The 114,283-nt window shown below is 66.1% G+C and carries 102 protein-coding genes (2 of these 102 cut by a window edge); 39 read left to right on the forward strand and 63 right to left on the reverse strand.

The window, feature by feature from the left end:
* The 5 genes in view from MasN3_RS22520 to MasN3_RS22540 are tightly spaced (at most 34 nt apart) and all read right to left on the reverse strand, a layout consistent with a single transcriptional unit that may run on beyond the window.
* Positions 1–22: the start of a putative signal transducing protein gene (locus tag MasN3_RS22520; RefSeq protein ID WP_209587467.1), read on the reverse strand. The gene continues 293 nt to the left of window position 1, outside the view; 22 of the gene's 315 nt are visible here — the first part of the coding sequence; it begins with the start codon at positions 20–22; its stop codon lies beyond the left edge, outside the window.
* Between the two features lie 31 nt (positions 23–53).
* Positions 54–1,319: a DUF445 domain-containing protein gene (locus tag MasN3_RS22525; RefSeq protein ID WP_281910379.1), complete on the reverse strand. Its 1,266-nt coding sequence runs from the start codon at positions 1,317–1,319 to the stop codon at positions 54–56.
* 34 nt (positions 1,320–1,353) lie between these two features.
* Positions 1,354–2,511, reverse strand: coding sequence for a CaiB/BaiF CoA transferase family protein (locus MasN3_RS22530; protein ID WP_281910381.1), 1,158 nt, complete (start codon positions 2,509–2,511; stop codon positions 1,354–1,356).
* Positions 2,512–2,526: 15 nt separating this feature from the next.
* Positions 2,527–3,669 (reverse strand): acyl-CoA dehydrogenase family protein, encoded by a 1,143-nt coding sequence (locus MasN3_RS22535; protein ID WP_281910382.1) that lies wholly within the window; start codon positions 3,667–3,669, stop codon positions 2,527–2,529.
* 10 nt (positions 3,670–3,679) lie between these two features.
* Positions 3,680–4,861 (reverse strand): lipid-transfer protein, encoded by a 1,182-nt coding sequence (locus tag MasN3_RS22540; protein ID WP_281910384.1) that lies wholly within the window; start codon positions 4,859–4,861, stop codon positions 3,680–3,682.
* 96 nt (positions 4,862–4,957) lie between these two features.
* On the opposite strand from MasN3_RS22540, the gene MasN3_RS22545 reads away from it, so the two are divergent.
* Both MasN3_RS22545 and ybaL read left to right on the forward strand, forming a co-directional pair.
* Complete coding sequence (locus MasN3_RS22545) at positions 4,958–5,605, forward strand: TetR/AcrR family transcriptional regulator (RefSeq protein ID WP_281910385.1); 648 nt, start codon at positions 4,958–4,960, stop codon at positions 5,603–5,605.
* Positions 5,606–5,707: 102 nt separating this feature from the next.
* On the forward strand, positions 5,708–7,411 hold the full coding sequence (gene ybaL, locus MasN3_RS22550) for a YbaL family putative K(+) efflux transporter (protein ID WP_281910387.1): 1,704 nt from the start codon (positions 5,708–5,710) through the stop codon (positions 7,409–7,411).
* 17 nt (positions 7,412–7,428) lie between these two features.
* On the opposite strand, the gene MasN3_RS22555 is transcribed toward ybaL, so the two are convergent.
* Complete coding sequence (locus MasN3_RS22555) at positions 7,429–8,385, reverse strand: IS1595 family transposase (RefSeq protein ID WP_281910389.1); 957 nt, start codon at positions 8,383–8,385, stop codon at positions 7,429–7,431.
* A gap of 135 nt (positions 8,386–8,520) precedes the next feature.
* Complete coding sequence (locus tag MasN3_RS22560; RefSeq protein WP_281910391.1) at positions 8,521–10,440, reverse strand: AAA family ATPase; 1,920 nt, start codon at positions 10,438–10,440, stop codon at positions 8,521–8,523.
* 666 nt (positions 10,441–11,106) lie between these two features.
* On the opposite strand from MasN3_RS22560, the gene MasN3_RS22565 reads away from it, so the two are divergent.
* Positions 11,107–11,376 (forward strand): hypothetical protein, encoded by a 270-nt coding sequence (locus MasN3_RS22565; protein WP_281910392.1) that lies wholly within the window; start codon positions 11,107–11,109, stop codon positions 11,374–11,376.
* 20 nt (positions 11,377–11,396) lie between these two features.
* On the opposite strand, the gene MasN3_RS22570 is transcribed toward MasN3_RS22565, so the two are convergent.
* Together MasN3_RS22570 and gstA are read right to left on the reverse strand one after the other, a co-directional pair.
* Positions 11,397–11,915 carry a DUF1697 domain-containing protein gene (locus MasN3_RS22570; RefSeq protein ID WP_281910394.1) on the reverse strand — a complete coding sequence of 173 codons (519 nt, stop codon included), beginning with the start codon at positions 11,913–11,915 and terminating at the stop codon, positions 11,397–11,399.
* An 85-nt stretch (positions 11,916–12,000) separates the two neighbouring features.
* The gene (gstA, locus tag MasN3_RS22575) at positions 12,001–12,606 is read right to left on the reverse strand and encodes a glutathione transferase GstA (RefSeq protein WP_281910396.1); all 606 of its coding nucleotides are present in this window, start codon (positions 12,604–12,606) and stop codon (positions 12,001–12,003) included.
* A gap of 165 nt (positions 12,607–12,771) precedes the next feature.
* Between gstA and MasN3_RS22580 the strand changes: the two genes are divergently transcribed.
* Both MasN3_RS22580 and MasN3_RS22585 read left to right on the forward strand, forming a co-directional pair.
* On the forward strand, positions 12,772–13,101 hold the full coding sequence (locus tag MasN3_RS22580) for a hypothetical protein (protein WP_281910397.1): 330 nt from the start codon (positions 12,772–12,774) through the stop codon (positions 13,099–13,101).
* Entirely contained in the window at positions 13,098–13,961 is an 864-nt protein-coding gene (locus MasN3_RS22585) for an HDOD domain-containing protein (RefSeq protein WP_281910398.1), read from the forward strand. The genes MasN3_RS22580 and MasN3_RS22585 overlap by 4 nt, the downstream gene beginning before the upstream one ends.
* A 133-nt stretch (positions 13,962–14,094) precedes the next feature.
* On the opposite strand, the gene MasN3_RS22590 is transcribed toward MasN3_RS22585, so the two are convergent.
* Complete coding sequence (locus MasN3_RS22590; RefSeq protein ID WP_036250880.1) at positions 14,095–14,502, reverse strand: hypothetical protein; 408 nt, start codon at positions 14,500–14,502, stop codon at positions 14,095–14,097.
* Positions 14,503–15,116: 614 nt separating this feature from the next.
* Between MasN3_RS22590 and miaB the strand changes: the two genes are divergently transcribed.
* From miaB to MasN3_RS22640, 10 genes are all read left to right on the forward strand, one after another.
* Positions 15,117–16,475, forward strand: coding sequence for a tRNA (N6-isopentenyl adenosine(37)-C2)-methylthiotransferase MiaB (gene miaB / locus MasN3_RS22595; RefSeq protein WP_281910400.1), 1,359 nt, complete (start codon positions 15,117–15,119; stop codon positions 16,473–16,475).
* Entirely contained in the window at positions 16,472–17,557 is a 1,086-nt protein-coding gene (locus MasN3_RS22600; RefSeq protein WP_281910402.1) for a PhoH family protein, read from the forward strand. Before miaB ends, MasN3_RS22600 begins: the two co-directional genes overlap by 4 nt.
* A complete protein-coding gene (gene ybeY, locus MasN3_RS22605) occupies positions 17,538–18,005 on the forward strand; it encodes an rRNA maturation RNase YbeY (protein ID WP_281910404.1) in 468 nt (155 codons plus the stop codon). Before MasN3_RS22600 ends, ybeY begins: the two co-directional genes overlap by 20 nt.
* 208 nt (positions 18,006–18,213) lie before the next feature.
* Positions 18,214–19,092 carry an HlyC/CorC family transporter gene (locus MasN3_RS22610; protein WP_281910406.1) on the forward strand — a complete coding sequence of 293 codons (879 nt, stop codon included), beginning with the start codon at positions 18,214–18,216 and terminating at the stop codon, positions 19,090–19,092.
* Positions 19,092–20,663 carry an apolipoprotein N-acyltransferase gene (lnt, locus tag MasN3_RS22615; protein WP_281910407.1) on the forward strand — a complete coding sequence of 524 codons (1,572 nt, stop codon included), beginning with the start codon at positions 19,092–19,094 and terminating at the stop codon, positions 20,661–20,663. Before MasN3_RS22610 ends, lnt begins: the two co-directional genes overlap by 1 nt.
* 257 nt (positions 20,664–20,920) lie before the next feature.
* Positions 20,921–21,865 carry a glycine--tRNA ligase subunit alpha gene (gene glyQ, locus MasN3_RS22620; RefSeq protein ID WP_281910408.1) on the forward strand — a complete coding sequence of 315 codons (945 nt, stop codon included), beginning with the start codon at positions 20,921–20,923 and terminating at the stop codon, positions 21,863–21,865.
* A gap of 17 nt (positions 21,866–21,882) precedes the next feature.
* Positions 21,883–23,979, forward strand: coding sequence for a glycine--tRNA ligase subunit beta (glyS, locus tag MasN3_RS22625; RefSeq protein WP_281910410.1), 2,097 nt, complete (start codon positions 21,883–21,885; stop codon positions 23,977–23,979).
* Between the two features lie 9 nt (positions 23,980–23,988).
* Entirely contained in the window at positions 23,989–24,543 is a 555-nt protein-coding gene (gene gmhB, locus MasN3_RS22630; RefSeq protein WP_281910411.1) for a D-glycero-beta-D-manno-heptose 1,7-bisphosphate 7-phosphatase, read from the forward strand.
* A gap of 48 nt (positions 24,544–24,591) precedes the next feature.
* Positions 24,592–25,332 (forward strand): lysophospholipid acyltransferase family protein, encoded by a 741-nt coding sequence (locus tag MasN3_RS22635; RefSeq protein ID WP_281910413.1) that lies wholly within the window; start codon positions 24,592–24,594, stop codon positions 25,330–25,332.
* A gap of 44 nt (positions 25,333–25,376) precedes the next feature.
* Positions 25,377–26,279 (forward strand): M48 family metallopeptidase, encoded by a 903-nt coding sequence (locus MasN3_RS22640; RefSeq protein ID WP_281910414.1) that lies wholly within the window; start codon positions 25,377–25,379, stop codon positions 26,277–26,279.
* Between the two features lie 134 nt (positions 26,280–26,413).
* Here MasN3_RS22640 and MasN3_RS22645 read toward each other — a convergent pair whose 3' ends face one another.
* The 6 genes from MasN3_RS22645 to MasN3_RS22670 form a co-directional block, all read right to left on the reverse strand.
* Positions 26,414–26,911, reverse strand: coding sequence for a YcxB family protein (locus MasN3_RS22645; RefSeq protein WP_281910416.1), 498 nt, complete (start codon positions 26,909–26,911; stop codon positions 26,414–26,416).
* A 101-nt stretch (positions 26,912–27,012) separates the two neighbouring features.
* The gene (waaA, locus tag MasN3_RS22650) at positions 27,013–28,281 is read right to left on the reverse strand and encodes a lipid IV(A) 3-deoxy-D-manno-octulosonic acid transferase (protein ID WP_281910417.1); all 1,269 of its coding nucleotides are present in this window, start codon (positions 28,279–28,281) and stop codon (positions 27,013–27,015) included.
* Entirely contained in the window at positions 28,278–29,258 is a 981-nt protein-coding gene (gene waaC, locus MasN3_RS22655; protein ID WP_281910419.1) for a lipopolysaccharide heptosyltransferase I, read from the reverse strand. Before waaC ends, waaA begins: the two co-directional genes overlap by 4 nt.
* Positions 29,259–29,268: 10 nt before the next feature.
* Complete coding sequence (locus MasN3_RS22660; RefSeq protein ID WP_281914574.1) at positions 29,269–30,651, reverse strand: phosphomannomutase/phosphoglucomutase; 1,383 nt, start codon at positions 30,649–30,651, stop codon at positions 29,269–29,271.
* Positions 30,652–30,846: 195 nt separating this feature from the next.
* Complete coding sequence (locus tag MasN3_RS22665) at positions 30,847–31,164, reverse strand: H-NS histone family protein (RefSeq protein WP_281910420.1); 318 nt, start codon at positions 31,162–31,164, stop codon at positions 30,847–30,849.
* 185 nt (positions 31,165–31,349) lie between these two features.
* Positions 31,350–32,450: an MraY family glycosyltransferase gene (locus MasN3_RS22670; protein ID WP_281910422.1), complete on the reverse strand. Its 1,101-nt coding sequence runs from the start codon at positions 32,448–32,450 to the stop codon at positions 31,350–31,352.
* Positions 32,451–32,750: 300 nt separating this feature from the next.
* Here MasN3_RS22670 and MasN3_RS22675 point away from each other — a divergent pair, with 300 nt between their 5' ends.
* The gene (locus MasN3_RS22675; protein WP_281910424.1) at positions 32,751–33,608 is read left to right on the forward strand and encodes a symmetrical bis(5'-nucleosyl)-tetraphosphatase; all 858 of its coding nucleotides are present in this window, start codon (positions 32,751–32,753) and stop codon (positions 33,606–33,608) included.
* Between the two features lie 155 nt (positions 33,609–33,763).
* On the opposite strand, the gene ilvD is transcribed toward MasN3_RS22675, so the two are convergent.
* The 7 genes from ilvD to MasN3_RS22710 all read right to left on the reverse strand — a co-directional run bounded on the left by ilvD (position 33,764) and on the right by MasN3_RS22710 (position 40,283).
* Positions 33,764–35,626: a dihydroxy-acid dehydratase gene (ilvD, locus tag MasN3_RS22680; RefSeq protein ID WP_281910425.1), complete on the reverse strand. Its 1,863-nt coding sequence runs from the start codon at positions 35,624–35,626 to the stop codon at positions 33,764–33,766.
* 94 nt (positions 35,627–35,720) lie between these two features.
* Complete coding sequence (locus tag MasN3_RS22685; protein WP_281910427.1) at positions 35,721–36,458, reverse strand: lysophospholipid acyltransferase family protein; 738 nt, start codon at positions 36,456–36,458, stop codon at positions 35,721–35,723.
* A gap of 21 nt (positions 36,459–36,479) precedes the next feature.
* Positions 36,480–37,760 (reverse strand): dihydroorotase, encoded by a 1,281-nt coding sequence (locus MasN3_RS22690; RefSeq protein WP_281910428.1) that lies wholly within the window; start codon positions 37,758–37,760, stop codon positions 36,480–36,482.
* An 11-nt stretch (positions 37,761–37,771) separates the two neighbouring features.
* Positions 37,772–38,749: an aspartate carbamoyltransferase catalytic subunit gene (locus MasN3_RS22695; RefSeq protein WP_281910431.1), complete on the reverse strand. Its 978-nt coding sequence runs from the start codon at positions 38,747–38,749 to the stop codon at positions 37,772–37,774.
* Positions 38,730–39,260, reverse strand: coding sequence for a bifunctional pyr operon transcriptional regulator/uracil phosphoribosyltransferase PyrR (gene pyrR, locus MasN3_RS22700; RefSeq protein WP_281910433.1), 531 nt, complete (start codon positions 39,258–39,260; stop codon positions 38,730–38,732). The genes MasN3_RS22695 and pyrR overlap by 20 nt, the downstream gene beginning before the upstream one ends.
* Positions 39,247–39,585 (reverse strand): Holliday junction resolvase RuvX, encoded by a 339-nt coding sequence (ruvX, locus tag MasN3_RS22705; RefSeq protein WP_281914575.1) that lies wholly within the window; start codon positions 39,583–39,585, stop codon positions 39,247–39,249. Before ruvX ends, pyrR begins: the two co-directional genes overlap by 14 nt.
* Positions 39,586–39,668: 83 nt before the next feature.
* Positions 39,669–40,283 carry a YqgE/AlgH family protein gene (locus MasN3_RS22710; protein ID WP_281914576.1) on the reverse strand — a complete coding sequence of 205 codons (615 nt, stop codon included), beginning with the start codon at positions 40,281–40,283 and terminating at the stop codon, positions 39,669–39,671.
* Between the two features lie 286 nt (positions 40,284–40,569).
* On the opposite strand from MasN3_RS22710, the gene MasN3_RS22715 reads away from it, so the two are divergent.
* The gene (locus MasN3_RS22715) at positions 40,570–42,024 is read left to right on the forward strand and encodes a cryptochrome/photolyase family protein (protein WP_281910435.1); all 1,455 of its coding nucleotides are present in this window, start codon (positions 40,570–40,572) and stop codon (positions 42,022–42,024) included.
* A 132-nt stretch (positions 42,025–42,156) separates the two neighbouring features.
* On the opposite strand, the gene MasN3_RS22720 is transcribed toward MasN3_RS22715, so the two are convergent.
* From MasN3_RS22720 to MasN3_RS22745, 6 genes are all read right to left on the reverse strand, one after another.
* Complete coding sequence (locus MasN3_RS22720) at positions 42,157–47,376, reverse strand: hybrid sensor histidine kinase/response regulator (protein WP_281910436.1); 5,220 nt, start codon at positions 47,374–47,376, stop codon at positions 42,157–42,159.
* Between the two features lie 28 nt (positions 47,377–47,404).
* Positions 47,405–49,654 (reverse strand): methyl-accepting chemotaxis protein, encoded by a 2,250-nt coding sequence (locus tag MasN3_RS22725; RefSeq protein WP_281910438.1) that lies wholly within the window; start codon positions 49,652–49,654, stop codon positions 47,405–47,407.
* A gap of 55 nt (positions 49,655–49,709) precedes the next feature.
* Positions 49,710–50,249, reverse strand: a complete 540-nt coding sequence (locus MasN3_RS22730) for a chemotaxis protein CheW (RefSeq protein WP_281910439.1) — start codon at positions 50,247–50,249, stop codon at positions 49,710–49,712.
* Positions 50,246–50,635, reverse strand: coding sequence for a response regulator (locus MasN3_RS22735; protein WP_281910441.1), 390 nt, complete (start codon positions 50,633–50,635; stop codon positions 50,246–50,248). The genes MasN3_RS22730 and MasN3_RS22735 overlap by 4 nt, the downstream gene beginning before the upstream one ends.
* Before the next feature lie 25 nt (positions 50,636–50,660).
* The gene (locus MasN3_RS22740) at positions 50,661–51,056 is read right to left on the reverse strand and encodes a response regulator (protein WP_281910443.1); all 396 of its coding nucleotides are present in this window, start codon (positions 51,054–51,056) and stop codon (positions 50,661–50,663) included.
* 134 nt (positions 51,057–51,190) lie between these two features.
* A complete protein-coding gene (locus MasN3_RS22745; protein WP_029755924.1) occupies positions 51,191–51,343 on the reverse strand; it encodes a rubredoxin in 153 nt (50 codons plus the stop codon).
* Between the two features lie 218 nt (positions 51,344–51,561).
* On the opposite strand from MasN3_RS22745, the gene thiD reads away from it, so the two are divergent.
* Positions 51,562–52,380: a bifunctional hydroxymethylpyrimidine kinase/phosphomethylpyrimidine kinase gene (gene thiD, locus MasN3_RS22750; RefSeq protein ID WP_370662311.1), complete on the forward strand. Its 819-nt coding sequence runs from the start codon at positions 51,562–51,564 to the stop codon at positions 52,378–52,380.
* A 12-nt stretch (positions 52,381–52,392) separates the two neighbouring features.
* Positions 52,393–53,685 (forward strand): glutamate-1-semialdehyde 2,1-aminomutase, encoded by a 1,293-nt coding sequence (gene hemL, locus MasN3_RS22755; RefSeq protein ID WP_281910447.1) that lies wholly within the window; start codon positions 52,393–52,395, stop codon positions 53,683–53,685.
* A 72-nt stretch (positions 53,686–53,757) separates the two neighbouring features.
* On the opposite strand, the gene corA is transcribed toward hemL, so the two are convergent.
* The 8 genes from corA to mpl all read right to left on the reverse strand — a co-directional run bounded on the left by corA (position 53,758) and on the right by mpl (position 62,064).
* Complete coding sequence (corA, locus tag MasN3_RS22760) at positions 53,758–54,723, reverse strand: magnesium/cobalt transporter CorA (protein ID WP_281910449.1); 966 nt, start codon at positions 54,721–54,723, stop codon at positions 53,758–53,760.
* A gap of 107 nt (positions 54,724–54,830) precedes the next feature.
* On the reverse strand, positions 54,831–55,550 hold the full coding sequence (gene mtgA, locus MasN3_RS22765; RefSeq protein WP_281914578.1) for a monofunctional biosynthetic peptidoglycan transglycosylase: 720 nt from the start codon (positions 55,548–55,550) through the stop codon (positions 54,831–54,833).
* 39 nt (positions 55,551–55,589) lie between these two features.
* Entirely contained in the window at positions 55,590–56,399 is an 810-nt protein-coding gene (aroE, locus tag MasN3_RS22770) for a shikimate dehydrogenase (RefSeq protein WP_281910450.1), read from the reverse strand.
* 4 nt (positions 56,400–56,403) lie between these two features.
* The gene (locus tag MasN3_RS22775; RefSeq protein ID WP_281914579.1) at positions 56,404–57,258 is read right to left on the reverse strand and encodes an energy transducer TonB; all 855 of its coding nucleotides are present in this window, start codon (positions 57,256–57,258) and stop codon (positions 56,404–56,406) included.
* A gap of 220 nt (positions 57,259–57,478) precedes the next feature.
* Positions 57,479–59,530, reverse strand: a complete 2,052-nt coding sequence (locus tag MasN3_RS22780) for a ribonuclease catalytic domain-containing protein (RefSeq protein WP_281910453.1) — start codon at positions 59,528–59,530, stop codon at positions 57,479–57,481.
* 1 nt (position 59,531) lies between these two features.
* Entirely contained in the window at positions 59,532–60,113 is a 582-nt protein-coding gene (locus MasN3_RS22785; protein ID WP_281910456.1) for a chorismate--pyruvate lyase family protein, read from the reverse strand.
* Between the two features lie 8 nt (positions 60,114–60,121).
* A complete protein-coding gene (locus MasN3_RS22790) occupies positions 60,122–60,700 on the reverse strand; it encodes a YqiA/YcfP family alpha/beta fold hydrolase (protein WP_281910459.1) in 579 nt (192 codons plus the stop codon).
* Positions 60,697–62,064: a UDP-N-acetylmuramate:L-alanyl-gamma-D-glutamyl-meso-diaminopimelate ligase gene (gene mpl, locus MasN3_RS22795; RefSeq protein WP_281910460.1), complete on the reverse strand. Its 1,368-nt coding sequence runs from the start codon at positions 62,062–62,064 to the stop codon at positions 60,697–60,699. The genes MasN3_RS22790 and mpl overlap by 4 nt, the downstream gene beginning before the upstream one ends.
* A gap of 195 nt (positions 62,065–62,259) precedes the next feature.
* On the opposite strand from mpl, the gene MasN3_RS22800 reads away from it, so the two are divergent.
* The 8 genes from MasN3_RS22800 (at position 62,260) to MasN3_RS22835 (ending at position 69,843) form a co-directional block, all read left to right on the forward strand.
* On the forward strand, positions 62,260–62,889 hold the full coding sequence (locus MasN3_RS22800) for a hypothetical protein (RefSeq protein WP_281910463.1): 630 nt from the start codon (positions 62,260–62,262) through the stop codon (positions 62,887–62,889).
* Between the two features lie 119 nt (positions 62,890–63,008).
* Positions 63,009–63,563 (forward strand): TlpA family protein disulfide reductase, encoded by a 555-nt coding sequence (locus tag MasN3_RS22805; protein ID WP_281910464.1) that lies wholly within the window; start codon positions 63,009–63,011, stop codon positions 63,561–63,563.
* Between the two features lie 271 nt (positions 63,564–63,834).
* Positions 63,835–64,272 (forward strand): type II 3-dehydroquinate dehydratase, encoded by a 438-nt coding sequence (aroQ, locus tag MasN3_RS22810; protein WP_281910466.1) that lies wholly within the window; start codon positions 63,835–63,837, stop codon positions 64,270–64,272.
* Positions 64,273–64,364: 92 nt separating this feature from the next.
* Positions 64,365–64,835 (forward strand): acetyl-CoA carboxylase biotin carboxyl carrier protein, encoded by a 471-nt coding sequence (gene accB / locus MasN3_RS22815; RefSeq protein WP_281910468.1) that lies wholly within the window; start codon positions 64,365–64,367, stop codon positions 64,833–64,835.
* Positions 64,836–65,040: 205 nt separating this feature from the next.
* A complete protein-coding gene (gene accC / locus MasN3_RS22820) occupies positions 65,041–66,435 on the forward strand; it encodes an acetyl-CoA carboxylase biotin carboxylase subunit (protein ID WP_281910469.1) in 1,395 nt (464 codons plus the stop codon).
* Positions 66,432–67,388 carry a 50S ribosomal protein L11 methyltransferase gene (gene prmA / locus MasN3_RS22825; protein WP_281910470.1) on the forward strand — a complete coding sequence of 319 codons (957 nt, stop codon included), beginning with the start codon at positions 66,432–66,434 and terminating at the stop codon, positions 67,386–67,388. The genes accC and prmA overlap by 4 nt, the downstream gene beginning before the upstream one ends.
* 13 nt (positions 67,389–67,401) lie before the next feature.
* Positions 67,402–68,883 (forward strand): zinc-ribbon and DUF3426 domain-containing protein, encoded by a 1,482-nt coding sequence (locus tag MasN3_RS22830; RefSeq protein WP_281910471.1) that lies wholly within the window; start codon positions 67,402–67,404, stop codon positions 68,881–68,883.
* An 18-nt stretch (positions 68,884–68,901) separates the two neighbouring features.
* On the forward strand, positions 68,902–69,843 hold the full coding sequence (locus MasN3_RS22835; protein ID WP_281910473.1) for a carbohydrate kinase family protein: 942 nt from the start codon (positions 68,902–68,904) through the stop codon (positions 69,841–69,843).
* A 73-nt stretch (positions 69,844–69,916) separates the two neighbouring features.
* Here the strand turns inward: MasN3_RS22835 and MasN3_RS22840 are convergent, their stop codons facing one another.
* From MasN3_RS22840 to MasN3_RS22860, 5 genes are all read right to left on the reverse strand, one after another.
* Complete coding sequence (locus MasN3_RS22840; protein ID WP_281910474.1) at positions 69,917–70,444, reverse strand: YggT family protein; 528 nt, start codon at positions 70,442–70,444, stop codon at positions 69,917–69,919.
* An 87-nt stretch (positions 70,445–70,531) separates the two neighbouring features.
* On the reverse strand, positions 70,532–71,845 hold the full coding sequence (locus MasN3_RS22845; protein ID WP_281910476.1) for a transcriptional regulator: 1,314 nt from the start codon (positions 71,843–71,845) through the stop codon (positions 70,532–70,534).
* Between the two features lie 745 nt (positions 71,846–72,590).
* Positions 72,591–74,237, reverse strand: coding sequence for a glycosyltransferase family 4 protein (locus MasN3_RS22850; protein ID WP_281910477.1), 1,647 nt, complete (start codon positions 74,235–74,237; stop codon positions 72,591–72,593).
* Between the two features lie 130 nt (positions 74,238–74,367).
* A complete protein-coding gene (locus MasN3_RS22855) occupies positions 74,368–75,024 on the reverse strand; it encodes a hypothetical protein (RefSeq protein ID WP_281910478.1) in 657 nt (218 codons plus the stop codon).
* Between the two features lie 109 nt (positions 75,025–75,133).
* Complete coding sequence (locus MasN3_RS22860; protein WP_281910481.1) at positions 75,134–76,819, reverse strand: PQQ-dependent sugar dehydrogenase; 1,686 nt, start codon at positions 76,817–76,819, stop codon at positions 75,134–75,136.
* Between the two features lie 152 nt (positions 76,820–76,971).
* On the opposite strand from MasN3_RS22860, the gene MasN3_RS22865 reads away from it, so the two are divergent.
* The gene (locus tag MasN3_RS22865) at positions 76,972–79,446 is read left to right on the forward strand and encodes a hybrid sensor histidine kinase/response regulator (protein WP_281910482.1); all 2,475 of its coding nucleotides are present in this window, start codon (positions 76,972–76,974) and stop codon (positions 79,444–79,446) included.
* Positions 79,447–79,589: 143 nt separating this feature from the next.
* On the opposite strand, the gene MasN3_RS22870 is transcribed toward MasN3_RS22865, so the two are convergent.
* The 10 genes from MasN3_RS22870 to MasN3_RS22915 all read right to left on the reverse strand — a co-directional run bounded on the left by MasN3_RS22870 (position 79,590) and on the right by MasN3_RS22915 (position 90,749).
* Complete coding sequence (locus tag MasN3_RS22870; protein ID WP_281910483.1) at positions 79,590–79,985, reverse strand: hypothetical protein; 396 nt, start codon at positions 79,983–79,985, stop codon at positions 79,590–79,592.
* On the reverse strand, positions 79,982–80,494 hold the full coding sequence (locus MasN3_RS22875; RefSeq protein ID WP_281910484.1) for a hypothetical protein: 513 nt from the start codon (positions 80,492–80,494) through the stop codon (positions 79,982–79,984). The genes MasN3_RS22870 and MasN3_RS22875 overlap by 4 nt, the downstream gene beginning before the upstream one ends.
* A gap of 9 nt (positions 80,495–80,503) precedes the next feature.
* Positions 80,504–80,998 (reverse strand): Hcp family type VI secretion system effector, encoded by a 495-nt coding sequence (locus MasN3_RS22880; protein WP_281910486.1) that lies wholly within the window; start codon positions 80,996–80,998, stop codon positions 80,504–80,506.
* A 121-nt stretch (positions 80,999–81,119) separates the two neighbouring features.
* Complete coding sequence (locus MasN3_RS22885; RefSeq protein WP_281910488.1) at positions 81,120–81,665, reverse strand: DUF4256 domain-containing protein; 546 nt, start codon at positions 81,663–81,665, stop codon at positions 81,120–81,122.
* 119 nt (positions 81,666–81,784) lie between these two features.
* On the reverse strand, positions 81,785–82,891 hold the full coding sequence (locus MasN3_RS22890; protein WP_281910489.1) for a ribonucleotide-diphosphate reductase subunit beta: 1,107 nt from the start codon (positions 82,889–82,891) through the stop codon (positions 81,785–81,787).
* A 124-nt stretch (positions 82,892–83,015) separates the two neighbouring features.
* Positions 83,016–85,937 carry a ribonucleoside-diphosphate reductase subunit alpha gene (locus MasN3_RS22895; protein WP_281910490.1) on the reverse strand — a complete coding sequence of 974 codons (2,922 nt, stop codon included), beginning with the start codon at positions 85,935–85,937 and terminating at the stop codon, positions 83,016–83,018.
* Between the two features lie 611 nt (positions 85,938–86,548).
* Positions 86,549–88,003: a sigma-54-dependent transcriptional regulator gene (locus MasN3_RS22900; RefSeq protein WP_281910491.1), complete on the reverse strand. Its 1,455-nt coding sequence runs from the start codon at positions 88,001–88,003 to the stop codon at positions 86,549–86,551.
* 33 nt (positions 88,004–88,036) lie between these two features.
* Complete coding sequence (locus MasN3_RS22905) at positions 88,037–89,689, reverse strand: two-component system sensor histidine kinase NtrB (RefSeq protein WP_281910492.1); 1,653 nt, start codon at positions 89,687–89,689, stop codon at positions 88,037–88,039.
* An 8-nt stretch (positions 89,690–89,697) separates the two neighbouring features.
* The gene (locus MasN3_RS22910) at positions 89,698–89,949 is read right to left on the reverse strand and encodes a PP0621 family protein (protein ID WP_281910494.1); all 252 of its coding nucleotides are present in this window, start codon (positions 89,947–89,949) and stop codon (positions 89,698–89,700) included.
* Positions 89,946–90,749, reverse strand: a complete 804-nt coding sequence (locus MasN3_RS22915; protein WP_281910495.1) for a cytochrome C assembly family protein — start codon at positions 90,747–90,749, stop codon at positions 89,946–89,948. The genes MasN3_RS22910 and MasN3_RS22915 overlap by 4 nt, the downstream gene beginning before the upstream one ends.
* Before the next feature lie 260 nt (positions 90,750–91,009).
* On the opposite strand from MasN3_RS22915, the gene ffh reads away from it, so the two are divergent.
* Together ffh and MasN3_RS22925 are read left to right on the forward strand one after the other, a co-directional pair.
* Positions 91,010–92,377: a signal recognition particle protein gene (ffh, locus tag MasN3_RS22920; RefSeq protein ID WP_281910496.1), complete on the forward strand. Its 1,368-nt coding sequence runs from the start codon at positions 91,010–91,012 to the stop codon at positions 92,375–92,377.
* Between the two features lie 232 nt (positions 92,378–92,609).
* Positions 92,610–92,984, forward strand: a complete 375-nt coding sequence (locus MasN3_RS22925; protein WP_281910497.1) for an SWIB/MDM2 domain-containing protein — start codon at positions 92,610–92,612, stop codon at positions 92,982–92,984.
* A 185-nt stretch (positions 92,985–93,169) separates the two neighbouring features.
* Here MasN3_RS22925 and MasN3_RS22930 read toward each other — a convergent pair whose 3' ends face one another.
* From MasN3_RS22930 to MasN3_RS22945, 4 genes are all read right to left on the reverse strand, one after another.
* Entirely contained in the window at positions 93,170–94,540 is a 1,371-nt protein-coding gene (locus tag MasN3_RS22930) for an alkaline phosphatase (protein WP_281910499.1), read from the reverse strand.
* A 19-nt stretch (positions 94,541–94,559) separates the two neighbouring features.
* Complete coding sequence (locus MasN3_RS22935; RefSeq protein WP_281910502.1) at positions 94,560–96,014, reverse strand: alkaline phosphatase; 1,455 nt, start codon at positions 96,012–96,014, stop codon at positions 94,560–94,562.
* A 78-nt stretch (positions 96,015–96,092) separates the two neighbouring features.
* Positions 96,093–96,710 carry a lytic transglycosylase domain-containing protein gene (locus MasN3_RS22940; RefSeq protein WP_370662374.1) on the reverse strand — a complete coding sequence of 206 codons (618 nt, stop codon included), beginning with the start codon at positions 96,708–96,710 and terminating at the stop codon, positions 96,093–96,095.
* A 2-nt stretch (positions 96,711–96,712) separates the two neighbouring features.
* Positions 96,713–98,431 carry a proline--tRNA ligase gene (locus MasN3_RS22945; RefSeq protein WP_281910504.1) on the reverse strand — a complete coding sequence of 573 codons (1,719 nt, stop codon included), beginning with the start codon at positions 98,429–98,431 and terminating at the stop codon, positions 96,713–96,715.
* A gap of 206 nt (positions 98,432–98,637) precedes the next feature.
* On the opposite strand from MasN3_RS22945, the gene MasN3_RS22950 reads away from it, so the two are divergent.
* The 3 genes from MasN3_RS22950 (at position 98,638) to MasN3_RS22960 (ending at position 101,483) form a co-directional block, all read left to right on the forward strand.
* Positions 98,638–99,282 (forward strand): RNA pyrophosphohydrolase, encoded by a 645-nt coding sequence (locus tag MasN3_RS22950; protein ID WP_281910505.1) that lies wholly within the window; start codon positions 98,638–98,640, stop codon positions 99,280–99,282.
* 116 nt (positions 99,283–99,398) lie between these two features.
* A complete protein-coding gene (locus MasN3_RS22955; RefSeq protein WP_281910507.1) occupies positions 99,399–99,827 on the forward strand; it encodes a DUF1841 family protein in 429 nt (142 codons plus the stop codon).
* Between the two features lie 141 nt (positions 99,828–99,968).
* Positions 99,969–101,483, forward strand: coding sequence for an aspartyl protease family protein (locus tag MasN3_RS22960; protein WP_281910509.1), 1,515 nt, complete (start codon positions 99,969–99,971; stop codon positions 101,481–101,483).
* Here the strand turns inward: MasN3_RS22960 and MasN3_RS22965 are convergent, their stop codons facing one another.
* The 5 genes from MasN3_RS22965 to MasN3_RS22985 all read right to left on the reverse strand — a co-directional run bounded on the left by MasN3_RS22965 (position 101,484) and on the right by MasN3_RS22985 (position 106,522).
* Positions 101,484–102,956, reverse strand: coding sequence for an amidohydrolase family protein (locus MasN3_RS22965; RefSeq protein WP_281910511.1), 1,473 nt, complete (start codon positions 102,954–102,956; stop codon positions 101,484–101,486).
* A gap of 87 nt (positions 102,957–103,043) precedes the next feature.
* Entirely contained in the window at positions 103,044–104,162 is a 1,119-nt protein-coding gene (locus tag MasN3_RS22970) for an AraC family transcriptional regulator (RefSeq protein ID WP_281910512.1), read from the reverse strand.
* Positions 104,163–104,202: 40 nt separating this feature from the next.
* Positions 104,203–105,723 carry a SulP family inorganic anion transporter gene (locus MasN3_RS22975; RefSeq protein WP_281910513.1) on the reverse strand — a complete coding sequence of 507 codons (1,521 nt, stop codon included), beginning with the start codon at positions 105,721–105,723 and terminating at the stop codon, positions 104,203–104,205.
* A 93-nt stretch (positions 105,724–105,816) separates the two neighbouring features.
* On the reverse strand, positions 105,817–106,155 hold the full coding sequence (locus tag MasN3_RS22980; RefSeq protein WP_281910515.1) for a c-type cytochrome: 339 nt from the start codon (positions 106,153–106,155) through the stop codon (positions 105,817–105,819).
* A 10-nt stretch (positions 106,156–106,165) separates the two neighbouring features.
* Positions 106,166–106,522, reverse strand: coding sequence for a c-type cytochrome (locus MasN3_RS22985; protein WP_281910516.1), 357 nt, complete (start codon positions 106,520–106,522; stop codon positions 106,166–106,168).
* A 177-nt stretch (positions 106,523–106,699) separates the two neighbouring features.
* On the opposite strand from MasN3_RS22985, the gene MasN3_RS22990 reads away from it, so the two are divergent.
* The 5 genes from MasN3_RS22990 to MasN3_RS23010 all read left to right on the forward strand — a co-directional run bounded on the left by MasN3_RS22990 (position 106,700) and on the right by MasN3_RS23010 (position 111,862).
* Entirely contained in the window at positions 106,700–107,554 is an 855-nt protein-coding gene (locus tag MasN3_RS22990) for an AAA family ATPase (protein WP_281910518.1), read from the forward strand.
* Entirely contained in the window at positions 107,551–108,141 is a 591-nt protein-coding gene (locus tag MasN3_RS22995) for a GNAT family N-acetyltransferase (RefSeq protein ID WP_281910519.1), read from the forward strand. The genes MasN3_RS22990 and MasN3_RS22995 overlap by 4 nt, the downstream gene beginning before the upstream one ends.
* A 4-nt stretch (positions 108,142–108,145) precedes the next feature.
* Positions 108,146–109,315 carry a vWA domain-containing protein gene (locus MasN3_RS23000; protein WP_281910520.1) on the forward strand — a complete coding sequence of 390 codons (1,170 nt, stop codon included), beginning with the start codon at positions 108,146–108,148 and terminating at the stop codon, positions 109,313–109,315.
* A gap of 197 nt (positions 109,316–109,512) precedes the next feature.
* Positions 109,513–110,715, forward strand: a complete 1,203-nt coding sequence (locus MasN3_RS23005; protein WP_281910521.1) for a cation:proton antiporter — start codon at positions 109,513–109,515, stop codon at positions 110,713–110,715.
* Positions 110,705–111,862 carry a YbdK family carboxylate-amine ligase gene (locus MasN3_RS23010; RefSeq protein ID WP_281910524.1) on the forward strand — a complete coding sequence of 386 codons (1,158 nt, stop codon included), beginning with the start codon at positions 110,705–110,707 and terminating at the stop codon, positions 111,860–111,862. The genes MasN3_RS23005 and MasN3_RS23010 overlap by 11 nt, the downstream gene beginning before the upstream one ends.
* On the opposite strand, the gene MasN3_RS23015 is transcribed toward MasN3_RS23010, so the two are convergent.
* Positions 111,863–112,864: a gamma-glutamyl-gamma-aminobutyrate hydrolase family protein gene (locus MasN3_RS23015; protein WP_281910525.1), complete on the reverse strand. Its 1,002-nt coding sequence runs from the start codon at positions 112,862–112,864 to the stop codon at positions 111,863–111,865.
* A 141-nt stretch (positions 112,865–113,005) separates the two neighbouring features.
* Positions 113,006–113,884 (reverse strand): response regulator, encoded by an 879-nt coding sequence (locus MasN3_RS23020; RefSeq protein WP_281910526.1) that lies wholly within the window; start codon positions 113,882–113,884, stop codon positions 113,006–113,008.
* A 154-nt stretch (positions 113,885–114,038) separates the two neighbouring features.
* Here MasN3_RS23020 and MasN3_RS23025 point away from each other — a divergent pair, with 154 nt between their 5' ends.
* Positions 114,039–114,283 carry the beginning of a DNA topoisomerase IV subunit B gene (locus MasN3_RS23025; protein ID WP_281910528.1) on the forward strand. The gene runs 1,753 nt beyond the window's last position, so the window shows 245 of its 1,998 coding nt (coding positions 1–245); it begins with the start codon at positions 114,039–114,041; the stop codon falls past the right edge of the window.

The following is a 114,283-nucleotide window of genomic DNA, read 5'->3' on the forward strand; positions in this document are numbered from 1 at the left end:
CGTTCAGTGCGAGTTGTTCCATGCGACCCCCTCTTGGTAATTTTACCGTTCGGTCAAAACAGCGCATGCGCCTGTGACAGCAGGTACAGGGTGACGCCGATCAGGCCACCGACGATGGTGCCGTTGATGCGAATGTACTGCAAGTCCTTGCCGATGTTGAGTTCGATTTGCTCGGACATCTCGCGGTCGTCCCACTGTTTCACCGTATCGGCGATGTGGCGGGTCAGGAAGCCGGCGAACTCGGGGGCGACGCCGCGCGCCGCCGATTCCAGGTTCTCGCTCAGGGAAGCGCGCAGCTGCGGGTCCTCGGCCAGCACCTTGCCGACCCAGGCCCCGGTCGCCACCAGGCGCCGGCGCAGGCGCGAATCCTCGCGCTGCAGGTCCTGCTTGACCCAGCCCTTCAGCTCGCCCCACAGGGTGGCGAGATAGCCATTGAGCGTCTCGTCGCCCAGCAGGTAGGCCTTGATCTCGTCCGCCTTGCCGGCGAAGGACGGGTCGGCCTTGAGGCGCTCGATGAATTCCTGGGTGAAGCTGTCGAAACGCGCGCGCAAGGGGTGGGACGGATCGCTTGCTACCTTGTTCAGGATGCCGGAGGCAAGCCGCACCGCCAGGCCGGCGCCCTTGCGGCCGATCAGCTCCGAGGGCAGCATGCTTTCGATGAAGGCATAGTCTTCCTTGAGCCAGTCGACGATGCCCTGCGAGATGGTGGCCTGGGTGTCGGCATTGTCGAGCAGGCGCGCCAGTTGCGTGATGCCTTCGTTGAGCAGTTCCTGGTGGCGCCCGTCGCGGGTCAGGCTCTCCAGGATGGTGCCGGCCGACTTCGACAGGTCGACGCTGTTCACCATGGCGTGCACGGCGCGCCGGATGAAACCCTGCACCGCGCTGTCCTCGATGAAATCGAGCAGCCAGACGCCCACCCGCACCAGGTGCCGGCCCAGCAGCTCGGTGTTGGCGGGCTTGACCAGCCAGTCGGCCACCTTCTGCACCGGGTCGTGGCGCTGGATCAGCCCGACGATCGATTCGGTGTCGAGGAATTTTTCGTGCACGAAGCGCCCCAGATTGTCGGCAATGCGCTCCTTGTTCTTGGGGATGATCTCGGTATGGCGCGCGACGATCGGGATCGGCACGCGCTTGAACAGCGCCACCACCGCGAACCAGTCGGCCAGCGCGCCGACCATGGCGGCCTCGGAAAAGGCGCGCAGCAGGCCGGTCCACCAGTTCTGGGGCAGGAACAGGGTCAGCACGAACAGCAAGGCCGCACCCGCGAAGAACGCGAGCGCCAGCATTTTCGATCGCCGCAGTTCGGCTTCTTTCGTCATAGGCTCCGGGGTCATGCCGTCCACCCCATGCATGCTATATGACTTCGCCGTTTCTCAGCGCTTCGATTGCCTGCCTGGTGAACCCCCAATCGGCCAGGATCGCCTCGCTGTCCGCTCCGGGGCTGCTCGGCACGCCGGGAGTGGTGGGAACCGTGCGGCTGAAGCGCGGCGCCGGCGCCGGCTGGGTGACGCCGTCGATCTCGACAAACGTGCGCCGGGCCGCATTGTGCGGGTGGCGTGGCGCCTCTTCCAGGTCGAGCACCGGCGCGAAGCACACCTCGGTGCCCTCCAGCAGGCGGCACCATTCGTCGCGCGTCTTCGTGAGGAACAGCTCGGCGAAGCGTTCCTGCAGCGCCGGCCAGTGCGCCTTGTTCCAGCGCTTGGTAAACAGCGGATCGCCCTGCCCGGTGAGCTTCAGCAGGGTGGCGAAGAACTGCGGCTCGATGGCGCCGATCGAAATGAACTTGCCGTCGCTGCAGGCATAGGTGTCGTAGAACGGCGCGCCGCCGTCGAGCAGGTTGCCTTCGCGCTGGGCGCTCCAGCTGCCCGCGCTGCGCAAGCCGTACAGCATGGCGCCGAGCAGCGCCGCGCCGTCGGTCATGGCGGCATCCACCACCTGGCCCCGGCCGGACTTGCGCGCCTCCAGCACCGCGCAGACGACGCCGAAGGCCAGCATCATGCCGCCGCCGCCGAAGTCGCCCACCAGGTTCAGCGGCGGCGGGGGCGGACTGTCGGCCCGGCCGGTCGAGTACAGCATGCCCGACAGGGCAAGGTAGTTGATGTCGTGCCCCGCCGCCTGCGCCAGCGGTCCGGTCTGGCCCCAGCCGGTGACGCGGCCATACACCAGCTTCGGGTTGCGCTCCAGGCATTCGTCCGGGCCCAGGCCCAGGCGCTCCATCACGCCCGGCCGGAAACCTTCCAGCAGGACGTCGGCCCGTTCGATCAGCTTCATCGCCGCGCAGCGCCCGGCCGCACTCTTGAGGTCGAGCGCGAGCGAGCGGCGCCCGCGCGCCATCACGTCGTGGCGCGTGCCCAGCACCGGGTAGGGTGTGTCCGCGTCGGGACTGGCCCCAGCCTTCCTGTCGATGCGGATCACCTCCGCCCCCATGTCCGCCAGCATCATCGCGGCGAACGGGCAAGGGCCGATGCCGACCATCTCGACCATCCGTACTCCTGCCAATGGTCCTGCCATTTTCGTCAACCTCCCTCAGAGCGAACGGGCGATGATCTCTTTCATGATCTCGTTGGCGCCGCCATAGATGCGCTGGACCCTGGCGTCCACGTACATCTGGGCGATCGGGTATTCCAGCATGTAGCCATAGCCGCCGAACAGCTGCACGCACTGGTCCACCACCTTGCACTGCAGGTCCGAGATCCAGTATTTCGCCATCGAGGCGCGCACCGTGTCCATGCGCCCGGCAAGCATGTCCTCGATGCAGCGGTCGATGAAGATGCGCGCGACGGTCGCCTCGGTCTTGATCTCGGCCAGCACGAAACGGGTGTTCTGCATCTCGATGAGGGCCTGGCCGAAGGCCTTGCGCTCGCGGGTGTGCTCGATCGTGAGCTGCAGGGCGCGCTCGATGGCGGCCACACCGCATACGCCGAGGATGGTGCGCTCGTAGGGCAGCTCGGTCATGAGCTGGGCAAAGCCCCTGCCCTCCTCGCCCCCCAGCACGTTCGCCAACGGGACGTAGGCCTCGTCGAAGAACAGCTCGCAAGTGTCCTGGCCTTTCTGCCCCACCTTGTCCAGGATGCGGCCGACGCGAAAGCCGGGGTTGTCCCGCGTTTCCAGCAGCAGGAGCGAGACGCCCTTGGCGCCGGCGGCCGGGTCGGTCTTGGCCACCACCAGGATCAGGTCGGCCAGGTAGCCGTTCGAGATGAAGGTCTTGGAGCCGCTCACCCGGTAGCCATCGAGGTCGCGCACGGCCGTGGTACGGATGCCTTTCAGGTCCGAGCCGGCGCCCGGCTCGCTCATGGCGATCGCCGCGATCATCTCGCCGCTAGCCAGGCGCGGCAGGTATGTCCGTTTCTGCTCCTCGGTGCCCTGGTTCAGCAGGTAGTGCGCGACGATCGCGTGGACATGGATGCCGAAGGCGGTGTCGCCGCCATAGGACAGCTCTTCGAACACCACCGCCATGTGGGCGAAGCTGCCGCCGGCGCCGCCGTATTCTTCCGGGATGTCGGCCAGCAGCAGGCCCATCTCGCCGGCCTTGCGCCACAGGTCGCGGTCGACGTGCTGCTGCTCGCGCCAGGTCTGCTGGTGCGGCGTGATCTCGCCGACCACGAAGCGGCGCACGGCATCGCGAAACGCGTGCAGTTCCTCGTTCATCCAGGGGGACGTGATCTGCATGCGCGTCCCCTCAGCCGTTGCGGTACATGGTGACGACGCAGGCGCCGCCCAGGCCCAGGTTGTGCTGCAGCGCCACGCGCGCGCCCTCGACCTGGCGCGCCTCGGCAGAGCCGCGCAGCTGGTGGGTCAGCTCGTAGCACTGGGCCAGGCCGGTGGCCCCCAGCGGGTGGCCTTTCGAGAGCAGGCCGCCGGACGGGTTGGTGACCACCCGCCCGCCATAGGTGTTGTCGCCCTCGCGGATGAACTTGTCGGCGCCGCCTTCCGGGCACAGGCCCAAGGCTTCGTAGGTGATCAGTTCGTTGTGCGCGAAGCAGTCGTGCAGCTCGACCACGTCCAGGTCTTGCGGGCCGAGACCGGACTGCTCGTACACCTGCTGCGCGGCCGAGCGGCTCATGTCGTAGCCGACCAGGCGCATCATGTCGCCGCCTTCGAAGGTGTTCGGGCGGTCGGTGGTCATGGCCTGGGCGGCGATATGGACGTCGCGGCGCAGGCCGTGGCGCAGCGCGAATTCGCCCGACACCAGCACGCAGGCTGCCGCGCCGCAGGTCGGCGGGCAGGCCATCAGGCGCGTCATCACGCCCGGCCAGATCGCGGGGGCGTCGAGCACGTCCTGGGCCGTGACCTCCTTGCGGAACAATGCCAGCGGATTGTTCACGGCGTGGCGGCTGGCCTTGGCGCGGATGCGCGCAAAGGCCTCCAGCGGCGTGCCGTACTTGTCCATGTGCGCCAGGCCCGCGCCGCCGAAGTAGCGCAGCGCCAGCGGGATGTCCGGCTTGCCCACCAGGCGGTCGGTGACCTCGTCGAAGGCGTCGAAGGGCGTCGGGCGGTCGGTGAAAACCGAGCCGAGGGCGCCGGGACTCATCTGCTCGAAGCCGAGCACCAGCACGCACTCGGCGGCGCCGCTGGCGATCGCCTGGCGGCCGAGGAACAGCGCGGTCGAGCCGGTCGAGCAGTTGTTGTTGACGTTGACGATCGGGATGCCGCTCATGCCCACCGCGTACAAGGCCTTCTGGCCACTGGTCGAATCGCCGTAGACGTAGCCGGCATAGGCCTGCTCCACCTGGTCGTAGACGACGCCGGCATCTTCCAGCGCGGCGCGCGCCGCCTGCGCACCCATCTCGTGGTAGGGGCTGCTCGCGCCCGGCTTGGCGAAAGGGATCATCCCGACGCCGCTGACATACACCTTCCGCATCCTGTCTCCTGTTTCTTGACTAGGTCGCACGACCTACTATTGATCAATTATAGGTCAGTCGTACTATTTACGATATGCCTCTGCGATAATCGTGCGATGCCCTCCATTTCCGACGATTCCATCGATAACGCCCTGCGCAATAAGGCCTCCACCACCACCGAAAAAGGCTTCGGGCGCGCGGTCGAGATCCTGCAGGTTGCGCACCGCCTGCTGGCCGCCGAAGGCTATGCCGGGCTGACGATGCGGCGCGTGGCCCAGGAAGCCGGCATGAGCCTGTCGAACCTGCAGCATTACTACGGCAGCAAGGAGCAGCTGCTCGAAGCCCTGCTCCTGACCACGATGGACGAGTTCCAGGCCAAGATGGACCGGATCGCGGTGGCGATGGCCGGCCGGCCGCAGGTGGAACGCTTTCTGACCACGGTCGACATGTTCCTCGACGAGATCACCGAGCCGACCATGCATGCGATCTTCTTCGAGATCTGGGCGCTGGCCTCGCGCCACCCTTTCGCGTCCAGCCTGATGGGCAAGATGATCGGGCGCGAGCGCAAGGCGGTGTATGGCCTGATCCATGGCCTGAATCCGGCCATCGACGACGAACAGTGCATGGAACGTGCGGTGCTGATCGTGGCGCAAATCCAGGGGCTGATGCTGTTCCGGCTGGACCGCAATGCGCGGCCGGAACAGTACGCCGCAGTGCGCGCATCGCTGCATAAAGTGCTGCTATCCCTCGCAGGCGTGCCGTGATCTGCCGCTAACTGGCGCAAAGTCGGCCATAAAAAGTGCCGATGAGCGCTTTCCCGTCGCGTATACTCGCGGGCTTGTCAATCTGCCACGGAGGCCGCACGGATGCACCATGAACTCAGTCTGATCACCACCATCGCAGCCGCACTGGGCTTCGGCCTCGTGTTCGGCATGCTCGCCATTCGCCTGAAACTGCCCGCGCTGGTCGGCTACCTCGCCGCCGGCGTCCTGATCGGTCCGGCCACACCGGGCTTCGTCGCGGACGTGCAGCTGGCTTCCCAATTGGCGGAGATCGGGGTGATGCTGCTGATGTTCGGCGTCGGCCTGCACTTCTCGCTGGGCGACCTGCTCGACGTGAAGAAGATCGCCCTGCCCGGCGCGCTGCTGCAGATCGGCGTGGCGACGGCGATGGGCATCGGCCTGGCCCATTGGTGGGGCTGGGGCCTGGGTGCGGGACTGGTGTTCGGCCTGGCGCTGTCGGTGGCCAGTACCGTGGTGCTGCTGCGCGCGCTCGAGGCGCGCGGCGTGCTCGATTCCATGAACGGCCGCATCGCGGTGGGCTGGCTGGTGGTCGAGGACCTGGTGATGGTGCTGGTGCTGGTGATGCTGCCGGCCCTCGCAGGTCCCTTGGGCGGCAAGGGCGATGCCGGCGCCGAGCTGTGGCCGGCGCTGGGCAAGACCCTGCTGCAGGTGGGCGCCTTCGTCGCCTTCATGCTGGTGGTCGGCCGCAAGATCTTCCCGTGGTTCCTGTGGCGGGTCGCCAAGACCAATTCGCGCGAACTGTTCACGCTGTCCGTGATCGCCGCGGCGGTCGGCATCGCCTTCGCCTCCTCGGCGCTGTTCGGCGTGTCCTTCGCGCTGGGCGCCTTCTTCGCCGGCATGGTGCTGCGCGAATCCGAACTGAGCCACCGCGCGGCGGAAGAATCGCTGCCGCTGCGCGACGCATTCTCGGTGCTGTTCTTCGTCTCGGTCGGCATGCTGTTCGACCCGATGGTGCTGGTGCAGTATCCGCTGGAGGTGCTGGCGACCGTGGCGATCATCCTGTTCGGCAAGTCGCTGGCGGCCTTCGTGCTGGTGCTGGCGCTGCGCTATCCGATCAACACCGCCGTCACGGTATCGGCCTCGTTGGCCCAGATCGGCGAGTTCTCCTTCATCCTGGCGGCGCTGGGCATGCAGCTCGAACTGCTGCCGGAACTGGGGCAGAACCTGATCCTGGCCGGCGCCATCATCTCGATCGCGGTCAATCCGCTGATGTTCAGCCTCGCCTCGCCGCTGGAAAAATGGCTGCAGGCCAGGCCCGAGCTGGCGCGCAAGCTGGAGCGCCCGGCCGACCCGTTGGCCGAGCTGCCGATGGAGACGGAGCGCGAAAAACTGAGCGGACAGGTGGTACTGGTGGGCTTCGGCCGCGTCGGCCGCCGCATCGCCGACGACCTGGTGGCGCGCGGCGTGCACTTCGTGGTGGCGGAGCAGAACCGCGAGGTCGTCGAGCAGCTGCGCGGGCGCGGCATCCCGGCGGTGGCCGGCAACGCGGCCGAGCCGGCGGTGCTGATCCAGGCCCACATCACCCATGCGGCCCTGTTGGTGATCGCCACGCCCGACACCTTCCATGTGCGCCGGATGGTGGAGATCGCGCGCATGCTCAACCCCGCGGTCAAGGTGGTGGTGCGCTCGCATAACGAGGGCGAGGCGGCGCTGCTGCGCGAGGAGACCGGCGGCAAGGTGTTCGTCGGCGAGCAGGAGCTGGCGGCCAGCATGACCCGGCATGTGATGGAGACGCTGAGGGAACCGGTGGCGGTCCATCAGGCATAAAAAAGGCGCTGTTCTCATTATGTGTGGAAGATCCCGATCGCCGCTCTCAGGAAGCGCTCGGGCGACGCGATCCGTTCCCCGTCGAGCGCCCAGCGCCAGCCGAGGTAATTGGGCAGGTAGCGCGAGGCCACGCCGTGAAAACGCGCCAGCCAGCTGCGCAGGCGCTGGTGGTAGGCGTTGACGTTTTGCACGTGCACCGCACACCGCACGCGCTCACCGAGGCGCAAGTTGACGAAGGCGTGTGCGATGCGCGCCTGGCGGGCAAAGGTCCGGTAGGCGCGATGGCCGTCGGTCACGAGCAGCACGTCCGGATCGAGCATAGGGCGCAGGTGCCGGTGCAATTGCTTCACTGTTACGGCAGCCCGACCCGTGACGAAGGAACAGGTCTGGCCGGCACGGTCGCGTGCGACCAGGATGCAGTCGTGTTCCTGGCTGATGCCACGGCTATGGGCGACACCGCCGCGCTTGCGTGCCGGTCGGTCGAGCTTGTGCGAACCCTTTTGCGATTCCAATAGAAACATCTCGTCGGCCTCGGCGATGCCGGCCAGGCGTTCCGGCTGGTCCCGTCTTGCGCCGTCGAGAAAGCGGTGGCGCCAGCGAAAGCTGGTAGTGCGGTGTACGCCAAGCAGCTTGGCGGCGGCCCGCACGCTGCGCGAATCCAGCATCTGTTTGAGGAAGTCGAGCCATTTGCCGCGGTGGCGCAGGCGTGCCAGCGGTGTGCCGCTCAGGGCGCTAAAGATGCGTCCGCAGGCGCAGCAACGGTAGCGCTGCAGGCCGCGGTTGAGGCCGTGGCGATAGTGACGATTGCTGCCGCAGTCGGGACAGCACAAGGGTGCCGGCCGCGCGCCGTCGATCGCCGCACAAACGCTGTCGAGCCCGATTGCCGGCTGTAACGCCGTGGCAAGCTGGGCTCGCTGCTGCCGGGTAAGCGAGGGCAAGCTGCGCAGCAATCGGCTAAAACCTGTCGGCCGCATCGATCCTCCTGGCGATTCAGTCCAGGTTGGACATTCACTCAGCTCGACAGTTCAATTTCTACACTTGGCGCGAACAGCGCCATAAAAAAACCCGCCGGCTCACGCACGGCGGGTTGAATAACAGCAAGGAAAAACTCAGGCGGCAACCACCTCTTCCACGCACAGCTTGAGGTTGGCGTGGCGGCCGTGCAGCTGCGAGTGGATCAGCTCGCTGCGCTCTTCGAGCAGCGCGAACACCGCGTCCTTCGACAGCACGTACTCTTCCATCAGGGTGTCCTTGAGCGACTCGATCACCAGCTTGTAGTCGCGGATCGCGTTCAGGGTGTAGCTGTAGAGCTCATCGGCCTTTTCTTCCACCAGGCGCAAGGTGTGCTCGCCGCCCATGTCCTTCTGCAGCTGCGAATAATCCAGCTTCGAGCGCGAGTACATCGACAGGCGGCCTACCATCAGGTTCAGCATCTTGGTGATCTTCTCGATGTCGTTCTGGCTGCCCACCGAAATGCCGCGCGGGCCGTAGAACAGCTCTTCCGCCGCCACGCCGCCGTACAGGCCGATCACGTCGCGCTCCAGCTCTTCCAGCGTGCGCAGCGACATGTCCTGGCCCGACTGCAGCACGTAGCCCAGCGCGCCGATCTTCGACACCGCCTCGGTGCTGATCTTCAGCAGGTGCGACTTTTCCTTCACCTCACGCAGACTCATGCCGGCGCGCAGGTAGGGGTCGATCTGCATGAAGAAGTGACCCAGTTCGTGCAGGGCGATGCGTTCGCGCTGCTTGGTCTTCTCGGCGGTGGTGGCGCGGTCGGTCAGGCCGATGGTGGCGCGTTCGTAGGCACGGAACAGCAGGTTGGTGTTGATGATCGTCTTTTCCTGGATCGACAGCATCGACGCGCGCTCGACCACGGTTTCCAGCAGCGCCGGGCTCAGGTTCTGGGTGATTTCCGCCACCTGGTCCAGGTTGGTGTCGGGCCAGTCGACCAGTCCTTCCTTCTTGCGTGCCAGGAAGCTGCGCAGGAGCTCCTTGCGCTCGCCCTTGTTCGGCAGGCGGAAGTTGATCTTGACCGAGAAGCGGCGCAGCATCGCTTCGTCCATCTCGGTGTTCGAATCGTCGAAGTTCGAGGCGACCACCCAGATCACGCCCTGGCCCTTGTCGCTTTTCACGCCGTCCAGCAGGCCCAGCAGGGTGTTGGCGGTATCGTCTTCCCACTTCTTCTCGCTGCGGCCGCGCGGCATGAACAGGGTCTGCGCTTCATCCAGGAAGATGATGCACTTGCCCTTGGCGCAGGCCTTCTTGTACAGCGCGTTCAGCGCCTTCGAGCCGCCGCCGACGTAGCCCGACTCCAGCGCCGAGCCCGAGGCCGAAATCAGCGGCAGGTCCAGGCGCTTGGCCAGGTAGCCGACCAGCTTGGTCTTGCCGGTGCCGGCCGGACCGGTCAACATCACGTTGAAGGGCTTGTCGATGTTGTGCGACTGGTATTCGTCGCGGTTGCGGATCATGTCTTCCAGGTGCAGGACTTCCTGCTTGATGTCGTCCATGCCGATCAGGTCGTCCATGCTGCCTTTGAGCTTGTCCGGGGTGATGACCGAAGCGCTCATGCCCATGCCCGGCACGCCGAACTTGAGCAGGTACAGCACCAGCAGCAGCACGCCGATGGTCAGGCCGTAGTTCTTCAGGAAGGTGCCGGCGGTATCCAACGCGGTGGCGCCGTCGTCCATCACGGCCTTGTGGCTGGCCAGGTAGTCGTCCTTGGCGATCGAGTAGGGAATCGCGTTCTTCAGCAGCACTTCGCGCTCGAGCGACAGGTGCGAAGTGCTCGGCACCTTGACCACGTGGATCGCGTCCGCATCCTTGAACTTGTAGACGTAGCGCGGCGACTCCGACAGCGGCTTGGCGATCAAGAGGTATTCCAGGCGCTCTTTTTGGGCGGCCAGTTCGGTGATCTCGGCAATATTTTGCGACTGCACCACCGGGTTCGGATGTTGCGGCACGGTCGATTTCCAGATTGCCACCGCCGCAATGACACCGAGCAGGGCCGCCAGCGCGATGCGGACGGACATGCTCTTGAATGCGTTCTTGAAGGCAAGCTGAAGTTGGGCGAAATTCGGCATTGTTTGATCTTTGGCAAAGTTGTCGGGCAGCGGTACTTCTGGTGCCGTGCCGGCGTGGTCTCTCGCGGGATCGGCATGCGGCGTGTGGTGGGCGCTTTAGGCGTTACACGCCGTGTCCAAACGTGTTCGTTTGGTATTGTTTTGATGCCCGAGGGCAATGGGATAAGGAGACTATACCCGCAAAAAAAACCGAGGTGTATACCGTGCGATGAAAAAAATGGCGATCGCAACGATAGTGAATAAATAAATAATGAAATTTATTGGCAGAGTATCAGCAAAAATTATCGAACTTTCAAATAAACGCAATTTCTTTGCTAAAACGACATGTCAAATCGAGTAGCTGCTTGCAATAATGCCAGGATGAAGCGAGGCTAATCTGCGACAGTGGAAGTTTCTTTGATTGAGCGCAACATGCGCCCATTTGTCACCAAACTGATGACTTCTTTGCGCAACTCAGCAGTTCTAATTGAGCGCAGCAATTTTGCTGCTTTTGATATGCTGATTCCACCGGAATGCCGTGCTGCGACCGTCCCTATATGGGGTTGGCTCGGCCGGATGCAAGTCGCAGCCCAGTCCGGCCAGGCAAGAAATCGAGCAACAGCAAGAGGAACGGCTATGAATAGATACGCATTGGCAGCAGCACTGGCGATCTGCCTCGGCAGTCCCGCGCAAGCTGCCCTGATCGACCTTTCCACCAGCAACCAGGCCATGGCGCGCGTACAGCAACCGGTACGCAATCTGTCGGTCACCCAGCGCCAGGACGTCGTGGCGCCGCCAGCGAACATGTCGGAACTGCCCGAACCGGAAGTGTTCGCGATGATGTTGCTGGGGCTGATCCTGATCGGCTACAAGGCGGGGCGCGACAGCAGCGAGAAGTTCAAGTAGTCAGCGGGCCCTGGCGGGCTTCAGGCCGCACCGCACAGGGCATGCAGTTTCAGCAGCGTATTCCAGTTACGGGACGTGGTCCCATCCCCAAGAAGTTTCCCAAGGGACGTAGCCGCAGCGCTAAGCAGCATCCCTTCCGGACACCAGACATAGGCGGCGCGCTCACCCAGCGCAAGCCGCTCGCAGCCCCAGTCGCGGCCGTCGAGCGCAGCCAGCCTGTCACGCTGCGCGGCCGCATCCAGCAGGAAGACGATCAGGCGTGCGTGGTCGGTCGCCACATCGAGCAGCGGACTGCCCTCGATGATGGCGCCCAGTTCCTCGCGGCCGAGCACGAACACGCGCGCCGCCACGCCGAGCCTGAGCGCCAGCGCTTCCTCGATCGCCCGAGCGGCCTCCTGCGCCGTGACGCCTGCCGCCCGGAACACGAGGTTGCCGCTGTTGAGCAGGCTGCGCACGCCGGTATAACCGAGGCCCTCGACCAGCGCGCGCAGGTCGGCCATGGCAATGCGCTTGGCGCGTCCGACGTTAATTCCTCGCAAGAATGCGACGTAGCAGGAGCCGTTCATGGGCGCGATCCTACCCGAGGCCTTGCCGGCGTGGCGCATTGCTCATGCTGCGCTGGGCTCAGGCCAGGCCTTCGGCGCGCAGCGCTTCCTGCACGGCCGGGATCGCGCCGATCCTGGCCTGGTAGGCCTGCAATGCCGGCCAGTCGTCCAGGCTGAACTTGGCGAACTGCGCCCAGTTCAGCACGGTGAACAGGTAGGCGTCGGCGATGGTGAAGGTCTCGCCCGTCAGGAACGCACGGCCTTCCAGCTTGCCGGCCAGGTAGCCCAGCGGACGGGCCAGCGCCGCCCACGCCGCGCTGCGGCCCTCTTCGGTGCAGCCCGGGGTGAACAGGGGCGTGAAGCGCTTGTGCACTTCGGTGGCGATGTAGTTCAGCCATTCCATCACCTGGTAGCGCTCGAAGGTCCCGTGGGCCGGGGCCAGGTTCGCGCCCGGCGCCTGGTCGGCGACGTACTGCAGCAGGACCGCGGCTTCGGTCAGCACCCTGCCGTCGTCCAGTTGCAGGGCCGGCAGCGCGCCCTTGTCATTGATGTCACGGTAGTCGCCGCCGCTGGCGATGGCCTTGGTCTTCAGGTTCACGCGCTCGACCGCGAACGGCAGGCCGGCGGCGATCAGCGCGATATGCGGGGCCAGCGAACACGCGCCTGGACTGATATAGAGCTTCATCGTTTCCTTTCATGAGGGGAGCGACACGGTCGCGACCGACAAGCGTACAACATTTCTCAAACACGCTGCGGGAATGCCACACGAGCTGCGCCAGCGCGGGTGGCGGCGCAAGCCCGGTGTTAAGATCGTCCAACTTATTGAAAGCAGGAAAGAACTGGAGAATACATGAGCGATAGCTACGAGCTGGTGCCACTGGCGCACCTGTATCCGGGCATGGTGCTCGCCGATGCGCTGCTTGACGCGCACGGGAAGGTACTGCTGGCCGAAGGCGCGGTGCTGGGCGAGGCGACCATCCTGTCGCTGTCCCGGCATGGCGTCGGCGCGGCCCCGATCCGCCGCGCCGCGCCGCCGAGCCAGCCGGACCCGGGCGCGGTGCAGGCGCGCCTGGACCATCTGTTCCGCCGCAACGACCGCGACGACCACGCCGACTGGGCGACCGGCCTGCTGCGCCGCTATGTCGAGGATTACCGCCTGCGGGGCGAGGTGGCGCCATGAGCGCGCACCTCGAACCAGCGGCGCCGATCGACAGCGCCGACATCCTGGGCGGCGTCGACGACCTGCCCTCGCTGCCGGCCGTGGTCATGGAGCTGCTCGGCAGCCTCGACCAGGAAGACCTCGACATCGCCGTGCTGGCGAAAAAGGTCTCGAACGACCCGGCGCTGACGGCCAAGACCCTGCGCCTGGCCAACTCCTCGGCCTTCGGCCTGCAGGTCAAGGCGACCACGATCCAGCAAGCCATGACCTATCTCGGCTTCGAAGCCATGCGCAGGCTGATCACGACGGCCGCGCTGACCGGCTGCTTCCCGGCCGGGCGCTGCCCGGGCTTCAACGACAAGGCCTTCTGGCGCCACTCGATCGCCAGCGCCGCCTGCGCCCGCGCGCTGGCGCGCCGGGTACGCTTCAATGCGGACTACGCCTTCACCGCCGGCCTGCTGCACGACATCGGGCGGCTGGTGCTGGTGGCGCGCTTCCCCGAGCGCTATCAGGCAGTGCTGTCGCTGCGCGACAAGATGGATGGCGAACTGATCGATGCTGAACGCGCCCTGCTGGGCGTGGACCACGTCGACGCCGGCGTGGCGCTTGCGCTGCACTGGGATTTTTCGGACACCATGCGCCAGGCAATCGCTTACCACCATGCGCCGGAGGCGGCTGGCGCCGGTTTCCTGGCGACGATCGTGCATGTGGCAAGCGCGGTCGTGCATGCGCTGGACCTGGCCGGGAATCCGGACGAACTGGTGCCGCGCGTGTCCTCGGTGGCCTGGACGGCGCTGGGCCTGACGGAGGAAGCGTGGCTGCAGGTCTTCCATGAAACCGAGCTGCAGTACGAGGAGATGTCGGCCATCCTGATGGCCTGACGGAAACGGAAATAGCGCAGATGGGCTGCGCAAAGAAGAGCCGGCCGGACCGGTGCGGCACTGCGGTCAGACCGCGGTGCCGCCGCCCGCTGCTACCGAAGGCATGACAGGCGCGGCTGTCATGCCCGCGGCATCAGTGAGCATAATTGCCGGTCGACGGATTTGCTTCGTTACCTTGCTGCTGTTGCTGAGGCTGTTGCTGTTGCTGCTGGGCTGCCGCTGCGGCGGCTGCCTGGGCTGCCTTCTCTTCTGGCTTCGGGCGGCCTTGTGCGTCCGACAGGCGATATTTGGTACGACGGTCGCCCATCAGGTCGCGCAGGTCGCGGATGCTCATACCGGTCACTTCGTGCATGCGGATCAGCAGCGAAGCGCCGACCGGCAGACGGTGGTGACGGATCTTGCTGATGACTGGCGGCGCAACTTCGAGCATGCGCGACAGCGCGGCGTCGTTCTTCAGCTGCATTTTACCGAGCAGGATGTCCAGCAGATGGTTGGGGTTGTAGCTTTCCTGCGAAGACAGAGCATGATGCTGTTGTGCCATGATGTTTACCTCTTCAGTTTGGTTAAAATAGTTCCTTTACGAACTTTTGTTAAAGACTACATTTCATCAACATAAGTTCCTGGACTACCTTTAGGAAATTAAACAGGTCGCGCCTGAAGAACTCCTTAAGACATCGTCCGTTTGCAACCTCCCGCGTACCCTCCCCGCATGCGCACTTGTCTTTCAAACAAATTATCAGGCTCATACGTCCACAGTACATCCGAGCAGCGCATGTGACTCATTGTCAGAAATCAAGCTATCGTGCGGAAAGCTTGTCACATAGGCATTTCAGCACATGGGGATTATTTGTGGCGCACGCAAGAGATTTCTGCAATAAATTTTCCTGATCAGAAGTTAAACCGAAGCTGTTGATTTACAAGAAGAAAGAATCGATTCCAACATGACCATTTTCAACAGGTCGAGCACTTTTGTTCATCATCGCACATTTAACAATCTGAGCAGCTTTGCAACGACTTTAGGTTAAGAGATTTATCGTTCCTTAAAGCATTGAAACGCGCTGCGCACGGGCCGATTTCCTGGACGGGCGGCGATTTACGCTAAACTGGCCACGTCTTTAGTCAAAGCATCAGCTACTCCTCTCAATACAGCACGCCATGCAGAAAAAAGTATTCATCAAGACCTTCGGCTGCCAGATGAACGAATACGATTCGGACAAGATGGCGGACGTCCTCGGCGCATCCGATGGACTGGTCCGTACCGACTCGCCCGAAGATGCCGACGTCATCCTGCTGAACACCTGCTCGGTGCGTGAAAAAGCACAAGAGAAAGTGTTTTCCGACCTGGGCCGCTTCAAGGCGCTCAAGCGCGACAAGCCGGACCTGGTGATCGGCGTCGGCGGCTGCGTGGCCTCGCAGGAAGGGGAAGCCATCGTCAAGCGAGCCCCGCACGTGGACGTGGTGTTCGGGCCGCAGACCCTGCACCGCCTGCCGCAACTGATCCGCGAACGCCGCCATAGCGGCGCGGCCCAGGTCGACATCAGCTTCCCCGAAATCGAGAAATTCGACCACTTGCCGCCCGCCAAGGTGGAAGGCCCGGTGGCCTACGTCTCGATCATGGAAGGCTGCAGCAAGTACTGCAGCTACTGCGTGGTGCCCTACACCCGCGGCGAGGAAGTCTCGCGCCCCTTCGAGGACGTGCTGACCGAGTGCGCCGGCCTGGCTGCCCAGGGCGTGAAGGAAATCATGCTGCTGGGCCAGAACGTGAATGCCTACCGCGGCACCATGGAGGGCGGCGAAGTAGCCGACTTCGCGCTGCTGCTGGAATATATTGCCGACATCCCCGGCATCGCGCGCCTGCGCTACGTCACCAGCCACCCGAAGGAATTCACCCAGCGCCTGATCGACGCCTACGCCAGGATCCCGCAGCTGGTGAACCACATCTACCTGCCGGTGCAGCACGGTTCCGACCGCGTGCTCGGGGCCATGAAGCGCGGCTATACCGCCCTTGAATACAAGTCGATCATCCGCCGCATCCGCGCGGTGCGCCCGGAGATGGCCTTCTCGTCCGACTTCATCGTCGGCTTCCCCGGCGAAAGCGATGCCGACTTCGAGGCCATGATGAAACTGGTGGAAGACGTCGGTTTCGACAACAGCTTCAGCTTCATCTTCAGCAAGCGCCCGGGCACTCCGGCCGCCAATCTCGAGGACGACACCCCGCACGAAGTCAAGCTGGCGCGGCTGCAACGCTTGCAGGCCTTGATCGATGCGAATACGCGCAAATATAGTGCAGCCATGGTCGGCAGCGTCCAGCGCGTGCTGGTCGAAGGCCCGTCCAAGAAAAACCCGGAGCAGCTGCAAGGCCGTACCGAAAACAACCGCGTGGTCAACTTCAGCGCCGACGACGGCATCCAGCTGGTCGGACAACTGGTCGATGTGCGTATCGTCACCAGCCACGATTATTTCCTCAGCGGCGAACTCGTCGCCAACCTAGACACGATTGCCAAAGCCAGTTGAAAAACACACCCCAACAGCCTTCGTACTTCATCCCCGAGCCGCTCGACAACACGCGGCTTGCCCACCTGTGCGGCCCGCTCGACGAGAACCTGCGCCAGATCTCGGCCGCGCTTGACGTCACCATTTTCCGGCGCGGCGAGAAATTCATCGTCAGCGGCAGCAATGCCGAACGCGCGGTCGAACTGCTGGAGCGCTTCTACGCGGTCGCCAACAAGGTCGTGCCGATCGAGGAAGTCCAACTGGCCCTGGTGGAACAGCGTTCCGGCCTGAAGCCGCGCGTCCCCGGCGAAGCGCAGCAGCCGGAACCGGCCGCCCGCGAAGTCAAGGACGCCGCGGAAGACGCCGGCGAAGCTTCCGAACTGGTCAGCCCCACGCTCAAGACCCGCCGCAGCGACCTGCGCGGGCGCACGCCGCACCAGATCCAGTACCTGCGCGCCGTGCTCGAGCACGACATCAGCTTCGGCGTCGGCCCGGCCGGCACCGGCAAGACCTATCTCGCGGTGGCCTGCGCGGTGGACGCGCTGGAACGCGACGCGGTCAAGCGCATCATCCTGACCCGCCCCGCGGTGGAAGCGGGCGAGCGCCTCGGCTTCCTGCCGGGCGACCTGAGCCAGAAGGTCGATCCCTACCTGCGCCCGCTGTACGACGCGCTGTACGACCTGCTCGGCTTCGACCGCACCCAGAAGCTGTTCGAGAAGCAGGTCATCGAGATCGCCCCGCTGGCCTACATGCGCGGGCGCACACTGAACCACGCCTTCGTGATCCTGGACGAGGCCCAGAACACGACGGTCGAGCAGATGAAGATGTTCCTGACCCGCATCGGCTTCGGCAGCAAGGCCGTGATCACCGGCGACGTCACCCAGGTCGACCTGCACAAGTCGCAGCGCTCCGGCCTGGTCGACGCCATCCACGTGCTGAAGAACGTGCGCGGCATCGCGTTCACCCATTTCGCCAGCGAAGACGTGGTGCGCCACCCGGTGGTGGCGCGCATCATCGATGCCTACGAAAAGAATTCCTCGATCGAGGAACTGGCCGCCCTCCCCAAACCGACCCCTGTGAAAAATGCAAGAAAAAAAACATAAGCTCGACCTCGAAGTCCAGTATCCCGACACCCGCCTCGAACAGGACATCACCGAGGAGATGCTGCAGCGCTGGGTGGAAGCCGCCCTGCTCGGCCCGGCGGAACTGTCGATCCGCTTCGTCGATGCCGAGGAAGGCCTGGCCCTGAACCGCCAGTACCGCGGCAAGGACTACGCGACCAATGTGCTGACCTTCGCCTACAACGAAGGCGAGGAACTGGGCGAGGACGACCCGACCCAGGCCGACATCATCCTGTGCACCGACGTGCTGGTGCGCGAGGCCGAGGAGCAGAAGAAGACGGTCGAGGAACACGCGGCCCACCTGGTGGTGCACGGCGTGCTGCACGCCCAGGGCTACGACCACGAGCACGACGAGGAAGCCGAGGAGATGGAGCAGTTCGAGCGCGACATCATGGAAGTGCTGGGTTATCCCGACCCGTATTCCGAATGATTCGTAGGGTGGACGGCTTCACCGTCCGCGCGTTCAAACTATCTCGATGCAGCCCGCTCGTCTGTTCTACTGCTGGTTGAACGCGCGGTCGGCAGAGCCGACCACCCTACTTTCCTAGCATCAACATGCGCTAACGGCGCGCATTGTGGGGCCTTTCGCCCTTTTGGTGTATCCTATACCCATCGTAACAACGGCTTCACGCCAAACTATGCCCGAGTATCCCAGTGACGTCCGATCGGACGTCAAACCCCACCGGTCGCTGTTCGAACGGCTGACCGCACTCATCTCCCCCGAGCCTGAAAACCGCGCAGAACTGCTCGAAGTCCTGCACGAAGCCCACGAGCGCAAGCTGATCGATGCCGACGCACTCTCGATGATCGAGGGCGTGTTCCAGGTGTCCGACCTGTCCGTGCGCGACATCATGGTGCCGCGTTCGCAAATGGACGTGATCGACATCACCGATCCGATAGAGCAATGGCTGCCGATCGTGCTCGAGACCCAGCACTCGCGCTTCCCTGCCATCGAGGGCGAGCGCGACAAGGTGGTCGGCATCCTGCTGGCCAAGGACCTGCTGCGCTACTATGCCGAGGACTCCTTCGACGTGCGCAAGATGCTGCGCCCGGCGATCTTCATCCCGGAATCGAAGCGCCTGAACGTGCTGCTGCGCGACTTCCGCGCCAACCATAACCACATGGCCATCGTCGTCGACGAGTACAGCGGCGTGGCCGGCCTGATCACCATCGAGGACGTGCTCGAACAGATCGTCGGCGACATCGAGGACGAGTACGACTTCGACGAGGACGAGGACAACATCCTGTCGATCAAGGAAGGCCAGCTGGGCCCGCGCTGGCGCGTCAAGGCGCTGACCGAGATCGAGCAGTTCAACGAAGAGATCGGCGCCGACCTGCCCGAGATCGACGCCGACACCATCGGCGGCCTGGTCGCCAGCCACCTCGGGCGCATGCCGCACAAGGGCGAAGTGGTCGACCTCGACAACCTGCGCTTCGAAGTGCTGCGCGCCGACGCGCGCCAGATCCACGTGCTGCTGGTCGAGAAGCTGCCGTCGCCCGAGACCGACCGCGACTGATGCTGCGCCGCCGTACCCAGCCCACCACCGCCCCTGATCCAGCATTACGCGGCACCAGGCCTTCCCCGAAGGCCCTGGTAGCGATGGCGCTGGCAGGCGCTGCCAGCCTGCTGTCCTTCCAGCCCTTCGGCTGGTGGCCGGTGCAGTTCCTCGCCCTTGCCTGCTTCTTCTACCAGGTCGGCATGGGCACGTCGCCGCGGCGCGGCGCGTGGCTGGGCTGGGCCTTCGGCTTCGGCTGGTCGGTGGCCGGCATGCACTGGCTGTACATCGCCGTCACCCGCTTCGGCGGCCTGCCCGCCATCCTGGGCGCGATCGCGATCGCCCTGCTCGGCCTGTACATGGGCCTGTTCGGCGCCTTCGCCGGCGGCGCCGCCAGCTGGTTGCGCCGCAAGTGGTCGCTGCCGGTGAGCGCCTTCGTGCTGCTGGTGCTGCCCGCCATGTGGGGCGTGTCGGAATGGATGCGCGGCTGGATCTTCACCGGCTTCCCCTGGGCGGCCTCGGGCTATGCCCACAACGTCTCGCCCCTTGGCGGCTACGCGCCGCTCGTCGGCGTCTACGGCCTCGGCGTGCTGGCCGCCTTGTGCGCAGGCTGCCTGGTCATGCTGACCCAGCGCGCGCGCTGGCCGGCCATCGGCCTGCTGGCGGCCGTGATGGCGGTCGGCTTCGGCCTGAAGCAGGTCAGCTGGACCCAGGAAGTGGGACAGCCCTTGAGCGTGCGCCTGCTGCAGGGCGACGTCAGGCAGGACCAGAAATTCGACGCCGCTTATCTCCACGAGATCATCGACCGCTACCAGGCGATGATCACGGCGGCGCCGGCCGACCTGGTCGCCACGCCGGAAACGGCGATTCCCGTCACGCCGCAGCAGCTGCCCGACGGCTACCTGGGCGCGCTGCAGGGCTTTGCCCAGCAGAGCGGCAGCCACCTGATGATCGGCATTCCGACCCTGAACCGCGAGGGCCGCTATGCCAACAGCGTGATCGCGCTCGATCCGCGCGGCGCGGCGGGAACGCAGGGCTACCTCTACAACAAGCACCACCTGGTGCCCTTCGGCGAATTCATTCCGCCGGGCTTCCGCTGGTTCACCGACCTGATGCGCATTCCGCTGGGCGACCAGACCCGCGGCGAGCCGCTGCAGGCGCCCTTCCCGGTGAAGGACCAGCTGGTGCTGCCGAATATCTGCTACGAGGACGCGTTTGGCGAAGAGATCGCGGCCCAGCTGCGCAATGCCGCGCAGCCCGCGACCCTGCTGCTGAACGTGTCGAACCTGGCCTGGTATGGCGAATCGGTGGCGATTCCGCAGCACCTGCAGATCTCGCAGATGCGCGCCATCGAAACCGGGCGCCCGATGCTGCGCTCGACCAACAACGGCGCTACCGCCGTCATCGACGGCCGCGGCAATGTCGTGCAGCGCCTGCCCTTCTACGAGCGCGGCGTGCTGGCGGCAACGGTGCGCGGCACCGAAGGCCTGACGCCCTACGTCCGCGCCGGCAACCTGGCTTTCCTGGCGCTCGCCGGCCTGATGTTCCTTGGCGCATGGATCGCCGGCCGCTACCGCAATCGGGTTTCGTAGGGTGGACGGCTCCGCCGTCCGCGCATCCGACTCACCGACGCTCTGTGGCAACGCATCCGATCATTGAACGCGCGGACGGCGTAAAACAGTCCACTGGACTGTTTTACCGTCCACCCTACAAAAACCCCACCAATTCGTACTGCTGAGTTGAATCGCTCCCCAGAATACCGATAAAACTTAGTAGAATTGGTCATTTGGCAAATTTACCGTGACCGCGGCAGGCAATGCCGCAGCGCCTCACCTATCGCTCACATCCGATGCTCACATTCCAACAAATCATCCTCACCCTGCAGACCTACTGGGACAAGCAGGGTTGCGCACTGCTGCAGCCCTATGACATGGAAGTCGGCGCAGGCACCTTCCACACCGGCACCTTCTTGCGCGCGATCGGCCCGGAGCCGTGGCGCGCCGCCTACGTGCAGCCGTCGCGCCGTCCGAAGGATGGCCGCTACGGCGAGAACCCGAACCGCCTGCAGCACTACTACCAGTACCAGGTGGTGCTGAAGCCCGCGCCGGAAAACATCCTCGACCTCTACCTCGGCTCGCTCGAGGCCCTGGGCCTGGATCTGAAGAAGAACGACGTGCGCTTCGTGGAAGACGACTGGGAAAGCCCGACCCTGGGCGCCTGGGGCCTGGGCTGGGAAGTCTGGCTGAACGGCATGGAAGTCACCCAGTTCACCTATTTCCAGCAGGTCGGCGGCCTCGATTGCAAGCCGGTGCTGGGCGAGATCACCTACGGCATCGAGCGCCTGGCCATGTACCTGCAGGGCGTCGAGAACGTCTACGACCTGGTGTGGACCGAGTGGGAGGAAAATGGTGCGGCCGGCGCTCCGGTCAAGAAGACCCTGTCGTACGGCGACGTCTTCCACCAGAACGAAGTCGAGCAGTCGACCTACAACTTCGAGCATGCCAACACCGAACTGCTGTTCCAGGCGTTCAGCAACCACGAAGCCGAGGCCAAGCGCCTGGTCGAGCTGCAGCTGACCCTGCCGGCCTACGAGCAGATCATGAAGGCTTCGCACAGCTTCAACATGCTGGACGCGCGCGGCGCCATCTCGGTGACCGAACGCGCCGCCTACATCGGCCGCGTGCGCACCCTGTCGCGCCTGGTGGCTCAGGCCTATTACGAGTCGCGCGAGAAGCTGGGCTTCCCGATGCTTGGGGCCGCCGAGGCCCGGGCTGACCAAAAGAACGCCGCTTGAAAAGAACAGAACAGACCATGAATCAAACACTCCTCGTCGAAATCCAGACCGAAGAACTGCCCCCGAAAGCGCTCGTCAAGCTGGGCGCCGCGTTTGCCAACGGCATCGCCAATGGCCTGAAGGCGCGCGACTTTTTGGAAAGCGACAGCGTCGTCACCTCGCACGCCACCCCGCGCCGCCTGGCCGTCATGATCACCAACGTGCGCGGCACCTCGCCCGACAAATCGATCCGCGAAAAGGTGCTGCCGGTGTCGGTTGCCCTGGACAAGGACGGCAATCCGAGCGCCCCGCTGGCCAAGAAGCTGGCCGCGCTGGGCTTCCCCGACCTGAAGATCGGCGACCTCGAACGCGCCCAGGACGGCAAGGCCGAATCCTTCTTCTACACTTACACCGCCAGCGGCAGCGCGCTCGCCAGCGCCCTGCAGGACGTGCTGCAGGACAGCGTCGCCAAGCTGCCGATCCCGAAAGTGATGAGCTACCAGCGCCCGAGCGGCGACACCGTGCACTTCGTGCGCCCAGTGCACCTGCTGCTCGCCCTGCACGGCGAACAGGTGCTGCCGCTGACGCTGCTGGGCCTGGAAGCCGGCCGCCACACCATGGGCCACCGCTTCCTGTCGCACGGCGGGAGAATCGCCATCCCGCACGCCGACCAGTACGCCAGCGTGCTGGAAAACGAAGGCAAGGTGCTCTCCAGCGCGGAGGCACGCAAGGAAAGCATCCGCAAGCAGCTGCTGGACAAGGCAGGCGCCGACCAGGTCCTGATGCCGGAGTCGCTGCTCGACGAAGTCGCCGCGCTGGTCGAATGGCCGGTGGTCTACGAATGCCGCTTCGAGGACGAATTCCTGGCCGTGCCGCAGGAATGCCTGATCCTCACCATGCAGACCAACCAGAAGTATTTCGCGCTGACGGACAGCACCGGCAAGCTGCGCTCGCGCTTCCTGATCGTGTCGAACATCGCCACCGACGATCCGTCCGCCATCGTCGGCGGCAACGAGCGCGTAGTGCGCCCGCGCCTCTCGGACGCCAAGTTCTTCTTCGAGCAGGACAAGAAGAAGACCCTGGAATCGCGCCTGCCGCTGCTGGAAAACGTGGTCTATCACAACAAGCTCGGCACCCAGCTCGAGCGCAGCGAACGCGTCACCGTCCTGGCGAGCAGCATCGCGCGCCGCCTGGGCTATGACGTGCCGCTGGCCGAACGCGGCGCCCGCCTGGCCAAGGCCGACCTGCTGACCGACATGGTCGGCGAGTTCCCCGAACTGCAGGGCATCATGGGCACCTACTACGCACGCCACGACGGCGAGCACGAGGAAGTCGCCCTGGCCGCTTCCGAGCACTACCAGCCGCGCTTCGCCGGCGATACCCTGCCGTCCACCAATACCGGCCTGGTGGCCGCGCTGGCCGACAAGCTGGAAACCCTGGTCGGCATCTGGGCCATCGGCCTGCAGCCGACCGGCGAGAAGGATCCGTTCGCGCTGCGCCGCCACGCCCTGGGCGTGATGCGCATGCTGGTCGAGAAGCGCCTGCCGCTGTCGATCTCCGAGCTGCTGGCCGCAGCGGCCGGCGTGTTCGAAGGCCAGGCCGCGTTCAAGGATCCGCGCGCCGAGGTCACCGTGTTCATGCTGGACCGCCTGCGCGGCATGCTGCGCGAGCGCGGCTTCTCGCCGAACGAGGTCGAGGCCGTCCTGGCCCAGAACCCGGACCGCGTCGACGACGTCGTCCAGCGCCTGGAAGCGGTGCAGGCCTTCGCCGCCCTGCCGGAGTCGAGCTCGCTGGCCGCCGCCAACAAGCGCATCACCAACATCCTCAAGAAGAACGAGGAGGCGATGCCGGCCGACGCTTCGGTCAAGCAGGCGCTGCTGATCGAGCCGGCGGAAAGCGCGCTGGCCGCCAAGATGACCGCGCTCGAGGGCGAGGTCACCAGCGCGTTCGAGAACAGCGACTTCACCGGCGCCCTCAGGACCCTGGCGCTGATGAAGGATGAAGTCGACGCCTTCTTCAACGACGTCATGGTGATGGCGGAAGACGTCAACCTGCGCAACAACCGCCTGGCGCTGCTGTCGCAGCTGCACGGCATGATGAACCGCGTCGCGGATATTTCGAAGCTCGCGGCATAAGGCCTTATCATGAAACTCATCATCCTCGACCGGGATGGAGTCATCAACCACGATTCGCCGGACTTCATCAAGTCGCCGGCGGAGTGGATCCCCATTCCCGGCTCGCTGGAAGCGATCGCCCGCCTGAACCAGGCGGGCTACCGGGTCGTGATCGCCTCGAACCAGTCGGGCATCGCGCGCCAACTGTTCGACATCACGACCCTGAACGCGATCCACCAGAAACTGCACGCCAGCGCCCAGCTGGCCGGCGCCGACATCGACGCCATCTTCTTCTGTCCGCACGCCGCCAGCGACAACTGCGATTGCCGCAAGCCGAAGGCCGGCATGTTCGAAGAGATCAGCAAGCGCTACAAGCTGAGCCTGAAGGGCGTGCCGACCGTGGGCGATTCGCTGCGCGACCTGCAGGCCGGTTTTATCATGGGCTGCGTGCCCTACCTGGTCCTGACCGGCAAGGGCGAGAAGACGCAGCAGACCGGGGGCCTGCCGCCCGGCACCCAGGTATTCCCCGACCTCGCGTCGATGGTGAACGCCTTTCTCAAGACCGCGGCACAGCGGCCCGAGTAAATAAGCAAGCTATCACATCCAGAACCAGTCCAATTGTCCGGAGCCCCTTTGCATACCCTCAGCCTGTTCCTGCGTTCCCTGCTCTTCAAGATCGTCATGATCGTGGCCACCGTGGTGTGGGCCTGTGTATGCTTCCTGGCGGCGCCGCTGCCCTACAACAAGCGCTTCTGGGTGACCTCGCGCTGGAACGTCTTCATCATCTGGGCTGCGCGCGTCATCTGCGGCATCCGCTACGAGTTCAAGGGCTACGAGAACCTGCCGGACGGCCCGGCCATCATCCTGTCCAAGCACCAGTCGGCGTGGGAGACCATCTTCCTGCTGCCGAACCTCACCCGGCCCCTGGTCTACGTCTTCAAAAAAGAGATCCTCTACATCCCCTTCTTCGGCTGGGGCATGGCGTTGCTGCGCATGATCCCGATCGACCGCAAGCAGGGCAAGAACGCGTTCGCCCAGGTGGTCAGGCATGGCCGCCGCCGCCTCGCGGACGGCCAGTGGATCATCATGTTCCCGGAAGGGACGCGCATCCCGGTCGGCCAGAAAGGCAAGTACAAGAGCGGCGGTACGCGCCTGGCTGTCGAAACCCAAACCGTGGTCGTCCCGATCGCGCATAATTCAGGCGAGTGCTGGCCGAAGAATTCCTTCCTCAAGCGCCCCGGCCTGATCACGGTTTCGATCGGCAAGCCGATTTCGCCGGACAACCACACCCCCGACAGCATGATGCAAGAGGTCGAAAATTGGATAGAATCCGAAATGCGCGTTATCTCGCCCCACGTCTACAAAGGTGGCTGAGCGACGTCAGCGCCCAGATCAGGAATTCAAGACCGCAGCAATCCATGACCTCCTCCAGGATCGACGGGCACCAGCTGGAACTGTTTGCACAGGAATTCTTCGCGGCGCTCAAGCCTTCGGATAAACCGGCTCCGCCCGCGCAGCCTCTCTTCAAGGCGCCGCCTCCGGCGCCGCGCCACCTCATCCCGACGCCGCCGGTCGCCGACGGCGAGCCGCCGCTCAAGCGCATCGTCCTCGGCGCCCACACCGTCGATTACGCCCTGCGCCGCTCGACGCGCCGCTCGATCGGCTTCATGATCGACGACGACGGCCTGCGCGTGACCGCCCCGCGCCGCTGCACCCAGATCGACATCGACAACGCGATCCGCGCCAAGCAGCGCTGGATCCTCACCAAGCTGCTGGAGCGCGGCGAGCGCCGCGCCCAGCGCCAGGAACGCATACCGGTGGCGTGGAAGGACGGCGCCCGCCTGCCCTACCTGGGCGGCGAGATCACCCTGCGGCTGGAAGAAGCGTCGCGCAGCCACTGCCAGTACGATGCGGCGAACCGCGAGCTGTGGATCGGCGTGGTGCCCGGCCTGTCGGAATGGCAGCTGAAGGAACGCGTCAAGCTGTGGTTCCAGGCCGAGGCGAAACGGCTGTTCAGGGAGCGCCTGGATTTCTTCGCGCCGCAGCTGAACGTGGCCTACAAGGCCTTTGCGCTGTCGTCGGCCGGCACGCGCTGGGGTTCGTGCACGATCGAGGGGAATATCCGCCTGAACTGGCGCCTGGTGCACTATCCGGCTTCCCTGGTGGACTACGTGGTGGTGCACGAACTGGCGCACCTGCGCGAAATGAACCACAGCCCGCGCTTCTGGGCGACGGTGGCCGAGGTGTATCCGGATTACGACGGGGCGCGGCTGGCGCTCAAGAAGCGCTCGCTGGAGATGCCAGTTTTATTTGCGGATTGATTTTCGTAGGGTGGGCGGGTCTGCCGCCCACGCGGTGATCGCCATCGGCTCCGTTATCGCGCCGGATGATCTCGCTTCAAACTATCACCGCGTGGGCGGCAAAGCGTGATCTGGTCCACTGGACCAGATCACCCCTACAGAAGCGAATCCCGGCGGGCAGCCGCCAACTCTTTCATCGCCCCCTTCTGCGCATCCGACAGCGCCCGATACGGAATCGGCAAGGTCCCGCGCTTGAGCACCATCATGAACCCGCGCGAGTAGGTGCGCACGCCGATCACGTCTTCCCACCCGATCAGGGTCACGCCCCCGCTGGTGCGCACGATGCCGTGCTGGTCGATGGTGAACTCGTAGGTGCGGCGTCCGCGGCCGAGCATGACGAAATGGAGGGCGGCGCCCAGGGTGCTTTTCAGGCGCAGGTAGAGGCTGGCTGGCCAGCGGATGCGGCGGCGGCGGATGAGGAAGCCGCCGTGCTGCCACATGAAGCTGATGTATTCGCCGAGCGTGTAGCGCACGAAGAAATGCAGTTCGGACAAGGGGACGGGAGGCGCAGCGGATGGCGCCGGCATGTCGACGGGGCGGTCACTCACAGGCACGTGCAGCAGCTTGTCGTCGGCCTGTTCCTGGATCAGCATGGCGACGGGTTTATTGCTGTTAACGGGCCTCGGGTGATTAAACGACAACATAGCGCATCCCCTGGTTATTATCCGAGCTCGAACCGGAATGGTAGCAAAACCTACCGGATAAGTCGTCGCAGGAGTTCAACAGTGCGCAGGGTGGCGCCGCGGTGGCGGCCCGCGAACGCGAGCGCGTGGGCGCCCATCGCGCTGCGCGCGGCCCCGTCTTCCAGCAGGCGCAGCGCGGCCGCCATCAAGGCGTCGGCATCAGGCACGCGCAGGGCCGCGCCGTCGGCCACCGCCTCGTCGGTCGCCTGGGCGAAGTTGAAGGTGTGCTCGCCCACCAGCACCGGCTTGCCGAGGGCGCAGGCTTCGATCAGGTTCTGGCCGCCCAGCCGCATCAGGCTGCCGCCGATGAAGGCGCAGTCGCAGGCGGCGTAATAGGCGAACATCTCGCCCATCGAGTCGCCCAGCAGCACGTCGGCGCCCTCGAGGCCCGCTTCCAGGCGCGAGCGCCGCTCCACCCTCAGGCCGCGCGCCGCCGCCAGCTTCTCCACCTCGTCGAAACGCTGCGGATGGCGCGGCACGATCGCCAGCAGCGCAGCGGCCGGCTTGTCGGCGGCGCGCACCCAGGCGTCCAGGATCAGGGCTTCCTCGCCCTCGCGGGTGCTGGCGCACAGGAACACCGGGCGCTGGCCAAACTGCGCACGCAGCCAGGCGCCCTTCTCCAGCGCGGCCTGGGGCGGCACCACGTCGAACTTGATGCTGCCGGTCACCGCCACCTGCGGCGCGCCGAGCGAGCGGATACGGGCCGCGTCAGCCTCGGTCTGCGCCGCCACCAGGGTGATGGCCTGCGCCGCGTCCGTCATCAGGGCGCCCATTTTGCGCCCGCGTCTGAGCGAGCGTTCCGACAGGCGCGCATTGACCAGCGCCACCGGCACCCCGGCCGACGCGCAGCCGGCAATCAGGTTCGGCCAGACCTCGGTCTCCATCAGGATGCACACGCGCGGCTGGAAGCGGCGCAGGAAGCGCCCCACCATGAAGCCGGTGTCGTAAGGCAGGTAGGACTGCACCAGGCGCTCGCCATGGTGGCCGAACAGGGACTTGCCGGTGGCGCGCCCGGTCGGCGTCATGTGGGTCAGCAGGATGCGGGAATCGGGATACGCGGCCAGCAGCGCCTCGACCAGCGGCTCGGCCGCGCGGGTTTCGCCCACCGAGACGGCGTGCACCCACAGGGTCATGCGCGTCGATGGCGGCGCAGCGGGAAACCCGAGCCGCTCGGCCCAGTGGGCGCGGTAGCCGGGCTCCTGGCGCCCGCGCCACCACAGGCGGCCGAACACGAGCGGCAGCGCCAGCCACCAGGCCAGCGAGTACAGCCAGCGCTTCACACGGCCTCCAGCAGGCGGCGCGCGGCGGCGATCACCTCAGGCGCGGACGGCGGCGCGCCGAGGTCGCCGAGGTTGACGATGCGATCCGACCAGTTGCCCTCGGTCTTCCACTTGGGCGAATCGCAGTAGATCTCGACCGTGGGACGGACAAACGCCGCGGCGATGTGGGTCAGGCCGGTGTCCACGCCGACCGCGAGGCGTGCATGCCGGGCCAGCGCCACCGCGTCCATCATCGACAGCTTGGGCAGCACGCGCGCATTCGGCAGGCCGGCAGCCATGGCCTCGGCTTCCTGCCGTTCCTGGGGCGAGCCCCACGGCAGCAACACCGGCATCGGCGCCAGCGCGCGCCCCAGTTCGATCCAGTTCTCGCGCGGCCAGCGCTTGGCGTCGCGCGCGGTGCCGTGGAAGAACACGGCGTAGTCCTCGCGCGGCAGGAAATCGGGACGCGAGCCCGCCTGCGGCGCCGGCAGGCCGAAATCGGGCGGGTCGTCCACCGCGTAGCCGAGCGCGGCGCCGGCGACCATGCGCCCGCGCGCCACCGCGTGGGTGCGCGGATTCAGTGGAATGCTGTCGGTATGGAAGATGCGCGAGATGCCCTCATAGCCCGAGCCTTCGCTGCCGTTGGCCAGGCCGACCTTCCTGCCGCCCTTGCGCACGCGCGCCGCGCCCATGATGACGCCGGTCTTGAGCAGGCCCTGGGTGTCGAACACATAGTCGTATTCTTCCTCGCGCAAAGTAGAGAAGAAGGCCTTGATCTCGGCCCGGGTCTGCGCCTTGCCGAGGCCCTTGCGCCAGCGGCGCAGCGCCCAGGGAATGATTTTCCGGACGTGCGGATTCAGGCGCACCAGGCTGGTGTAGCCCTCTTCCACCACCCAGTCGATGGTGGCGCCCGGATGGTGGCGCAAGATGTCGGCCACCATCGGCAGGTTATGCAGCACGTCGCCCAGCGACGACACGCGCACCAGCAGGATCTTCAAGCGCAGGTCCTTAGAACGGCAGTGCGGCGTCCGGCTTGGCCGCCAGGATCACGGTCTTGAACTCGGCCTGGATGCGGGCCAGGGCTTCCGGGTTCTCGCCTTCGAAGCGCAGCACCACCACCGGGGTGGTGTTCGAGGAACGCGCCAGGCCGAAGCCGTCCGGGTATTCCACGCGCAGGCCGTCGATGCCGTTGATGCTGGTGGAGGTCGGAAAAGTCGCGTTGGCGCGCAGGCTGTCGATCAGGGCGAAGTTCTCGCCTTCGTTCAGGTGCAGGTGCAGTTCCGGCGTGCTGCTGGCGATCGGCAGGCTGTTCAGCAGCTTGGAAGGGTCCTGCTCTTTCGTCAGGATCTCGAGCATGCGCGCGCCGGCGTACAGGCCGTCGTCGAAGCCGTACCAGCGGTCCTTGAAGAAGATGTGACCGCTCATCTCGCCGCCCAGCGGTGCGCCGGTTTCCTTGAGCTTGGCCTTGACCAGCGAGTGGCCGGTCTTCCACATCAGCGGGCGCCCGCCCGCTTTCTCGATCCAGGGAGCGAGGTGGCGCGTGCACTTGACGTCGTACAGGATTTCGGCGCCCGGGTTGCGCGACAGGACGTCGCTGGCGAACAGCATCATCTGGCGGTCCGGGAAGATGATCTGGCCATCCTTGGTGACGATGCCGAGGCGGTCGCCGTCGCCGTCGAAAGCCAGGCCGATCTCGGCGTCGGTGTCCTGCAGCGCCTTGATGAGGTCCTGCAGGTTTTCCGGGTGCGCCGGGTCCGGGTGGTGGTTCGGGAAGTGGCCGTCAACGTCGCAGAACAGTTCGACCACCTCGCAGCCCATCCCGCGGAACAGGTCAGGGGCAAAGGCGCCGGCCACGCCGTTGCCGCAGTCGACCGCGATCTTGATCGGGCGTGCGATCTTGACGTCGCCAATGATGCGCTCGAGATAGGCTGCGCGGATATCGTGGGTGCCGTAGCCGCCGCGCTGCTCGGCCACCTTGCCGTCATACGCTGCGATGCTGTCGTGCAGGGCCAGGATGGCGTCGCCGTAGATCGCCTCGCCCGCCATCACCATCTTGAAACCGTTGTAATCCGGCGGATTGTGGCTGCCGGTGACCATGATGCCCGAGCGGGTATCGAGCACGTTGGTGGCGAAATAGACCATCGGGGTGGCGACCATGCCGAGGTCGATCACATCCACGCCGGCGTCGCGCAGGCCTTCGCCCAGGGCGGCGGCCAGGCCGGGGCCCGACAGGCGGCCGTCGCGGCCGATCACGACCTTGCGCTCTCCCTTCGCCAGCGCGGCGGCGCCGAATGCGCGGCCGATATGGCGCGCGATGCCTTCGTCGAGCGTCTTGTCGATGACGCCGCGAATGTCGTAGGCCTTGAAGATCGTTTTCGAGAGAGCAAGCATGATGTCCTTGGAGAGCTGGGGCGCGGGCATACGGATGCAGCCGGAGGACGCGGCAGGCGTCGGCGCCGAATTATCGGATGACAGTTAGAGGAATGACAAATGCAGCTATTGTAGCGGCAAGCGGCGTCCGGTGGGAAACGGACGGACCGCTCACGCTGGTCGTATCTGGGCCGGGAGTACCGGCCGGGAAAGTACTTAGACGCGCAGCTTGTCGAGCGACTTGCCGCCTTCGACCCATTCCTTGACCCATTTCGGCTGGCGGCCGCGGCCGGTCCACTGCTGCGATGCATTGTCCGGATGGCGATAACGCACGGCCACCGAATTGCCCTTGGTCGCGCTGCCGCGGCCACCGGTGGCCAGCAGGTCCTTGAGGGGTACGCCAACACTCTGCGCGATCGCCAGAATCTGTTCGCGCGCCTTTTGCACTTCCTGGACTTCGCGCTTCTTCATCTCCTGCTTGATTTGTTCTTGCAGGTTGCGCAGATCGCCTACGGACATATTGGACAGATCCATCTTTATTCCCTCGTTGAATGAAAGGTTAAAACAATAGCGCTGACAAAGCGCTCACTGCCGTGTTGTATCGTCTCGCAGTACAGGCGCACTGACTTCAACGATACGCCTTGCCCCGAGCGCTTTGCCTGGAGCTTGAAATGATAGGCGAGATACTCACCAAATGTCGCAATACTAGCATTAACGGGTTAATTGCGCTTTTTCTTTTGTAAGAAAAGCCAGCGTGGCGACTTAAATCGAACAATACGCACATATAACCAGAGGTAACTGATTATAAACAACAAACTGAAGAAGATGAGCACACTGGTGTTTTTCCAGAACACGGTTGCGGGAATGACCGCCATCAAGGAAAACAACCATAAATAAGGCGAAGTGCGCGCGTTCCGTTTCATCAGCGCGCGTGCTTCGCGCGGCCCTACCGTCCATTGCACGATACGCCGGAATATCAAACTATGCAGATGAATTCCATCCGGTAGTGCCGGTGATTTACCGCGCACGAACATGCGCCGGTAAGCGGAGAATATCGTTTCGAATGCGGGATAAATCAGCAGCAGCGCGGCATACCAGGTGGACACGCCGGGATTGCGCATCACCAGCAGCAGCGCGAGTTCGCCGAGCATGAAACCGATGAAGTAGGCGCCGCCGTCGCCGAGGAAAATCAGGCCGACCGGGTAATTCCAGATCAGGAAACCGGCGGTGGCGCCGGCCACGATCAGCGCGGTCACCAGCACCACCATGTCCCCCACCTGCAGCGCCACATAAGCCAGCGACAGCAGCATGCAAATGCTGACCATGCTGGCCAGGCCATTGAAGCCGTCGATGATATTCACGGCATTGGCGATGCCCGCCACCGCAAGCACCGTGAGCGGCAGCACCAGCAGATCCAATTGCAGCGGCAGCGCGCCCCATGGCAGGTCGAGGCGCACCATTTTCGCATCGAGCAGGAAATAGGCGAACAGGGCCGCCAGCATCGTGAGCAGCAGCCGGCGCGCCGGCGAAACCCGCCCGGTATAGTCTTCGACGATACCGCCGGCCATGGCAATGAATGCGCATCCGAGCAAAGGCGCGATCCATGCGCCGAGCGCCGGCTCGCGCATCGTCGACAGCGCGGCGGTGAATAAGACGGCGAGAAAGATCGGCACGCCGCCGATGCGCGCAACCAGATGCGCATGGAACTTCTGCACGCCGCCATAATCGGCGTCGAGTGCAAAGTCATTGCGCTTGGCATACTTAATCACCAGCAGGGTCAGCAGCGCACAGGATACGAAACCGACGAAAAAGGAGAACATTTATTATTCTTTCGGTGCACGCTGTGAGTCGTTTCCGCGCCGACTCCAAGGAAAAACCACCGCACTCTTATCATGGAAATGGTGGCCCATTGTACCGGAATAGATGAGGCGCTCCGGAGCCGAATACGATTCCGCACGATGCCCTTCGATTGGCATCAAATTCGCGCCGATTCGATTGCGCGCAGGTGTTCCGTATTTGTCCGCGTTTCGCCGCTTCGATGCGGCTGGGCGTGAAATCATTTAGTATCGCCACAGCGGCGCCACGATCGCCCCTTGCTCCACCACTTCGATAAGAACAACATGAGAACCTACGCCATCGGCGACCTGCAGGGCTGCGCCCACGAAGCCCAACTCCTGATCGACCGCATCGTCGACGACGCGCGGCAGCACGGACCGGCGCAGCCGCGCATCCTGTTCGTGGGCGACCTGATCAACCGCGGTCCGGATTCGCTGACCGCGCTGCGCCGCATGAAGGCCTTGTCCGAAGCGAACCCCGGCCGCATCGACGCGCTGCTCGGCAACCATGACCTGCACCTGATCGCGGTGGCGGTCGGCGCGCAGCGCGCCAGCCGCTCCGATACGCTCGACGAGATCCTGGCCGCGCCCGACCGCGATGAACTGATCGGGTGGCTGCGCCGGCGCCCGCTGGCGATGTTCCTTGATGCGCACCTGCTGGTGCACGCGGGCGTCGCGCCGCAGTGGGATGCGGCGCAGACCATGGCGCTGGCGCACGAGGTCGAGACCGTGCTGCGCGGCGACGGCTGGATCGATTTCCTGGGCCGGATGTACGGGAACGAGCCGAACGCGTGGGACGACAGCCTGCGCGGCATGGCGCGCCTGCGCTGCATCGTCAACGCGCTCACGCGCATGCGCCTGTGCGCGCCGGATGGCAGCATGGATTTCCTGCACAAGGAAAGCGAGAGCGGGCCGGAAGGCTCCGGCCTGGTGCCCTGGTTCGACCTGCCGCAGCGGGCGACGGCCGACGTGACCGTGGTGTTCGGGCACTGGTCGGCGCTGGGGCTGGTGCTGCGGCCCAACCTGGTCGGGCTCGACAGCGGCTGCGTGTGGGGAGGCAAGCTGACGGCGGTGTGCCTGGACGACCGCTCGCTGCTGCAGGTGGATTGTCCCGAGTATCGGGAGCACAGCGGCAAGCAATGATGCTGGTTTTCGTAGGGTGGACGGTAAAACAGTCCAGTGGACTGTTTTACGCCGTCCGCGCGTCCAACTATCGGACGCTTTGCCGCAGCGCCTGCACTAGCTGAACGCGCGGACGGCGAAGCCGTCCACCCTACGGGATCGTGGTCCGAATTGCGTTAACGGTGCAGCTGGCTCAGGTCGCGCACCGCGCCGCGGTCGGCGGAGGTGGTGAGCGCCGCATACGCCTGCAGCGCCTGCGACACGTAGCGCTCGCGCGCCACCGGCTTCCAGGCATCGCGGCCGCGCTCTTCCATCTTCCCGCGCCGGTGCGCCAGCTCTTCGAAGCTCACGCGCAGGTTGATGGTGCGCGCCGGGATGTCGATGTCGATGATGTCGCCCTCCTCCACCAGGCCGATCGCGCCGCCTTCCGCCGCTTCCGGCGAGGCATGGCCGATCACCAGGCCCGAGGAGCCGCCCGAGAAGCGCCCGTCGGTGAACAGTGCGCAGGCTTTTCCTAAACCCTTGGACTTGATGTACGAGGTCGGGTACAGCATTTCCTGCATGCCCGGCCCGCCCTTCGGGCCTTCGTAGCGGATGATGACCACGTCGCCAGCGTGTACCGTGTCGCCGAGGATGCCTTCCACCGCCGCATCCTGGCTCTCGAACACGCGCGCCCGGCCCGAAAACCTGAGGATGCTCTCGTCCACGCCCGCCGTCTTCACGATGCAGCCCTTCTCGGCGATGTTGCCGTACAGGACTGCCAGGCCGCCGTCCTGGGAATAGGCGTGCTCGCGGTCGCGGATGCAGCCCGTGCTGCGATCGAGGTCGTTTTCCTCGTAGCGCTCGGCCTGCGAGAACGCGACCTGGGTCGGCACGCCGCCCGGCGCCGCGCGGAACAGCCGGTGCACGGCAGGATCGTCGCTGCGCTTGATGTCGTACTTCTCGATCGCCTCACCCATGGTCGGACTGTGCACGGTGGGGAGCGATGTGTCGAGCAAGCCGGCGCGCGCCAGCTCGCCCAGGATGGAAATGATGCCACCGGCGCGGTGCACGTCCTCGATGTGGTACTTGTCGGTCATCGGCGCCACCTTGCACAGGCAGGGCACCTTGCGCGAGATGCGGTCGATGTCGGCCATGGTGAAGTCCACCCCGGCCTCGTGCGCCGCCGCCAGCAGGTGCAGCACGGTGTTGGTGGAGCCGCCCATCGAGACGTCCAGCGCCATCGCGTTTTCCCAGGCGGCCTTGGTGGCGATCGAGCGCGGCAGCACCGAGTAGTCGTCCTGCTCGTAGTGGCGCTTGGCGACTTCCACGATCAGGCGGCCGGCGCGCAGGAACAGTGCCTTGCGGTCGGCATGGGTGGCGACGATGGTGCCGTTGCCCGGCAGCGACAAGCCCAGGGCCTCGGTGAGGCAGTTCATCGAGTTCGCGGTGAACATGCCCGAGCAGGAGCCGCAGGTCGGGCAGGCCGAGCGTTCGATCTCGGCAACGTCGGCATCGGACACGGTGCTGTCGCCAGCCTTGATCATGGCGTCGACGAGATCGAGCTTGATCACCTTGCGGTCATTGTTCACCACCTTGACCACCTTGCCCGCTTCCATCGGGCCGCCCGAGACGAACACCACCGGGATGTTCAGGCGCATCGCGGCCATCAGCATGCCCGGGGTGATCTTGTCGCAGTTCGAGATGCAGACCATGGCGTCGGCGCAGTGGGCGTTGACCATGTACTCGACCGAGTCGGCGATCAGGTCGCGTGAAGGCAGCGAGTACAGCATGCCGCCATGACCCATGGCGATGCCGTCGTCCACCGCGATGGTGTTGAATTCCTTGGCCACGCCGCCGCTGGCCTCGATCTCGCGCGCCACCAGCTGGCCCAGGTCCTTCAGGTGCACGTGGCCCGGCACGAACTGGGTGAAGGAGTTGACCACCGCGATGATCGGTTTCTCGAAGTCGCCGTCCTTCATGCCGGTGGCGCGCCACAGGGCGCGGGCGCCGGCCATGTTGCGGCCCTGGGTGGTGGTGCGGGAACGGTAAGTCGGCATGGCGGTCTCCTCGAACGGCTATTCAGGCAAAGCACCAGCGTGCCGCCTCGGCTGTGAGTTGTCCAATATATGATTTATTGCTCTGTGATACGTTTTACATATCACGGCGCAAAGCCGCGCCAACCGCCTCCTGCGCGGCCTCGGCCAGCTCGCGGCGGTGCGCTCCTGTCGCATCGACCGGCGCCAGCGGCTGCAGCCGCGCGGTCACCGGTGCGCCCCCGAGGATCGTGAACAGGCTGTCCACGAAGGTGGTGTCGCCGGTGTAGTCGACCGACTGGTGATAAGCGCCGCTCGCGTCCACATAGGACAGCGCATAGGGCTGGACCGCCACCCTGGCGTCGATGGCGGCCTCGAACAGGTTGGCGTGGAAGGGCAGCACCTCGCCCTGCCGGGACGTGGTCCCTTCGGGGAAGAAGGCGACGCGCTGGCCCTCCTGCAAGACGGTGACCAGGCCCTTGAAGATGTGGCGCAGCTCGCGCCGGTTGCCGCGCGCGATGAAGACCGTGCCCGCGCCTGCCGCCAGCCAGCCGAGCACCGGCCAGGAACGGATCTCGGCCTTGGCCACGAAACGGCAGGGATGCAGCGCGTTGATGACGAAGATGTCGAGCCAGGAGACGTGGTTGGCCACGATCAGGGCATGGCCGAGCACGGGCGCGCCCGGCGTCTGTTCGATCTTGATGCGGCACAGGCCGAGCAGTTTGCGCGACCAGCGCCGCGTGAGGCGCTCGCGCGTGGCGCCAGACGCCAGCGGGAACACCAGGGCGCAGGTCGCCAGGCCCGCCACCAGGTGGACCACGACGCGCGCCAGGCGCAGGGCAAGCCGGATCTTCACGATGCGAGCGCGGTCACCTCATCAACGCTGGAAGGCCACACGGCCGCGCACCAGCGTCGTGCGCACCTGGCCGGCCAGCTCGAAGCCGAGGAAAGGCGTGTGCTTGCCCTGGCTCGCCAGGGCCTTGCGCTCGACCTTCCAGCGGGCGTCCGGGTCGAACAGCACCACGTCGGCCGCCGCGCCCACCGACAGCGTGCCGGCGGGCAGGCCGGCGATGCGCGCCGGGCTGGCGGTCACCTTGGCCAGGGCCTGCGCCAGCGCATCCTTGCCGTCCTGGTCCTCGGCCCACTTCAGGGTCAGCGCCAGCAACAGCTCCAGCCCGGTCGCGCCCGGGGTCGCTTCGGCGAAGGGCAGCAGCTTCTCGTCTTCGTCCACGGGGGTGTGGTCGGAGCAGACCGCGTCCACGGTGCCGTCCAGCAGGGCCGCGCGGATCGCGTCGCGGTCGCGCTGGCTGCGCAGCGGCGGGTTGAAGCGCGCGTTCGGGTCGAAGAAGCCGATGTCGGCGTCGGTCATGTGCAGGTGGTGCACGCCGACGTCGCAGGTGACCTGCAGGCCTTCCTTCTTGGCGCTGGCGACCAGCGCCAGGCCGGCGCTTGATGACATGCGGCACAGGTGCACGCGCGCGCCGGTAGCGCGCATCAGCTCGAAGATGGTGTGCAGGGCGATGGTCTCGGACATGACGGGCACGCCCGACAGCCCCAGGCGCGAGGCCAGCGGGCCGCTGTGGGCCACGCCGCCGCGGCCGATGTGGGCGTCCTGCGGGCGCAGCCACACGGTGTAGCCGAAGGTCTTGGCGTACTGCATGGCGCGCAGCAGCACGGTGGTGTCCAGCACCGGCACCTCGGCCTGCGAGAAGCCGATGCAGCCGGCTTCGGTCAGCTCGGCCATTTCAGTGAGGGCCTGGCCCTTCAGGCCCATGGTCAGCGCGCCCAGCGGGTGCACGTTGGCCTGGTCCAGGATGCGCGCGCGGTGCTTGAGCATCTCCACCAGGCCCGGCTCGTCCAGCACCGGGTCGGTGTCCGGTGGGCAGACCAGGGTGGTCACGCCGCCCTGCATCGCCGCCTGCATTTCCGATTCCAGCGTCGCCTTGTACTCGTAGCCCGGCTCGCGCAGGCGCGCGGACAGGTCGACCAGGCCGGGAGCGACCACCAGGCCGCTGGCGTCGATGGTCTGGTCGGCCGTGAAGCCTTCCGGCGCATTGCCGAGGGCGGCGATCTTGCCGTCGGCGATGAACAGGTCGCTTACCTGGTCGATGTCGTTTGCCGGGTCGATGATTCGCCCGTTCTTGATGTGGTAGTTCATCCGTGCGCCTTTCACGCCCTGCCTCCTGCCAAAATGCTCATCACCGCCATGCGTACCGCAATGCCGAAGGTCACCTGCGGCAGGATCACCGCCTGGCTGCCGTCGGCCACCGCCGAGTCGATCTCGACCCCGCGGTTCATCGGGCCCGGGTGCATCACGATCGCATCCGGCTTGGCCAGCGCCAGGCGCTCCGGGGTCAGGCCATAGCTCTTGAAGTATTCCTGCGCCGACGGCAGCAGCGCGCCGCTCATGCGTTCGTTCTGCAGGCGCAGCATGATGATGACGTCGACGTCCTTCAGACCCTCGTCCATGTTGGTGAAGGTGCGCACGCCCATCTCGGCCAGGCCGCCCGGCAGCAGCGTGTGCGGGCCGATGGCGCGCACTTCCGGCACGCCCAGGGTGGTCAGCGCGTGGATGTCCGAGCGCGCCACGCGGCTATGCAGGATGTCGCCGACGATCGCCACCCGCAGGTTGGTGAAGTCCTTCTTGTAGTGGCGGATCGTGTACATGTCGAGCAGGCCCTGGGTCGGGTGCGCGTGGCGGCCGTCGCCGGCGTTCACCACGTGCACGTGCGACTGCCCGGTCTCGACCAGGTGCTTGGCGATCAGGTAAGGCGCGCCCGACTGCGCGTGGCGCACCACGAACATGTCGGCGTGCATGGCCGACAGGTTGTCGATGGTGTCGAGCAGCGACTCGCCCTTGCTGGCCGACGAAGCCTGGATGTTCAGGTTGATGACGTCGGCCGACAGGCGCTTGGCCGCGATCTCGAAGGTGGTGCGGGTGCGCGTGCTGTTTTCGAAGAAGAGGTTGAACACGCTCTTGCCGCGCATCAGCGGCACCTTCTTGACCTCGCGGTCCGAAATGCTCACGAAGCTCGAAGCGGTGTCGAGGATGTGGTTGATGACCGACTTGGGCAGGCCCTCGATGGTGAGCAGGTGCTGCAGCTCCCCGTTCTTGTTCAGTTGCGGGTTAAGAAAGATCTTGGACATTGTCTTCTTCAATGGTCAGCGAAAGTTGGCCGGCGGCGTCGCGCTGCAGGCACAGCGACTGCTGCGGCGCCAGCGCGGCGCGGGTGCCGACGTAGTCGGGCGCCACCGGCAGCTCGCGCCCGCCGCGGTCGGCCAGGGCCGCCAGGCGGATGCAGCTCGGCCTGCCGTAGTCGAACAGCACGTTGATCGCGGCGCGCACCGTGCGGCCGGTCTGCAGCACGTCGTCCACCAGCACCACCGTCGCGCCGTCCACCGGGAAGCGGATATGGGTCGGCTTCACGTCCGGGTGCAGGCCCTTCTTGGCATAGTCGTCGCGGTAGAACGAGACGTCGATGGTGCCGAAGCGGCTGGTCAGGTCGAGGTCGCGCGCGAGACGTTCGGCCAGCCAGGCGCCGCCGGAATGGATGCCGACGATGGCGGCATCGGCGACGCCGTCCAGTCCTGCGCGGACCTGGCCCAGCAGCTCGCGGTACAGCGCCTCCGCGTCGTACGCTTGATTAGATGTTGGCATGGGTATCAAAGTATTGTTGCAAAATGATGGCGGCCGCCTTGGCGTCGATGATCTCGCCGCGCCGTTGCGGGATCACGGCGGACGAGTAACGCTCGTCGACGAGTTCGACGGGCAGGTTGAAGCGGCCGTGGAGCTGGTTGGCGAAGCGCCGGCTGCGCAGCGTCATGTCGTGCTCGGCGCCGTCGGGATGGCGCGGCTCGCCCACGACGAGGCGGGCCGGCTTCCATTCATTGATCAGGTCGCCGATGACCTGGAAACGGGTGGCGTTGTCGACCGCCTTGATGACGGTCAACGGTTGGGCTTGCCCGGTAAGGGTGTTGCCCATGGCAATGCCGATGCGTTTGACACCGAAGTCAAAACCAAGAACGATATCAACCACAAGCCATCTCGACGACGCGAGTCCCCTCTTTATGCATGGCCGGCTTCAGTAGCGAGCATCAGGGGATCGATTCCCAGCAGTTTGATGGCGGCGGTATAGCGTTCCTCGATCGGCAGGTCGAACAGGACCCTGGCGTCGGCGCCCACCGTGAGCCAGCCGTTGCGCGAGATTTCTTCCTCGAGCTGTCCCGGACTCCAGCCGGCATAGCCGATCGAGACCAGCATGCGGGCCGGGCCGGCGCCGCTGGCGACGGCTTCCAGCACGTCGATCGAGGTGGTGAAGGCGACGTCGTCGGTGACGGTGAGCGAGGAGGAGAAGCGTCCGCCCGGCGAATGCAGCACGAAGCCGCGGTCGTCCTGCACCGGGCCGCCGAACATGATCGGCTGGTCCACCACCGAGGAGCGCAGCCCCGGGGCGAGCTTCAGGTCGACGCGGTCGAACAGCACTTCCATCGTCATGTCGGTCGGCTTGTTGATGACCACGCCGAGCACGCCATTCTCGTTGTGCTCGCAAATATAGACGACGGTGCCGCCGAAGATCGGATCCTGGATCGAAGGCATTGCGATTAGGAAATGGTTGGCGAGGTTCAGCCCTGAAGAAGCCGGGCCGATCTTACCGAGCGTTTCACTCTGTTCCGGTGGCATGCCGGGCATCGGTAGAGTGCTGCCAACTTTGCTTTTTTTCATACGCTTACTCTCACATGGGCCCACTCTGGTTTGACCGCGAAGTGTCCACAAAACAACGTTACGCTTTTCGATAGTTTACACCGAATCGCTCCGAGGCCGATGAACTGCCCCGATAGACCCGCGATGCATATGCTGAAAAGCCCGTCAGCCGACCCGTCTCTGTCCCGCCCAGCTGCAAACGTAGTTCTGTTAGGACGAATCCTACCCAGTAAAATCGGCCGCCACCTTGACCCTGCACACGATGATGAATATAAGCAACTCCCTGGTTTGGTTCCGGCGTGACTTGCGGGCATTCGACCATGCAGCCCTGCACCAGGCCTTGACCTCGTCTAATTGTGTGTACTGCGTTTTTGTGTATGACAGCGACATCCTGGACCCGCTGCCGCGCGACGACCGCCGTGTGCGGTTCATCCACGCCAGCCTGGCCAGCCTCGAGGCCGAGCTGCGTCGGCTCGGCGCTTATTTGATCGTGCGGCAAGGCCGCCCTCTTGAAGTGATCCCGGCGCTCGCCACCGAACTGGGTGTCGACGCGGTGTTCGTCTGTGCCGATTATGAACCCGACGCGGTGGATCGCGACGCACGGATGAAAGCCAGGCTGGCGGCCGATGGTAGGAAATTTCTGAGCTTCAAGGACCAGGTCGTCTTCGAGCAGGACGAGGTGCTGACCCTGGCCAAGGGACCATTCTCGGTGTTCACGCCCTACAAGAACGCCTGGCTCAAGCGCCTGGCCGGCATGCCCGAGGCGCTGGCCGCGTATCCGGTCGATCCGTATGCGCATGCCTTCGCGCCGCCGCCGCCGGACGCGCCGCCCCTGCCCTCGCTGGCCGAGATCGGCTTCGAGCCGGGCGCGCCGCCGCTGCCGGCCGGGATGGAAGGCGCCGAGGAACTGTTCGAACGTTTCGTCGCGCACATCGCCGATTACGGCCGGGCGCGCGATTTCCCCTCGGAGGACGGCACCTCGCGCCTGTCGACCCACCTGCGCTTCGGCACCACCTCGATCCGCCACCTGGTGCGCACGGCGCGCCAGATGATCGAAAACGGCGCGGGCGGCGCCGGCGCCTCGGTGTGGCTGTCGGAACTCATCTGGCGCGATTTCTATTCGATGATCCTGGCGCGCAACCCGCAGGTCGTCACCCGCTCGTTCAAGCCGGCCTTCGATGCGCTGGCCTGGGACAGCGGCGCAGAAGCCGATGCGCTGTTCGCGGCCTGGTGCGAGGGACGCACCGGCTATCCGCTGGTGGACGCGGCGATGGCGCAGCTGAACCGCACCGGCTTCATGCACAACCGGCTGCGCATGGTGACGGCGAGCTTCCTCACCAAGGACCTCGGGATCGACTGGCGGCGCGGGGAGCGCTACTTCGCACTCAAGCTGAACGACTACGAGCTGGCCTCGAACAACGGCGGCTGGCAATGGGCGGCCTCGACCGGCTGCGACGCGCAGCCGTGGTTCCGGATCTTCAATCCGGTGGCGCAGTCGCAGCGTTTCGATGCGCACGGCGACTTCATTCGGGAGTGGGTGCCGGTCCTGGCGCGGCTCGGCGCGAAGGAGATCCATGCGCCGTGGCTGGCCGATGCGAACCTGCTGGCCGAGCGCGGGGTCGTGCTGGGGCGGGATTATCCCTTGCCGGTGGTAGACCATGATGTCGCGCGCAAGCGAACACTGGAGAGGTTCGCGGTCGTCAAGAAAACCAATGGCTAAAATCGGCATTCGTAGGGTGGGCGGGGGAAAATAGTCCAGTGGACTGTTTTCCCGCCCACGCGGGCAACGATCGCCGGTCCGACGCGGCGGATCCGGTGTCAACGATCACCGCGTGGGCGGAATCCGCCCGCCCTACGATTTTTCTCGGTTCAGCAGACTCTCGATTGCCGCCAGCAGCACCGGCTCCTGGTAGGGCTTGCCGAAGTAGGCATTCACGCCCAAGTCCAGCGCGACATTGCGGTGCTTGTCCGCCGTCCGCGAGGTGATCATGATGATCGGAATCGACCTGGTCGCTTCCCTGCTGCGCAGCTCGCGCGTCAGGTCGAAGCCGTCCATGCGCGGCATCTCGATATCCACCAGCATCAGGTCGGGCCGCAGCGCTTCGATCTGTTCGAGCGCGTCGACGCCGTCCTTGGCCAGCATCACCCGGTAGCCTTCGCGCTCCAGCAGGCGCTGGGTCACGCGGCGCACCGTGATCGAGTCGTCCACCACCATGATGGCGGCTTTCCGTTCGGGCGGCGCCTCCTCGGCGACGGGGGCGAGCGGCGCCGCGGGACGCTGGGCCAGCGCCACCGGATCGAGGATCAGCACGATCTCGCCCGTGCCCAGCACCGTGGCGCCGGCGATGCCCGGGACCCGCGAGAGCTGCGGGCCGATATTCTTGACCACCACTTCGCGGTTGCCCAGCACCTCGTCCACGCGCAGCGCGATGCGCCCGCCGGCGCCATGCACCACCAGCACCGGGTTCAGGCGCTGCAGCGCGCCGCCATTGCCTTCGCCCAGCAGCACGGCGAGCGTGTGCAGCGCATGCGGCTGTCCTGCCACGGAAAGCGTGCCCGCCGCCTGCGCCGCGTCCAGTTCGGTATCGCGCACCTGCAGCACCTGCTCGACCAGGGTGGCCGGCAAGGCATGGGTGCGCCCGCCGCTCGCAACCAGCACCACCTGCGCCACCGCCAGCGTCAGCGGCAGGTGGATGGCGAAGCGCGTACCCTTGCCCGGCTCGGTCGAGACCAGCACCCGCCCGCCCAGCGCCTGCGCCTCGGAGCGCACCACGTCCATGCCGACGCCGCGCCCGGCCAGCTCGGTGAGCGTGTCGGCGGTCGAGAAGCCCGGTTCGAAAATCAGTTCGGCGGCTTCCTGGTCATTCACGACCTGGTCCGGCTTGATCAGGCCCAGGCCGCGCGCCTTGGCGCGGATGCGCTCCAGGTCCAGCCCGGCGCCGTCGTCGCTGAACACGATCGCCACCTCGTTGCCGTGCTGGCTCACCTGCACCAGCACCTCGCCGGTTTCAAGCTTGCCGGCCTCCTGGCGCGCGGCGCGCGGCTCGATGCCGTGCACGATCGCGTTGCGCAGCAGGTGTTCGAACGGCGCCGCCATCTGTTCCAGCACGCTGCGGTCGATTTCCACCGCGCCGCCGCGGATGTCGAGGTTGACGCGCTTTTCAAGTTCTTTCGCGGTCTGGCGCGCCACCCGGAACAGGCGCTCGGCCAGGTTCGCGAAGGGCACCATGCGCACCCGCATCAGGTCGCGCTGCAGGTCGCGCGTCATGCGCGCCTGCGCCGCCAGGTCTTCGACGGCGCTGTCCACCGTGCGCGACAGGCCTTCGTGGAAGGCTTCGACGTCGTTCACGCTCTCGGCCATCATGCGCGTCAGTTCCTGCAGGCGGGTGAAGCGGTCGAACTCGAGCGGGTCGAACTTCTCCTCGCCGGCGATCGACAGGGTCGACGCGATCTGCGACTCGGCCTGCATCTCGATCTCGCGCATCTGGCGGCGCAGGCGGTCGAGGTTGTCCGAGAAGTCGGACAAGGCGCCCTTGAGCACGCCGACCTGGTTTTCCAGGCGCGAACGCGTGATCGACACCTCGCCCGCCTGGTTGACCACGCGGTCGAGGATGTCGGCGCGCACCCGCACCAGCGGCGCGCGGTTGCCCGGCTGCTCGGCGGCCGCCGGTACGCTTGCGGGCGCCGCCTGCGCCGGCATGGCGGGCTGTTGCAGCTGTTCGAACAGCAGCAGGGCCCCATCGTAGTTCGCCAGCAGTTCATCGAAAGCCGCGGGCGTGGTGGTGCCGGCGTGCACCATGTTCTCGATCTGGGTTTCCAGCTCGTGCGTATGCTGGCCGAGACGCATCGCGCCGGCCATGCGGGCGCTGCCCTTGACCGTGTGCAGGGCGCGCTGCAAGCCCTGGGCGATGGCATGGTCTTGCGGATTCTGCTGCCACTGGCGCAGGCCGTTGCCGATCTGCGGGAACAGGTCGGCGCCCTCTTCCAGGAATACCGGCAGCAGGTCCGGATCGAGTTCGTCGCTGAAACCCGGGCTCGCCGCCAGCACGCTGTCGGCCGCGGCGGGCGCGGGTTCCGGCGCCGCTACCGGTGCAGGTGCGGATGCGGATGCGGGTGCGGGGACCTGGTCCGGCACGGCCGCCACGCTTTCCGGCGCCGCATCGAGCGCCGCCTCGTCGGGCGTGACCGGCACGAACGCGGGCTGCGGCTGCGCAGGCGCGGCCTGGTCGAGGGCCGGCGCGGCAAACGGATCGTCGAGGAAGCTGTCGAACAGCGCGTCGATCTCGTCGGCCGCGCGCTCCTGTTGCGGTGCTTGTTCCTGTGGCTGTTCCAGTTCTTCGTGCGGCGCCGCCAGGATCGCGCCGTAGGCGCTGGCGAACAAGGCGTCGAGTTGCCCGGCCAGGTCCGGGTCGACTTCGCCGTACACGCTGGCCGCCTGCTGGCTGGCCAGGCGCGCCAGCAGCGCGTCGAGGCGGGCGATCAGCTCCGGTTGGGCCGGGGCCAGTTCACCGAGGCCGAAGATCTGCAGCATCGTGCGTGCGCACCCCAGGGCCGTGTCCAGCAGCTCGCGGCCGTCCTCGTCGAGCGTCGGGCCCGGCGCCGCCAGCTTTTCCAGCGCCAGCTCGAGCGCATGGGCGACGTCGCGCAGCGCGGCGTAGCCGACCGTAGACGAGGTGCCGGCCAGGGTGTGCGCCGCCTTCAGGGCTGCCGCGGACGCGCGCCGGTCCGGCTCGGCGCGCCAATCCTCGAAGTCCTGCGCCAGCTGCTGCACCAGGGTCTCGGCTTCGTCGAGGTAGATCGTGTACAGGCCGAGCGGGATGTCGAGGCCGCCGATGCGTTTCGTGCCCGGTTCCGGTTCCGGTGCCGTCTCCGGTGCAGGTTCCGGCTCGAGGATGTCCTCGAGCACCGGCACCGGGATGTCTTCGGGCGCGGCGCCCGCCTGCACCCGCGCCGCGGCCGCCACCAGCGCCGCGCTGTCGCGGTTTGACGCGCCGCCGGCGGCCAGTTCCGCCACCCAGGCGGACAGCTCGGCATGCGCCTGGCGCAGCAGGCTCAGGAGCTCGGGCGTGGCGCTGCGCGCCTCGGCCAGCCACAGGTTCATGACGCGCTCCACCGCGGCGGCGCCTTCGGCGAAGCTGTCCAGGCTCACCATGCGGCTGCTGCCCTTGAGCGTGTGGAAGCCCCGGCGCAGCAAGGTCAATGTCTCCTGGCTGGCCGGGTTGCTCTCGGCCTGGGGCAGCGCCTCGAGCACGAAGCCGAGCACTTCCTGGGCTTCCAGGATGAAGATCTCGAGCAGTTCGGACTCGATGCTCGTTTCCTGCTGTTGCGGCGCCTGCGTTCCGGGCGCCGGCGCCGTGTCGACGAATTCGAAGGGCAGCTCGCGCAACAGGCGTTTCTCGGGGTCGAAGCTGAAGCGCCCCTTGGCCGCCTCGCTGTCCTGCGCCAGCAGGTCGGTGAAGAAGCCAAGCGCGCCGATGTTCTGGGCGATGTTGTGCAGCACCGCGGACTGCGTGCTCAGCTCGCCGTCGCTGCCCTCCAGCAGCCGTACCTGGCCGGCGACGTGGCGCACCGCCTCCACGGCCTGTTCCTGGTCGAGAATGGACAGGGCCCCCTGCAAGCCGTGCAGCACTGGCTCGGCCTGGGCCAGCGTCTCGCGCCTGGCCGGGTTGTCGTAGTAATCGTCGAGCAGCTTCTCGACCTGACGCAGGCCGGCCTTGATCTCGCCGGCCAGCACCGCCACGGTCTGGCCCTGCTGGATCTGGCGCGCCAGTTCGCCCTGCCACTGCGGCGCATCCGGCGGGGTCTCGCCGGCGGCCAGGGCCAGCAGGCGCGCGCCGACGGCTTCGGCATGCTCGGCGAAGTCCTCGGGCAGCTGGCGCAGCTGGTCCAGGCCGTTCTCGACGAACAGCATGGCGGTGGCCATCTCCAGGCCGAAGTCATCGCTGCGGCCGGCCTGCATGGCGTCCGTCGCGGCACGGCCGAGTTCGCGCATCAGCTGGGCCAGGGCCGGGGCGCCCAGCTTTTCGCTGGCGCCGGCCAGGCGCGAGAGCTGTTCGTTGAAGTCTTCCTTGACCGCGAGATCGCCCTCGGTGGCGATGCGGTCCCAGTCCGACTTGGTGCGGGCCAGCGCCTCGCGCGCTTCCTGCAAGGCGGCCTGGTCGATGCGGCCGTAGCGGCGCACGGCGTAGTCGGGCGGCACCAGGCCGTCCAGGCCGCAAGCCTGGCGCAGGCGCCTGGCGTCGGCATTCGGCTGGCTGGCCGCCGCGACGAAGAACAGCGCGTCGCGCAGCATCGCGTCGGGCGTGCCGCCCTGCCCCTGCGCCAGGCGGCGCAGCTGCAGGTTGACCTGCCCGAGCAGCTGCTTGACGTACAGCTCGCTGTCGATCTGGCCGTCGGCCACCACGCCGGCAAAGGCGTGCAGCGCCTGCCAGAACAGGCGCGCGCGCGGCTCGCCCTGGCTGGCCGCGATCGGGGCCAGGGCGTCGCGCATGCCGGCCGCATGCTGCGCCTCGCCGCTCTTCAGGTAGGGCAGCAGCGCCTTTTCGAAGCGCGCGCGGCAGGCCGCGATGTCCGGTTGTTCGCCGGATGCGGGCGCGTCCAGTTCGACGCCCTTGCCGAGATCGGCCGGCAGCAGATCGGAGGGGTGGATGCGTTCCACCCCCAGCCGTTCCTGCAGGTCGCGGTAATACGGGAACAGGCGCGCCGGCTGCTGCGCGCTGCCGGCGAGCAGCTCGTCGAGGTATTCGACCAGGGCCTGGTAGGCGTCCTGCACGGTCTTCACCGCATCAAGCGTGCACGCCACCCGCCCATCCTTGAAGGCGTCGATCAGCTGTTCGGCCGCGCCGCCCAGCACCGCTGCGCCTTCCACGTCCACCAGCTGCAGGGCGCCGTCGGCCTGGTGCAGGTGGGTCTTGGCGTGCAGCAGCAGGGTCGGCTGGGCCTCGGGACTGCGTCCGGCCGCATCGCGCAGGGCCGTGCCCGAGCGCCCCAGCGCATCCCGGATCTCGCCGATCACCCAGGAAAGGGGACCGGTATCGAAGGCTGGCATGCGCTGGGAAGATGGGTTCGTCATGGGCTCGGGTTAGGGATGATCAAGCTGGTTATGCCGCCACGCGGAAGCGCGACACGGAATCCTTCAGTTCCTGTGCCAGCAGCGCCAGCTCGCGGATCGACTGCGCCGTCTGGCGCGTGCCGCCCTGGGTCTGCTCGGTCACCGACAGGATATGCTGCATATTATGGGCCACACCGTCGGCGGACGTCGCCTGCCGCTCAGCCGCCCCCGAAATGTCCTGGATCAGCTCCGCCAGGCGGTTCGACACGCGCGAGATGTCCGAGAGGGCGGCGCCGGCCGCATCGGACAGGCGCGCGCCCTCGACCACGCCCTGGGTCGACTTTTCCATCGCCGCCACGGCGTCGTGGGTGTCGGCCTGGATGGTGCGCACCAGCGCGCCGATGCCCTTGGCCGCCTCGGCCGAGCGTTCCGCCAGGCGCTGCACCTCTTCCGCCACCACCGAGAAGCCGCGCCCGGCCTCGCCGGCCGACGCCGCCTGGATCGCCGCGTTCAGCGCCAGCACGTTGGTCTGTTCGGTGATGTCCGAGATCAGGTCGGTGATCTCGCCGATCTCCTGCGAGGATTCGCCCAGGCGCTTGATGCGCTTCGAGGTTTCCTGGATCTGCTCGCGGATCTCGTTCATGCCCAGGATCGCGTTCTGCACGGCGCGCGCGCCCTGCTCCGCCGCCGCCACCGACTGGCGCGCCACGTCGGCCGATTCGTTGGCCGAGCGCGACACCTCCGCAATCTCGGTCGCCATGCGCAGCACCGTGCTGGATGCCTCCTGGATCTCGCGCGACTGGGCGTCGGCCGCGCCCAGCAGCTCGGTCGACACCGCCTGGGCGCCGCCGGCGGCGCGCGTCACCTGCTCGGTGGTCCTGATGACCCGCAAGACGAGTTCGCGCAGTTCCTCGACCGTGTAGTTGACCGAGTCGGCAATCGCGCCGGTGATGTCTTCCGAGACGGTGGCGTGCACGGTCAGGTCGCCGTCCGCCACTTCCTGCAGTTCGTTCATCAGGCGCAGGATCGCCGCCTGGTTCTGGTCGTTGGTGGCCTTTGCTTCCTCTTCCTTGGCCTGGGCCAGCTGGCGCATCGCCTCGGCCTCGCGGCGGCGCGCTTCGGCGCCGCGCGCGCGGTTGCGCGAGTCCAGCAGCATCACGCGGCTGATGCTGCCGCCCATGGCCAGGGTGAACACCGAGGCACCGACCAGCACCCAGAACCAGCCGCTCCGGGTCTCCAGCGCGCTGCGGTACTGGCGCTGCACCTGCGCCAGCGTCGAGCGCAGGCCCTCGTTGTCGCGCGCGATGACCTGCTCGGCGGCGTGGGCGGCGTTGAAATTGTGCGCATTGGTGGACAGCGGCGCCAGGCCTTCCTGCCAGCCCTGGTAGGCGGTGCGGGCGTCGATGAGGCGCTCGCGCAGGGCCGGATCGATCCCGGCGACGGTGCCGGCGGCCAGGGTGCCCAGCAGCGCGCCCAGTTCGGCGCCGTCGCGCGCGATGGCGCGGGCGGCGTCGCGGTGGGCCGCGCCCGGCGCCAGGTAGGCATGGGTGGCCACCGACAGGCGTTCGGCCAGCCCGGCCATGCGGCCCAGGGCGGCGTTGGTGGGCTGCTTGTCGGCGATCGACTGCAATTCCAGGGCAAGCGGCTCGAATTTGCCGACGCTGGCGCCGAAGCCGACCAGGTGGCGCTTGTTGCCGACGATGGTGGTGGCGGCGGCGTTCGAGGCGACCCAGGCCGAGCGCGCCCTGGCCAGCAGCGCTTGCAGTTCGCCGGAGGACGCCGGGAAGGTGTTGCCGTCGGCCTGGCCGCCGCGCGCCAGCAGCTGCAGCAGGCGGCCGACTTCGGCGCGGCTGTCGTCGAGTTCGTTGAAGGCCTTGAGGTCGCCGCGCAGCGCGTTCGGTGCGGCCTTGGCCACGCGCTGGGCATGCATCAGGGCGTCGGCGGCGACCTGGCCCTGGTTCGACACCACGTCGGTGCGGGCCCCGTTCTGCCACATCGCCAGCACGGTCAAGAGGATGCCGGCGACGAAGGCGGCCAGCACCAGGCGCAGCTGGCGCGACAGCGACAGGTGGCCAATCAGCGGCAGGCGCAGCTCGTCGCCCTCGCCGCCGGGCTCGCCCGTGCCCGGCTGGGCCTTGCGCGCGCGCGTGCCGCCGAGGCGGCGCGCGGCGGCGTCGGCCGAGCCATGCGCGGCGCCGTCATGGCCGGGCGACGGCTGCGGCACGCCGGCGCCGAACTGGGTGTCGGGCGAGGCCAGCACGGTATCGTCGTCCGCGCTGTCCTTCGAGAATACGTTCATGCTGAGTTTCGAGGCGAATCCCATACCGGCTCCTGGTCCTGCTCTTGTTGGTGGTTTAGCTGCGTTGGCCCGGCTGCTGGGCCACGTGCAGGAAGCGCTCTTCCCGCACCAGGGCCGCCAGCGACAGCGGCGTCCAGGCATTGTCGTCGGCATCGCGCAGGACCTCGCCCTCGCGCCGCATGGCGGCCGCCTGGCGCAGGCCATAGACGCGCTCGGCCAGCAGCGCGCAGTTGAAGCCGAGCGTAGGGGCGAAGGTCACCAAGCGCATGCTTGGTGTGACGCCTGGAGGCGGGCCGTCCGCGCCGAGGTAGCGCGCCAGGTCGATGACGCCGACCAGGGTGCCGCGCACGTTGGCCAGGCCGAGGTACCAGGGCTGCGTCAAGGGCACGCGCGCCAGCGGCACCGGCGACACGATCTCGCCGGCTTCCAGCAGGTCGAGCAGGTAGCGCGTGCCGCCCACCTGCATGCCGAGCTGCTGGATCGGCGCGCCGCCGCCGCCCTTGGCCGCCTGCATGCGCTCGAGGAGCTGTTCCTGGTATTCGCGCAGGCGGGTGCGGCGCGCCGCCGGGTCGGGCTTGGCCTCGCCCCCGTTCATGCCGCGGCGGCCGCAGGCTCGGCGTCGAGCGAAGCGATGCTGGCCAGCAGCAGCGCCGGGTCGACCGGCTTGATCAGGTAGTCCCGGGCGCCCTGGCGCATGCCCCAGATGCGGTCGGTTTCCTGGTTCTTGCTACTGCAGATGATGACGGGGATCTTGCTCAGCTCCGGGTCGCGCGCGATCGAGCGCGTCACCTGGAAACCGTTCGCGCCGGGCATGACCACGTCCATCAGGATCAGTTGCGGGCGCTCGGCGCGGATCTTGTCGATCGCCTCCTCGCCGTTGATGGCGGTGCTGACGGCATAGCCGGCACGCGCCAGGATGTCGGTCAGGTAAAAGCGTTCGGTCGGGGAATCGTCGACGATCAGGATGTTTTGAATGGCCACCTTGGGCTCCGGGGTCGGTAATCGGTCAAGCCTTTGGCGCCGTGTGCTCGCGCACCGCGGCCAGCAGGCTGTCTTTGGAAAACGGTTTGGTGAGATAGGCGCTGGCCCCGACCATCGCGCCGCGCGCACGGTCGAACAGGCCGTCCTTGGACGACAGCATCAGCACCGGGGTGGCGTGGAAGCGCGCGCTCTTCTTGATCAGGGCGCAGGTCTGGTAGCCATCGAGACGCGGCATCAGGATGTCGCAGAACACCAGCGCGGGATGGTGGTCGTTGATCTTGGCCAGCGCGTCGAAGCCATCGTCGGCCAGCACCACCTGGTAGCCGGCCTGGGTCAGGAAGATTTCGGCGGAGCGGCGGATCGTGCTGCTGTCGTCGATCACCATGATGGTCAGGCCGGTCGGGTGCGGCGATGTCGTCATTTTCGTTTCACTTCAGCATGAAACGCCACGATAGCACAGGGTTTTCGCCTTGTGCGTGATGTGTTGCAATACGTCAACTATGGGGTGGGCATTCCCGTAACATCTTGCAAACACACATGTTTTTGACACAATGTTTAGATAGCCGTCATCTCGAAATCGTCCTTGCGGGCGCCGCATTCCGGGCAGGTCCAGTTCATCGGCACATCGGCCCAGCGGGTGCCCGGTGCGATGCCGTCGTCGGGGGCGCCGGCGGCCTCGTCATACACCCAGCCGCAGATCAGGCACATCCAGGTCTGGAATGGGGCCGTCGAATCATTACTCACAATATGCTTCTTTCTATAAATTACGAGCCTCGAAGAACCGTAGCGAGCGGCCGCAATGCTGTCCGAGAAGCACAGCTGTACGAAAGTACAGCGAGCATCGCAGGACGGCAGTGCAACGCGTAGTAGGTTGTTCGAGGTCTCGTCTAGTAAAATGGAGAGTCAGGTATCTTAATCTAGGCGTCGTGCAAAACCAACCGTTACCCCTCATCCTGACATTCGGCGTGTCCGACCCGGTCGGCGCGCTCGGCGTGCAGGCCGACCTGGCCGCCTTTGCCGCGCATGGATGCCATGGCCTGTCGGTGGTCGCCGGCCTGCTGGTGGCCGACAGCGCCAAGGTGGAAAACCTGCATGAAGTCGACAGCGACTGGATGGCCGACCAGGCCCGGGTCCTGCTGGAAGACATGCCGGTGGCCGCCTTCAAGGTCGGCGCCGTCGCCACCGTGCTGCAGCTGGCGGCGATTGCCGAGATCGTGTCCGACTATCCGGACGCGCCCCTGGTCCTCGATCCCTTTCTCTCCGCCCTGCCCGACTCGGGCCTGGCCGACGAGGAGATGCTGTCCGCGATCCGCGCGATCCTGGCGCCGCAGACCACCGTCCTGATGCTGTCGCAGTCGGAACTGGGCCGCATGGCCGAGACCTGGCGCGAGGTGCCCGACGAGGGCGAGGAGAGCCAGGACGCCCTGCTGGCGGACGTGGCCGAACTGACCAATGCCGGCTGCCAGTACGTGCTCGTCACCGGCACCCGCGACGAGCACGGCACCTGCTCCAACACCCTGTTCGATGCCGGCGGCGTGGTCGCCAAGGTCGAATACCAGCACCTGCCGGGCCCGTTCGTGGGTGCGGGCAATACCTATTCGGCGGCCTTCACCGCCCTGATGGCCTGCGGCATGGAAGCGCCGCAGGCGCTGTTCGCGGCCCAGGAGTACACCACCGGCGCGCTCGAACACGCCCAGCGCTTCGGCATGGGCAAGTTCATTCCCAATAAATTCTACCGGGGCTGACCCGGCTACATCATGACCGACACCACTTCCAAGAACGACCAACTGTTCGCCCGCGCCCAGCAAAGCACGCCGGGCGGCGTGAATTCGCCGGTGCGCGCCTTCCGCTCGGTGGGCGGCACGCCGCGCTTCATCACCCGCGCCGAAGGCCCCTACTTCTGGGATGCCGACGGCAAGCGCTACATCGACTACATCGGTTCCTGGGGCCCGGCCATCGTCGGCCACGCCCACCCGCAGGTGATCAAGGCGGTGCAGGAAGCGGCAAGCCGCGGCCTCTCGTTCGGCGCGCCGACCGAAGGCGAGATCGAGATCGCCGAAGAGATCTGCCGCCTGGTGCCGTCGATCGAGCAGGTGCGCCTGGTCTCGTCGGGCACCGAGGCGACCATGAGCGCACTGCGCCTGGCGCGCGGCGCCACCGGGCGCGACAAGATCGTCAAGTTCGAAGGCTGCTACCACGGCCACGCCGATTCGCTGCTGGTGAAAGCCGGTTCCGGCCTGCTCACCTTCGGCAACCCGACCTCCGCCGGCGTGCCGGAAGATTTTGTGAAGCACACCCTAGTCCTCGACTACAACAACATCCCGCAGCTGGAAGACGCTTTTGCATCGATGGGCGACACCATCGCCTGCGTGATCGTGGAACCGGTGGCCGGCAACATGAACCTGATCCGCGCCACCCCGGAATTCCTGCAGCGCATGCGCGAGCTGTGCACCCAGCATGGCACCGTCCTGATCTTCGACGAAGTGATGTGCGGTTTCCGGGTCGGCCTGGGCGGCGCCCAGGAGATGTACAACATCGTGCCGGACCTGACCGCGCTGGGCAAGGTGATTGGCGGCGGCCTGCCGGTAGCGGCCTTCGGCGGCCGTGCGGAGCTGATGCAGAAGATGGCGCCGCTCGGACCGGTGTACCAGGCCGGCACCCTGTCGGGCAACCCGGTGGCGGTGGCGGCCGGCATGACGACCCTGAAGCTGATCCAGGAGCCGGGCTTCTACGAGAAGCTGGGCGCGGCCAGCGCGCGCCTGGTGCAGGGCCTCACCGAGGCGGCCCGGGAGCACGGCATCCCCTTCTGCGGCGACGCGGTGGGCGGCATGTTCGGCTTCTACTTCAACAACAGCATCCCGTCGACCTACGGCCAGATGATGGCCGGCGACAAGGAGCGCTTCAACCGCTTCTTCCACGGCATGCTGGACGAAGGCGTGTATTTTGCGCCGGCCATGTTCGAAGCGGGCTTCGTCTCAAGCCAGCACACCGATGCCGTGATCGACGAGACGGTCGAGGCGGCGCGCCGGGTGTTCAAGCGCATCGGCTGATCAGGCTATACGAAGCAAAACGGGCGGTGAAATAATATTTCACCGCCCGTTTCTTTTTGAAATTTTATTTCATCAGCGCAGCCAGCCGCGGCGACGGAAGTACCACAGCGGCGCGATGCCGCAGGTGATCATCAGGCCGACCGCGAAGGGATAGCCGAACGTCCAGTCCAGCTCAGGGAAGACCTTGAAGTTCATGCCGTAGATGCTGGCGATCAGGGTCGGCGGCAGGAAGGCGACCGAGGCCACCGAGAAGATCTTGATGATCTTGTTCTGGTTGATGTTGATGAAGCCGACGGTGGCATCCATCAGGAAGTTCACCTTGTCGAACAGGAAGGACGTGTGGCCGTCCAGCGATTCGATGTCGCGCAGGATCTGGCGCGCCTCCTCGAACTGGTCGGCGTTGAGCAGCCGGCCGCGCATCAGGAAGCTGACCGCGCGGCGCGTGTCCATCATGTTGCGGCGGATCCGCCCGTTCAAGTCTTCCTCGTGCGCGATCGCGTTCAGCGCGGCGGCCGCGTCCTGGTCGGTGAATTCCTTCTGCAACACGCGGGTCGAGACTTCTTCCAGCGCCTCGTAGATGCCCTCGAGCGCGTCCGCCGAATACTCGGCGTCGGTCGCATACAGGTCGAGCAGCACGTCCATGTAGTCTTCGATCGAGCCGGGACGCGAGCGCGCGCGCAGGCGCACCAGGCGGAACACCGGCAGGTCGTCGTTGTGCACCGAGAACAGGATTTTTCCGGACAGGATGAAGGCGACCGTGATCACCCGCGACGGGCCGGCGTCTTCCTCGACCAGGAAGTCGGTGCGCAGGTGCAGGTCGCCGTTCTCGGCTTCGTAGTAGCGGGCCGAGGCCTCGATGTCCGACACCTCGTCCTCGCCCGGCAGCGTCACCCCATAGGTCGTCTTGACCAGGATGCGCTCCTCGTCGGTGGGCTCATTCAGGTCGACCCAGACCGGCGACACATTCTCCAGGTCTTCGCGCGAGTCGACGCTGACCTGGTTCAGGCGGCCATTTTGTAGGACAAATACGTTGATCATGCGCTTCTCTCGGGCCGGGATTCGAAAACTGCGCAAGTGTAACCGACTGGCCGTGCAAGCGGCCACCCCGTCACGACAATTTCGTCACGGGTGCGGCGAATCGCGCCTCAGGGCAGCTCGGCGAAGCGCAGCTGGCGCTGGATGGCGTTGGCGCGGCGCGCCAGGTAATTGGTCACGCCGCGCTTGTCGTAGTAGCGCGGGTTGGGCAGCATCACCGCCAGGCGCGCCGCCTGGGCCGGGCCCAGGTTGGCGGCCGAGGTACGGTAGTAATAGCGGGCGGCGGCTTCGGCGCCGAACACGCCGCGCCCGAATTCGACCACGTTCAGGTAGATCTCGAGAATGCGGCGCTTGGGCATCACGGTCTCCAGCATGAAGGCGATGATCATCTCCTGCCCCTTGCGCAGGTAGCTGCGCGAGCCGCTCAGGAACAGGTTCTTGGCCAGCTGCTGGGTGATGGTCGAGCCGCCGCCGACCACCTTGCTGCGCCGCTTGTTCTTGTCATAGGCTTTCTCGAGGGCTTCCCAGTCCACGCCGCCATGCTCGATGAAACCCGAGTCTTCCGACACCACCACGGCGCGCTTGAGGTTGTCCGAGATGCGCTCGTAGGGCACCCACTGGTGCTTGAGCTGGGCCTTCGGGTTCTTTTCCTGCAGGGCCGCCAGTTGCTGGCGCATGAAGCTGGTCGAGGACGGGTTGAACACCGCATACCAGCACACCATGGCGAAGAAGTAGAGCTGGACCAGCAGCACCAGCAGGATCGGTCCGAGGATCAGCCACTTGAGCCAGCGGCGCGAGGACTTCGCAGCCACTTTGCGGGTTTTACCCATCGTGATTGTTGTCGTGCTCATTGTTGTCCTGCTTGTGTGTTATGCGCGCATCTTCCTGAACACCTCCGCCGTATCGGGCCGCACGCCGCGCCAGATGGCGAAGGCTTCGGCCGCCTGCTCCACCAGCATGCCCAGGCCGTCGCGGGTGGCGGCGCCATGGCGGGCCGCGAACTCCATGAACACGGTGGGCCGGCTCGCGTACATCATGTCCAGCGCCAGCGTGCCGGGGCCGAACACGCTCGCCGCCACCGGCGGCACCTCGCCCGCCAGGCTGCCCGAGGTGGCGTTGACGACGATGTCGAAGCCGCCTTCGACCTCGCTGAAGCCGGTGCCATGGACCGGAATGCCATGGCCGCCGAAATCCTCGGCCAGGCGCACGGCGGTGGCCACGGTGCGGTTGGCGATCACGATCTCGCGCGGACCCTGCCCGATGAAAGGCAGCAGCGCGCCGCGCGCGGCGCCGCCAGCGCCCAGCAGCAGGATGCGCTTGCCGCCCATCGCGACGCCGGCATTGCGGGTGATGTCGGCCACCAGGCCGGGGCCGTCGGTGTTGTCGCCGACGATCTCGCCCTGGGCGAAGACCAGGGTGTTGACGGCGCCGGCGGCGCGGGCCCGCTGTGCCAGGCGGGTGCAGAGCGCCGCGGCCTCGATCTTGAACGGCAGGGTGACGTTGGCGCCCTTGTATCCTTCGGCGACCAGGCGCCGCACGGTCGCGGCAAAGCCGTCGAGCGGCGCGAGGCAGCGCTCGTAGACCAGGTCCTGGCCGGTCTGGCGCGCGAAGATGGAATGGATGTCGGGAGATTTGCTGTGGGCGATCGGGTTGCCGATCACGCAGTACTTGTCGCTCAATTGCTCATCCTTCGCTGCCTCGGAGTTCGGTCTGCATCTTTTCTTCGCGGGTGAAGCGGAAGCGCGTGATCACTTCCCACAGGTCGTCCTTGCCCTGCGTGCGCATGTTGGCCGGGAAGTTCCCGAAGGGCGCGGCCTGGCGCACGATCTTCAAGGCGGCCGCATCCAGGGCCGGATTGCCCGAACTGCGTTCGACGCGCGGGCCGCCATCCCTGGTATAGATGGTCCCGTCCTGAAACACCGGGATGTAGACCACCAGTTCGCCGTACAGCTTCTTGCCGTTGTGCTGCGGGAAGTTGAGCGTGCCGACCTCCTCGATCCGCTTCTGCATCTCTTTATAGTAGAGCGCGTAGCCGACCTGGCGCGTGCTGGGCGTGATCTGGGTGCGCTTGGGGCGCTTGTTCTGGTCTTCGATGCGCTCGATGACTTCGGCCGCCGCGCGCGAGATGGCGCGGCTGGTGTCGAGCGCGTCGGCGCCCTGACGGGTGGGGTCGGGCTTGTCCTGCTCGGTCTTCGGCGGCGCATGGAACTGCGAGGCGCGCACGCGGGTCAGGACGCTCTGCTGTTGCTGTTCCAGTTCGGCGATGCGGCGCTGCAGGGCCTTGATGCTTTCGCCGTTCTCGATTCTCCGCAGGTCGGGCAGCGGGGAACGGGCGCGGCCGGCGTCCGCGCTGCCGCCGCCGTCCAGGTTGGCCTGGGCCAGCGCATCGGCCTTGGCCGGGGCCTTGGCATGCTTGGCGTTGACCAGGATGACCTCGAGTCCCGGGTCGGCCGGCTGCTGGCGGAAGGCGTCCGGCGCGGCGAAACGCACCGCCAGCAGCGCCGCATGCGCAAGCACGGAGACGCCGAGGGCGATCATCAGGGGACGGTTATCTTGCAAATACTTCACTGCGCGTGCCCGGACGGGCTGTTGGATCAGGGATGGGGCATTCTAACCTGCAACTGCAGCGTGTGGTGCGGTTTGGAGTTGTAGGGTGGACGGCTCTGCCGTCCGCGCGTTCAAACACATGATGAACAGCTGCGCGGCTATTCTTGGTCTGGCTGGACGCGCGGACGGCGAAGCCGTCCACCCTACAATATCAGGCGGTGCCGGCGTTGGCGGGAACTTCCACGCCATCCTCGGTCGTAACGGCGGCCACGACACCCTCGGCTTCCACGACTTCGGCCAGCGCCGCCTCGCCGGTATCGCCCTCTTCCTCTTCTTCCAGCTCCAGCGAAGCATCCGGCGCCACCGCCGCCACCTCGAGCAGGCGCGCCTCGAGCGACAGGTCGACCTCGTCCCAGCGCACGATATCGAGCTTGACCTGGGCGCCGCGCGCCAGCTGCGGCATGCCGGCCAGGCGCGCCACCAGCGGGATCTCGACCAGGCGCACCACTTCCTCCTTCAGCACCACGGCGTCGACCTGCTTGGCGTTCTCCTGGCCCAGCCAGCGCAGGCACCAGTAGCGTTCCATGTTTTGCTGGAAGTCGTTGTAGGCCGCGTAGGCCGCGTCGAACGCGGAGACGATCGAGAACAGGGTCGCGTCGCGGTGCTTGAACGGCGCCACCAGCGGCGCGGTCACGCCGTGCGAGGCGCAGGCCAGGATCTGCCACTGGTTGACCAGGTCGGTGTAGCGGCGCAGCGGCGAGGTGCTCCATGCGTACTGGTCCACGCCCAGGCCCTGGTGCGGGGCCGCATGGGTGACCATGCGCACCTGGATCTTGGCGTTCCAGCCGCCCGCGCCCGGCCCCTGCGAGCGGTAGATGCCCGGCACGCCCGAGTCGTGCAGCAGCTTGCCCCAGGTGCTGTTGGCGAAGATCATCAGCTCGGCCACGATCTTGTCGAGCGGCGCGCCACGCTTGCGGCGCACGATGCTCACCACGTCGTCGTCCACGTAGAAATTGAAATCGACGCGGTTGGCCTGCTCGGGTTTCAGGCCGAAGGCTTCGCGCTTCTGCATGCGGCCCGCTTCCAGGTGCAGCGCCCATTGCCACAGCAGGGCCAGCTCCTTCTTGTGCTCATATTCGCCGCTGCCCGTGTTCAGCGCTTCTTCGGTGACGATGGCGTCGATCTCGTTCAGGCGCAGGTTGCGCTTGATCGGCACGCGCTCGGCGCGGGTGGTGGTCGACAGCACGGTCCAGTCCTGCGGGTTCAGCACCGCGTACAGCGACAGCGCCGGGCAATCCGTGCCTTCGGCCAGGGTGAAGGCATCCACCACGTCGTCCGGCAGCATGGTGATCTTGTCGCCCGGCATATAAACGGTGGACATGCGCGCGCGCGCGATCTTGTCGATTGCATCGTCCGGACGGATGGCCAGGCCTGGCGCCGCGATGTGGATACCCACCCGCACCGTGCCGTCCTCCAGCCAGACCACCGACATGGCATCGTCGATCTCGGTGGTGGTGACGTCGTCGATCGAGAAGGCGGCGACGTCCGCCAGCGGCAGGTCGCTTGGTGCCTGCGGCACCTCCAGCGGGGGGAAGCCGGCGCCGCGCGGGAAGTGCTCGAACAGGAAGCGCGACATGTGCAGTTCCTTCGGCGACGCCAAGCCGCCCGTACGCAGCATCAGGCGCGGCGCCGTGGTCTGCAGCTCGGAGGCGGCCGCTTCCAGCGCCTTGTATTCGATGGTGTTCTTGTCCGGCTTGAACAGCAGCTGGTGCACGATGGACTGCATCGATTGCGGCAGCTTGCCGGCCTTGAGTTCCTCGACGTAGCCGGCCTGCACGATGGCCTGCTGCTTCTTCTTTTCGATGCCGGCCAGGGCCGCCTTCAGGGTCTGCTCGGGAGCGGCCTTGTAGCGCCCGCGGCCCTTTTTATGGAAGTAGATCGGCGCGGCGTGCAGCGCCAGCACCAGGCCGGCGGCCTCGCCCGGCAGCGGCGCGTGGCCGAAATACTCCAGACCGAGTTCGGCGAAGCCGAATTCTTCCTGGCCCGCGACCTCCCACAGGAAGTCCAGGTCCACCTCGGCGGCGATGCCCTTGGCGGCGGCCAGCAGCGCTTCCGGCTCGGGCTTGTCGAACTGGATCAGCACGTCCTTGGACTTGACCTTGCTGCGCTTGCCGCTGGCCAGCTCCACCTGGTAGGCCTCGCCGGCCTGCGACAATACCGTGCCGACCTTGAAATCGCCCGACTCTTCAAAAAATACGTTCATGTTATTTCGTGTTCTGTTGTGTTCCGGTCGGCTTCAGGTCCAGCACCGAGGGCAAGAATACCTCGGTGACCAGCAGCAGGCCTTGACGGCGGCGGTAGACGCAGCGCCGCGCATAATAAAGAGAGTCCTCCGCCCCGCCGAGGGCCGCGCGCACGCGCTCCATCAGCGGATGGCCCGCGCGGATGCGCGCGTATTCCAGCCGGCCACGGCGCACCAGCGGGTCGTAGAACAGCGTGGTGCCGAGCGAGCGCTCGCCCAGCGCCGAAAACAGCGGCCAGTCGCTGGCAGTGCAGCCCGTCGGGACCACCGTGTGGCCGAACACCCGCGGGCGGCCATCGCATACCAGCAGCACTTCGCGCTCCCACACCCGCCCCGGACGCGCCAGGCCGATCGCCCGCGCCTCGTCCGCCAGACAGGTGGCGGAGTTCTGGTGCAGGCGGCGCACGCGGAAGGTCTCGCTGTGCGCCATCAGGCGCGCCGTCAGCGAGCCCTCGGTGGTCAGCCAGTCGCGCATCTTCTCCGGCGCGCGCACGGCCCGGGCATGCGGCTGCCATGCCGCCAGCCGCAGCGAAGCGCTTCTCATGCCAGCCTTCACTGCGCCGCGCCCGCGTCGCAGAAGGCCAGCACGGCGTCGACATACTGCGGGAATTCCGAGATCGCATGGTCGCTGCCCTCGATCACGTGCTGCTTCGCCCCGGCGTAGTGCGCCACCATGTCGCGGTAGTCCAGCACCTCGTCGCCGGTCGCGGCGATCAGGAAGTAACGTTCCGGCCTGGTGATCTTCTCGACGCGCAGCGCGGCCAGCTCGTCGATGTACTCCGGGCGGAACTCGAAAGGTTCGTCCGAATGCCAGGCCGTGGTCACGCCGACGTGGTGCGTCAGGTTCTTCAGGGGATTCACGGACGGGTTGAGCAGCACCGCCGGCACGCCCAGGCGCTCGGCCAGCCAGGTGGCGTAGAAGCCGCCCAGCGAAGAGCCGATGATGGACAGGTTGGCGGGCGCGTGGCGCTCGGCCAGCAGCAGGCACAGCGCGATCGCCTCCTTCGGCGAGGCCGGCAGCTGCGGACAGATCAGCTCGTGCGCGCGGCCGGCCTGTTCCAGCGCCTTCTGCACCACCCGCGCCTTGAACGACTTCGGCGAGGAACGGAATCCGTGGAGGTATAAGATCATGGAGCCAGCGCGTCCAGCAGTTTCTGGTGCACGCCGCCGAAGCCGCCGTTGCTCATCACCAGGATGTGGTCGCCCGGCTGGGCCGCCTGCACGATCGCCTGCACCATGTAGTCGAGCTGGTCGAAGCTGTGGGCGATGCCTCCCAGCGGCTTCAACGCGTCGGCCAGCGACCAGCCCAGCGCCTGCTGGCTGCCGAAGCCGAACACCAGGTCGGCGTCCTTCAGGCTGCCCGGCAGCGCATCCTTCATGGCGCCCAGCTTCATGGTGTTCGAGCGCGGCTCGAGCACGGCCAGGATGCGCCCGCCGGTCCCGATCTTCTGGCGCAGGCCGCCCACGGTGGTGGCGATCGCGGTCGGATGGTGGGCGAAGTCGTCGTACACGGTCACGTTATTGACGACGCCGCGCACTTCCATGCGCCGCTTGACGCTCTGGAAGCGCGCCAGGGAAGCGATCGCCTGCGAGGTCGGCACGCCGACGTGGCGCGCGGCGGCGATCGCGGCCAGCGCGTTCGAGCGGTTGTGGTGGCCGGTCAGGTCCCAGTGCACGGTGCCCTGGACGTCGCCATTGAACAGCACGTCGAAGCTGCCGCCCTGGTGCTCGACCAGGCTCCAGTTCGCGCCTTCGGACAGGCCGAAGCTTTCCTTCTCGCTCCAGCAGCCGCGCTTGATCACGCGCGCCAGCGAGGCTTCGTCGCCATTGACGACCAGGCGGCCCACGCCCGGCACGGTGCGCACCAAATGGTGGAACTGGGTTTCGATGGCGCCGATGTCCGGGAAGATGTCGGCGTGGTCGTATTCCAGGTTGTTCAGCACCGCCGTCTTGGCGTGGTAGTGCACAAATTTACTGCGCTTGTCGAAAAAGGCGGTGTCGTATTCGTCGGCCTCGATCACGAAGAAGTCGCTCGGCTTGTCGCCGTGCAGGCGCGCCGAGATGCCGAAGTTCATCGGCACGCCGCCGATCAGGAAGCCCGGCGCATAGCCGGCGTCTTCCAGGATCCAGGCCAGCATCGAGGTGGTCGTGGTCTTGCCGTGGGTGCCGGCGACGGCCAGCACCCATTTTTCGCGCAGGATGTGCTCGCCGATCCATTGCGGGCCGGAGACGTAAGGCAGGCCGCGGTTCAGGATCTCCTCGATCAGCGGGTTCCCGCGCGTCATGACATTGCCGATCACATACAGGTCGGGATTCAGCGACACCTGTTCCGGACCATAGCCCTGGATCAACTCGATGCCCTGGGCTTCGAGCTGGGTGCTCATCGGCGGATAGACGTTGGCGTCGCATCCGGTGACGCGATGGCCGGCTTCCTTGGCCAGGACCGCCAAACCGCCCATGAAGGTGCCGCAAATACCGAGAATGTGAATGTGCATGGTCGAGGAAGAAATAGCTGGGCTAAATGAGTCCGAAAGCGCGATTCTACCTGACCCGCTGTCATTTTCCGCGCAAGAGCGTCGAACAAAGCTCCCAGGGCAAGGCGCATCGTCGAAGACAGTACGCTAGTACGGCAAGACGATGCAACGCAGCAATGGGAGTTTTGTTAGGCGCTCTCGGAGTATGATTCAGGCATGCCTACACCAAACAAGGACATACTCCAGTTGCGCGCCGAAATTGCTGCCCTTGCTGCGCGCATGATCGCCCAGGATGGCGCCGACTATGACACCGCGCGCCGCAAGGCGGCCCGCCAGGTGCTCGGGGTGGACCGCCCCAGCCCCAACCTGATGCCCGACAACATGCAGATCGAGGAACAGGTGCGTCAATACCAGGCCCTGTTCGGCGGTCCCGGCCAGGCCGAGCGCCTGCTTGCCCTGCGCGAGACCGCCCTGCAGGTCATGGACCAGCTCGCCGACTTCCGCCCCTACCTCACCGGCGCCGTCCTGAACGGCACGGCGGGCGAACACGACGACATTCACCTGCAGCTGTTCGCCGACAGCGCCAAGGAAGTCGAGATCTTCCTGCTCAACCGCAACGTCAATATAGAGATTTCCGAAACGCCCCATTTCAAGGGCGGCCGGCACGATCCGGTTGAAACGGTCAGCTTTATGTGGCATAAGGAAACTATCCATGCCGAGTTGTACGACTTTCATGACTTGCGCGGGGCCTTGAAGCCGCGCGCCGATGGCCGCCTACAGCGGGTCGACGCAGCCGGGCTGCGCGCGCTGATGGCGAATGATGAAGGACTGCTCGTAAAACCGTAGCGAGCGGCGGCAGTTCGGCTCGAGAAGCGCAGCCGTACTTTAGTGCGGTGAGCATCGCAGGGCCGAAATGCAACGCACAGTAGGTTTGACGAGCGGTCCGAAACCCTGGAACAGGACGAATGAATAAGAAACACGTGGCCGTGTATGCGGCCGTTGCCGCGATGTTCGGCATCATGGGCGCCCTGGTGGCGATCAACAAGAAAGACCCTCCTCCCCTTACCACCGCCATCGCGCCGACCGGCGGCAAGCCGCATACCGCCGTCGACAAGCTGTTCGCGCAGTCGCTCGACGACCTGCAGGGCAAGCCGCAGCCGCTGGCCAAGTGGCGCGGCAAGCCGCTGGTGGTGAATTTCTGGGCAACCTGGTGCGCACCCTGCGTGCAGGAAATGCCGGAGCTGTCGGAACTGGCAGGCAGCGACGCCGGCAAGACCTTCAACGTGATCGGCATCGGCATCGATTCGCCGTCGAACATGCAGGAATTCGCGGCCAAGCTCAAGATCGCCTATCCGCTGTATGTGGCGGGAATGGGCGGCACCGAATTGTCGCGCGAGTTCGGCAACACTGCCGGAGGCCTGCCGTATACAGTATTGATCGGCGCGGACGGGCAGGTGCGCAAGACTTACCTGGGCAAGCTGAAGTTTGACGAATTGCGCGCGGATTTGGCGAACTTGTAGGGGTGATTTGGTCCAGTGGACCAAATCACGCTTTGCCGACCGCGCGTTCAACCAGCAATGGAATAGACGAGCGGGCGGCATTCAGGAAATTTGAACGCGCGTACGGCAAAGCCGTACACCCTACAAATACGGGACGCTGCATATACGTATCGAACGACCGTTCTTTTCCGAATTTCTTCGAATATGCCTTCATCGACTGGCAATTTTACTGCTTGCCAATAGCCGAGCTTGACGGCACAATGCCTTCCTTTCGGGCGTTCAGACTCTAAACATGGCGAAAAAGCTACTGCTGCTTAATGGCCCCAACCTCAATTTATTGGGGACCCGGGAGCCGGCGGTGTACGGCGCGACGACGCTGGCCGACATCGAGCAGGCAGCCAAGGCACAGGCGGCAAGCGCGGGCGCAAGCCTCGATTGCTTCCAGAGCAACCATGAAGGAGCCCTGATCGACCGCATCCATGCCGCGCGCAGCGAGGGCGTGGATGCGATCGTCATCAATCCGGGCGGCCTGACCCATACCAGCGTGGCGCTGCGCGATGCGCTTGCCGCGGTGGCAATCCCGTTCGTGGAGGTACACATTTCGAATGTCCATGCCCGCGAGCCCTTCCGGCACCACTCGTACTTGTCTGCAATTGCGCAAGGCGTAATCTGCGGCTTGGGTCCGGACGGATACCGGTTTGCCATCGACTTCGCGCTTAAATCGCGTTAATCTACGTCAACTTCATGTATCAGCGGCGACGCGGCCACCCACCAAACGCGACGCCCGCTCTCTAAAACGAATAAAACACCAAGGGGTTTCACATGGATCTCAGAAAACTCAAGACCTTGATCGACCTGGTCGCCGAATCGGACATCGCTGAACTCGAAGTGACCGAAGGCGAAAGCAAGGTCCGCATCGTCAAGTCGTCCGCAAACCCGCAAGGCCAGATGATGATGATGCCGCAGCAGGCCGTGCAGCACTACGCCGCGCCGGCCGTGCAGGCCGCCCCGGCACCAGCCGCAGCGCCGGTAGCCGCCCCTGCCGCCGCCGAGCAGACCGGCCACGTGGTCAAGTCGCCGATGGTCGGCACCTTCTACCGCAGCTCGGCGCCGGGCGCCCCGGCCTTCGTCGAAGTCGGCCAGAGCATCAAGCAGGGCGATACCCTGTGCATCATCGAAGCGATGAAGCTCCTGAACGAGATCGATGCCGACGTCGCCGGCACGGTCACCAAGATTCTCGTGGAAAACGGCCAGCCGGTCGAATTCGGCCAGCCGTTGTTCGTGATCGGCTAAGAGCGCCTAACAATTCCGCCATGGCCGCGTCGCATCGTCTCGCCGTACCGAGGTACTGAATCCGACGATGCGCCCGACTCTGGGGCTTTGTTAGACGCTCTATTCGTTTCGGCGGCTTCCTGCCGCCAGCCCATCCTATGTCGTGTCCGGCGCGCTTTCTGATCCAGACTGTTGCGCCGGTTTTCACTGAAACACCGAACCTACCATGTTTGAAAAAATCCTCATCGCCAACCGTGGTGAAATCGCGCTGCGTATCCAGCGCGCCTGCCGCGAGCTGGGCATCAAGACGGTCGTCGTTCACTCCGAGGCGGACAAGGACGCCAAGTACGTGAAGCTGGCGGACGAATCCGTCTGCATCGGCCCGGCCCAGTCGGCGCTCAGCTACCTGAACATGCCGGCGATTATCAGCGCCGCCGAAGTGACGGACGCCGAGGCGATCCACCCGGGCTACGGCTTCCTGTCGGAGAACGCCGACTTCGCCGAGCGCGTCGAGAAATCCGGCTTCGTCTTCATCGGCCCGCGTTCGGACTCGATCCGCCTGATGGGCGACAAGGTCTCGGCCAAGCAGGCGATGATCAAGGCCGGCGTGCCCTGCGTGCCGGGTTCGGACGGCGCCCTCCCGGACGACCCGAAAGAAATCATCCAGACCGCACGCCGCATCGGCTACCCGGTCATCATCAAGGCCGCCGGCGGCGGCGGCGGCCGCGGCATGCGCGTGGTGCATACCGAAGCCGCGCTGCTGGGCGCCGTGCAGATGACCAAGACCGAAGCCGGCACCGCCTTCGGCAATCCGGAAGTCTATATGGAGAAGTTCCTGGAAAATCCGCGCCACGTGGAGATCCAGGTGCTGGCCGACGAGCACAAGAACGCCGTCTGGCTGGGCGAACGCGACTGCTCGATGCAGCGCCGCCACCAGAAGGTCATCGAGGAAGCGCCGGCGCCGGGCATCCCGCGCAAGCTGATCGAGAAGATTGGCGACCGCTGCGCCGAAGCCTGCCGCAAGATCGGCTACCGGGGCGCCGGCACCTTCGAATTCCTGTACGAGAATGGCGAGTTCTACTTCATCGAGATGAACACCCGCGTGCAGGTGGAACACCCGGTCACCGAAATGATCACCGGGATCGACATCGTGCAGGAACAGATCCGCATCGCCTGCGGCGAGAAGCTGCGCTTCCGCCAGCGCGACATCATGCTGTCGGGCCACGCGATCGAGTGCCGCATCAACGCCGAAGACCCGTTCAAGTTCACCCCGTCGCCGGGCCGCATCACCGGCTGGCACCCGCCGGGCGGTCCCGGCATCCGTGTCGATTCGCACTCGTATGCAGGATATTATGTTCCACCTCATTACGACTCGATGATCGGCAAGGTAATTTCCTACGGTGCGACGCGCGAGCAGGCAATTCGCCGCATGCAAATCGCGCTCTCGGAAATGGTGGTTGAAGGTATTCTCACCAATATCCCGCTGCACCGTGAGCTGATGGTCGACGCCCGCTTCATCGAGGGCGGCACCAACATTCACTACCTGGAGCACAAGCTGGCTACCAAGCCAGACCTGCCGAAGGAAACGGGACTCGGCGCCAAATCGGAAACCAAGGTATGAGCTGGACGGAAGTCGTCATCGAAGTAGCGCGGGACCACGCTGAGGCCCTGTCGGACGCCCTGATGGAAGCGGGCGCCCTGTCGGTCTCGGTGGAAGACGCGGACGAAGGCACGGACGCGGAAAAACCGCTGTTCGGCGAACCGGGCATGGAACCCACCGAAACCGCGTGGGATCACAGTCGCGTCGTTGCGCTGACCGACACCGACGCCGACCAGTTCGCGATCGTGCAGGAAGCCGCCAACGCCATCAAGCTGCCCGTCGTGCCGTCGTTCACCACCCGCGCGGTGGCGGACGCCGACTGGGTGCGCCTGACCCAGTCGCAGTTCGAGCCTATCCACATCGGCAAGAACATCTGGGTCGTGCCGAGCTGGCACGAGGCGCCGGACCCGAACGGGCTCATCCTCGAGCTCGACCCGGGCCTGGCCTTCGGCACTGGCAGCCATCCGACCACCCGCCTGTGCATGGAGTGGCTGGAAGCGCACCCGGCGCCGGGCAAGTCGGTGCTGGACTACGGCTGCGGCTCGGGCATCCTGGCGATGGTGGCCAAGAAGCTCGGCGCGCTGGATGTCGCCGGCGTCGACATCGACCCGCAGGCGATCGAATCGGCGCGCAGCAATGCCGAGCGCAACGGTGTCAGCATCGACTTCTACCTGCCGGACAACTTCGCCGCCGCTCCCAACGAGCGCCACGCGAAGGGCCAGTTCGACATCGTCGTGGCCAACATCCTGTCGAGCCCATTGAAGCTGATGGCGCCGATGCTGTCCGGCCGCGTGGCGCCGGGCGGTTCGCTGATCCTGTCGGGCGTGCTGGCACGCCAGGCGGAGGAAGTGGCTGCCGCCTACGCACCTTTCATCAAGCTGGGCGTCTGGGCCGAGCAGGACGGCTGGGTCGCCCTTCACGGGACGCTCGGCCAGGACACCGCACCCGCGCCCCGTTCCGCCATCACCGGCTAAGGAACGATCAGGCATGGCGCTCGCCACCCAATGCCCCCACTGCGGCACCATGTTCCGCGTCGCCGCGGACCAGCTCAAGCTGCGTGGGGGCATCGTCCGTTGCGGCGCCTGCACTGAAATCTTCGACGGCAATGCCGCGCTGGTCGACCTGGCCAGCGCGGCGCCGCGCCCTTCCCCAAGGCGCCGGCGCGCGTCCGACGCCGAGCTGGCCGCCGCGCCCGCCGCCGCGCCAGCTGCAGCCCCCCAGCTCGACGCAGCTGCCGCTCCCGCGCCGGAAGCGCAGGACGATCCGATCTACACCCTCGAATTCGACCGTACCTTCTCGCCCTTCGGCATCCTGCCCAAGGCAAGCAGCGGCGAAGACGTGACCGAGGCGCCGCAGCAGGCACGCCAGGCACCCGAGGCCCCGGTGGCCGAGCTCCCGGCGGAGCCGAGTGCAACGCAGGCCGGCGTGGACGAAGCGCAGCCGGCGCCGGAGCCCACGGAACCCGCGCTTGCGCTTGACGCAAGCCCCGAAGTCACTCCTGAAGTCACTCCTGAAGTCACCCCGGAAGTCAGCCCGGACGTCGCCCCTGAGGCCATCCCCGACGCAGCGCCGGTGCCGGTCCGCGCGCCCGAGCCGGTGCCGATGGCGCAGGCATCCGCCGAGGCACCGGTGGCGCTTGCGGCGGGCCTAGAGGTCGACGAAGCACTGGTGGCCGCACCGGCGCCGGACCATGACGCGTATCCCGAGGAGCCGGCCCCTGCCCCGGTACGCCCGCCTGCGCCGGCGGCTGCCAGGACAGGCGCCACCGCGCCGCCGCTGCTGCTGCGCGAATCCGGCCCCGCCACGGTCACCATGCCGGCGCCGCCGCGCGCCCCGCCGGTGGCGCCGTGCACGCCGCGCACCCGGGCCGCGGAAGCACGCGCCGCGCGCAAGTCGAAGCTGACGCCGACCAGAATCGAACCGCCCAAGCTGCGCGTGCCGGAACCCGACGAGCCGGAGTTCGTGCGGCGCGGCCGCCAGCGCGAACGCTCGGGCAAGGCCATGCGCATCGCGATGCTTGCCGGCAGCCTGCTGTTGCTGCTGGCCCTGGCGGCGCAGGCCGTCCTGTACTTCCGCACCCCATTGGCGGCGCGCTATCCCGCACTGAAGCCGACCCTGGTCTCGCTGTGCGGGGTGCTGGGCTGCCGCGTCGAGCTGCCGGCCAGGGTCGACCAGCTGGTGATCGACACCGGCGAACTGACCACGCTCGGCGGCAACGCCTATACCTTCAGCACCCAGCTGCGCAACCAGGGCGACTCGGTCCAGGCCTGGCCCAGCATCGAACTGACCCTCTCGGACGCCGACGACAAGCCGCTGGTGCGGCGCGTGTTCGGCCCGCGCGATTACCTGCCGGCCGGCCCGCTGCTGGACCTTGGCTTCGCCGCGCACGCCGAGCAGCCCGTGAAGCTGCACTTCCGTGTCGCGGAACCGGCGCCTTCCGGCTACCATATCGCCGTCTTTTACCCCTAATCTCTTGAAGGCATCTCCATGACCAAGACCGCCCTGATCTGCGGCTCGATCGCATTCGACAAGATCATGCAGTACCACGGCCGCTTCGCCGAGACCCTGCTGGCCGACCAGCTGCACCGCGTGAACGTCTCCTTCCTGGTGCCGACCATGCGCCTGGAGTATGGCGGCTGCGCGGTGAACATCGCCTACAACCTCAAGCTGCTCGGCGGCGAGCCGCTGGTCATGGGCACCATCGGCCAGGACGGCGGCGATTACCTCGAGCGCATGAAGAAACAGGGCATCGAGACCCGCGCGATCCGCACCATCGGCGACGCCTACACCGCGCAGTGCTTCGTCACCGCGGACCAGGACAACAACCAGATCAACGCCTTCCACCCGGGCGCGATGCAGTACTCGCACGAGAACAACGTGGCCGACCAGGGCCTGCTCCGCGTGGCGATCATCTCGCCGGACGGCCGCGACGGCATGCTCAAGCACGCCGCCGACTGCGCCGCCCAGGGCATCCCCTTCATGTTCGATCCGGGCCAGCAGCTGCCGATGTTCTCGGGCGAAGAGCTGATCCGCTTCATCGACGGCGCCAGCTACCTGGCCTGCAACGACTATGAATTCGAAGTGGTGATGGACCGCACCGGCCTGAGCCTGGCCGACATCGCCGGCCGCCTCGAGGCGCTGATCGTCACGCGCGGCGGCGAGGGTTCGGACATCTACGCCGGCGGCGAGCACTACCGCATTCCGGCGGTGAAGGCCGACGAGATCGTCGACCCGACCGGCTGCGGCGACGCCTACCGCGCCGGCCTGCTGTACGGGATCATCAATAGCCTGGACTGGGCGACCACCGGCCGCATCGCCAGCCTGCTGGGCGCGATCAAGATCGGCAGCACCGGTGGCCAGAACCACAGCTTCACGCCGCAAGAGATCGAGCAGAAGTTCGAGGCGGCGTTCGGGTACAAGTTCCGCTGAGACGAGCGCCAGGCTGCACAAATGAATTGGGGTCCCCGCGGGGACCCCATTTTTTTGATACGGGCTGACGCCGTCAGCCGAAGAACACCTGCCGCAGCACGAACTGGATAATCTGAATCAGCACCAGCGCCACCAGCACAGACAAGTCGATCCCGCCGATCGGCGGCACCACGCGCCGGATCGGCCGCAGGATCGGCGTATTCAGCGCATGCACGAAAGGCGCCAGCGGCGCCTGCGGGTTCACCCAGCTGAAGATCGCGTCGATGATCAGGAGCGCCATGAAGCCGTACAGGATCCAGTTCAGGAACCGGTACAGCGCGTGCAGCAGCACCATATGCGCATCCGCTCCCGCTACCAGCAGCAGCGAACTGGCCAGCACCACCACCAGGAAAGCGCCGATCAGGCTCGCCCAGTCATAACCGCCCATGCCCGGCACCAGGCGCCGCAGCGGCAGCACCAGCCAGTCGGTCAGGGTGAAGGTGAATTGGCCGATCTGCTGCGGCGGACGCACGCGCGTGGCCTGCATCCAGAAGCGCAGCAGGAGCAGCCCTCCCAGCAAGGCGGCAGCGGTATCGACGATAAACTGGAGAATAGACAGCACGTAGGCTCCTCAAAAAAAAACCGCCGTGTGAACGATCACACAGCGGTATTTTGCCTGAACCAGGCAAGACTCGCTATCGAGCCGGAATTACGGGCGGCTGCTGGTAGGGAACGGCCATGCGGCTGCCGGCGACAGCGTGGTTTTCGCTGCCGGAGCAGGTGCGGCTGCCTTGCTGTCCGATTTCGAATCGGTTTTCGCTTCCGGTTTGGCTTCGGCTTTCGATTCCGATTTGCCGTCGGCTTTCGCATCCGATTTGCTGTCGGCCTTGCTATCGGCTTTCACTTCCGGTTTTGCTTCGGCCTTGGCTTCCGGTTTCGCTTCCGCTTTCATTTCCGGCTTGGCTTCGGCTTTTGCGGCCGGCTTTGCAGCAGGCTTGGCGGCAGCCGATTTGGTGGCAGCGGATTTAGCTGGTGCGGCCGCTTTTGCCGGGGCTGCGGCTTTAGCCGGAGCAGCGGCTTTAGCTGGAGCGGCCGCTTTTTTTGCAGCAGGCTTTGCCGCGGTTTTAGCCGGAGCAGCAGCTTTCTTGGCAGCAGGCTTAGCGGCGGCTTTGGTCGCGGTCGCTTTCTTTGCTGCCGGCTTTGTAGCCGATTTGGCCGCAGTCGATTTGGTAGCGGCGGTTTTGGTCGCAGCTGCTTTCTTGGCTGCCGGCTTGGCAGCGGTTTTCGCTACTGGCTTGGCGGCTGCTTTCTTTGCTGCAGGCTTAGCGGCGGCTTTCTTCGCAGCTGGTTTAGCAGCGGCTTTCTTTGCTGCCGGCTTGGCTGCCGATTTGGTAGCGGTGGCCTTGGCTGCCGGCTTTGCTGCCGCTTTCTTTGCAGCAGGTTTAGCTGCCGGTTTAGCGGCGGCTTTCTTTGCTGCCGGCTTTGCTGCCGACTTGGTGGCGGCGGCCTTGGCTGCCGGCTTGGCGGCGGCTTTCTTTGCAGCAGGCTTAGCTGCCGGCTTAGCAGCAGCTTTCTTCGCTGCCGGTTTGGCTACCGACTTGCTTGCAGCTTTTGCTGCCGGTTTTGCAGCGGCTTTCTTTGCAGCAGGCTTAGCTGCCGGTTTTGCTGCAGCTTTCTTGGCTGCTGGCTTGGCTGCAGCTTTCTTTGCTGCAGGCTTCGCTGCTGCCTTGGTCGCAGTGGTCTTGGTTGCTGCGGTCTTGGTTGCTGCGGCTTTCTTTGCTGCCGGCTTGGCCGCTGCCTTGGTGGCGGTGGTCTTGGCGGCGGTGGTCTTGCTTGCTGCAGCTTTCTTGGCAGCAGGTTTAGCTGCGGTTTTCGCTGCCGGCTTGGCGGCGGTCTTGGCCGCCGGCTTGGCAGCTGCTTTGGCCGGAGCGGCCTTGGCTGCCGGTTTCGCGGCGGCGGCGGTTTTCTTTGCTGCCGGTTTCTCGGTTGCAGCCTTTGCTGCTGGTTTCTTAGCGGTTGCCATTTAGATTCTCCTTCATCTGCGATGAGAAATACGCTCAAGGTTTAAAACCCGCCCACCCTCAGCGTGGCGGGCGAATTATTCATCGGACCAAACCGCCTGGCGATTTGGGCCAATGAATCCGGCACCGGCTGAACTGCTGCAACTCCTCACAATTGCAGCGCTTCAGCCAACGTCGCTAGGTATCCGACTCAATGCGTTTTCACATCGCTACCCTTGCGGGCGCGAAAAGAAAAAGCCGCCTTGCCTGAACACGGTCAGGCAGTGCGGCTTGTTCTTTTCGCTTCGCTTACGTGCATACTGATTGAATCAGTTCCTATTATTCGATCGATTACTGCCCGGATGGACGCGACAATATCACATGTTCACGTTTTGACAAATTCAAACACGTAAAGTACACGAAAACTTTGTGAGCGCGCAACCCGAACACCTCAAAGTGAATCACGTTTTTCGTACTTAAACATGCGATTGCGCATTCGTCGGTTAACTACTACACCGCGATCACGCCAAATCCCATTTCGATTGATCGGCAAACCAGCGTCACGGCTTGCAGCGGCCGGTCTTTCAGCGCGGCGCGTTCATCGAAACTGCCGTCTCCGGCAATGGATGCGCTCCTAATTGACGCTGCATCGGCAATCCATCGGCGCGATCCGGATCCCGAACCAGGAAAACCGCTTGCCCATGCTTGGACAGCGCGATGCGCAAAACAGTGCCTTTGATTTTTACGCGCGGGCGGCCGGCGTGTTGATTATTCGACGACCCTGAGCAGGTCCATCTTGCACAGCCACGCCAGCCCGCGCAACAGCGTCGGACGGTCGCACGGTCCCAGCGTGTCGATCAATTCTTCCACTTCCACCGGGCGCGGCCCGATGGCGCCGAACAGACGGCCGAAATCCTCGAGCGTCGGCAGCGAGCCCGAGGCGAAGCGGTTGATCGCCAGGTCGCGATACCCGTTCACCAGCGCCAGCGTGGCCTCCGGCGCCAGCTCCACCAGCGAGGCCGCCGTGAGCGGCCTTGTCGCGTAGCTCGCGAACAGCCGGAACGGGTCCGGACGGTCCGGGGCGCGCGACGGCAGCGGCGGCGCCAGCACCGGGTCGGCGCGCCGCCGTTCGGCGAGTTCGTCCCACAAGGCGCGGTAACGGCCCAGGATGACCGTCCAGTCGAATTCCGTCTCGGCCCGGCGCCGCGCCTGTTCTCCGAGCCTGCGGCGCAGCTGAGCGTCGCCCACCAGGCGCCCGTAGGCCTGCGCCAGCTGCGCGCCGTCCACCGCCACCGCCTGGCTCGCGTGGCCGCAGTACATGTCGAAACTGTCCACCCCGTCGTCGTGGCGCAGCGCCAGGTCGAGTCCCGCGCCCGGTCCCGGCATCACGGTCGGGATGCGGTAGCCGTCGATGCCGTCGCGCACCGTGTCGCGGTAGCCGCTCCAGTCCGAGACCACGCAAGGCAGCCCGGCCGCCATCGCTTCCACCGGGGCCAGGCCGAAGGTCTCCTGCACGTTGTCGGCCAGCGAGGTGAACACGTCGGCGGCAGCCCAGGCGTCGAGCTGGTTGCCGAGTACGCGGCCATCGAGTTCGATCAGGCGCACCGACGGACACAGGAGCGCGGCCGCTTCACGGAACGCAGCTTCGATCGCCTCGCCCGCATACCAGCCGGCGATGACCAGGTGCACGTGCCGCCCGCCCTTCTCGGCGCGCTCCAGGGCGCTGAACATCTGCTGCGGGTGGGACTTGGCGTGCACCGACAGCCGGCCGAGGTAGAGGAAGGCCACGTCTTCTTCCCCGATACCGAGCCGGGCGCGCGCTTCGACGCGCCGGCCGGCTTCGGGGCGCAGGTCGGCAGCATGCACGCCGAGCGGGATCAGGGGCAGTTGCGGCAGCTCGAAGCGCTGCGCCGCCAGGCGGGTGCGCAAGTAGTCGGCCTGCTCCTCGACCAGCACCCGGACGCTGTCGCGCACCGCGCGCGAGGTGCAGATGATCGCATCCCAGCTGCGCACCGGCGCCACCAGCAAATTCGCCATCATGCTCATCATCTCGTGCGAGGCGGTGGCGTGCGTGATGCCGCACAGGCTGTAGCGGTGCTCGCCCACAGCCAGCCTGCGCCAGGCCAGGCGCTCGATATCGGGGCCGGGATGGTACAGGCAGCCGAAACGCTCGAGCCCCTGCGGGGCCGACGGCGGGATCCACGCCATCGCGCCGCCAAAACCCTCGCCTTGGAGGGTGGCTGCGAATGCGTCAGCATGGCTGCGATCGGCGGCAAGGCAGCCGATTTCGCGCAAGCCGGCATCGCGGGCAATCGCTCCCAACAGGCCGACGCCGGCCGACTGCCTCCCCATCAGCTTCTGGCCGGCCACGGAAAAGGATTCGGGGATGTAATGCAGTGCGAAGTGGTCGGGCATGCGCGCTCCTGCGGCCAGGCTGGCCGGTCGACGCCATGATAGCGGCGGCGCACGGCGCACGGCGCAGGCGTGGAATCGTCCTTGCAAGACGAGTTCGCCATCCTGCTGAAGACCTGCTCAGGCCATTGATCTAGCCGCCGCAGGCGCCGTACTGCGCCTCGGCATACTCGGCCTCGCTCACCAGGCCTGCCCGGCGCAGCGCGTCGGGCCGCAGGCTGGCCGGGAAGTCCGCCTCGCCTTCGGGATTGCCCAACTCGTCCAGTGGCGAACGGGCGACCAGTCCCTGGATGACGCGGTAGCCGGCGCCGCCCGGCATGCCCAGCTGGGCGTCCAGCCCGAACAAGCGCGGGAGGTGACGGCCCGCCGCGGGCTGCGAGGCGCGGCGCCGGGCCTGCACCAGGCAGACGGCCAGCGCCCTGTCCAGCTCCCCTTCCCGCATGCGCTCCATATAAGGGATGGCGCGGCCGACGTGGCGGATGCAAAAAGCGTCGAGGCCTGCGGGATCCAGGCGCGTCCATGCACGCCACACCGAATCGGCCGCGCGCGAGGGCAGCGCGCAGGCCCTGCCGGCGCTGGCGGCGCAATCGAAGAACGTCATCAGGCCCTCGGCCGACTGGGCGAAGAAGGAAGCATCACGCGGGATGCCGGGAAAGGCCTCGTGCGCACTGCAGGCCCAGTAAGGGAACAGTGCGGCGGGCACGTCGGCCAGCACGGATGCATAGGTGGACTGGGCGAATTCCCATTCCACCGTGTGCGCCGGCGCGCGCGGCATTTCCCTGACATTCATCGCTTCCTCCTGGTCGATCCTCCCTACCATAGTGCAGGGACAACGGACGGATGATGAGCGAGCTCAACAATGAAAAAACCCGTCTTGCGACGGGTTTTCGGGAGAAGCTTCAACGCTGCGGCGCGATCCGCCAGACGGTGCCGCCGGCGTCGTCGACCACCAGTAGTGCGCCATCCGCCGCCACCTCGACAGCGGCGGGGCGGCCCCAGACGTCGCGGTCGCTCAGCACCATGCCGCTCATGAAGTCCTGGTACTGGCCGGTCGGCACGCCATTCTTCATGAAGACGCGCACCACTTTATAGCCCGTGCGTACGCCGCGGTTCCAGGAACCGTGCAGGGCCACGAACACATCGCCCTCGTACTCCTTCGGGAAGGCGTGCCTGGCGCCCTTCAGCGCCTGGTAGACCGCCATGCCGAGCGGCGCCGAGTGCGACTGGATCAGCACATCCGGCACGATACTCTTGCCCTTCAGGTCCGGGCGCTGGCCCTTCAGGCGCGGGTCTTCGTGGTCGCCGATGTAGTACCACGGCCAGCCGTAGAAACCGCCCTGCTTCACGCGGGTCAGGTAGTCCGGCGGCAGGTTGTCGCCCAGCGCGTCGCGCTCGTTCACCGTGCACATCACGTCGCCCGTGCCTGGATAGACCAGCATGCCGACGCAGTTGCGCAGGCCGGTGGCATAGGTGCGGCGGTTCTTGCCGTCCACGTCGAAGGCCATGACGGTGGCGCGGTCGGTTTCCACGCCCCAGCTGGCACCGACGCCGTGCTTCGCTTCCCACTGCGCCAGCGGTTCGGGCGGCTGCGGGCCGATCTCGGTGGCCACGTTGGTGGCCGAGCCGATCGACAGCAGCATGGTCTTGCCGTCCTTCGAGAAAGCCAGGGTGCGGGTGGTGTGGCCGCCGCTGGTGTCGGACAGCTGCGCCACCACGGTCTCGACCGGGCCGCGCGCCTTCAGGTCGCCGTTGCGGTAGGGGATGCGCACGATCGCATTGACGTTGGCGACATACAGGTATTGCGGATGCGCGCCGGACGGCCAGAAAGCCATGCCGTAGGGGCGGCTCAAGCCGCTGGCGAAGACCTCGACCTTGTCGGCGGCCTGGCCGCTCTTCGCGCGCGCCACCTTGATCTCGCCCTTGGCGGTGGCGGCCAGGAAGATGTCGCCGTTCGGCGCGCGCAACGCCACCCGCGGCTTGTCGGCATCGACCGCGAACACGCTGACCGCGAAGCCCTGCGGCACGGTCGGCATGCTGCCGTTCGGACGCGCCTCGACGCGCGGGCCGTTGCCGGCGCTGCTGGTGGCGAAAGGCGGCGGCATGTCGCTCACCTTGATGTGGTGGATGCGGCCGGGCTGGTTGTCGTCCCAGGAACCCTGGCGCTCGGCCGCCGTCGCCGCCTTCGCAGGCGCCGCTGCGGTGACGGCGCCTTGCAGGCCGGCCAGGTAGTCGACCAATGCCGTGCGCGCCGCCTTGTCCGGCACGCCGACCGGCATCGTGGTGCCGGGCACGTTCTTCGCGGGGTCCGCCAGGAAAACGTCCAGCTCTTCACGGGTCCAGGTCTTGCCGGCGGCGCCGGCCTTCACCAGGGCCGCGGAGTAGTCGAAGCCGGAAACGCCGGCCGCCTTGCGTCCAAGCACGCCGAACAGGCCGGGGCCGGCACGCGAGGACAGACCTGCGTCCACGCTGTGGCAGCTGGCGCAGTTGTTCTGGAAAGTGGTCTGGCCGGCGGTCGTTGCCGGTGCGGCGTGGGCAGCGGACACGGCTGCCAGGCTGGCGAGCAGCGCGACGGTCTTGGCTTGCAAGGGAGTTCTCCTGTTGTTGACAATGCGGAACTGGACAGTGCGACATCATAGGGCAAGTCGGCGGCGTGCGCTGAGCAAAGTGTGCCACGGCTATAATCGCCAATCGATCTCTTCCGGCACGCGCGCGCCGAGCCCAGACAAGCAGCCAACGAATGCCGAACCCAATGCCGATGCCCCCGGTCGATGCGGACTCCCTGGTGCATGCCGAACTCGCCCGCTATCGCTTCATTACCGGGCTCGACGACGCCATCCGCCTGCTCACCGATCCCGAACAGATCGCCCAGACCGGCGCGCGCCTGCTGGGCGAGCATCTTGGCGCGGACCGCTGCGCCTATGCCTACGTGAGCGAAGACCAGGGCAGCTTCACCCTCACCGGCAACTACACCAGGGGCGTTGCCAGCATCGTCGGGCGCTACCAGCTGGCTGCCTTCGGCGCCGAGTTCGTCCGCCTGAACCGCCTCGGCCAGCCTTATGTCGTGGAAGACAGCGAGACCGACGCGCGGGTCGGCGACGTGCTGCAAGCCTACCGCGACACCGGCCTGCGCGCCGTGATCTCCGTCCCTGTCATCAAGGGCGAGCAGTGGGTCGCCGGCATGGCGCTGCACCAGTCGACGCCGCGCCGCTGGCAGGAGCACGAGGTGCGCCTGCTGGAAGCGGTGGCGAACCGCTGCTGGGAATCGATCGAGCGCAGCCGCATCGCGCTCGAGCTGCGCGCGGCCGAGGAGCGGGTGCGTGGCAGCCACGACTACCTGCGCCTGCTGCTCGACTGCACCGAGGAAAGCTTTTATTCGGTGGACCGCGAGGGCGTCACCATCATGTGCAACGCCGCCTTCCTGAAGATACTGGGCTTCCGCAGCGAAGACGAGGTGATCGGCAGGAAGCTGCACGGCGTGATCCACCGCGCGCACCCGGACGGCTCGCACTACTGCGTGGAGGATTGCCCGATCTACCGCGCCGCGCGCGACGGCGTGCCGGCGCTGGTGGAGGACGAGATGTTCTTCCGCGTCGACGGCACCGGTTTTCCTGTCGAGTACCGCGCGCGCCCGGTCTGGCGCGACGGCCAGCTGCACGGCGCGGTCTGCACCTTCGTCGACCTGACCGAGCGCCGCCGCACCGAAGAGGCCTTGCGCAAGAGCGAAGCCCACCTGCAGTCGCTGTTCGGGCAGACCGCCGCCGGCATCTGCGAAACCGACCTGCAAGGCCGGATCGTGAAGATCAACGAGCGTTTTGGCGACATCGTGGGGCGCACCCGCGAAGCGCTGCTCGGGACACCGATGCAGGAGATCACGCATCCGGACGACCTGGCGCTGAACCTGCCGCTGTTCAAGCGCACCATCGCGGCCGGCGAGCCGTTCGAGATCGAAAAGCGCTACCTGCGTCCGGACGGCAGCAGCGTGTGGGTCAACAACACGGTGAGCCTGATCCGCGCTGCGGGAGGAAATGGCTCGGACAGCATCCTTGCGGTCTGCATCGACATCACCAAGCGCAAGCACGCCGAGGAAGCCTTGCGCGAGGCCGACCGCCGCAAGGACGAATTCCTGGCCATGCTGGCGCACGAACTGAGGAACCCGATGGCGCCGATCCGCGCCGCCGCCGACCTGCTGGAGTCGCGCGACCTGGCCCCCGAGCAGCGCCGCCGCACCAGCCAGATCATCTCGCGCCAGGTCAAGCACATGACCGGCCTGGTGGACGACCTGCTGGACGTCTCGCGCGTCACCCGTGGCCTGGTAGAGCTGCAACAGGCGCGGCTCGACGTCAAGCAGGTCATCGCCGATGCGATCGAACAGACCCGCCCCCTGATGGAAGCGAAGCGCCACCGCCTGGTGGTGGAACTGGCGTTCGACGCCGCCCAGGTGCTGGGCGACCACAAGCGCCTGGTGCAGGTGCTGAGCAACCTGCTGGGCAACGCGGCCAAGTACACCCCGCCGGAAGGACGCGTCGAAGTGACGATGGGAGCGACCGGTGAGCGGGTGGTCCTGGTGGTGGCCGACAACGGCGTCGGGATCGCGCCTGACCTGCTGGAACGCATATTCGACCTGTTCGCCCAGGCCGACCGCAGCCCCGACCGCTCGCAGGGCGGGCTCGGCATCGGCTTGGCGCTGGTGAAAAGCCTGGTGGAGCTGCACGGCGGCAGCGTCGCCGCCCACAGCGAAGGCCTGGGCCAGGGCAGCCGTTTCGTCGTGACCCTGCCGCGCGCCGCCGAGCAGGATGGGACCGAGGTGTCGCTGGGCGAGGACGCGCCGTTTGCCCCGTCCGCCGCCCGGCGCGTGCTGGTGGTCGACGACAACGTCGATGCGGCCCAGATGCTGGGCATGTGCCTGGAAGCGGCCGGGCATGCCGTCATGATCGAATACGGCCCGCAGCAGGCGCTCGCGCGGGCCAGGACCGGACAGCCCGAGGTGTGCATCCTCGATATCGGACTGCCGGGGATGGATGGGAACGAGCTGGCGCGCCGCTTGCGGGCCGCGCCGGAGACGTCCAACGCCACCCTGATCGCCTTGACGGGCTATGGACAGGAGCAGGACCGGCAGAGCGCCATCGCGGCGGGGTTCGACCATCACCTGGTCAAGCCGGTGGCGGCGCCGGACTTGCTGGCGCTGGTGGCAAAGGCGCGGCCCCTGGCCTGATACCTCGGGCTGACAGCCGGCGCAAAAAATATCGCCACAACGACCATTGGCCAACTGGCAGATCGTAACGTGAGCCCGCAACGTCAGTTTGCGCCTATTTACCCTATCAAGACCTACGTGAAAATATCAGCGTTCGTCTTGACCTAACAAATCGACCCGTAGGTACTCTTCCCGGTCGGGACGTCAAGGCCAACATAGCACGCATACCCTGTGTACGTGCCGCGCTTTTCCCAGATACAGGAAAGGTGACCTCTGAGGCGCGTCCGGTGGTCCGGCCCGGCTCCGCAGGCGTCTTTCCTGTCTGGCCCGATCTGGTCGAAAAGCTCTTTTGCGAGAGCTCCAGTGAACATCAGCGACACTTTCCTGTCTTTCGCCGTCGGTGGTACGGAATCGCCCAGGCTGCCGCCGTACACGTAGTAGTCGCCCTTGAGCGGCGTGGCAAGATAACGCGCCCCCGGGTCTTTCGGAGGCTGCGGCTCGGCCGCACTGGCCAAGGGGAGCAACAATGCGATGGCAAGACATACAAAGCGTGTGTTCATCGTCCCTCCCATAGCCCAACGTGCAGGTGGTCGTCGTGCGAAGGCCAGCGCTTCACGCGTGGGCCGCACACGGCGCGCAGCTCGTCATCGTTGAAGTAGATGAGCTTGACCAAGGGGTGCCGCAAAAACAGGTTGACTAGCTTGATCGTGGCGGCCTGATAGTAGATCGTCTTGTCCTTGTACGTGCAGCGAGCCGCTGGGCCGATCATTCCATCCTTTCGGATCGGGCGCATATCCATTTCGATGCCCTTCATGTGGGTATCGTGCTCGTACCTGAGTCCGCCGGCAAGACTCATATTCCCAATGCCGAATTTCCGATGGTCGATGGCCTGCCACTCCCGCTCAACCCAGAAGATGACTGACAGCATTTTGGGGTGGGCGTATTGGGCGAGATGGCCGGTGCCAGGCTTTCCGCCCACGTTGCCGTACACGTAATAACCGGCTTGCTCAGGCGCCTGAGGGAGCATGAAGTGCCCCAGGTTGTCCCGGGGCTGAATTGGAATGGCCATGGCGACGCCTCAGGCGCAGCACTTCTTGGCCGCAAGGTCCCAGCCACCGGCGGTTTGACCACCAATGCCGCCACCGATCTTCTGCTGCGTGTACGACCACTTCACCTTCGAGAAACACAGCCCGATCTCGTCCTGGAGCAAGCCACCGCCGTTCATGACCTGGTCCATGTGGGAGACCAGCACGTTCTCCAGGTCGACCTGGTAGTACTTGACCCGCTTGCCGTCGCCGTCGGCGCGCATGAATTCCAGCCGGGCCTTCGGGATCGTCTTGCCCATCGAGCAGTGCTGCATCAGGATTGGCGAGGCGAGGTCGGCGATCTTGGACAAGGATAGTGTCCGATGCTCGCAATGTCCGGCAGTGTGACCACCGGCGGTGGACTTGCTGCCGACCGTAGCCTGCATCACGCCGAAGCTGACCGAGGTGAGCTCGATCCAGCCCTGGTGGCCGGCGTCGGCCGATTCGCCCTTGATGCCGTCGATTTGCAGGTATGCGTCGGATGCCATTGGCGTTCTCCCTGATGATGAATTGAACGACCATTCTGGATTCGGACAGACTGAGATAGATTGGCGGTGCGCAAGATGCTGACATTTTGTAAGGTGCAGCCTGTCTTGAGCTAGCGCCCTGTTATAAGGTCAGTACGCCACGAAAGCCGCGCGCCGCGTAATAGGACTCGGCGCCGTTGTGGTAAACGAACACCCGGCCGTAGCGGCGGCCGCAGAACAGCGCGCCGCCCAGCTTGCGCACCTCCAGCGGCGTCGCGACCCAGCTCGAGGTCTTGCGGTCGAATTCGCCCAGCGTTTGCAGGTGGCGGTACTGTGCTTCGGTCAGCAGCGTGATGCCCATGCCGGCGGCCATTTCTTCAGCGCTGCCGCGCGGCTTGTTTTCCTTGCGCGCTTCCCAAGCGGCGCGGTCGTAGCATAGGCTGCGGCGGCCGGCGGGGGTTTCCGGGGAACAGTCGCAGAAGACGACGCTGCCACGCGCGTCGTCCATGCCGACGACGTCCGGCTCGCCGCCGGTGGCTTCCATCTGCGCCAGCGAATCGAGCGCGGCGGGATGGTCCTGGAGTCTTGCCTCGACCTTGAGCCAGTCACATTCCGCATGGCGCCCCATGTTCTTGTCGAAACGGGTCTTCAGTGTCCGCAGCAGTTCGTCGGCTTGTTCCGGGGTCATGGCAGGCCTTGACCTCTCATGGTGGTGGAACGCAAAGTTAGCACAGCCGCGTGCTCAGAAATGAAAAAAACCGGCTGCCATCGCTGGCAGCCGGGTGTCATGAGGCAGATGCGGAAGGATTAGTCCCAGCTCAGCGCCCCACCGGTCTGGTACTCGGTCACGCGCGTCTCGAAGAAGTTACGCTCCTTCTTCAGGTCGATCATCTCGCTCATCCACGGGAACGGGTTTTCTTCGTTCGGGAACAGCGGATCCAGGCCGATCTGCACGGCGCGGCGGTTGGCGATGAAGCGCAGGTAGCCCTTGAACATCGGGGCGTTCAGGCCCAGCACGCCGCGCGGCATGGTGTCTTCGGCGTAGCGGTATTCGAGGTCGACCGCCTGCATGAACAGGGTCTTCAGTTCTTCGCGGAAGGCCGGGGTCCACAGCTGCGGGTTTTCCATCTTGATCGTGTTGATCAGGTCGATGCCGAAGTTCACGTGCATCGACTCGTCGCGCAGGATGTACTGGTACTGCTCGGCGGCGCCGGTCATCTTGTTCTGGCGGCCGAGCGCCAGGATCTGGGTGAAGCCGACGTAGAAGAACAGGCCTTCCATCAGGCAGGCGAACACGATGATCGACTTCAGCAGCTTCTGGTCGTTTTCCAGGGTGCCGGTCTTGAATTCCGGGTCGGTCAGGACGTTGATGAACGGGATCAGGAACTGGTCCTTGTCGTGGATCGACGCGATCTCGTTGTAGGCGTTGAAGATCTCGCGCTCGTCCAGGCCCAGCGACTCGACGATGTACTGGTAGGCGTGGGTGTGGATCGCTTCCTCGAAGGCCTGGCGCAGCAGGTACTGGCGGCATTCCGGCGCGGTGATGTGGCGGTAGGTGCCCAGCACGATGTTGTTGGCGGCCAGCGAGTCGGCGGTGACGAAGAAGCCGAGGTTGCGCTTGACGATGCGGCGCTCGTCTTCGGTCAGGCCGTTCGGGCTCTTCCACAGCTCGATGTCGCGCTGCATGTTCACTTCCTGCGGCATCCAGTGGTTCGCGCAGCCGGCCAGGTACTTGTCCCATGCCCACTTGTACTTGAACGGCACCAGCTGGTTGACGTCGGTCTGGCCGTTGATGATGCGCTTGTCGTCGGCGTTGACGCGCTTGGCGACTTCGGCGGCGGGTGCCGCCTCGCCGGCGCCTTGCGCTGCGCGCGGGGCTGGTGCGGTGCTTGGTTCGTCGTCCCAGGAGAGCATGTGTTGGTTCCTTCTTTCATGAAGCGTCCGCGCGAGGCGGACGATCGGTCGTATTGGTTCAGTAAAGTCAGCGGTGCGGACCGGCATGCATGCCGGTCCGCACCCGAGGCCGCTTATTGGCGGCTTATTGGCAAGCCTCGCACTCGTCGAAGCCGGCGTCGCCCGGACGCAGGTAGCAGGCGGCGCCTTCCACCACGTCCGCCGCGGCGGCAGGGGCCGCGGCCGGAGCCGCGGCTGCCGGCGCGGCATGGCCGGCCGACAGGCCGCCCGAGACCGGCACCGCGTTCAGGGCGCCGGTGCGGGTGGTCGACTTCTCCATGTGCGTCGCCGCGATGGTGCGCAGGTAGTAGGTGGTCTTCAGGCCGCGCAGCCAGGCCAGTTTATACGTCTCGTCCAGCTTCTTGCCCGAGGCGCCGGCCATGTAGATGTTCAGCGACTGGGCCTGGTCGATCCACTTCTGGCGGCGCGATGCCTGTTCCACCAGCCACTTCGGCTCGACTTCGAAGGCGGTGGCGTAGATGTCGCGCAGGTCTTGCGGCACGCGGTCGATCTTGCTCAGGGAACCGTCGAAGTACTTCAGGTCGGCGATCATCACCTCGTCCCACAGGTCGCGCGCCTTCAGGTCGCGCACCAGGTAGGAGTTGATCTCGGTGAATTCGCCCGACAGGTTCGACTTCACGTACAGGTTCTGGAAGGTCGGCTCGATGCAGGCCGACACGCCGATGATGTTCGAGATGGTCGCGGTCGGGGCGATCGCCACGCAGTTCGAGTTACGCATGCCGAACTGCTTGATGCGCTCGCGCACCACGGTCCAGTCCATCGATTCGCTGGTGTCCTGCTCCAGGTAGCCGCCGCGCTCTTCCGCCAGCAGCTTGATCGAGTCCTGCGGCAGGATGCCGCGGTCCCACAGCGAACCTTCGTAGGTCTCGTAGCGGCCGCGCTCCTCGGCCAGCTCGGTCGAGGCCAGGTAGGCGTAGTAGCAGACGGCTTCCATCGACTTGTCGGCGAATTCCACGGCCTTCTCGGAGGCGAACGGCACGCGCATCATGTGCAGGCAGTCCTGGTGGCCCATGATGCCCATGCCCACCGGGCGGTGGCGCAGGTTCGAATTGCGCGCCTTGTCCACGGCGTAGTAGTTGATGTCGATGACGTTGTCGAGCATGCGCATCGCGGTGCGGATGGTCTTCTGCAGCTTGGCGTGGTCCAGGCCCTCGCCTTTCATGTGCTGCGGCAGGTTCACCGAGCCCAGGTTGCAGACGGCGATCTCGTCGGCGCTGGTGTTCAGCGTGATCTCGGTGCACAGGTTCGACGAGTGCACCACGCCGACGTGCTGCTGCGGCGAACGGATGTTGCACGGATCCTTGAAGGTGATCCACGGGTGGCCGGTTTCGAACAGCATCGACAGCATCTTGCGCCACAGGTCGAGCGCTTCGACCTTCTTGTACACGGTCATTTCGCCGCGCGCCGCCTTGGCTTCATAGGCGACGTAGGCTTCTTCGAAGGCCTTGCCGACCTTGTCGTGCAGGTCAGGCGTTTCGCTCGGCGAGAACAGGCTCCAGTGGCCCTTCTCCATCACGCGCTTCATGAACAGGTCCGGAATCCAGTTCGCGGTGTTCATGTCGTGGGTGCGGCGGCGGTCGTCGCCGGTGTTCTTGCGCAGGTCGAGGAATTCCTCGATGTCCATGTGCCAGGTTTCCAGGTAGGCGCAGACCGCGCCCTTGCGCTTGCCGCCCTGGTTCACCGCGACGGCGGTGTCGTTCACGACTTTCAGGAACGGGACCACGCCCTGCGACTTGCCGTTGGTGCCCTTGATGCGCGAGCCCAGTGCGCGGACCGGCGTCCAGTCGTTGCCCAGGCCGCCGGCGAACTTCGACAGCAGCGCATTTTCCTTGATGGCGTCGTAGATGCCTTCCAGGTCGTCGCCGACGGTGGTCAGGTAGCACGAGGACAGCTGCGAGCGGCGGGTGCCCGAGTTGAACAGGGTCGGGGTCGAGCTCATGAAGTCGAACGACGACAGCAGGTTGTAGAACTCGATGGCGCGCGCTTCGCGGTCGGCTTCGCGCAGGGCCAGGCCCATCGCGACGCGCATGTAGAAGGCCTGCGGCATCTCGATGCGGGTTTCGCGCACGTGCAGGAAGTAGCGGTCGTACAGGGTCTGCAGGCCGATGTAGCCGAATTGCAGGTCACGGTCGGCGACGATGGCCTTGGCCAGGCGCTCGAGGTCGTAGGTGCCCAGCGCTTCGTCCAGCAGCTCGTTCTGGATGCCCTTGGCGATGTACTGCGGGAAGTAGGTGATGTACTCGGCGGCTGCGCCGGCTTGCGGCACTTCATGGCCGAAGACTTCCTTGCGGATGGTGTGCAGCAGGATGCGCGCGGTGACCTGGCTGTAGGCCGGGTCGGTTTCCATCAGGGCGCGGGCGGCCAGGATGGCCGACTTGTGCAGCTCCTCGACCGGCACGCCGTCGTACAGGTTCTTCAGGGTCTCGGCGACGATCGCGTCGGCGTCGACGTGCTTCTCCAGGCCCGAGCAGGCGGCGTTCACGAGGGCGTGGACGTCGTTGATGTCCAGCGGGCGGCGCTCGCCGCCGTCGACCACGTGGATCTGCGGCGCGGCGACCTGGGTGCCGCCCGCGGCTTCCTTGGCGGCGCGGCGCTCTTCCATGCGCTTGGCGCGGTACAGCACGTATTCGCGCGCGACGTCATGCTCGCCCGAGCGCATCAGCGACAGTTCGACCTGGTCCTGCACGTCCTCGATGTGGAAGGTGCCGCCGTTCGGCTGGCGGCGCACCAGGGCGGCCACCACGTTGCCGGTCAGCTGCTCGACCAGCTCGCGGATGCGGGCCGATGCGGCGCCCTGCCCGCCGGCGACGGCGAGGAAGGCCTTGGTCATCGCGACCGAGATCTTGTGCGGTTCGAAAGCGACCACGGCGCCGTTGCGGCGGATAACCCGGTAGTCACCACGCGCGACGATCTCTGCGGGCGTGGCGGTGGCCGACGCGCCTGGGGTGACGTGTGGATTGATCGAAATGTCTTGTGCTGTTTGCATTGAGCCTCCAGTGAGCAGCGAACCTGCCGTTTGTCTTGCGCCGGACTTGTCAACCGGACAAAATTTTAAGCAAAGCGATACCCCGCCAGATGGAAATTCTTACTGGCAACCAAGCAAGAGACCGATGCGGCAGGGTAGAAATCGTTGTTGAATCAGGCGCTTGCAGAGCAAGCTTCAAGTCGGATGTGAACCAGTTTCTGCTGATCCACTACCACTATATCTAGTGCCCGAACTTGATATGAGACTAATTGTAGTGCCTGACCCAGGTCAGGGCAAGTGACGGCGCTTGTATTATTTTTCGTTTTTTTTGGTGCGCAGGCTTGACAAGCCCATAGGGCAAGAACGACGGGCGGTATGCGGTGAGCGGGCACTAACACTGTTCCGGAACACTGCACAAGGCTTCAGCAGCCACATGCGCGTCGCATCATTCTTGTGCATTTTGCACTGGCGAAAAGACAACATGATGACACCGCAGGTCTTGCTTTTGTAGGGTGGTCGGCTTGTCCGACCGCGCGTGCACGTCCCGCGTGAAACGAGGCGGTGTCATCTATTCACGCACGGTTTGAACGCGCGGCCGGCAGAGCCGGCCACCCTACATTATATAGAGATGCTCATGCATGGTCGTCCGGCGCGCAGATCTCCAGCTTCTGCATCTGGTAGCGCAGCTGGCGCAGGCTGATGCCGAGCAGGCTTGCCGCCTGGGTGCGGTTGAACTGGGTCTGCTGCAGGGCGCGTCCGATGATCTCGCGCTCGACCTGGCTCAGGTACTCGGGCAGGTTGGCGGGCAAGCCATTCGGGCCCAGCATGGCGCAAGCGGGCGCCGCCTCCGCCGCGGGAGACACCGGTGTCGGCACCGGTTCAGGCAGCGGCACGGGCGCCGGCGCGCTCGCGGCCGGTTCGCGCCGCGCCGTATCGCCCGGCCGCGCCGCCTTGAGCGACAGGTCGCCCACGTCGATCACGCCGTCGTTGGCAAAGGCCAGCGCCCGCTCCAGCACGTTCTCCAGCTCGCGGATATTTCCGGGAAAGGAGTAGGCGCGCAGCGCGTCGAGCACGCCCGGGCCGAGCGCGGCCTGGCCCGGCCCGGCCAGGCGCGCCAGGATCGCGTCCACCAGCGGCGCCAGGTCGTCGATGCGTTCGCGCAGCGGCGGCAGCGACAGTTCGATCACGTTCAGGCGGTAGAACAGATCCTGCCTGAACCTGCCCTGCTCCACGCACTTGGCCAGGTCCTGGTGGGTGGCGCTGATGATGCGCACGTCCACCGGTTCTTCGACGGTGGCGCCGATCTTGCGCACGCGCCGCTCCTGGATGGCGCGCAGCAGCTTGACCTGCATCGGCAGCGGCAGGTCGGCCACTTCGTCCAGCATCAGAGTGCCGCCGTTGGCGGCCTGGAAGAAGCCGTCGCGCTCTTCCGCCGCCCCGGTGAAGGCGCCCTTGCGGTAGCCGAAGAACTCGGCCTCCATCAGGGTTTCGGGAATGGCGCCGCAGTTCACCGCAACAAAAGGCTTGCCGGCGCGCGAACTCTGGGCGTGGATCTCGCGCGCCGCCAGTTCCTTGCCGCTGCCGGATTCGCCGGTGATCGCGATCGGCGCGTTCGAGCGCGCCAGGCGTCCGATCTGGGCGCGCAGCGCCGCCATCGCGCTTGAGGTGCCGATCATGCGCGAGCCGGGCACCCCGCCGTCCGGCTGCGGCGCCGGTGTTTCGGAAAGCTTCAGCGCCGAGCGCACCATCACACGCAGCGCATCCAGGGCCACCGGCTTGGAGATGTAGTCGAAGGCGCCGGCCTTGAGCGCCACTACCGCGTTCTCGGCGCTGCCGTAGGCGGTGATGACGGCGATCGGCGTGCCCTTGTGCGAGGCCGTCACCTCGCGCACCAGTTCCAGCCCGAGGCCGTCCGGCAGGCGCATGTCGGTCAGGATCAGCGCATAGTCGTGCTCCTCGACCAGGCCGCGCGCCTGGCGCAGCGTGGCGGCGCTGTCGACGTCCAGCCCCATCTTGAGCAGGGTGATCTCGAGCAGTTCGCGCAGGTCGGCTTCGTCGTCGACCACCAGGATGCGGGGTGCGGTCATGGTTCTCTCACACTATATATAGGCAAGCCGGGTTCACGCCGGCTGCGGGAAGCTGATCACGAAACGCCCGCTGGCCCGGCGCGGTCCGGTGGCGGTGGGATCGAAGCGGTATTCGTAGTCGAGCTTCGCGTCGTTGTTCAGGCACAGCTCGCGCGCCAGGTACAGGCCCAGGCCGGTGCCCTTGCTCGAGGTCGTATAGAAGGGCTCGAACAGGTGGGCGCGCACTTCGGGCGTGATGCCGGGGCCGTCGTCCTGCACGTGCAGTTCGATCCGGCCGGCGGCGTCCAGGGCCGGGAAGATGCGGATGCTGGCCGGCTCGCGGCTGGCGTAGCGCACCGCATTGCCCAGCAGGTTGAGCAGCACTTCGTGCAGGTGCAACGGGTCGAAACGCAGCGCGCTCGTCCCGGGGTCGCCCAGGTAGACTATATCATCCGCGAGCCCATGGGTTTCGCAGAATTCGGCCTTCAGCTCGGCGAGAAAAGCGGCCAGCTGCACCGGCTCGCCGTTCGGCTGCACCTTGCGCGACAGCTGCAGGATGTCCTCGACCATGCGGTTCACGCGCGCCACGTTGTCGCCCACGATCTTCAGCAGGCGCACCTCGGCCGGGCCGTGCAGGTCTTCGGCCAGCAGCGCGGTGGCGTGACCGATCGCCGACAGCGGGTTGCGCACCTCGTGCGCGATGCTGGCGGTGAGGCGCCCCATCGAGGCCAGCTTGAGCTGCTGCGCCTGGTTCTCGATGGCGCTGACGTCCTGCATGAACACCACGCTGCGTCCCAGCGCGGCATCGAGCGTGTCCACCCGCGCGAAGCGCAGCTTCAGGTGCACCGGCTGGTCGCGCCGGCCGCGCAGGGGGCCGGCGTCTTCCTGGTAGGGCTTGACGGTCACGAACGACGCGTCCTCGCCCGGTGCGCGCAGCCAGGCGCTGAAGGCTTGCGCCAGCGGTTCCAGGCCCGGCGCCTCGCCCAGCCGGAAGGCCGCCACCTCCCCTTCCAGGCCCAGCATGCGGCGGGCCGCCGGGTTGCCGGTGAAGACCGCGCTGTCGTTGCCCACCACCAGGATGCCGTCGCCGACGTCGGCGATCACGATCGCATTGATCGCCTGCTGCACACGCAGGTCGGCGCCGCGCTGCGCGGCCAGCTCTTCCTGCTTGATCAGGCGCGCCGCCAGGCGGTTCACCACCAGCACCCCGGCGAAGAAGGCGGCGCCGTACAGGCCGGCCTGCATCGGCGAGCGCTCGTTGTCCTGCATGAAGACCTGCCAGGTGGTTTCCAGCAGCAGGAACAGGGTGGCGACCGCGCTCGAGAACAGCGCCAGCGTCAGGGGCGCCAGGATGGCGGCGCCGGCCAGCGGGAACAGGTACAGGATCGCCAGGCCGCTGCGCATGCCGCCGGCTTCCAGGTAGAGCAGCGAGATCACGGCCAGGTCGACCGCGATCTGGCAGCCCAGTTGCAGCGCGAAGCGGCGCCGCCACCAGGCGCCGAGCGCGCCGAAGACCAGCGCCGCCGCCAGGTAGAACAGGCAGGCCGGGGCGTTGGCCGCGTCCAGGCGCATGCCCCCGTCGGTGATGCGCACGCCCAGGTAGAGCAGCAGCACCAGCGCGATGACGATGCGGGTGACGGTGAAGGTCTGGAGCGAACGCCACAGGGTCGTGCGCGCTTCGCGGGACAGCACCGCTGTTGGCGACATCGGCCGGCTTACTGCGGCGGCAGGCGCACGTGGCCCGGCGAGCAGTAGTCGTGGCCGTCGGCGTGGACCGCTTCGGAGGCCGGAAAGTGGATGCCGCAGTGCGCGCACTGGGTCATGGTTTCGATTTCGCCTACCGGCGCCTGGCGCGGCGGTGCCTGGTGGGGGGGCGGCTGGCGGCGCGCGCCCAGGCCCTTGAGCTTGGCGCGGATCGCCAGGACGACCAGCCCGATCAGGAGGAGCCAGAAGATGACGCGGCTCATGCCAGCCCCCGGTGCAGGACGACTTCGAGCACGAAGCGGCTGCCGACGTAGGCCAGCGCCAGCGTGGCGAAGCCCGCCAGCGTGAAGCGCAGCGCGGTCTTGCCGCGCCAGCCCTGGAAACGGCGGCCGGCCAGCAGCGCCGCGAACAGCAGCCAGGACAGCAGCGCGAATACGCTCTTGTGGTCGAGGCGCAGGGCGCGGCCGAACAGCTGTTCGGAGAACACCACGCCCGACAGCACGGTCAGGCTGAGCAGGATGAAGCCGATCCAGATCACGCGGAACAGCAGCTTTTCCATGGTCAGCAGCGCCGGCAGCTGGTCCAGCGCGCTGCCCAGCCAGCCGCCGCCGGCGGCACGCGTGTGCAGGCGCGCCTCCTGCAGCGCCATCAGCACGGCGTGGAAGGCGGCGATGGTGAGCGTGCTGTAGGCCAGCACCGCAACCAGGACGTGCCAGCCGAAGGCCGGCGTCTGGCCGTTCAGCGGCAGCAGGCTGCCGGGGAAGACCACCGGCAGCACGCTTGCGGCGACGGCGAAGGGCATGACCAGGCGGCGCATGCCGTCGAGGGCGAAATTGCGGTTTTCCAGCCAGTAGGCGGCCACCGAGACCCACAGGGCGCTCGAGAGCATGATGGCAAAGCCGACGCGCAGCCGGCCCGGCTCGGCCACGTCGAGTCCGAGCGCGGCGCCATGCACCGCCCAGGCCACGGCGGTGACGCCCGAGATGACGGCGCCCCGGCGCGACGGCAGCAGGGCGCACACCGCGTACAGCAGGGCCGCGGCGAGGAAGAGGGAATTCTGCATAATAAGAGTCTACACCATCGGGAAATGGCGGGGGCGGGCCCTGCCCCGCCCCTAAGGCATATTTAAGCGCTCATCCAGCGACGATCCGGTCGGGCAGGTAGACTGCAATCATGGCCAATGAGTACGTGATCTGTGATCGAACGCATCACAGGTGACGAAAAACTGCGTTATATCGCTGCGGCGGTCGAACTCGGCGGCTGCCGCAAGGTAGAATGGCGGTTTGTCGAATGCGACGTGCTGTCTTATATAGTAGGTAGAACATGCTAGATAACCTTACCCAACGCCTAGCCAAGGTCGTCAAGACGATGCGCGGCGAAGCGCGCCTCACCGAGGCGAACACCGCCGAGATGCTGCGCGAAGTGCGCATGGCCCTGCTCGAGGCCGACGTGGCGCTGCCGGCGGTGCGCGAATTCATCGCCAAAGTCAAAGAGAAAGCGCTGGGCGAAGAAGTCATCGGCTCGCTCAGCCCGGGCCAGGCCCTGGTCGGCGTGGTGCAGCGCGAGCTGGCCGCCCTGATGGGCGCCGACCTCGGCCCCGACGCCACCCAGCTGTCCTTCGCCCAGCAGCCGCCGGCGATCATCCTGATGGCCGGCCTGCAGGGTGTGGGTAAAACCACCACCACCGGCAAGCTCGCCAAGTACCTCAAGGAACAGAAGAAAAAGAAGGTCCTGACGGTGTCGGCCGACGTCTACCGTCCGGCCGCGATCGCGCAGCTGGAGTCCGTCACCAAGCAGGTCGGCGCCGACTTCTTCCCGTCCACCGCCAACGACAAGCCGGTCGACATCGCGCGTAACGCGCTGGACTGGGCCAAGAAGCACTACCACGACGTCCTGATCATCGACACCGCTGGCCGCCTCGGCATCGACGAAGCGATGATGCAGGAGATCGCCGCGGTGCACGCGGCCGTCAATCCGGTCGAGACCCTGTTCGTGGTCGACGCCATGCTGGGCCAGGACGCGATCAACACCGCCAAGGCCTTCAACGACGCGCTGCCGCTTACCGGCGTGGTGCTGACCAAGCTCGATGGCGATTCGCGCGGCGGCGCCGCCCTGTCGGTGCGCCACGTGACCGGCAAGCCGATCAAGTTCGCCGGCGTGTCGGAAAAGCTGGACGGCCTGGAAGCCTTCGATCCGACGCGCATGGCCAACCGCGTGCTGGGCATGGGCGACATCCTGGCGCTGGTCGAAGAAGCGCGCAAGGGCGTCGATGCCGAGGCCGCGACCGAGCTGGCCAACAAGATCAAGGGCGGCGGCAAGTTCGACATGAACGACTTCAAGGCCCAGCTGACCCAGATGAAGAAGATGGGCGGCATGTCCGGCCTGCTCGATAAACTGCCGGCCCAGTTCCAGCAGGCAGCAAGCGGCGCCAACATGGACCAGGCCGAAAAGCAGGTGCGCCGCATGGTCGGCATCATCGATTCGATGACGCCGCAGGAGCGCGCCAAGCCGGACCTGATCAAGGCCAACCGCAAGCGCCGCATCGCGGCCGGCGCCGGCGTGCAGGTGCAGGAAGTGAACCGCATGCTGAACCAGTACGACCAGATGCAGACCATGATGAAGAAGCTCAAAGGCGGCGGCTTGATGAAGATGATGCGCGGGATGAAGGGCATGATGCCCGGCCTGCGCTGAGCGTCCGGCGATTCCCGGAAAACCGCGCAGACACGGGCTTTGCGCGGTTTTTTACATTCCGGCACGCGTTTTTTTCATTTGCGGATGCCCTAGTGTGCGATAGCTCGCATATCGGGGCTTACAAGAATGAAAAAATTTCGAAAAAGACTTGCATGAACAGTAAAAGGCCACCAATATAAGCCGGTGCGTCAATAACGCAACTTTCCCTGTGATCGTTTTAGGAGGCTCGAAGATGGCAACAGCCAAAAAATCCACCGCAGCGCCAGCCAAGCCAGCCGCCAAGCCGGCAGCAGCGGCCAAGCCTGCAGCAAAAAAAGCAGCTCCAGCAAAAGCAGCAGCGAAGCCGGCCGCGGCACGCAAGCCGAACGCCGCTTTCATGAAAGAGATGACGCCGTCGGGCGAACTGGCAGCAGTGGTCGGCAACAAGCCGCTGCCACGCACCGAAGTCACCAAGAAGGTCTGGGACTACATCAAGGCACAGAACCTGCAAGACGAATCGAACCGCCGCATGATCAATGCCGACGACAAGCTGAAGGCTGTCTTCGGCGGCAAGGCGCAGGTCTCGATGTTCGAAATGACCAAGCTCATTTCGGACCACCTGAAGTAAGCACTGGCCGGCTGTCCAGTAGCCTTGCAAATGAAAGCCCCGGGAGACCGGGGCTTTTTGTTTGGATGCGCATCGTAGGGTGGGCGGCTTGGCCGTCCGCGCGTTCGACTGACCGACGCTTGTACGCGCCGCATCTATTCACATACGGTTTGAACGCGCGGCCGGCATAGCCGGCCACCCTACATTCACAGGCCTGCCGCTGCCTTCATCAGGTGGAACACCTGGGTGTTCTCCATCGTCCCCTTGAACGGCGCCGAGCCCGCGCCGGTGGCGTACAGCTTCACGTCGCCGCCGCCGTGCGATTCGTACACGGTGCGCACGCCGGCTTCCTGCCGGTACTCGTCGCCCTGGGCCACCGCGCTGTCGACGTCGGCGCGCACGTCCGGACGCACCTTGCCGTTGCCGAACAGGAGCGCGGTGAAGGTCTTGCCGTCGGCGTCCTTCTTCGGCTCGCCTCTGGCGTAGTCGTGCACGATGTCCAGCACCTTGCTGCCGCGCTTCGGATAGCCGCTCAGGACCATCGTGTGGTCATGGTCGGCGGTCACGACGATCAGTGTGTTCTCCAGCCCCGGATCGATCTCGCGCATGCGGTCGATCGCGGCCTGGATCGCCTCGTCGAAGGCCACCGTGTCGGCCAGCGCGTTCTTGGCATTGGTGTCGTGCAGCGCATGGTCGATCTTGCCGCCTTCGACCATCAGGAAGAAGCCGTCCGGGTCTTTCGACAGCAGCTCGATTGCCTTCAGGGCCATCTCGCTCAGGGTCGGCTGCTCCGCGCGGCGCGCCAGCGAATAGTCCATGTGGGTGTCGGCGCTGTAGATGCCGACGAACTTGCGGCCCGGGCGCGCCGACATCATGTCGGCGCGGGTCTTGCCCACCGCGTAGCCCTGCGCCGCGAACTCCGCCATCAGGTCGCGCCCGTCCGCGCGGCCTTTCGGGTTGGCGGCCTTGTCGAAGGGCGTGAAGTGGTGGCGCCCGCCGCCCATCAGGACGTCGACGCCGTCGCCCAGCGCGCGGTTGTAACCCTCGCCGCCCGGCACGATCTGGCGCGCGATGGCGTAGGCCGCGTCGCGGTGGCAGACATGCGAGAAAGTCGAGGCCGGCGTGGCGTGGGTCAGCTCGGTGGTGGTCACCGCGCCCACCGATTTGCCGCGGGCCTTGGCCAGCTCCAGGATGGTCGGCACGATCACGCCGTCGTTCGGCGCGCACTTGTCGATCGTGCGGTTGCCGTTGGCGTCCTTCTCGGGATCGATGGCGCGCGCATCCTTGATCGAGATGCCGTCCTGGTTGATCTTCACGCCGGTCATGTAGGCGCCCATCGAGGGCGCGCTGTCGGTGGTCTGGAAGTCGTTCGAATAGGTCTTGATGCGCGCGGTGCGCTCCAGGCGTTCGAAGTTCAGCAGGCCGTCCTCGCCGTGCTTGAAGATGCGCGCGGCGCTGATGGTGGTCGGGCCCATGCCGTCGCCGAGGAAGAAGATGATGTTCTTGGCCTGCGGCGCGGCCATCGCGCAGCTGCTTGCCAGGCTGGCGGCGAGCAGGAAGTTGAGTCGTTTGTTCATGGGTAGGTTCCTTGTCCGCTTACAGGCCGGCGGCCGTCTTGATCAGGCCGAAGACACGGGTATTGTCGATGGTCCCGCGGAAGAGTTCCGCGCCGGCGCCGGCGGCGCCCAGGTAGACGTCGGTGCCGCCATGGGTTTCGGCTCCGGTGCGCGTGCGCACCACCGCTTCCTGGTGGTAGTCGTCGCGCGTCACGATCTCGTCGGTGAGCGCGGGCTGGCTGGAGCGCGGACCGTTGGTGCGGTTCTCGCCGGTGCCGAAGCCGATGATGGTGAAGGGGCGGCCTTCCTTGTCCAGCTTGGGGCTGCCGTCGAGGTTGCGCACCAGGCCGAGCACGCCCGGATTGGTCGGCGTGGTCTTGCCGGTGCGGACCGTGTAGCCGTTCAGGAGCAGCGTGTGGTCATGGTCGGCGGTGGCGACGATCAGGGTGTTCTTCAGGCCCGGGTCCAGCTGCTCCATCTTCTCCAGCGCGGCCTGCATGGCGTCGTTGTAGGACACGGTTTCCTGCAGCGCGCGCTTGGCCAGCGTGGCATGCAGCGCATGGTCGATCAGGCCGCCCTCCACCACCAGGAAGAAGCCCTTGCCCTGCGCGCCCGCATGCGGCGCCAGCAGGTCGATGGCCTTGCGTGTCATCTCGGTCAGGCTCGGCTGCTTGGCCGGGTCGCGAGTAGCGTCGTAGTCCATGTGGTTCGGCGCGAACAGGCCGATGGCCGGCTGCCGTGCATCGAGGGCGAGCGCCTTGAAGCTTGCGCTGTCGCGGGCGACGCGGAAGCCCTGCGCCTGCATTTCGGCCAGCAAGTCGCGGTTGTCGGCGCGCTTGCCGCCGCTTGCGAAGGGGGTGAAGAACTGGGCGCCGCCGCCGAACATCACGTCCAGGCCGCGCGCTCCGAGCGCCGGATTGTAGCCGGCGCCGCCCGGCACCAGCATGGCCGCGAAATCGGTCTCGAGCTTGCGGTGGCAGCCATGGCCATACGCGGACGCGGGGGTGGCGTCGGTGACGCTGGTGTTGGTGACCACGCCCAGCGCCATGCCGCGCTTGCGCGCCAGTTCCAGCAGCGTGGTGGCGGGCGAGCCGCCCTCGCACTTGCTGACCAGGGCATTGCCGTTGGCGTCCTTGCCTGGCGCGACCGAGCGGGTGCCGAAGGACATCGAGATCACGCCGTTGTTGTGCTTCACGCCGGTCATGTAGGCTGCCATGCCGGCGGCGCTGTCGGTGACCATGGCGTCGTTCGAGAAGGTCTTCACGAAGGCCGACTCGGGCAGGCGGTCGATGGTGAGTTCGCCCGCTTCGCCGGCGTGGAAGATGCGCGCGGCGGTGAGGGTGTTCAGGCCCATGCCGTCGCCGAGGAAGAAGATCACGTTCCTGGCGCGCTCTTCGGCCTGGGTGTGCGCGGGGACTTGGGAGGCTGGCGGCACGGCCGCGCAGCCGGCCAGCGCGGCGATGAGGACAGCGCCGGCAAGGGTGGACAATCGCATGAGGACCTCTACGTCTGGAAAGCGCAGAGTGTAATGCATTATGGCAGCTGGAATTGTTGCGGGATTGTTAGCAGGGCATTATCCGTGCTTGAATTCCCACTTCTTCCACGCCGCCAGCACCGCGTTCGGGTACTGCGGCTTGCCGCGGCTGCCGTTGTAGCGGCCGAGCGCGAGATACAGGTTGCCCTTCTCCATGTCGATGTACATGCGCAGGATCGAGCAGCCGTAGCGCAGGTTGGTCTGCATGTGGAACAGCTTGCGGCGGTCGCTGTCGCCGATCACGCGGGTCCAGAACGGCATCACCTGCATGTAGCCGCGCGCGCCGGCGATCGAGATCGCGTACTTGCGGTAGGCCGACTCCACGTGGATCAGGCCCAGCACCAGCCCCGGATCGAGGCCGGCGCGGGTCGATTCGTACCAGACCGATTCGAGGAATTCCGTGCGCGACGAGGCATCCGGGATACGCTTGGCGAGCCGGCGCGACATCTCGTCGAACCAGGCCCGGTAGCGCGCCCGCGCCTGCTCGTCGCGCAGCACCGGCTTCGGTGGGCGGCCGTCGTTGATGGCGTTGGCCAGGGCGAGGCGGACCGAGTCGGCCAGCGCTTCTTCCTTCTGGTTGCCGGCATGCGCCGCGCCGGCAAGCAGCAGCGCGCCGGCGAACAGCGCACTGCCCGCGAAGGGGAACAGCGTCGCCAGGCTCACTTGCCCAACTTGCCCTTGATGAAGGCGACCATGCCGTCGACCGGCACGCTGGTGGCGGCTTCGTCGCGGCGGCCCTGGTATTCCAGGTTCCCTTCCTTGAGGCCGCGCTCGCCGATCACGACGCGGTGCGGCACGCCGATCAGTTCCCAGTCGGCGAACATCGCGCCCGGACGCAGGCCGCGGTCGTCGACGATGACGTCGATGCCGGCCGCCTGCAGTGCGGCGTACAGCTGCTCGGTTTGTTCCTTGACCATCTCGCTGCGGTCCAGGCCCATCGGGCACAGCACCAGCTCGAACGGGGCGATCGCATCCGGCCAGATGATGCCCTTGTCGTCGTAGTTCTGCTCGATCGCCGCGCCCAGGATGCGGGTCACGCCGATGCCGTAGCAGCCCATCTGCAGCGGGGCCGGCTTGCCGGCTTCGTCCAGGAAGGTGGCGTCCATCGCTTCCGAATAGGCAGTGCCGAGCTGGAACACGTGGCCCACTTCGATGCCGCGCTCGATCGCCAGCACGCCCTTGCCGTCCGGCGAAGGATCGCCTTCGACCACGTTGCGCAGGTCGGCAACGAGCGGCTCGGCGCAGTCGCGGCCCCAGTTGGCGCCGACGTAGTGGTAGTCGGCTTCATTGGCGCCGCAGACGAAGTCGGCCATGGTGGCGACGCTGCGGTCGGCCACCACGGTGACCGGCTGTTTCGTGCCGATCGGGCCGAGGTAGCCCGGCACGGTGCCGTACACTTCCTGGATCTCGGCTTCGGTCGAGAAGCGGAATTCCTTCAGGCCCGGCACCTTGTTCACCTTGATCTCGTTGAGCTCGTGGTCGGCGCGCAGCAGCAGCAGGAAGTAGGTCTTCTGGCCTTCGTTGTCGACCGTGAGGGCGATGCTCTTGACGTGGCGCTGCAGCGGGATGTTCAGGAGTTCGGCCACGGCTTCGCATTTGGTCTTGCCCGGGGTCGAGGTCTTGACCAGTTCTTGCGTGCTTGCCGCGCGCTCGCCGCCGGCCAGGGCTTCGGCCGCTTCGATGTTGGCGGCGTAGTCGGAATCGGGGCAGTACACCAGCGCGTCTTCGCCGGTGCTGGCGATGACGTGGAATTCATGCGAGCCGGTGCCGCCGATGGCGCCGTTGTCGGCCGCCACCGCGCGGAACTTCAGGCCGAAGCGCGTGAAGATCTTGGTATAGGCGTCGAACATGGTGGCGTAGGACTTCTGCATGCCCTCGACGTCGCGGTCGAAGGAATACGCATCCTTCATCGTGAACTCGCGGCCGCGCATCAGGCCGAAGCGCGGACGGCGCTCGTCGCGGAACTTGGTCTGGATGTGATAGAAGTTGATCGGCAGCTGGCGGTAGGACTTGAGCTCGCTGCGCACGACGTCGGTAACGACTTCTTCCGAGGTCGGCTGGATGGCGAACTCGCGGCCATGGCGGTCTTTCACCCGCATCAGCTCCGGGCCCATCTTGTCCCAGCGGCCCGTCTCCTGCCACAGTTCGGCCGGCTGTACCAGCGGCATCAGCAGTTCGATCGCGCCTGCCTTGTTCATCTCTTCGCGGATGATGTTCTCGACCTTGCGGATGATGCGCAGGCCGGTCGGCATGTAGGTGTAGATGCCCGAGCCGAGGCGCTTGATCATCCCGGCGCGCATCATCAACTGGTGGCTGACGATTTCCGCGTCAGAAGGCGCTTCTTTAAGCGTAGAAATAAAAAATCGTGAGGCGCGCATATCCGTGAATTCTTTTTAAAAAGAGAGGGTTATAATCGACCTAATTTTAAAGGATTAGCTGGCTGATGCGTCCAATCTTTCTACAAAAGGGTCCGGAACAAGCAGAGCCTGTCCCATCGGCTATCCGCCGGAGGGGTGGGCAAACAAGGCACTGTGGATAAAAATATAAGGATCGTACGGCCGGCAGAAAGTTTCGAGGTGCACTTATGCTCGATCGTGAAGGGTTCCGCCCCAACGTCGGCATCATCCTGCTGAACGCCAATAACGAGGTGTGGTGGGGCAAGCGGGTGCGCGAGCACTCGTGGCAATTTCCGCAAGGGGGTATCAAATACGGCGAAACGCCGGAACAGGCGATGTACCGCGAACTCGAGGAAGAGATCGGTTTGCGCCAGGAGCACGTCAAGATCGTGGGCCGCACCCGCGACTGGCTGCGCTATGAAGTGCCCGACCACTTCATCAAGCGCGAGATCCGCGGCCACTACCGTGGCCAGAAGCAGATCTGGTTCCTGCTGCGCATGATGGCGCGCGATAACGACGTCAACCTGCGCCTGACCGACCATCCCGAGTTCGACGCCTGGCGCTGGCACGACTACTGGGTGCCGCTGGACGTGGTCATCGAGTTCAAGCGCGATGTCTACCAGCGGGCGCTGCAGGAGCTGTCGCGCTTCCTCACCTGGCCGGCCAAGGGGCAGCACGGCGAACGCCGCCACAGCGCGCGCTACCTGCGCCAGCCGCACAACCGCGCCCAGGGCGGCGGCAAGGCCCAGCAGGCCCTGGCCAACGCGGTGGCGCCGGCCGCCGCTGCCAAGCCGGCCACGCCCGATTCGCTGGTGCTGGTGCCGGACGAGTAAGCCGCGTCATGGGGAGCAGCCCGCTCCCCATGGCGGTCTCCCGCCGCGTCCCGGAGCAGAGCGCGGCAGGAAGCGCTAGAATGCCGGCTTCCTGCCTTTTTTCTGCCTCCCCTGCCATGTTCACTCCGTCCTCGCACGACGTGCGCCGCTTTTTCTGCGAAGCCCTGCGCAAACAGCGCAACGGCGAGATCCTGAGCCCGATGGACGCCATCGCGGCCGACTGGATCGTCCAGCATCCCGAATACCATGCCGAACTCGACGACGTCGAAGCGGCCATCGCCCGCGACTACTCGGTCGAAGGCGGCAAGCCGAATCCTTTCCTGCACCTGTCGATGCACCTGTCGATCGCCGAACAGGTCTCGATCGACCAGCCGCGCGGCATCAAGGCCGCGCACGACCTCCTGGTGGGCCGCATCGGCGAGCACGAGGCGCACCACCAGATCATGGAATGCCTGGGCGAGATGATCTGGAAGTCGCAGCGCGGCGGCGTGCCGCCGGATACCGAGGCCTACATCGAATGCGTGCGCCAGCGCGCCACGCGCTGACAGTCCCTCGACATGATTCGAAAATGCGGCATATGCCGCATTTTTTGTATCATGTTCCAAATCGCAACAGTTTGGCTTCAGCATGCGGGGTCTATGCATATGGGATTGCCGGGAATACAACTCCGCTCCTAATATGTACATATGAAGACGATCCTCCGCCTGCTGGGCGCGGCCTGCGCCCTCCTCCCGCTCGCCCATGCCGCGGCGCAGACCTGCACCTACACGCCGATCGCCAGGCTGCCGCTGCGCTATAGCGGTACCGGCCTGGAAATCACGGCCGAGGGCAGCATCAACGGCACCCCGGCCGAACTGCTGGTCGACACCGGCGCCTATGCGACTGCGCTGACGCGCACCGGCACCGAGCGGCGCGGCATCCGCCTGTACGCCACCGGCAGGCATGCCCAGGGCTTCGGCGGCAGTTCGCCGATCTATGCCTCGATCGTCAATGAATTCATCGTCGGCCCGGTCCGTGCCGGCCGCAGCAACATGCCGGTGATCGGCAGCTTCGGCGACACCCCCTCCTACGACGGCATCCTGGGCGCCCCCTTCCTGTTCCAGACCGACGTCGAGATCTCGCTCTCGACCAAGCAGCTGAGCTTTTTCGTCCCCGAGAAATGCGGCGGCACCTGGCTCGGCTATTGGGGCAAGGACGTGCAGGCGATCCCGCTGCGGCGTCACGACGAACACCACATGAATCCGAAGTTCTTCGTGCGTATCAACGGCAAGGAACTGGAGGCGATGATCGACACCGGCGCCTTCGCCTCCATGATCACCGCCGACGCCGCCAAGCGCGCCGGGATCGCGCTGGACGGTCCGGGCGTCACGAAGGGCTCGGACATCGGCGGCATCGGCAACTACGCGGCGCAGCGCTGGCATGTGACGACCACCTTCCAGATTGGCGAGGAAACGGTCAAGAACGCCGAGATGGGCGTGGAAAACTCCGGCCTGAACATGGCCGACGTGGTGCTGGGCGCCGACTTCCTGCGCGCCCACCGCGTGCTGTTCGCGCTGAGCCAGAACAAGCTGTACTTTTCCTATGTGGGCGGCGAGCCCTTCGGCCAGCGGCGCACGCTGGAGCCTTGGGTGCTGGCCGAGGCGGAGGCCGGCAACGCCGACGCCCAGTTCACGCTGGCCGGCGCCTACCGCAGCGGCAAGCTGGTGGCGAAGGACCGCGAGCGTGCCAAAGAGTGGCTGGAAAAGGCGGCCAAGGGCGGCAACGGCCATGCCAACCTCTACACCGGCCATGAGCTGCTGGTGCAGCGCGACTATGCCGGCGCCGCGGCGCGCCTGCGCAGCGCGCTCGACAAGCTGCCGGCCGAACGCCACGGCGCCCTGTGGCTCTACCTCGCGCGCGTCCGCGCCGGCCAGCCCGAGCTGGCGAAATCGGAACTGGCCGCGATCTTCGCGCGCACCGCGAGCGACGAATGGCCGAAACCGATCGGCGAGTTCTACCTCGGCACCCTGTCGACCGACAAACTCCTGGCGGAAGCCGGCGGCGCGCGCAGCGAAGGCCAGGTACGCCGCTGCGAAGCGCTGGCGGCGATGGGCGACTGGTACCGCGCGCATGCCAGGGCCGAGCAGGAGCAGGCCATCGACGCCCAGATCGCGGCCAGCTGCACCACGCCCGAGCTGACCTACGCAAAACTCGGCGGCTGATCACTGCGCGCCGGCCGCCAGCTCCTCGCGCTCGACCTGCCGGCCGCCCACCCACAGCGTGACGATGCCGTCCCAGGCCTGCACGCTCGCCAGCGGCGAATCGCGCAGCAGCAGCAGGTTGGCGTCCTTGCCCGGCTCGATGCTGCCCAGCCGGTCGAGCAGGCCGAAGGCGCGCGCATTGTTGATGGTCGCGGCCCGGAATACCTGGGCCGGGCTCAGGCCGGCCTCGGCCAGGTGCTGCATCTCCAGGAAGCCGTTCAGACCCGGCAGGTTGCCGTAGGTCGGCGAGGACGGCGTATCGGTGGCGAACAGGATGTTGGCGTCGCGCGCGGCCAGGTATTTCACTACCTGGCGCAGGCGGCGCAGCGGCGCCTGGCCCGCTTCCAGCATCTCCTCATGGCTGTGCCCTTCCGCCAGCTCTTCCCCGAACCATTGCCCGCCCGGCGTGGCGTACCAGTCGGCCAGCGCCTTGGGCACCACCTTGCGCACGCCCGGGTGATCCAGGTAGCCTCGGTCGAAATAGGCGTCCAGCCCCACTAGCACGCGCATGGTCGGCTGGTAGCCGATGCCGGCCGCGGCGATCCGGTCGAGCAGCGCGCGGATCTCACCGGGCAGCTCCTTGCTGCCGTTCAGGCTGCCCCAGTGCCACATGCCGTGCGCCAGCACGTCGGCCCCGTTGTCCACCGCGAAGCGCTGGCCCTCGAAGGAATTGGCATGGGTGACCAGGGTCATCCGGTTGGCGCGGGCGGCGCCGCGCACCTCGGCGAACAGGGCCGGGCTCCATACCGGCAGGTTGCGCTCGCGGCCGAAGCCGCGCTCGAAGTGGGTCTTCACGCACACCGCGCCGGCCGCCTTCGCCCGCGCCACGCCGGCCTGGGGCGTGTGCTCCTCCGGGCGGTAGCCGGGCGGCACGCTGGTGGGCCGGGCCGGATCGTAGACCGAATTCGGAAAGGCGGCGAAACGCTTGTCTGCGGGCAGGAAGGACATCGGGTAACCGTTCGCCATCGGCAGCGGCTGGCCGCAATGGACCACCTCGGGATGCAGCGGCGCGGCGCGCAAGCGCGCGATCACCCCCATGTCGGCCACCGCCAGGTCGACCACGGTGGTGTAGCCGTAGTAGAGGAAGGAACGGGGCAGCTGCCGCTGGTAGCTTTCTGCCAGCGCCTGCTGTTCCCGCGCCTGTTCCAGGCTCATCCCGGGCACCGCGTGCAGGTGCACGTGCGAATCGATCAGGCCGGGCGTCAGATAGCCGCCCTTGCCGTCGACGCGCCGGGCGCCGGGCGGCATGCGTCCGCCCGGGCCGCGGTGGACGGCGGCGATGCGGCCGTTTTCCACCAGCACGCTGCCGGCTTCGATGCGCTCGAGCCGCTCGGGCGAGACCAGTTTGACGTTGGTGATCCAGATCGCCTCGGCGGCGGCGGGGGGAACAAGCGCCAGGGCGAGCAGCCCGGCGAGCAATGGCTTGCACTTCATGCGTGAACTCCAGTGAACGTTGAATCGAGCCTGGAGTGTGGGCTCACACAGGGGTGCCGGCGTCCCGGATCATGATCCGGGACCTGCTTATGCGCCCGGAAGCGCCCCTTCGCGGCGCCGGAACTCGCCCGGCGTCATCCCGGTATGCGCCTTGAATACGCGGTTCAGCGCGCTCTTGCTGTTGAAGCCGGAGGCCAAGGCCAGGTCGAGGATGGTCGATCCCGACCTGCCCGGGTCGTGCAGCGCCGCCTTGAGCGCCTCGACCCGGTGGCGGTTCAGGTAGTCCTGGAAGTTGGCGCCGCAGGCGCTGTTGATCAGCTGCGACAGCTCGTGCGGCGTCAACGCCAGCCACTCGGCCAGCGCTTCCAGTTTCAGCTCGCCGTCGCGCCAGGGCTGCTCCTTGTCCATGCAGGCTTCCAGCCGCGCCAGAAATTCCCCACGTTCGGCGTCCGCCAGCGCGCGCTCGCCATAGCGCGGCTTGGGCGGCGCCGCCGGTGCGGCTGCGGGAAGCCGGTAGCCGAGCGGCTGGCGGATCGCCAGGTAGGCGGTCGCGTACAGGAAATACAGCAGCACCAGCGCACCGGCCACGTCGGCCGACACCGGCAAGGCCACCAGCGCGAACTCGAGCGCCAGCGCCAGCATGCTCAGCACGCCGCCGAACAGCCAGATCCCGAGAAGGCGGCGCAGGCCGGCGGCCAGCGGCTGGGCCGAAGCACGGCCGACCAGGACGTAGCAGGCGCGAACATAGGCCAGGAAGATCAGCAGCTTGGCCAGCGCCGCCGCGGCGACGTACCAGGGCGGGCCGTCCAGGCCGCGCATCCAGGCCAGCTTGGCCGCGGCCGGCTGCAGGTAGAAAGGCAGCAGCGCCAGCGTGGCCAGCGCGAAGGGCAGGAAATGCAGCGCCTGGGAGCGGTCCAGGGGGCGCTCGTGCAGGATGCGCGCGAAGTACAGGTAAAGGAGCGGGCCGCTGGCGAAGCCCAGCGGCAGGACCGCCAGCGCGCTGTGCGGCCAGTCCTGGTACAAGCCGGCCAGGCCGAGCCAGGCATGGCCGACGACCGCCACGCACAGGAGCATGAGGGCGGCCAGCAGCCCGTTGGCGGCGCGCAGTTCCGGCCGGCGCGCGCCCGGCAGCAGGAGCACGGCGGCCAGGAAAAGGCCCTGGCCGATTGCCAGCAGGAAGAGTCCGGACAGGATGGTCGTCGACACGTGTGGCTACATGCTTGTCAATCCTGCCATTCTGCCCGAATCAGCCCAGCTTGTCGTCGGCGACGTGGTAGCGCGGGTCTTCCGGCAGGTTCACTTCGATCATGTCCTTCGCCTTCTCCAGCAGTTCGCGGCAGTCCGGGCTCAGGTGGCGCAGGTGCAGGCGCTTGCCGAGCGCCCGGTAGCGCTCGGCCAGGGCGTCGATGGCCTGGATCGCCGAATGGTCGGCCACGCGCGCGCGTCGGAACTCGACCACCACGTCCTGCGGATCTTCTTTCGAGCTGAACAGCTCATTGAAATTCGCGACCGAGGCAAAAAACAGCGTACCTTCCAATTCATACACCTTCCAGCCCTGCGCATCGGTCGAGGTCTTCACGCCGATCTGCTTCGCGTGCTGCCAGGCGAACACCAGCGCCGACACGATCACCCCCGCCAGCACCGCCACCGCCAGGTCGAAGGCCAGGGTGATGCCCGCCACCAGCACGATCACCAGGGCGTCGGCGCGCGGCACCTTGCCGAACAGGCGGAACGTGCCCCATTCGAAGGTCTTTTCGCACACGAAGAACATCACGCCGATCAATGCCGCCAGCGGGATCTGCTCGATCCAGCTCGAGCCGACCAGGATGAAGGCGAGCAGGGACAGCGAAGCCACGATGCCCGACAGGCGCCCGGTGCCCCCGCTGTTCACGTTGATCATGCTCTGGCCGATCAGGGCGCAGCCGCCCATGCCGCCAAAAAAGCCGGTGACGACGTTGGACGCGCCCAGCGCCAGGCATTCTCGGTTGGGCTGGCCGCGGGTGTCGGTGATCTCGTCGATCAGGGTCAGCGTCAGCAGCGACTCGATCAGGCCGACGCCGGCCAGCACCAGCGCATACGGGAAGACGATGCGCAGGGTCTCCAGGTTCCAGGGCACCTCCGGCACCGCGAAGCTGGGCAGGCCGCCGGCGATCGAGCCGAGGTCGCCCACGGTCTTGGTGTCGATGCCCAGCAGCGCGCAGCCGGCGCTGGCCGCCAGGATGCCGACCAGGGTGCTCGGCACCGCCTTGGTGAAACGCGGCGTGAGGTAGATCACCGCCAGGGTGGCCGCCACGACCGCCAGCATGGTGGCCAGTTCAGGGCCGCCCATCCATTGCATGGCGCCGTCCGGGCCCGGGGTCTTGAAGTGGCCGAACTGGGCGACGAAGATCACCAGCGCCAGGCCGTTGACGAAGCCGAGCATGACCGGGTGCGGCACCATGCGGATGAACTTGCCCAGGCGCGCGGCCGCGAACAGCAGTTGCAGCGCGCCCATCAGCACCACGGCCGCGAACAGGTACTGCGCCCCGTGCTGCACCACCAGCGCCACCATCACCACCGCCAGCGATCCGGCCGCGGCCGAGATCATGCCGGGACGGCCGCCGAACGCGGAGGTCATGAAGCAGACCAGTACCGCGGCGTACAGGCCGGTGAGCGGCGAGACCTGGGCCACCAGGGCGAACGCGATCGCCTCGGGGACCAGGGCCAGGGCGACGGTCAGGCCGCTGAGCAGGTTGGATTTGAGGTGGGACGGGGAAAATAGCGGCATCGGGGCTCCGGAAAGCAAAATCCCCCCGCCGGTTGCCCGGTCGGGGGGATCGACAGTTTACCAGCTGGCAGCCGGAACCGCTGCCGTGTCTTGTTACTTGCTGACCACGAACTGCGAGGGCAGGCTGGCCAGATAAGCGCCGATGTCCGCCATGTCCTTGTTCGACAGCGGCTGCACCTGCCCCGCCATGATCGGGTTGGTACGGCCATTGGCGCCGGCGCCGCGCTTGTAGGCGCGCAGGGCGTGGGTCAGGTAGTCGGGGTGCTGGCCGGCCAGCTTCGGATAGCTGGGGTCGATCGGCTTGTTGTAGTCGGCGCCGTGGCAGGAGGCGCAGTTGTATTTCTTGACGAGCGCCTCGCCTTTGGAGACGTCGGCTGCCGAAGCGTTCAGGGCGAAAGCGCCGGCAGCCAGCGCATAGATCAGTTTTTTCATTGGCTGGTCCTTAGCGTTTGGCGGTGGCGGGAGTCTGCTGCGCATAGTAGGCGGCGACGTCGGCGATGTCCTGGTCGCTCAGCGAAGCGGCGATGCCCATCATCGACGGGTTCTTGCGCTCGCCCTTGCGATAGGCCTTGAGCGCGCTTTCGATGTACTTGGCCGACTGGCCGCCGATCATGGGAACGCGGTAGACCTCGGGGAAGCCCGACTTGTAGCCCGGGATGCCGTGGCAGCCGATGCACATTTCGATCTTGGCCGGTGCCGCTTTCGGATTGCCGACAACTTCCGCCGCGGCGGCCGCGCCGGTCGTGATGGCGTTGACGGCGAACGCTGCCAATGCCAGTAGTGCTAAGGATGTTTTCATGGTGTGGCTCGTTAGTTGTAATTCGAATACCGCAAACGCACAAAAAGTTAGCAAATGGACTACCAACCTGTCGATTCTATCTGAAGAGTTGTCACCAGTCTACAAACGCGCGCAGCCCTGTCCGCACCCGGGTTCTGGCATATACTCGGCATCATTTCACTCCCATCCGACCACGCCATGCACGCTTCCCCACGCTTCGAAGGCAGCGACACCTACGTCGCCACCGCCGACCTGAAACTGGCCGTCAACGCCGCGCTCACGCTCGGCCGCCCGCTCCTGATCAAGGGCGAGCCGGGCACCGGCAAGACCATGCTGGCCGAAGAAGTGGCCGCAAGCCTCGGCATGCCGCTGCTGCAGTGGCACGTGAAATCGACCACCAAGGCCCAGCAGGGCCTGTACGAGTACGACGCCGTGTCGCGCCTGCGCGACTCGCAGCTGGGCGACGAGCGCGTGCGCGACATCCACAACTACATCGTCAAGGGCGTGCTGTGGCAGGCTTTCACGGCCCCGGAGCCGACCGTGCTGCTCATCGACGAGATCGACAAGGCCGACATCGAGTTCCCGAACGACCTGCTGCGCGAACTGGACCGCATGGAGTTCTACGTCTACGAGACGCGCGAGATGGTGGTGGCCAAGCACCGGCCGCTGGTGATCATCACCTCGAACAACGAGAAGGAACTGCCGGACGCTTTCCTGCGCCGCTGCTTCTTCCACTACATCAAATTCCCGGACCGGGACACCATGGCCGACATCGTCAAGGTGCACTTCCCGACGCTGAAGCAGGACCTGCTCGCAAGCGCCCTGCAGAGCTTCTACGAGCTGCGCGAGGTCGCCGGCATCAAGAAGAAGCCCTCGACCTCGGAATTCCTCGACTGGCTCAAGCTCCTGCTGGCCGAGGACATCCCGGCCGAGGCCCTGCGCAGCCAGGATAGCAAGGCCATCGTCCCGCCGCTGCACGGCGCCTTGCTGAAGAACGAACAGGACGTGCACCTGTTCGAGCGCCTGGTCTACATGTCGAGGACCAACCGATGATCAAGGTGGCGCCGGTGACGCTCGAGTTCAACGGCCTGCGCCTGGAGCCGCTGGCGCCGCACCACGAGGACGGCCTGCGCGCCGCCGCCGGCGATGGCGAGCTGTGGACGCTGCGCGTGACCAGCGTGCCCGAGCCGCACAACGCGGCGCAGTACATCGGCACCGCGCTCGACACCCGCGACCGCCTCGCTTTCGCCGTGGTCGACGCGCGCGAAGGCCGCGTGCTGGGGACCACCAGCTACCACGACATCGTCCCCAGCGTGGACCGCGTCGAGATCGGCTACACCTGGTATGCCAGGAGCGTCCAGCGCACCCATGTGAACACCAGCTGCAAGCTGCTCCTGCTGTCGCACGCCTTCGATACCCTCGGCTGCGGAGTGGTCGGGCTGCGCACCGACTGCGAGAACCACGCCTCGCAGGCCGCCATCGAGCGCCTGGGCGCGAAGAAGGATGGCGTGATCCGCCACCATGCCCTGCGCCGCGACGGCAGCGTGCGCGATACCGTCATGTACAGCATCCTGCGGGGCGAATGGCCGTTCATCAAGCGCGCCCTGCACGAGCGCCTGGAGCGGCACGCCAAGGTTTGACACCATGCTGATCGATTTCTTCTACACCCTGCGTGACGCCAAGGTCCCGGTCACGATCAAGGAATTCCTGACCCTGCTGGAAGCCCTGCAGCGGGGCGTCACCGCGCCCTCGCTCGACGAGTTCTACTACCTCGCGCGCCTGACGCTGGTGAAGGACGAAGCCCACTTCGACAAGTTCGATCGCGCCTTCGGCGCCTGGTTCAAGGGCGTCGACGCCGTGTTCGACGAGAAGGCCGACATCCCGCTCGACTGGCTGCTCCAGCGTTTCGAGCGCGAGCTCACGCCCGAGCAGAAAGCCGCGCTGGAAAAGCTCGGCTACGACAAGCTGCAGCAGCGCCTGCAGGAACTGCTGAAGGAACAAAAGGGGCGTCACGAGGGCGGCAGCAAGTGGATCGGCACCGGCGGCACCTCGCCTTTCGGCAACGGCGGCACCAACCCGGAAGGCATCCGCATCGGCGGCCAGGGCCGCAACCGCACGGCGGTCAAGGTGTGGGAACAGCGCAGCTACCGCGACTACGACGACGAGCGCGAGCTCGGCACCCGCAACATCAAGGTGGCGCTGCGCCGCCTGCGCCGCTTCGCCCGCCTAGGTGCGGCGGAGGAACTGGCGCTGGACGACACCATCCGCGCCACCGCCAGCAACGCCGGCTACCTCGACATCCGCATGCAGCCCGAGCGCAAGAACCGCATCAAGGTGGTGATGCTGCTCGATGTCGGCGGCTCGATGGACGACCACATCGAGCGCGTGGAAGAGCTGTTCTCGGCCGCCAAGAGCGAATTCAAGAACATGGAGTTTTATTACTTCCACAACTGCGTCTACGACTACCTGTGGAAGAACAACCGGCGCCGCCACAGCGAGCGCTTCCCGACCTGGGACGTGCTGCGCACCTACCCGAACGACACCCGCGTGATTTTTGTCGGCGACGCCACCATGAGTCCCTACGAGGTGCTGGCGCCGGGCGGCTCGGTCGAGTACAACAACGAGGAAGCCGGCGCCGCCTGGCTGGTCCGCTTCACGGGCGCCTTCCCCAAGTTCGCCTGGCTCAATCCCGAGCCGGAACACCTGTGGGAATACCGGCAGTCAATCGCGGTCATCCGGCAGATCATGAATAACAGGATGTTTCCGATCACGCTCGAGGGGCTGGAGCGGGCCATGCGCCTCCTTAGCAAGTAGGAGCTTTCGCACATCAATCGTGCGCAGCAAGCCATCTTGTAGAATTGCCAACATCTCGTAGGGTGGGCGGCTGTGCCGCCCACGCGGTGATAGTTTGCTCCAGCTAATCACACTGCGTCCGTGCAAACGCTGGTTGAACGCGTGGGCGGGGAACCCGCCCACCCTACGATAAACTGCTCAGCTACAAGAGGATTCCGATGCCGGACCTGCTGCCCATCCTGACCAGCCTTGCGTGGCCGATCGCGCTCGCCATCGCCTGGCTGGCCGGCGAATTCGGCCAGCGTTTCACCGGCCTGCCCCGCATCAGCTTCTATGGCCTGGTCGGCTTCGCGCTGGGCAGCACCCAGATCGGCGTGCTGCCGGCGCCCGACGCCGGCCCGGTGGCGCTGCTGGCCGACATCGCCTTCGGCCTGATCCTGTTCGAACTGGGCTACCGCATCAACCTGCGCTGGCTGCGCCACAATCCCTGGATCGGCGTGGCCGGGCTGGCCGAGAGCCTGCTCACCTTCGCGCTGGTCTACCTGGTCGCGCTGGCCTTCGGCAGTTCGCAACTGGTGGCCCTCATGATGGCCGCGCTGTCGATGGGCACCTCGCCCGCCACCATCGTCCGCGTCATCAACGAGTACCGCAGCTCGGGCCAGGTCACCGAGCGCGTGCTGCACCTGACGGCGCTGAACTGCGTGCTGGCGGTGTTCGCCTTCAATGCCATCATCGGCTTCTGGATCTTCCACACCTTCGATGCGGTGGGCGAAGCCCTGTGGCAGAGCCTGGTCACACTGGCAGGGTCGGCGCTGCTGGGCGCGGTGTTCGGGGTCGCCGTCCCCGCCCTGCTGCGCGCCCTGCACAACCCGCGCCACGACGCCACGGCCGCCTTCGCGCTCGCCATCGTGCTCCTGGTGTCGATCTGCGACGCCGGCTCGCTCTCGCCCTACATCGCCGCCCTCGTGTTCGGCCTGACGGCGCGCCACCGCCGCATCGCCTTCAGCCAGGCGCAGCGCAACTTCGGCGCGCTGGGCGAAGTGCTGACCGTGCTGCTGTTCATCTACGCCGCCTCGACGCTCGACTGGCGCCAGGTCGCCGCCGGCAGCGCGCTGGCGGTCACCGTGGTGGCGGTGCGCCAGTTGGCCAAGACCGTCGGCGTCACCGCCTTTGCCCACCTGTCCGGCGTGTCCTGGCGCAAGGGCGCGCTCACGGGCCTGGGGCTGGCGCCCTTGTCGGTGTTCGTGATCCTGCTGATCGAGCATGCGCGCCACGCGGGCGTGCACGTCGTCGAGGAACTGCGCGCGATGGCCGCGGTGACGATGCTGCTCGAAGTGTTCGGCCCCGTCATCATCCAGCGCGCCCTGGTGTGGGCCCGTGAAACATCCACCGAGACCACGGAGCGTACCGATGCCGCTTGAAGCCTTCACCCCCTCGCAGCCGCTCACCTTCGGCGTCGAGCTGGAACTGCAGCTGGTCAGCCTGTCCGACTTCAACCTGACCGCGGCCGCGCCCGACCTGCTGCACCTCCTGAAGCGCAAGCCCTTCCCCGGCAACGTGACGCCCGAGATCACCGAGAGCATGATCGAGATTAACTCGAGCGTGCACGCGTCCTACGGGCCGCTCCTGGCCGAACTGCATGCCATCCGCGACACCCTGGTGGCGGCCGGCGACATGCTCAACATCGGCATCGCGGGCGGCGGCACCCACCCTTTCCAGCACTGGTCGGAACAGAAGATCTCGAGCAAGCCGCGCTACGAATACCTGTCGCAGCTGTACGGCTACCTGGCCAAGCAGTTCACCGTGTTCGGCCAGCACGTGCACATCGGCTGCGCCAGCGGCGACGACGCCCTGTACCTGCTGCACGCGCTGAACCGCTACCTGCCGCACTTCATCGCCTTGTCCAGCTCCTCGCCCTTCGTGCAGGGCGTCGACTCCGGCTTCGATTCGGCGCGTCTCAATTCCGTATTCGCCTTCCCGATGAGCGGGCGCGCGCCTTTCGTCCTGAACTGGCAGGAGTTCAGCGACGTGTACTTCGCCAAGATGGAACGCACCAACATCATCAAGAGCATGAAGGACTTCTACTGGGACCTGCGGCCCAAGCCCGAGTACGGCACCATCGAGCTGCGCGTGTGCGACACGCCGCTCACGGTGGATCGCGCGGCGGCGCTGGCGGCCTACCTGCAGGCCCTGTGCCGGCACCTGCTCCAGCGCGTCGACGCGCCGCCGGTCGAGGACGACTACTTGGTCTACCACTACAACCGCTTCCAGGCGTGCCGTTTCGGGCTGGAGGGCGCGATCACGCATCCCAAGACCTATGCCAACGTGCCGATGCGCGAAGACATCCTGGCTACGCTGGAGAACATGATGCCGCACGCCGAGGCGCTCGGCAGCGTGGATGCGCTGCAGCACCTAGCGCAGGCGGCGCGCACGGGCAGCGACGCCGCCCAGCTGCGGCGGGTGTTCGAGCGCGAAGGCAGCGTCGAAGGCATGGTCGACAGCGCGATCCAGCGCTTCAGGGGCGAGCGGCGGATGCGCTGGCGGCGCGAAGACGCGGACAAGCCTTGACTACAGCCGGGTCTCGCGCGCCGCGCGCAGGAATTCGTCCAGCACCGGCGTGCAGTCGAGCAGCTCGGTGCCGCCGGCGCGGTGGAATTCCGGGTGCCACTGCAGCCCCATGACGAAGTCGGCCCGCTCGTAGCGGATCGCTTCGACGATGCCGTCGGGCTCGGAATAGGCCTCGACGCGGATGTCGCGCCCCAGTTCCTTGACCGCCTGGTGGTGGATCGAATTGACGACCGGCCGCTCGACGCCGCGGAACATCCTGCCGAGCGAGGAGCCGGCCGGGAAGCGGATCGCATGGCGGTGCGCATCGTAGATGTCCTGCACGTGGGCCAGGGCATCGGGCACGTTGGTGGCAACGTCCTGGTGGAGCGTGCCGCCGAAGGCGACGTTGATCAGCTGGCAGCCGCGGCACACGCCCAGCACGGGTTTGCCGGCGTCGACGAATTCGTGCAGGAGCTCGAGCTCGTAGACGTCGCGTGCGCGGTCGCCGCTCCATTCGGGCCGGGTCGGCACCTCGGAATAGGTCTGCGGCGCGACGTCGGCCCCGCCCTGCAGCACCAGCCCGTCGAGGTGGCGCGCATAGTGGCGCAAGGTGATGTTGCTGGGGTGGAGCAAGCCGTTCGTGTTGACTGTGGGGATCATGAACACCAGCACGTCGCGCGACATCACCCATTGGGCGATCGATTCCTCGAGATATTGCAGGTTCTTGCTAAGCAGACCCCGGGCGCCGGGTTCCGGATGGAAGATGCGTGCGGACACCCCGATATGCAGGGTACGGTTCATGAAATCGCGGTTGAAGCGCTCGCGCAGGGCGCGCCAGCGCGAGCCGATCACGCGTCCGGCCAGGGCGAGGGGCGTGTCGCCGTCGCGCTGGTACTTGGCAGGCCCGCGCATGGTCTGCCCCTGGGTCGCGCGCCGGTCCGGCACCCGCACCGGGGCTTCGGGATCTTTCTCGATCGGAGGACCGGGCACTTCCGGAGGTGGTTGGGATTCGTCTTGCGCCATGACTAACAATATAGCCGCGCCATGGCCGCGCACGATTTGAAGTTGTTACAAAAGCTCACGGGGCCGCGGCGCGATGTTGCAAAAGCGGCAGCTTGCGGGATTTCCGTTTTAGGTTGATACTGTATGCAATTACAGTAGTTTTTACCAAGGTTTGTTGAGCGGTAGCGCCAGCAGCTTCTGGAAGGTGGCCAGCAGGTGGCGGTCGGCCACCGGTTTGTCGAGCAGCCCACGCACGCCGGCATCGCGGGCGCGCTGGCTGTCGTACTTGAACGATTGCCCGACAAGAAACAGCACGGCGGTACGCCCCGCCCCTTCCTGGGACTTGATGGCGCTGCTCAGGCTGTACGGTTCGATGCCGGGCGCACAGGTGTTGATCATGACCAGCGACACCGGCGTCTCGTCGCACAGGCGTACCGCGGCGCGGCTGCTGTCGGTCCATTCGACCGGGCGCGCGACGGTGGAGTCGCCGGACGTGCTGCTCAAGGGGTTGGCAAGCGGATTGGCAACGACCCGCGCCACATGGTCGCGGAAGGCGCCGCCCTTGTCGATGATGAGCACGGCGCCGTCGGGCGGGCCGTGGCGCAAGCGCTGGTAATAGTCCGGCGCCTCGGTGTCCGGCGCCAGCCGCGGCCTTCGGCGCCGCTCGGGCAGGCAGCGTTCGCCGCGCGCGGCCAGGGCGGCCAGCGCCTGCACGCGGGTATCGAGCAGTTCGGCCAGGGCCACGTACAGGCTGGCGGGTTCGATGGGACGCGGCAGGGTGCGGCGGATGCTGGCGCCATCGCCGCCGATCAGGAGAATTGGCTGGGGTGCGCCGGGCGGCAGGCAGGCCAGGCGCGCCAGGGCGGCCGGATTGGCGCCGTCGGCGATGTACAGGTCGGGCTCTTGCAAGCTGTCGTCGTGCAGGCAAAAATACGACGGCCCCGCCAGCGGGGCTTGCGCCAGCAGGCTCTCGAGCCGGGCGCATTCAGGGGGCGCAAAACCGACCAGGCGGACGGTAAATGGATATCTGGTTGCAGGCATCGCTTTTCCAGCCTTTCCAATAACACTTCCGGTCACATCGTTTTAATCTAGCACAATAGTGCAGACTAACAAGCATGTTTGGCATCTCAAAAATGACCAACTTTCCACGTGACAAGAGATAGAATGCGCAAGCATTGAATTTACACTTACCAGCATGGCTTCCAAGAAACCCGCATCTGACTACAGCGAATCATCCATCCGCGTCCTCAAGGGACTCGAGCCCGTGAAACAGCGTCCGGGCATGTACACCCGGACCGAAAACCCGCTGCACATCATCCAGGAAGTGATCGACAACGCCTCCGACGAGGCGCTGGGCGGACACTGCAAGAACATCGCCGTCACCCTGAACACGGACGGCTCGGTCACGGTCGAAGACGACGGCCGCGGCATCCCGGTTGG

The organism is Massilia varians (genome assembly GCF_027923905.1).
GTDB lineage: Bacteria > Pseudomonadota > Gammaproteobacteria > Burkholderiales > Burkholderiaceae_D > Telluria > Telluria varians_B.

Bases quoted from the DNA above. Each gene is read 5' to 3' on its own strand.
- MasN3_RS22525 (WP_281910379.1), bottom strand. From the start codon at position 1,319: ATGACGAAAGAAGCCGAACTGCGGCGATCGAAAATGCTGGCGCTCGCG.
- MasN3_RS22530 (WP_281910381.1), bottom strand. From the start codon at position 2,511: ATGGCAGGACCATTGGCAGGAGTACGGATGGTCGAGATGGTCGGCATC.
- MasN3_RS22535 (WP_281910382.1), bottom strand. From the start codon at position 3,669: ATGCAGATCACGTCCCCCTGGATGAACGAGGAACTGCACGCGTTTCGC.
- MasN3_RS22540 (WP_281910384.1), bottom strand. From the start codon at position 4,861: ATGCGGAAGGTGTATGTCAGCGGCGTCGGGATGATCCCTTTCGCCAAG.
- MasN3_RS22545 (WP_281910385.1), top strand. From the start codon at position 4,958: ATGCCCTCCATTTCCGACGATTCCATCGATAACGCCCTGCGCAATAAG.
- ybaL (WP_281910387.1), top strand. From the start codon at position 5,708: ATGCACCATGAACTCAGTCTGATCACCACCATCGCAGCCGCACTGGGC.
- MasN3_RS22555 (WP_281910389.1), bottom strand. From the start codon at position 8,385: ATGCGGCCGACAGGTTTTAGCCGATTGCTGCGCAGCTTGCCCTCGCTT.
- MasN3_RS22560 (WP_281910391.1), bottom strand. From the start codon at position 10,440: ATGTCCGTCCGCATCGCGCTGGCGGCCCTGCTCGGTGTCATTGCGGCG.
- MasN3_RS22565 (WP_281910392.1), top strand. From the start codon at position 11,107: ATGAATAGATACGCATTGGCAGCAGCACTGGCGATCTGCCTCGGCAGT.
- gstA (WP_281910396.1), bottom strand. From the start codon at position 12,606: ATGAAGCTCTATATCAGTCCAGGCGCGTGTTCGCTGGCCCCGCATATC.
- MasN3_RS22580 (WP_281910397.1), top strand. From the start codon at position 12,772: ATGAGCGATAGCTACGAGCTGGTGCCACTGGCGCACCTGTATCCGGGC.
- MasN3_RS22585 (WP_281910398.1), top strand. From the start codon at position 13,098: ATGAGCGCGCACCTCGAACCAGCGGCGCCGATCGACAGCGCCGACATC.
- MasN3_RS22590 (WP_036250880.1), bottom strand. From the start codon at position 14,502: ATGGCACAACAGCATCATGCTCTGTCTTCGCAGGAAAGCTACAACCCC.
- miaB (WP_281910400.1), top strand. From the start codon at position 15,117: ATGCAGAAAAAAGTATTCATCAAGACCTTCGGCTGCCAGATGAACGAA.
- ybeY (WP_281910404.1), top strand. From the start codon at position 17,538: ATGCAAGAAAAAAAACATAAGCTCGACCTCGAAGTCCAGTATCCCGAC.
- MasN3_RS22610 (WP_281910406.1), top strand. From the start codon at position 18,214: ATGCCCGAGTATCCCAGTGACGTCCGATCGGACGTCAAACCCCACCGG.
- lnt (WP_281910407.1), top strand. From the start codon at position 19,092: ATGCTGCGCCGCCGTACCCAGCCCACCACCGCCCCTGATCCAGCATTA.
- glyQ (WP_281910408.1), top strand. From the start codon at position 20,921: ATGCTCACATTCCAACAAATCATCCTCACCCTGCAGACCTACTGGGAC.
- glyS (WP_281910410.1), top strand. From the start codon at position 21,883: ATGAATCAAACACTCCTCGTCGAAATCCAGACCGAAGAACTGCCCCCG.
- gmhB (WP_281910411.1), top strand. From the start codon at position 23,989: ATGAAACTCATCATCCTCGACCGGGATGGAGTCATCAACCACGATTCG.
- MasN3_RS22640 (WP_281910414.1), top strand. From the start codon at position 25,377: ATGACCTCCTCCAGGATCGACGGGCACCAGCTGGAACTGTTTGCACAG.
- MasN3_RS22645 (WP_281910416.1), bottom strand. From the start codon at position 26,911: ATGCTGATCCAGGAACAGGCCGACGACAAGCTGCTGCACGTGCCTGTG.
- MasN3_RS22660 (WP_281914574.1), bottom strand. From the start codon at position 30,651: ATGCTTGCTCTCTCGAAAACGATCTTCAAGGCCTACGACATTCGCGGC.
- MasN3_RS22665 (WP_281910420.1), bottom strand. From the start codon at position 31,164: ATGGATCTGTCCAATATGTCCGTAGGCGATCTGCGCAACCTGCAAGAA.
- MasN3_RS22670 (WP_281910422.1), bottom strand. From the start codon at position 32,450: ATGTTCTCCTTTTTCGTCGGTTTCGTATCCTGTGCGCTGCTGACCCTG.
- MasN3_RS22675 (WP_281910424.1), top strand. From the start codon at position 32,751: ATGAGAACCTACGCCATCGGCGACCTGCAGGGCTGCGCCCACGAAGCC.
- ilvD (WP_281910425.1), bottom strand. From the start codon at position 35,626: ATGCCGACTTACCGTTCCCGCACCACCACCCAGGGCCGCAACATGGCC.
- MasN3_RS22690 (WP_281910428.1), bottom strand. From the start codon at position 37,760: ATGAACTACCACATCAAGAACGGGCGAATCATCGACCCGGCAAACGAC.
- MasN3_RS22695 (WP_281910431.1), bottom strand. From the start codon at position 38,749: ATGTCCAAGATCTTTCTTAACCCGCAACTGAACAAGAACGGGGAGCTG.
- pyrR (WP_281910433.1), bottom strand. From the start codon at position 39,260: ATGCCAACATCTAATCAAGCGTACGACGCGGAGGCGCTGTACCGCGAG.
- ruvX (WP_281914575.1), bottom strand. From the start codon at position 39,585: ATGGGCAACACCCTTACCGGGCAAGCCCAACCGTTGACCGTCATCAAG.
- MasN3_RS22710 (WP_281914576.1), bottom strand. From the start codon at position 40,283: ATGCCACCGGAACAGAGTGAAACGCTCGGTAAGATCGGCCCGGCTTCT.
- MasN3_RS22715 (WP_281910435.1), top strand. From the start codon at position 40,570: ATGAATATAAGCAACTCCCTGGTTTGGTTCCGGCGTGACTTGCGGGCA.
- MasN3_RS22720 (WP_281910436.1), bottom strand. From the start codon at position 47,376: ATGACGAACCCATCTTCCCAGCGCATGCCAGCCTTCGATACCGGTCCC.
- MasN3_RS22725 (WP_281910438.1), bottom strand. From the start codon at position 49,654: ATGAACGTATTCTCGAAGGACAGCGCGGACGACGATACCGTGCTGGCC.
- MasN3_RS22730 (WP_281910439.1), bottom strand. From the start codon at position 50,249: ATGAACGGGGGCGAGGCCAAGCCCGACCCGGCGGCGCGCCGCACCCGC.
- MasN3_RS22740 (WP_281910443.1), bottom strand. From the start codon at position 51,056: ATGACGACATCGCCGCACCCGACCGGCCTGACCATCATGGTGATCGAC.
- MasN3_RS22745 (WP_029755924.1), bottom strand. From the start codon at position 51,343: ATGTGCCTGATCTGCGGCTGGGTGTATGACGAGGCCGCCGGCGCCCCC.
- hemL (WP_281910447.1), top strand. From the start codon at position 52,393: ATGACCGACACCACTTCCAAGAACGACCAACTGTTCGCCCGCGCCCAG.
- corA (WP_281910449.1), bottom strand. From the start codon at position 54,723: ATGATCAACGTATTTGTCCTACAAAATGGCCGCCTGAACCAGGTCAGC.
- mtgA (WP_281914578.1), bottom strand. From the start codon at position 55,550: ATGGGTAAAACCCGCAAAGTGGCTGCGAAGTCCTCGCGCCGCTGGCTC.
- MasN3_RS22775 (WP_281914579.1), bottom strand. From the start codon at position 57,258: ATGATCGCCCTCGGCGTCTCCGTGCTTGCGCATGCGGCGCTGCTGGCG.
- MasN3_RS22780 (WP_281910453.1), bottom strand. From the start codon at position 59,530: ATGAACGTATTTTTTGAAGAGTCGGGCGATTTCAAGGTCGGCACGGTA.
- MasN3_RS22785 (WP_281910456.1), bottom strand. From the start codon at position 60,113: ATGAGAAGCGCTTCGCTGCGGCTGGCGGCATGGCAGCCGCATGCCCGG.
- MasN3_RS22790 (WP_281910459.1), bottom strand. From the start codon at position 60,700: ATGATCTTATACCTCCACGGATTCCGTTCCTCGCCGAAGTCGTTCAAG.
- mpl (WP_281910460.1), bottom strand. From the start codon at position 62,064: ATGCACATTCACATTCTCGGTATTTGCGGCACCTTCATGGGCGGTTTG.
- MasN3_RS22800 (WP_281910463.1), top strand. From the start codon at position 62,260: ATGCCTACACCAAACAAGGACATACTCCAGTTGCGCGCCGAAATTGCT.
- MasN3_RS22805 (WP_281910464.1), top strand. From the start codon at position 63,009: ATGAATAAGAAACACGTGGCCGTGTATGCGGCCGTTGCCGCGATGTTC.
- aroQ (WP_281910466.1), top strand. From the start codon at position 63,835: ATGGCGAAAAAGCTACTGCTGCTTAATGGCCCCAACCTCAATTTATTG.
- accB (WP_281910468.1), top strand. From the start codon at position 64,365: ATGGATCTCAGAAAACTCAAGACCTTGATCGACCTGGTCGCCGAATCG.
- accC (WP_281910469.1), top strand. From the start codon at position 65,041: ATGTTTGAAAAAATCCTCATCGCCAACCGTGGTGAAATCGCGCTGCGT.
- prmA (WP_281910470.1), top strand. From the start codon at position 66,432: ATGAGCTGGACGGAAGTCGTCATCGAAGTAGCGCGGGACCACGCTGAG.
- MasN3_RS22830 (WP_281910471.1), top strand. From the start codon at position 67,402: ATGGCGCTCGCCACCCAATGCCCCCACTGCGGCACCATGTTCCGCGTC.
- MasN3_RS22835 (WP_281910473.1), top strand. From the start codon at position 68,902: ATGACCAAGACCGCCCTGATCTGCGGCTCGATCGCATTCGACAAGATC.
- MasN3_RS22845 (WP_281910476.1), bottom strand. From the start codon at position 71,845: ATGGCAACCGCTAAGAAACCAGCAGCAAAGGCTGCAACCGAGAAACCG.
- MasN3_RS22850 (WP_281910477.1), bottom strand. From the start codon at position 74,237: ATGCCCGACCACTTCGCACTGCATTACATCCCCGAATCCTTTTCCGTG.
- MasN3_RS22855 (WP_281910478.1), bottom strand. From the start codon at position 75,024: ATGAATGTCAGGGAAATGCCGCGCGCGCCGGCGCACACGGTGGAATGG.
- MasN3_RS22865 (WP_281910482.1), top strand. From the start codon at position 76,972: ATGCCGAACCCAATGCCGATGCCCCCGGTCGATGCGGACTCCCTGGTG.
- MasN3_RS22870 (WP_281910483.1), bottom strand. From the start codon at position 79,985: ATGAACACACGCTTTGTATGTCTTGCCATCGCATTGTTGCTCCCCTTG.
- MasN3_RS22875 (WP_281910484.1), bottom strand. From the start codon at position 80,494: ATGGCCATTCCAATTCAGCCCCGGGACAACCTGGGGCACTTCATGCTC.
- MasN3_RS22880 (WP_281910486.1), bottom strand. From the start codon at position 80,998: ATGGCATCCGACGCATACCTGCAAATCGACGGCATCAAGGGCGAATCG.
- MasN3_RS22885 (WP_281910488.1), bottom strand. From the start codon at position 81,665: ATGACCCCGGAACAAGCCGACGAACTGCTGCGGACACTGAAGACCCGT.
- MasN3_RS22890 (WP_281910489.1), bottom strand. From the start codon at position 82,891: ATGCTCTCCTGGGACGACGAACCAAGCACCGCACCAGCCCCGCGCGCA.
- MasN3_RS22895 (WP_281910490.1), bottom strand. From the start codon at position 85,937: ATGCAAACAGCACAAGACATTTCGATCAATCCACACGTCACCCCAGGC.
- MasN3_RS22900 (WP_281910491.1), bottom strand. From the start codon at position 88,003: ATGACCGCACCCCGCATCCTGGTGGTCGACGACGAAGCCGACCTGCGC.
- MasN3_RS22905 (WP_281910492.1), bottom strand. From the start codon at position 89,689: ATGTCGCCAACAGCGGTGCTGTCCCGCGAAGCGCGCACGACCCTGTGG.
- MasN3_RS22910 (WP_281910494.1), bottom strand. From the start codon at position 89,949: ATGAGCCGCGTCATCTTCTGGCTCCTCCTGATCGGGCTGGTCGTCCTG.
- MasN3_RS22915 (WP_281910495.1), bottom strand. From the start codon at position 90,749: ATGCAGAATTCCCTCTTCCTCGCCGCGGCCCTGCTGTACGCGGTGTGC.
- ffh (WP_281910496.1), top strand. From the start codon at position 91,010: ATGCTAGATAACCTTACCCAACGCCTAGCCAAGGTCGTCAAGACGATG.
- MasN3_RS22925 (WP_281910497.1), top strand. From the start codon at position 92,610: ATGGCAACAGCCAAAAAATCCACCGCAGCGCCAGCCAAGCCAGCCGCC.
- MasN3_RS22930 (WP_281910499.1), bottom strand. From the start codon at position 94,540: ATGAACAAACGACTCAACTTCCTGCTCGCCGCCAGCCTGGCAAGCAGC.
- MasN3_RS22935 (WP_281910502.1), bottom strand. From the start codon at position 96,014: ATGCGATTGTCCACCCTTGCCGGCGCTGTCCTCATCGCCGCGCTGGCC.
- MasN3_RS22945 (WP_281910504.1), bottom strand. From the start codon at position 98,431: ATGCGCGCCTCACGATTTTTTATTTCTACGCTTAAAGAAGCGCCTTCT.
- MasN3_RS22950 (WP_281910505.1), top strand. From the start codon at position 98,638: ATGCTCGATCGTGAAGGGTTCCGCCCCAACGTCGGCATCATCCTGCTG.
- MasN3_RS22955 (WP_281910507.1), top strand. From the start codon at position 99,399: ATGTTCACTCCGTCCTCGCACGACGTGCGCCGCTTTTTCTGCGAAGCC.
- MasN3_RS22960 (WP_281910509.1), top strand. From the start codon at position 99,969: ATGAAGACGATCCTCCGCCTGCTGGGCGCGGCCTGCGCCCTCCTCCCG.
- MasN3_RS22965 (WP_281910511.1), bottom strand. From the start codon at position 102,956: ATGAAGTGCAAGCCATTGCTCGCCGGGCTGCTCGCCCTGGCGCTTGTT.
- MasN3_RS22975 (WP_281910513.1), bottom strand. From the start codon at position 105,723: ATGCCGCTATTTTCCCCGTCCCACCTCAAATCCAACCTGCTCAGCGGC.
- MasN3_RS22980 (WP_281910515.1), bottom strand. From the start codon at position 106,155: ATGAAAAAACTGATCTATGCGCTGGCTGCCGGCGCTTTCGCCCTGAAC.
- MasN3_RS22985 (WP_281910516.1), bottom strand. From the start codon at position 106,522: ATGAAAACATCCTTAGCACTACTGGCATTGGCAGCGTTCGCCGTCAAC.
- MasN3_RS22990 (WP_281910518.1), top strand. From the start codon at position 106,700: ATGCACGCTTCCCCACGCTTCGAAGGCAGCGACACCTACGTCGCCACC.
- MasN3_RS22995 (WP_281910519.1), top strand. From the start codon at position 107,551: ATGATCAAGGTGGCGCCGGTGACGCTCGAGTTCAACGGCCTGCGCCTG.
- MasN3_RS23000 (WP_281910520.1), top strand. From the start codon at position 108,146: ATGCTGATCGATTTCTTCTACACCCTGCGTGACGCCAAGGTCCCGGTC.
- MasN3_RS23005 (WP_281910521.1), top strand. From the start codon at position 109,513: ATGCCGGACCTGCTGCCCATCCTGACCAGCCTTGCGTGGCCGATCGCG.
- MasN3_RS23010 (WP_281910524.1), top strand. From the start codon at position 110,705: ATGCCGCTTGAAGCCTTCACCCCCTCGCAGCCGCTCACCTTCGGCGTC.
- MasN3_RS23015 (WP_281910525.1), bottom strand. From the start codon at position 112,864: ATGGCGCAAGACGAATCCCAACCACCTCCGGAAGTGCCCGGTCCTCCG.
- MasN3_RS23020 (WP_281910526.1), bottom strand. From the start codon at position 113,884: ATGCCTGCAACCAGATATCCATTTACCGTCCGCCTGGTCGGTTTTGCG.